At 72.1% G+C, this 112533-nt stretch carries 110 protein-coding genes and 1 riboswitch (2 of these 111 cut by a window edge); of the genes, 57 read left to right on the top strand and 53 right to left on the bottom strand.

Features of this window, described 5'->3' with window-relative positions; genetic code table 11:
• On the bottom strand, positions 1-307 hold the 5' portion of the coding sequence (gene fabV / locus MOV08_RS17075; RefSeq protein ID WP_275307937.1) for an enoyl-[acyl-carrier-protein] reductase FabV. The gene continues 911 nt to the left of window position 1, outside the view; 307 of the gene's 1218 nt are visible here — the first part of the coding sequence; the start codon lies at positions 305-307; its stop codon lies off the left edge, out of view.
• A 216-nt stretch (positions 308-523) separates the two neighbouring features.
• Here fabV and MOV08_RS17070 point away from each other — a divergent pair, with 216 nt between their 5' ends.
• Positions 524-1771, top strand: a complete 1248-nt coding sequence (locus MOV08_RS17070) for a trypsin-like serine peptidase (RefSeq protein WP_420834176.1) — start codon at positions 524-526, stop codon at positions 1769-1771.
• A gap of 93 nt (positions 1772-1864) precedes the next feature.
• Here the strand turns inward: MOV08_RS17070 and MOV08_RS17065 are convergent, their stop codons facing one another.
• Positions 1865-2131, bottom strand: coding sequence for an SCO4848 family membrane protein (locus MOV08_RS17065; protein WP_039640963.1), 267 nt, complete (start codon positions 2129-2131; stop codon positions 1865-1867).
• 100 nt (positions 2132-2231) lie between these two features.
• Here MOV08_RS17065 and MOV08_RS17060 point away from each other — a divergent pair, with 100 nt between their 5' ends.
• Positions 2232-3506, top strand: a complete 1275-nt coding sequence (locus tag MOV08_RS17060) for a D-alanyl-D-alanine carboxypeptidase family protein (protein WP_338057167.1) — start codon at positions 2232-2234, stop codon at positions 3504-3506.
• Between the two features lie 110 nt (positions 3507-3616).
• Here the strand turns inward: MOV08_RS17060 and MOV08_RS17055 are convergent, their stop codons facing one another.
• The 4 genes from MOV08_RS17055 to MOV08_RS17040 form a co-directional block, all read right to left on the bottom strand.
• On the bottom strand, positions 3617-4678 hold the full coding sequence (locus MOV08_RS17055; RefSeq protein ID WP_275307935.1) for a YihY/virulence factor BrkB family protein: 1062 nt from the start codon (positions 4676-4678) through the stop codon (positions 3617-3619).
• Between the two features lie 127 nt (positions 4679-4805).
• Positions 4806-5408 carry a 2'-5' RNA ligase family protein gene (locus MOV08_RS17050; protein ID WP_275307934.1) on the bottom strand — a complete coding sequence of 201 codons (603 nt, stop codon included), beginning with the start codon at positions 5406-5408 and terminating at the stop codon, positions 4806-4808.
• A gap of 104 nt (positions 5409-5512) precedes the next feature.
• Positions 5513-6523, bottom strand: a complete 1011-nt coding sequence (trpS, locus tag MOV08_RS17045) for a tryptophan--tRNA ligase (protein WP_078875777.1) — start codon at positions 6521-6523, stop codon at positions 5513-5515.
• A 233-nt stretch (positions 6524-6756) separates the two neighbouring features.
• Positions 6757-8034 (bottom strand): serine hydroxymethyltransferase, encoded by a 1278-nt coding sequence (locus MOV08_RS17040; RefSeq protein WP_039633482.1) that lies wholly within the window; start codon positions 8032-8034, stop codon positions 6757-6759.
• A gap of 40 nt (positions 8035-8074) precedes the next feature.
• A riboswitch (ZMP/ZTP riboswitch) is annotated at positions 8075-8167 on the bottom strand.
• Between the two features lie 274 nt (positions 8168-8441).
• Here MOV08_RS17040 and rocD point away from each other — a divergent pair.
• Both rocD and MOV08_RS17030 read left to right on the top strand, forming a co-directional pair.
• Complete coding sequence (rocD, locus tag MOV08_RS17035; RefSeq protein ID WP_275307932.1) at positions 8442-9647, top strand: ornithine--oxo-acid transaminase; 1206 nt, start codon at positions 8442-8444, stop codon at positions 9645-9647.
• A gap of 88 nt (positions 9648-9735) precedes the next feature.
• Positions 9736-10626 carry a hypothetical protein gene (locus MOV08_RS17030; protein ID WP_107080321.1) on the top strand — a complete coding sequence of 297 codons (891 nt, stop codon included), beginning with the start codon at positions 9736-9738 and terminating at the stop codon, positions 10624-10626.
• Positions 10627-10636: 10 nt separating this feature from the next.
• Here MOV08_RS17030 and pdxR read toward each other — a convergent pair whose 3' ends face one another.
• The gene (pdxR, locus tag MOV08_RS17025) at positions 10637-12082 is read right to left on the bottom strand and encodes a MocR-like pyridoxine biosynthesis transcription factor PdxR (protein WP_039633476.1); all 1446 of its coding nucleotides are present in this window, start codon (positions 12080-12082) and stop codon (positions 10637-10639) included.
• A gap of 47 nt (positions 12083-12129) precedes the next feature.
• Between pdxR and MOV08_RS17020 the strand changes: the two genes are divergently transcribed.
• The 7 genes from MOV08_RS17020 to MOV08_RS16990 all read left to right on the top strand — a co-directional run bounded on the left by MOV08_RS17020 (position 12130) and on the right by MOV08_RS16990 (position 17393).
• Complete coding sequence (locus MOV08_RS17020; RefSeq protein ID WP_275307930.1) at positions 12130-12633, top strand: carboxymuconolactone decarboxylase family protein; 504 nt, start codon at positions 12130-12132, stop codon at positions 12631-12633.
• 5 nt (positions 12634-12638) lie between these two features.
• On the top strand, positions 12639-13088 hold the full coding sequence (locus MOV08_RS17015) for a carboxymuconolactone decarboxylase family protein (protein ID WP_039633472.1): 450 nt from the start codon (positions 12639-12641) through the stop codon (positions 13086-13088).
• The gene (locus tag MOV08_RS17010) at positions 13085-13828 is read left to right on the top strand and encodes an isocitrate lyase/PEP mutase family protein (protein ID WP_275307928.1); all 744 of its coding nucleotides are present in this window, start codon (positions 13085-13087) and stop codon (positions 13826-13828) included. The genes MOV08_RS17015 and MOV08_RS17010 overlap by 4 nt, the downstream gene beginning before the upstream one ends.
• A 144-nt stretch (positions 13829-13972) precedes the next feature.
• Positions 13973-14728 carry a serine hydrolase gene (locus tag MOV08_RS17005; protein ID WP_275307927.1) on the top strand — a complete coding sequence of 252 codons (756 nt, stop codon included), beginning with the start codon at positions 13973-13975 and terminating at the stop codon, positions 14726-14728.
• Positions 14729-14910: 182 nt separating this feature from the next.
• Positions 14911-15222 (top strand): hypothetical protein, encoded by a 312-nt coding sequence (locus MOV08_RS17000; RefSeq protein ID WP_039633466.1) that lies wholly within the window; start codon positions 14911-14913, stop codon positions 15220-15222.
• Between the two features lie 85 nt (positions 15223-15307).
• Positions 15308-16813, top strand: a complete 1506-nt coding sequence (locus MOV08_RS16995; RefSeq protein ID WP_275307926.1) for a hypothetical protein — start codon at positions 15308-15310, stop codon at positions 16811-16813.
• Positions 16814-16883: 70 nt separating this feature from the next.
• Positions 16884-17393, top strand: coding sequence for an FBP domain-containing protein (locus tag MOV08_RS16990; RefSeq protein ID WP_039633462.1), 510 nt, complete (start codon positions 16884-16886; stop codon positions 17391-17393).
• Between the two features lie 59 nt (positions 17394-17452).
• Here the strand turns inward: MOV08_RS16990 and MOV08_RS16985 are convergent, their stop codons facing one another.
• A complete protein-coding gene (locus MOV08_RS16985; RefSeq protein ID WP_275307925.1) occupies positions 17453-18274 on the bottom strand; it encodes an alpha/beta fold hydrolase in 822 nt (273 codons plus the stop codon).
• A 76-nt stretch (positions 18275-18350) separates the two neighbouring features.
• Between MOV08_RS16985 and MOV08_RS16980 the strand changes: the two genes are divergently transcribed.
• Positions 18351-18788, top strand: a complete 438-nt coding sequence (locus MOV08_RS16980; RefSeq protein ID WP_063777456.1) for a MerR family transcriptional regulator — start codon at positions 18351-18353, stop codon at positions 18786-18788.
• A 104-nt stretch (positions 18789-18892) separates the two neighbouring features.
• Here MOV08_RS16980 and MOV08_RS16975 read toward each other — a convergent pair whose 3' ends face one another.
• From MOV08_RS16975 to MOV08_RS16955, 5 genes are all read right to left on the bottom strand, one after another.
• Positions 18893-19666 carry a succinate dehydrogenase iron-sulfur subunit gene (locus MOV08_RS16975; protein WP_039633460.1) on the bottom strand — a complete coding sequence of 258 codons (774 nt, stop codon included), beginning with the start codon at positions 19664-19666 and terminating at the stop codon, positions 18893-18895.
• A complete protein-coding gene (gene sdhA, locus MOV08_RS16970) occupies positions 19666-21420 on the bottom strand; it encodes a succinate dehydrogenase flavoprotein subunit (protein ID WP_039633458.1) in 1755 nt (584 codons plus the stop codon). The genes MOV08_RS16975 and sdhA overlap by 1 nt, the downstream gene beginning before the upstream one ends.
• A gap of 31 nt (positions 21421-21451) precedes the next feature.
• Positions 21452-21916 carry a succinate dehydrogenase hydrophobic membrane anchor subunit gene (locus MOV08_RS16965; protein WP_039633456.1) on the bottom strand — a complete coding sequence of 155 codons (465 nt, stop codon included), beginning with the start codon at positions 21914-21916 and terminating at the stop codon, positions 21452-21454.
• A 6-nt stretch (positions 21917-21922) separates the two neighbouring features.
• Entirely contained in the window at positions 21923-22303 is a 381-nt protein-coding gene (gene sdhC, locus MOV08_RS16960) for a succinate dehydrogenase, cytochrome b556 subunit (RefSeq protein WP_016574684.1), read from the bottom strand.
• Positions 22304-22485: 182 nt separating this feature from the next.
• Positions 22486-22905 (bottom strand): 2-oxo-4-hydroxy-4-carboxy-5-ureidoimidazoline decarboxylase, encoded by a 420-nt coding sequence (locus MOV08_RS16955; RefSeq protein WP_420834297.1) that lies wholly within the window; start codon positions 22903-22905, stop codon positions 22486-22488.
• A gap of 553 nt (positions 22906-23458) precedes the next feature.
• On the opposite strand from MOV08_RS16955, the gene MOV08_RS16950 reads away from it, so the two are divergent.
• The 5 genes from MOV08_RS16950 to MOV08_RS16930 all read left to right on the top strand — a co-directional run bounded on the left by MOV08_RS16950 (position 23459) and on the right by MOV08_RS16930 (position 29729).
• Entirely contained in the window at positions 23459-25159 is a 1701-nt protein-coding gene (locus MOV08_RS16950; protein ID WP_275307924.1) for a beta-N-acetylhexosaminidase, read from the top strand.
• Between the two features lie 520 nt (positions 25160-25679).
• Entirely contained in the window at positions 25680-26414 is a 735-nt protein-coding gene (locus MOV08_RS16945; RefSeq protein ID WP_039633450.1) for an RNA polymerase sigma factor, read from the top strand.
• Positions 26414-27457 carry a hypothetical protein gene (locus MOV08_RS16940; RefSeq protein ID WP_275307922.1) on the top strand — a complete coding sequence of 348 codons (1044 nt, stop codon included), beginning with the start codon at positions 26414-26416 and terminating at the stop codon, positions 27455-27457. The genes MOV08_RS16945 and MOV08_RS16940 overlap by 1 nt, the downstream gene beginning before the upstream one ends.
• 424 nt (positions 27458-27881) lie before the next feature.
• On the top strand, positions 27882-29462 hold the full coding sequence (locus MOV08_RS16935; protein WP_275307921.1) for an acyl-CoA mutase large subunit family protein: 1581 nt from the start codon (positions 27882-27884) through the stop codon (positions 29460-29462).
• A gap of 54 nt (positions 29463-29516) precedes the next feature.
• Complete coding sequence (locus MOV08_RS16930) at positions 29517-29729, top strand: hypothetical protein (protein ID WP_205366390.1); 213 nt, start codon at positions 29517-29519, stop codon at positions 29727-29729.
• A 40-nt stretch (positions 29730-29769) separates the two neighbouring features.
• Here MOV08_RS16930 and MOV08_RS16925 read toward each other — a convergent pair whose 3' ends face one another.
• On the bottom strand, positions 29770-30480 hold the full coding sequence (locus MOV08_RS16925; protein ID WP_039633442.1) for a FadR/GntR family transcriptional regulator: 711 nt from the start codon (positions 30478-30480) through the stop codon (positions 29770-29772).
• A 191-nt stretch (positions 30481-30671) separates the two neighbouring features.
• Here MOV08_RS16925 and MOV08_RS16920 point away from each other — a divergent pair, with 191 nt between their 5' ends.
• Together MOV08_RS16920 and MOV08_RS16915 are read left to right on the top strand one after the other, a co-directional pair.
• A complete protein-coding gene (locus tag MOV08_RS16920) occupies positions 30672-31187 on the top strand; it encodes a gluconokinase (protein WP_039633440.1) in 516 nt (171 codons plus the stop codon).
• Between the two features lie 114 nt (positions 31188-31301).
• Positions 31302-32780 carry a GntT/GntP/DsdX family permease gene (locus MOV08_RS16915; protein ID WP_275307920.1) on the top strand — a complete coding sequence of 493 codons (1479 nt, stop codon included), beginning with the start codon at positions 31302-31304 and terminating at the stop codon, positions 32778-32780.
• A gap of 175 nt (positions 32781-32955) precedes the next feature.
• Here the strand turns inward: MOV08_RS16915 and MOV08_RS16910 are convergent, their stop codons facing one another.
• Positions 32956-33678 (bottom strand): GntR family transcriptional regulator, encoded by a 723-nt coding sequence (locus MOV08_RS16910; protein ID WP_275307919.1) that lies wholly within the window; start codon positions 33676-33678, stop codon positions 32956-32958.
• A gap of 322 nt (positions 33679-34000) precedes the next feature.
• Between MOV08_RS16910 and MOV08_RS16905 the strand changes: the two genes are divergently transcribed.
• A complete protein-coding gene (locus MOV08_RS16905) occupies positions 34001-34537 on the top strand; it encodes a hypothetical protein (protein ID WP_275307918.1) in 537 nt (178 codons plus the stop codon).
• Between the two features lie 83 nt (positions 34538-34620).
• Here the strand turns inward: MOV08_RS16905 and MOV08_RS16900 are convergent, their stop codons facing one another.
• The gene (locus MOV08_RS16900; RefSeq protein WP_275307917.1) at positions 34621-36219 is read right to left on the bottom strand and encodes an FAD-dependent monooxygenase; all 1599 of its coding nucleotides are present in this window, start codon (positions 36217-36219) and stop codon (positions 34621-34623) included.
• Between the two features lie 38 nt (positions 36220-36257).
• On the opposite strand from MOV08_RS16900, the gene MOV08_RS16895 reads away from it, so the two are divergent.
• Positions 36258-36938, top strand: coding sequence for a TetR/AcrR family transcriptional regulator C-terminal domain-containing protein (locus tag MOV08_RS16895; RefSeq protein WP_275307916.1), 681 nt, complete (start codon positions 36258-36260; stop codon positions 36936-36938).
• 113 nt (positions 36939-37051) lie between these two features.
• Here MOV08_RS16895 and MOV08_RS16890 read toward each other — a convergent pair whose 3' ends face one another.
• Genes MOV08_RS16890 through MOV08_RS16880 form a run of 3 tightly spaced genes read right to left on the bottom strand, consistent with a single transcriptional unit; the run spans position 37052 to position 40595 of the window.
• Positions 37052-38236, bottom strand: a complete 1185-nt coding sequence (locus tag MOV08_RS16890; protein ID WP_275307915.1) for an acyltransferase family protein — start codon at positions 38234-38236, stop codon at positions 37052-37054.
• Positions 38236-39615, bottom strand: a complete 1380-nt coding sequence (locus MOV08_RS16885) for a polysialyltransferase family glycosyltransferase (RefSeq protein ID WP_275307914.1) — start codon at positions 39613-39615, stop codon at positions 38236-38238. The genes MOV08_RS16890 and MOV08_RS16885 overlap by 1 nt, the downstream gene beginning before the upstream one ends.
• On the bottom strand, positions 39615-40595 hold the full coding sequence (locus tag MOV08_RS16880; protein WP_275307913.1) for a glycosyltransferase family 2 protein: 981 nt from the start codon (positions 40593-40595) through the stop codon (positions 39615-39617). The genes MOV08_RS16885 and MOV08_RS16880 overlap by 1 nt, the downstream gene beginning before the upstream one ends.
• Positions 40596-40794: 199 nt before the next feature.
• Here MOV08_RS16880 and MOV08_RS16875 point away from each other — a divergent pair, with 199 nt between their 5' ends.
• From MOV08_RS16875 to MOV08_RS16820, 12 genes are all read left to right on the top strand, one after another.
• Complete coding sequence (locus MOV08_RS16875; protein WP_338057166.1) at positions 40795-42189, top strand: DUF6716 putative glycosyltransferase; 1395 nt, start codon at positions 40795-40797, stop codon at positions 42187-42189.
• 32 nt (positions 42190-42221) lie between these two features.
• Positions 42222-43472, top strand: a complete 1251-nt coding sequence (locus MOV08_RS16870) for an acylneuraminate cytidylyltransferase (protein ID WP_275307912.1) — start codon at positions 42222-42224, stop codon at positions 43470-43472.
• A 109-nt stretch (positions 43473-43581) separates the two neighbouring features.
• Complete coding sequence (locus tag MOV08_RS16865) at positions 43582-44523, top strand: N-acetylneuraminate synthase family protein (protein WP_039633426.1); 942 nt, start codon at positions 43582-43584, stop codon at positions 44521-44523.
• 29 nt (positions 44524-44552) lie between these two features.
• Positions 44553-45851, top strand: coding sequence for a hypothetical protein (locus MOV08_RS16860; protein WP_420834175.1), 1299 nt, complete (start codon positions 44553-44555; stop codon positions 45849-45851).
• A 174-nt stretch (positions 45852-46025) separates the two neighbouring features.
• A complete protein-coding gene (locus MOV08_RS16855; RefSeq protein ID WP_275311807.1) occupies positions 46026-47231 on the top strand; it encodes an amidohydrolase in 1206 nt (401 codons plus the stop codon).
• Between the two features lie 204 nt (positions 47232-47435).
• Positions 47436-48467, top strand: a complete 1032-nt coding sequence (locus MOV08_RS16850; protein ID WP_039633422.1) for a BMP family lipoprotein — start codon at positions 47436-47438, stop codon at positions 48465-48467.
• Positions 48468-48685: 218 nt separating this feature from the next.
• Complete coding sequence (locus MOV08_RS16845) at positions 48686-50200, top strand: ABC transporter ATP-binding protein (protein WP_275307911.1); 1515 nt, start codon at positions 48686-48688, stop codon at positions 50198-50200.
• Positions 50197-51396: an ABC transporter permease gene (locus tag MOV08_RS16840; RefSeq protein WP_275307910.1), complete on the top strand. Its 1200-nt coding sequence runs from the start codon at positions 50197-50199 to the stop codon at positions 51394-51396. Before MOV08_RS16845 ends, MOV08_RS16840 begins: the two co-directional genes overlap by 4 nt.
• A complete protein-coding gene (locus tag MOV08_RS16835; RefSeq protein ID WP_039633416.1) occupies positions 51393-52676 on the top strand; it encodes an ABC transporter permease in 1284 nt (427 codons plus the stop codon). The genes MOV08_RS16840 and MOV08_RS16835 overlap by 4 nt, the downstream gene beginning before the upstream one ends.
• Positions 52677-52731: 55 nt before the next feature.
• Entirely contained in the window at positions 52732-53133 is a 402-nt protein-coding gene (locus MOV08_RS16830; RefSeq protein WP_039633414.1) for a cytidine deaminase, read from the top strand.
• 110 nt (positions 53134-53243) lie between these two features.
• Positions 53244-54521: a thymidine phosphorylase gene (locus tag MOV08_RS16825; RefSeq protein ID WP_275307909.1), complete on the top strand. Its 1278-nt coding sequence runs from the start codon at positions 53244-53246 to the stop codon at positions 54519-54521.
• Positions 54522-54717: 196 nt separating this feature from the next.
• Positions 54718-55308 carry a Uma2 family endonuclease gene (locus tag MOV08_RS16820; protein WP_039633410.1) on the top strand — a complete coding sequence of 197 codons (591 nt, stop codon included), beginning with the start codon at positions 54718-54720 and terminating at the stop codon, positions 55306-55308.
• A 129-nt stretch (positions 55309-55437) separates the two neighbouring features.
• Here MOV08_RS16820 and MOV08_RS16815 read toward each other — a convergent pair whose 3' ends face one another.
• Positions 55438-55857, bottom strand: a complete 420-nt coding sequence (locus tag MOV08_RS16815; protein WP_239010059.1) for a hypothetical protein — start codon at positions 55855-55857, stop codon at positions 55438-55440.
• A gap of 518 nt (positions 55858-56375) precedes the next feature.
• Positions 56376-56555: a hypothetical protein gene (locus MOV08_RS16810; RefSeq protein ID WP_275307908.1), complete on the bottom strand. Its 180-nt coding sequence runs from the start codon at positions 56553-56555 to the stop codon at positions 56376-56378.
• Positions 56556-57029: 474 nt separating this feature from the next.
• On the opposite strand from MOV08_RS16810, the gene MOV08_RS16805 reads away from it, so the two are divergent.
• Together MOV08_RS16805 and MOV08_RS16800 are read left to right on the top strand one after the other, a co-directional pair.
• Positions 57030-58292: a helix-turn-helix transcriptional regulator gene (locus tag MOV08_RS16805; RefSeq protein WP_275307907.1), complete on the top strand. Its 1263-nt coding sequence runs from the start codon at positions 57030-57032 to the stop codon at positions 58290-58292.
• A 2-nt stretch (positions 58293-58294) separates the two neighbouring features.
• Positions 58295-58660 carry a hypothetical protein gene (locus MOV08_RS16800; RefSeq protein ID WP_039633403.1) on the top strand — a complete coding sequence of 122 codons (366 nt, stop codon included), beginning with the start codon at positions 58295-58297 and terminating at the stop codon, positions 58658-58660.
• Between the two features lie 124 nt (positions 58661-58784).
• On the opposite strand, the gene MOV08_RS16795 is transcribed toward MOV08_RS16800, so the two are convergent.
• Positions 58785-59426 (bottom strand): HAD family hydrolase, encoded by a 642-nt coding sequence (locus MOV08_RS16795; RefSeq protein WP_039633401.1) that lies wholly within the window; start codon positions 59424-59426, stop codon positions 58785-58787.
• A 259-nt stretch (positions 59427-59685) separates the two neighbouring features.
• Between MOV08_RS16795 and MOV08_RS16790 the strand changes: the two genes are divergently transcribed.
• The gene (locus MOV08_RS16790) at positions 59686-60171 is read left to right on the top strand and encodes a hypothetical protein (RefSeq protein WP_275307906.1); all 486 of its coding nucleotides are present in this window, start codon (positions 59686-59688) and stop codon (positions 60169-60171) included.
• A 94-nt stretch (positions 60172-60265) separates the two neighbouring features.
• Here the strand turns inward: MOV08_RS16790 and MOV08_RS16785 are convergent, their stop codons facing one another.
• Positions 60266-61585 (bottom strand): MFS transporter, encoded by a 1320-nt coding sequence (locus MOV08_RS16785; protein WP_275307905.1) that lies wholly within the window; start codon positions 61583-61585, stop codon positions 60266-60268.
• A gap of 96 nt (positions 61586-61681) precedes the next feature.
• Between MOV08_RS16785 and MOV08_RS16780 the strand changes: the two genes are divergently transcribed.
• A complete protein-coding gene (locus tag MOV08_RS16780) occupies positions 61682-62665 on the top strand; it encodes a LysR family transcriptional regulator (protein ID WP_420834174.1) in 984 nt (327 codons plus the stop codon).
• Positions 62666-62879: 214 nt separating this feature from the next.
• Here MOV08_RS16780 and MOV08_RS16775 read toward each other — a convergent pair whose 3' ends face one another.
• Complete coding sequence (locus MOV08_RS16775; RefSeq protein WP_275307904.1) at positions 62880-63647, bottom strand: alpha/beta hydrolase; 768 nt, start codon at positions 63645-63647, stop codon at positions 62880-62882.
• Positions 63648-63750: 103 nt separating this feature from the next.
• On the opposite strand from MOV08_RS16775, the gene MOV08_RS16770 reads away from it, so the two are divergent.
• Positions 63751-64911 carry an adenosine deaminase gene (locus MOV08_RS16770; RefSeq protein WP_039633391.1) on the top strand — a complete coding sequence of 387 codons (1161 nt, stop codon included), beginning with the start codon at positions 63751-63753 and terminating at the stop codon, positions 64909-64911.
• Positions 64912-65053: 142 nt separating this feature from the next.
• Complete coding sequence (locus MOV08_RS16765; protein WP_039633390.1) at positions 65054-65335, top strand: hypothetical protein; 282 nt, start codon at positions 65054-65056, stop codon at positions 65333-65335.
• A 101-nt stretch (positions 65336-65436) separates the two neighbouring features.
• Here MOV08_RS16765 and MOV08_RS16760 read toward each other — a convergent pair whose 3' ends face one another.
• The 5 genes from MOV08_RS16760 to afsQ1 form a co-directional block, all read right to left on the bottom strand.
• A complete protein-coding gene (locus tag MOV08_RS16760) occupies positions 65437-65646 on the bottom strand; it encodes a PspC domain-containing protein (RefSeq protein WP_039633387.1) in 210 nt (69 codons plus the stop codon).
• Positions 65647-65692: 46 nt separating this feature from the next.
• Entirely contained in the window at positions 65693-66178 is a 486-nt protein-coding gene (locus MOV08_RS16755) for a VanZ family protein (protein ID WP_275311806.1), read from the bottom strand.
• Positions 66179-66380: 202 nt separating this feature from the next.
• Positions 66381-67001 carry a lipoprotein gene (locus tag MOV08_RS16750; RefSeq protein WP_039633383.1) on the bottom strand — a complete coding sequence of 207 codons (621 nt, stop codon included), beginning with the start codon at positions 66999-67001 and terminating at the stop codon, positions 66381-66383.
• Positions 66998-68749, bottom strand: a complete 1752-nt coding sequence (locus MOV08_RS16745) for a sensor histidine kinase (protein WP_275307903.1) — start codon at positions 68747-68749, stop codon at positions 66998-67000. Before MOV08_RS16745 ends, MOV08_RS16750 begins: the two co-directional genes overlap by 4 nt.
• The gene (gene afsQ1, locus MOV08_RS16740; RefSeq protein ID WP_016571665.1) at positions 68746-69423 is read right to left on the bottom strand and encodes a two-component system response regulator AfsQ1; all 678 of its coding nucleotides are present in this window, start codon (positions 69421-69423) and stop codon (positions 68746-68748) included. The genes MOV08_RS16745 and afsQ1 overlap by 4 nt, the downstream gene beginning before the upstream one ends.
• Positions 69424-69658: 235 nt before the next feature.
• On the opposite strand from afsQ1, the gene MOV08_RS16735 reads away from it, so the two are divergent.
• Positions 69659-70480: a SigE family RNA polymerase sigma factor gene (locus tag MOV08_RS16735; RefSeq protein WP_063777455.1), complete on the top strand. Its 822-nt coding sequence runs from the start codon at positions 69659-69661 to the stop codon at positions 70478-70480.
• Positions 70481-70636: 156 nt separating this feature from the next.
• Here MOV08_RS16735 and MOV08_RS16730 read toward each other — a convergent pair whose 3' ends face one another.
• Positions 70637-71278, bottom strand: coding sequence for a uridine kinase family protein (locus tag MOV08_RS16730; RefSeq protein ID WP_275307902.1), 642 nt, complete (start codon positions 71276-71278; stop codon positions 70637-70639).
• 181 nt (positions 71279-71459) lie between these two features.
• Here MOV08_RS16730 and MOV08_RS16725 point away from each other — a divergent pair, with 181 nt between their 5' ends.
• Entirely contained in the window at positions 71460-71879 is a 420-nt protein-coding gene (locus MOV08_RS16725; protein WP_275307901.1) for a hypothetical protein, read from the top strand.
• Between the two features lie 112 nt (positions 71880-71991).
• Here the strand turns inward: MOV08_RS16725 and MOV08_RS16720 are convergent, their stop codons facing one another.
• The 4 genes from MOV08_RS16720 to MOV08_RS16705 form a co-directional block, all read right to left on the bottom strand.
• Entirely contained in the window at positions 71992-72903 is a 912-nt protein-coding gene (locus tag MOV08_RS16720) for an aldehyde dehydrogenase family protein (RefSeq protein ID WP_275307900.1), read from the bottom strand.
• Entirely contained in the window at positions 72896-74332 is a 1437-nt protein-coding gene (locus MOV08_RS16715) for an aldehyde dehydrogenase family protein (RefSeq protein ID WP_275307899.1), read from the bottom strand. Before MOV08_RS16715 ends, MOV08_RS16720 begins: the two co-directional genes overlap by 8 nt.
• A 6-nt stretch (positions 74333-74338) precedes the next feature.
• Entirely contained in the window at positions 74339-75361 is a 1023-nt protein-coding gene (gene deoC / locus MOV08_RS16710; protein ID WP_275311805.1) for a deoxyribose-phosphate aldolase, read from the bottom strand.
• Between the two features lie 158 nt (positions 75362-75519).
• Positions 75520-76977, bottom strand: coding sequence for a serine hydrolase domain-containing protein (locus MOV08_RS16705; RefSeq protein ID WP_275307898.1), 1458 nt, complete (start codon positions 76975-76977; stop codon positions 75520-75522).
• Positions 76978-77138: 161 nt separating this feature from the next.
• Between MOV08_RS16705 and MOV08_RS16700 the strand changes: the two genes are divergently transcribed.
• Together MOV08_RS16700 and MOV08_RS16695 are read left to right on the top strand one after the other, a co-directional pair.
• A complete protein-coding gene (locus MOV08_RS16700) occupies positions 77139-77864 on the top strand; it encodes a TetR/AcrR family transcriptional regulator (RefSeq protein WP_039633367.1) in 726 nt (241 codons plus the stop codon).
• 107 nt (positions 77865-77971) lie between these two features.
• A complete protein-coding gene (locus MOV08_RS16695; protein ID WP_275307897.1) occupies positions 77972-78601 on the top strand; it encodes a PH domain-containing protein in 630 nt (209 codons plus the stop codon).
• A 60-nt stretch (positions 78602-78661) separates the two neighbouring features.
• Here MOV08_RS16695 and tgmC read toward each other — a convergent pair whose 3' ends face one another.
• The 9 genes from tgmC to MOV08_RS16650 all read right to left on the bottom strand — a co-directional run bounded on the left by tgmC (position 78662) and on the right by MOV08_RS16650 (position 86755).
• Positions 78662-79819 (bottom strand): ATP-grasp peptide maturase system methyltransferase, encoded by a 1158-nt coding sequence (gene tgmC / locus MOV08_RS16690; protein WP_275307896.1) that lies wholly within the window; start codon positions 79817-79819, stop codon positions 78662-78664.
• A complete protein-coding gene (gene tgmB, locus MOV08_RS16685) occupies positions 79809-80741 on the bottom strand; it encodes an ATP-grasp ribosomal peptide maturase (protein ID WP_275307895.1) in 933 nt (310 codons plus the stop codon). Before tgmB ends, tgmC begins: the two co-directional genes overlap by 11 nt.
• A gap of 41 nt (positions 80742-80782) precedes the next feature.
• Positions 80783-81031 carry a putative ATP-grasp-modified RiPP gene (tgmA, locus tag MOV08_RS16680; RefSeq protein ID WP_275307894.1) on the bottom strand — a complete coding sequence of 83 codons (249 nt, stop codon included), beginning with the start codon at positions 81029-81031 and terminating at the stop codon, positions 80783-80785.
• A 123-nt stretch (positions 81032-81154) separates the two neighbouring features.
• Positions 81155-81541, bottom strand: coding sequence for a hypothetical protein (locus tag MOV08_RS16675; RefSeq protein ID WP_420834173.1), 387 nt, complete (start codon positions 81539-81541; stop codon positions 81155-81157).
• Positions 81538-81678 (bottom strand): hypothetical protein, encoded by a 141-nt coding sequence (locus tag MOV08_RS16670; RefSeq protein WP_275312061.1) that lies wholly within the window; start codon positions 81676-81678, stop codon positions 81538-81540. The genes MOV08_RS16675 and MOV08_RS16670 overlap by 4 nt, the downstream gene beginning before the upstream one ends.
• A gap of 322 nt (positions 81679-82000) precedes the next feature.
• Positions 82001-83206, bottom strand: coding sequence for a helix-turn-helix domain-containing protein (locus MOV08_RS16665; RefSeq protein ID WP_275307893.1), 1206 nt, complete (start codon positions 83204-83206; stop codon positions 82001-82003).
• A gap of 155 nt (positions 83207-83361) precedes the next feature.
• Positions 83362-85047, bottom strand: coding sequence for a phospho-sugar mutase (locus MOV08_RS16660; RefSeq protein ID WP_275307892.1), 1686 nt, complete (start codon positions 85045-85047; stop codon positions 83362-83364).
• A 317-nt stretch (positions 85048-85364) separates the two neighbouring features.
• Positions 85365-86180, bottom strand: a complete 816-nt coding sequence (locus tag MOV08_RS16655) for a purine-nucleoside phosphorylase (RefSeq protein ID WP_039633361.1) — start codon at positions 86178-86180, stop codon at positions 85365-85367.
• A 137-nt stretch (positions 86181-86317) separates the two neighbouring features.
• Positions 86318-86755, bottom strand: a complete 438-nt coding sequence (locus MOV08_RS16650; RefSeq protein WP_039633359.1) for a gamma-glutamylcyclotransferase family protein — start codon at positions 86753-86755, stop codon at positions 86318-86320.
• Between the two features lie 140 nt (positions 86756-86895).
• On the opposite strand from MOV08_RS16650, the gene MOV08_RS16645 reads away from it, so the two are divergent.
• Together MOV08_RS16645 and MOV08_RS16640 are read left to right on the top strand one after the other, a co-directional pair.
• Positions 86896-88341, top strand: a complete 1446-nt coding sequence (locus MOV08_RS16645; RefSeq protein ID WP_039633357.1) for an NAD(P)H-quinone dehydrogenase — start codon at positions 86896-86898, stop codon at positions 88339-88341.
• Between the two features lie 317 nt (positions 88342-88658).
• Positions 88659-89597: a DeoR/GlpR family DNA-binding transcription regulator gene (locus MOV08_RS16640; protein WP_420834172.1), complete on the top strand. Its 939-nt coding sequence runs from the start codon at positions 88659-88661 to the stop codon at positions 89595-89597.
• Positions 89598-89766: 169 nt separating this feature from the next.
• On the opposite strand, the gene MOV08_RS16635 is transcribed toward MOV08_RS16640, so the two are convergent.
• On the bottom strand, positions 89767-90441 hold the full coding sequence (locus MOV08_RS16635; RefSeq protein WP_420834171.1) for a TetR/AcrR family transcriptional regulator: 675 nt from the start codon (positions 90439-90441) through the stop codon (positions 89767-89769).
• Positions 90442-90688: 247 nt separating this feature from the next.
• On the opposite strand from MOV08_RS16635, the gene MOV08_RS16630 reads away from it, so the two are divergent.
• On the top strand, positions 90689-91873 hold the full coding sequence (locus tag MOV08_RS16630) for an alpha/beta hydrolase (RefSeq protein WP_039633351.1): 1185 nt from the start codon (positions 90689-90691) through the stop codon (positions 91871-91873).
• 106 nt (positions 91874-91979) lie between these two features.
• Here the strand turns inward: MOV08_RS16630 and MOV08_RS16625 are convergent, their stop codons facing one another.
• Positions 91980-93749: an acetyl/propionyl/methylcrotonyl-CoA carboxylase subunit alpha gene (locus MOV08_RS16625; protein ID WP_039633349.1), complete on the bottom strand. Its 1770-nt coding sequence runs from the start codon at positions 93747-93749 to the stop codon at positions 91980-91982.
• 477 nt (positions 93750-94226) lie between these two features.
• On the opposite strand from MOV08_RS16625, the gene MOV08_RS16620 reads away from it, so the two are divergent.
• The 3 genes from MOV08_RS16620 (at position 94227) to MOV08_RS16610 (ending at position 95568) form a co-directional block, all read left to right on the top strand.
• Positions 94227-94691 carry a hypothetical protein gene (locus tag MOV08_RS16620; protein ID WP_420834170.1) on the top strand — a complete coding sequence of 155 codons (465 nt, stop codon included), beginning with the start codon at positions 94227-94229 and terminating at the stop codon, positions 94689-94691.
• A 197-nt stretch (positions 94692-94888) separates the two neighbouring features.
• The gene (locus MOV08_RS16615) at positions 94889-95173 is read left to right on the top strand and encodes a hypothetical protein (protein WP_275307889.1); all 285 of its coding nucleotides are present in this window, start codon (positions 94889-94891) and stop codon (positions 95171-95173) included.
• Positions 95170-95568 (top strand): PIN domain-containing protein, encoded by a 399-nt coding sequence (locus MOV08_RS16610; protein ID WP_039633345.1) that lies wholly within the window; start codon positions 95170-95172, stop codon positions 95566-95568. Before MOV08_RS16615 ends, MOV08_RS16610 begins: the two co-directional genes overlap by 4 nt.
• 91 nt (positions 95569-95659) lie before the next feature.
• Here MOV08_RS16610 and MOV08_RS16605 read toward each other — a convergent pair whose 3' ends face one another.
• From MOV08_RS16605 to MOV08_RS16580, 6 genes are all read right to left on the bottom strand, one after another.
• Positions 95660-96271 (bottom strand): Maf family protein, encoded by a 612-nt coding sequence (locus tag MOV08_RS16605; protein ID WP_039633344.1) that lies wholly within the window; start codon positions 96269-96271, stop codon positions 95660-95662.
• Between the two features lie 70 nt (positions 96272-96341).
• Positions 96342-96620: a hypothetical protein gene (locus MOV08_RS16600; protein ID WP_275307888.1), complete on the bottom strand. Its 279-nt coding sequence runs from the start codon at positions 96618-96620 to the stop codon at positions 96342-96344.
• A 216-nt stretch (positions 96621-96836) separates the two neighbouring features.
• Entirely contained in the window at positions 96837-98321 is a 1485-nt protein-coding gene (locus MOV08_RS16595; RefSeq protein WP_275307887.1) for a peptidoglycan D,D-transpeptidase FtsI family protein, read from the bottom strand.
• A gap of 183 nt (positions 98322-98504) precedes the next feature.
• On the bottom strand, positions 98505-98633 hold the full coding sequence (gene mmpB, locus MOV08_RS16590; RefSeq protein WP_258018278.1) for a morphogenic membrane protein MmpB: 129 nt from the start codon (positions 98631-98633) through the stop codon (positions 98505-98507).
• A 107-nt stretch (positions 98634-98740) separates the two neighbouring features.
• Positions 98741-98956 (bottom strand): acyl-CoA carboxylase epsilon subunit, encoded by a 216-nt coding sequence (locus tag MOV08_RS16585; RefSeq protein WP_275311802.1) that lies wholly within the window; start codon positions 98954-98956, stop codon positions 98741-98743.
• A gap of 25 nt (positions 98957-98981) precedes the next feature.
• Entirely contained in the window at positions 98982-100571 is a 1590-nt protein-coding gene (locus tag MOV08_RS16580) for an acyl-CoA carboxylase subunit beta (RefSeq protein WP_275307886.1), read from the bottom strand.
• A 131-nt stretch (positions 100572-100702) separates the two neighbouring features.
• On the opposite strand from MOV08_RS16580, the gene MOV08_RS16575 reads away from it, so the two are divergent.
• The 5 genes from MOV08_RS16575 (at position 100703) to hutH (ending at position 107066) form a co-directional block, all read left to right on the top strand.
• Entirely contained in the window at positions 100703-101569 is an 867-nt protein-coding gene (locus MOV08_RS16575) for a biotin--[acetyl-CoA-carboxylase] ligase (RefSeq protein WP_039633339.1), read from the top strand.
• Positions 101570-102047: 478 nt separating this feature from the next.
• Positions 102048-103241, top strand: a complete 1194-nt coding sequence (locus MOV08_RS16570) for an adenylate/guanylate cyclase domain-containing protein (RefSeq protein ID WP_039633338.1) — start codon at positions 102048-102050, stop codon at positions 103239-103241.
• 108 nt (positions 103242-103349) lie between these two features.
• A complete protein-coding gene (locus MOV08_RS16565) occupies positions 103350-104144 on the top strand; it encodes an enoyl-CoA hydratase/isomerase family protein (protein WP_420834296.1) in 795 nt (264 codons plus the stop codon).
• Positions 104145-104308: 164 nt separating this feature from the next.
• Positions 104309-105412 (top strand): GGDEF domain-containing protein, encoded by a 1104-nt coding sequence (locus tag MOV08_RS16560; protein ID WP_275311801.1) that lies wholly within the window; start codon positions 104309-104311, stop codon positions 105410-105412.
• A gap of 109 nt (positions 105413-105521) precedes the next feature.
• Positions 105522-107066: a histidine ammonia-lyase gene (gene hutH, locus MOV08_RS16555; protein ID WP_078875767.1), complete on the top strand. Its 1545-nt coding sequence runs from the start codon at positions 105522-105524 to the stop codon at positions 107064-107066.
• 115 nt (positions 107067-107181) lie between these two features.
• Here hutH and MOV08_RS16550 read toward each other — a convergent pair whose 3' ends face one another.
• Complete coding sequence (locus MOV08_RS16550) at positions 107182-107604, bottom strand: hypothetical protein (RefSeq protein ID WP_039633335.1); 423 nt, start codon at positions 107602-107604, stop codon at positions 107182-107184.
• 159 nt (positions 107605-107763) lie between these two features.
• On the opposite strand from MOV08_RS16550, the gene MOV08_RS16545 reads away from it, so the two are divergent.
• The 3 genes from MOV08_RS16545 (at position 107764) to MOV08_RS16535 (ending at position 111335) form a co-directional block, all read left to right on the top strand.
• The gene (locus MOV08_RS16545) at positions 107764-108051 is read left to right on the top strand and encodes a hypothetical protein (RefSeq protein WP_039633333.1); all 288 of its coding nucleotides are present in this window, start codon (positions 107764-107766) and stop codon (positions 108049-108051) included.
• Between the two features lie 435 nt (positions 108052-108486).
• Positions 108487-109776 (top strand): L,D-transpeptidase, encoded by a 1290-nt coding sequence (locus MOV08_RS16540; RefSeq protein WP_420834169.1) that lies wholly within the window; start codon positions 108487-108489, stop codon positions 109774-109776.
• A gap of 185 nt (positions 109777-109961) precedes the next feature.
• Positions 109962-111335: a DUF2786 domain-containing protein gene (locus MOV08_RS16535; RefSeq protein WP_275307882.1), complete on the top strand. Its 1374-nt coding sequence runs from the start codon at positions 109962-109964 to the stop codon at positions 111333-111335.
• Here MOV08_RS16535 and MOV08_RS16530 read toward each other — a convergent pair.
• Positions 111321-112533 carry the 3' portion of an NsdA family TPR-like regulatory protein gene (locus MOV08_RS16530; RefSeq protein WP_275307881.1) on the bottom strand. It continues 128 nt past the right edge of the window, so only the last 1213 of its 1341 coding nucleotides appear in the window; its start codon lies off the right edge, out of view — the gene reads right to left on this strand; it ends in the stop codon at positions 111321-111323. The two genes, MOV08_RS16535 and MOV08_RS16530, sit on opposite strands and share 15 nt — an antisense overlap.

The following is a 112533-nucleotide window of genomic DNA, read 5'->3' as shown; positions in this document are numbered from 1 at the left end:
CCAGCTCGGCGGTCGCGGCGGTGCGGTACCAGCCGGCGGTGGCGGTGCGTCGGGCGGTGGCCGGCTTCTCGAAGCAGATGCCGATGCCGCGGATCCCGGCGCGCTTGAGACCGGCCAGGGTGGCGGCCAGCCCGTAACCGGCGGACGAGCCGATGACGAGGGCCACCGGGCCGTCGGCCGACGGCGGTGTGGCCGGGGCGGCCACGGCCTCCCACATGTCGGATACCAGCTGCCGGCACCCGGCGGGGTGGGAGTCGAGGAAGAGGAACCCGCGGCTGCGGGGACGGTCGATGACGCGCTCGGTCACGTGAGGGTCCTTGGGACGGTTCGGACAGGACACCACTGATTGTCCCGATCTTTTCGCGGTCGCCGCCCCCGCCCCCGCCCGGCGCGGCGGACCGGCATAGTAGGGCGCGGCCCCTTGCAGGGGCATGACAGTCACCACGGCGCACCAGCCGGTGCCGGCCGCCAGCCGTCCCGTGCCGCGCCCGCACGCTCGTACGTACCAGGGGGGAACCGCACCGTGCCGTCCACACCACCCGTCCCGTCCATCCCGTCCACACCACCGGCCTCGCAGGAGTGCCGCCGGCCGGCCGCAGGGGCGGGCCGGGCCCGTTCCCGCCGCCGGACCGGGCTGGCCGCCGCCGCGGCCGCCGTGCTGCTCGCCGTCACCGCGACCGCCTGCGGCCCCGACGGCAACGCCGCGTCCGGGGCCGGGAGTTCGGCCGCCGGGGAGCAGAAGGCCGGCGGCCCGCGGCTGCCCGACGGGGCGCCGACCAGCCTCGACGACCTCAAGAAGTGGCAGGACGGCGGCTGGAAGAACTGGGAGAAATGGGCTCATAAGGCCCAGGACTTCGCCAACCCGATCATCAAGGACCACTGGAAGGCCGACCGGATGGCGCAGGCCCAGGCCGCGCCGGACGTCGGCGTGCGGGCCTCCGAGGCGGTCGGCGGCAGCGGCGCCACCGACCCCGAACCCCGCCCGATCAACGCCGAAGAGGTGGCCCGCCCCTACCACCGCAACATGGCCCCGGTCGGGAAGATCTTCTTCGACAGCCCCAAGGGCCCGATGGTCTGCTCCGGCACCATCGTCGAGGACCCGGCGCACCCGGGGAAGTCCAACCTCGTGTGGACCGCGGGCCACTGCGTCCACTCCGGCCGGCAGGGCGGCTGGATGCGCAACATCGTCTTCGTGCCGTCGTACAACGACCACGGCGTGCCGATGAGCCAGGTCGGCACCGCCCCCACCGAGCAGGTCACCCCGTACGGCCGCTTCTGGGCCGACTGGATCACGACCTCAGGCGAGTGGATAGACATGGGCAGCTCCTCGTCCGGCAACGGCGGCTCCGCCTACGACTTCGCGGTGCTGCACGTCCGGCCGGAGAACGGCGGCGGCAAGTCCCTTCAGGAGACCGTCGGCGCCGCGGCCCAGGTGTGGTTCAACGCCCCGCACGCCGACCGCATCAGCTCCGTCAAGGCGTTCGGCTACCCGGCCGCGCCGCCCTACGACGGCGCCCGGATGATGGCCTGCCTCGACCGCCCCGGCCGCCTCACCATGCAGCAGGGCACGCCTGCCATGGACCGGATCGGCTGCACCATGACCGGCGGCACGTCCGGCGGCGGCTGGTTCGTCGGCCGCGGCGGCAAGCTCACGCTGATCTCCAACACCTCGATCAGCTCCAACGCCCACACCTGGCTGGCCGGCCCGTACCTGGGCCCGGAGGCGCAACGCGTCTTCAGCACGATCAGCGCGAAGTTCGCGGGGCGGTAGCGGCCGCCCGGCCCCGACCGCAACGCACCGCCCCCGGCCCGCAGTTGAGCGGGTACCGGGGGCTCGTCGTGCGGCGGCCCGCCCCGTTCCCCGTCAGCCCTCGGCGGCCGTCCCGGCCGCCGCCTCGCGGCGCAGGGCGCGGACGCCCCGGAACCCGATCACGCCGATAGCCGTCCCCAGAAGAAAGGACACCACGGCGAGCAGCAGGTGGACCCAGAAGTACGCGGTCGGATCGCCGGCCGAGTCGAAGGCGAGACCGCTGGCATCCTTGATCAAATTTTTGACGAAAGTGAACCAGATGCACCAGCTCCACACCCCGAAGGCGAGCAGGAACCAGGACACGGGGCGAGAGAGCTTCATGGGTTCCAGTATGGGCGGCGGCTCCATCCGGCCGTTCGGAGGGGCACTCTTCCGTGGGGCGCGTTCTAAGAGGCGGTCGCAGACGGGTACGTTCACGGACGTGCCGACGACCAAGAGTGCCTCCGCGTCCCCCTCCGCCGTTCGTACCGTCGCCGCGTTGGCGTCCTCCGCGCTGCTGGTGTCGCCCCTGCTGGCCGGCACCGCGCACGCCGCCCCCGCGGACGAGGGACAGCTGCCCAAGGCCCCCGTGCCGCCCGCGAAGATGTCACAGGTCGGCGGCGAGCGGCTGGGCCGGCCCGGCGTCCAGGTGCAGCTCCAGGCGGGCGCGCCCGCGCTCCCCAAGGAGCTCACCGCCCGCTCGTGGATCATCTCCGACGCCGAGTCCGGCCAGGTGCTGGCCGCGAAGAACCCGCACTGGCAGCTGGCGCCGGCCAGCACGCTGAAGATGCTCTTCGCCGACACCGTGCTGCCGAAGTTCCCCAAGACCCGGACGTACAAGGTCAAGCCGGCCGACCTGGCCGGTATGGGCACCGGCAGCAGCCTCGTGGGGATAAAGGAGAACCTCACGTACACCGTGCACGACCTGTGGCTGGGGGTCTTCCTGCGGTCCGGGAACGACGCGGTGCACACGCTCTCGGCGATGAACGGCGGCACCGAGGCCACCGTCAAGGAGATGCAGAAGCGGGCGGCGGAGCTGAACGCCACCGACACGCACGTGATCACGCCGGACGGCTACGACGCACCGGGGCAGGTGTCCAGCGCCTACGACCTGAGCCTGTTCGCCCGGGCCGGGCTCAAGAACCCGGACTTCCGGGAGTACTGCTCCACGGCGAGCGCGCAGTTCCCGGGCGACATGGGCAAGGACGGCAAGCGGGCGACGTTCGGCATCCAGAACACCAACCGACTGCTCAGCGGCGACTTCGACATCAAGCCGTACCCGGGCATCGCGGGCGTGAAGAACGGCTCCACGACCAACGCCGGGTCCACGTTCACCGGGGTCGCCCAGCACGGCGACCGCAAGCTGCTGGTCACCGTCATGAACCCGGAGAAGAAGCAGCACAACGAGGCGTACCGGGAGGCCGCCAAGCTCTTCGACTGGGGCTTCGCCGCGGACGGCAAGGTGGACCCGGTCGGCAGCCTCGTCGACCCCAAGGGCGCGGGCAACGGCACCGGCGGCGCCAAGGACGGCGACAAGGAGACCCAGGCCGCGCTCGACTCCGCCGGCGGCTGGGGCGGACCGTGGACGGCCGCCGGCATCGGCGGCGCGGTGGTGGTCCTGCTGGGCGCGGTGGTGTTCTTCGCCCGCCGGCGGCGGGCGCTGCCGGCCGGCGAGCAGGGGCGTCGGGGCGCCGGCGGGGGCCGGCGGAAGAAGTGACCGCGCGGGACTGAGACCGGGGGCCGGGCCCGCCGGCCACCGGTCGGGAGGCGGCGGCCGGCACCCGGCACGGCCGGCACGTCCCCGCGCCGGTCACCTCCCCGCGGGCGTCACGTCCCGGCGGCCGCCGCCGGCTCCGCCCCCGCCCCCGGCGCCACCCGCTCGGTGGCCGTCCAGGACGCGCAGAAGACCAGCAGCTTCGCGGTGAAGTTGATCCACAGCAGCAGCGCGACCGGGGTGCCGAACGCGCCGTACATGCTGCGTGCGGCGACGCCCCGCAGATAGCCGCTGAGCAGCAGCTTCAGCACCTCGAAGCCGATCGCGCCGATCAGCGAGGCGACGACCAGGGCGCGCCGCGGCGGATGGGCGCCGGCGAGCTTGGTCAGGATGTAGGCCAGCATCAGGAAGTCGGCGAGCACCGCCGTGCAGAACCCGGCGACGGTGAGCAGGATGCTGACCGCGCCGCCCTGGGGCAGGCCGATCGCCTCCACCGCCCGGTCGACCGCCGCGGAGGCGAACGCCGAGGAGCCCAGGGAGACCAGCGCCACCCCGCCGAGGCCGAGCAGCAGCACGCCGTCGCGGACCTTGCCGAACAGGAAGTTGACGTCCTCGGCGGGCGCCTCCCACACGGCCCGCAGGCAGTCGCGCAGGGACTGCACCCAGCCGATGCCGGTGAACAGCAGCACGGCACCGGCGATCAGGCCGACCGTGCCGGCGTTCTGCACCAGGGCGGCGAGGTCGAGCTGAGCGGCGATGCCGGGGATCTGCTCGGAGAGCTTGTCCTCCAGCTTGTGCAGCTGGTCCTTGCCGATGGTGGCGGCGACGATCGCGGCCCCGACGGTCAGCAGCGGGAACAGCGCGATGAAGCTGGTGAAGGTGATGGCCGCGGCCAGCCGGGTCCAGTGGACCCGCTGTATCCGTTCGTAGCTGCGCCACAGGTGGGTGGCGAGCAGCCGGCGGACGACCGGGACGAGCAGCGGGCCGACGATCGGCAGCCGGGAGACCCGGTCCGGCATCCCGCCCTCGGCGCCGGGGCGCTGCTCCGCGGGGCCCTTCTCCGTGGGGTCGTTGTCCGTGGGGTGCTCGTCCGTGGGGTGCTTGTCCGTGGGGTCGTCCTCCGCGGGCGTGCCCCCGTCGTCGCCGTTCCCCCGCGTGCCCCGTCCGCCCGTCATCCCCGTACCGCCCTCCCGCGCCGACCGCTCCGGCTGATCCGGAACACTAGCCTCCGGCTACCCCGGAGTGCGGCTGCCACCCGGAGCGCCGGGCAGGTGTGCGCGGCGGGCCCGACGCGGCGACGCCTCAGGAGGACGACGCGGCGGGCGGCCGGGACAGCTCGGCGGACTCCGCGGCCTGCCGGGGCAGCGTCACCGACCCGCCGCCGGACCCGAACGGGTACTCCCGCTCCAGCCGCCAGACCTCGTCGCCGCCCTTCTCGTAGAGCGCGAAGCCGCCGATCGTCCAGGCGGCCGAGTAGTCCGCGAGCTCCGTCTCGGCGCGGTCCATGGCGGCCTCGTCGATGGCGTGCGCGACCGTCACGTGCGGGTGGTACGGGAACTGGAGCTCACGGGCGCACGGCCCGGACGCGGCGCGGACCCGCTCCTGGAGGACGGCGCAGCCGCGGGCGCCCTCGACGACCTTGACGAAGACCACCGGCGAGAGCGGGCGGAAGGTGCCGGTGCCCTCCAGCCGCAGCGGGAAGGGGCGGCAGACGGCGGCGACCGTGGCGAGGTGCCGCTCGATGTCGGGCAGCGCGTCGGCGTCCACCGCGGTCGGTGGGAGGAGGGTGATGTGCGTGGGGATGCCGCGGGCGGCCGGGTCGCCGAAGCCCTCGCGCTTCCGTTGGAGGAAGCTGCCGTGCGGCTCCGGGACCGCGAGCGAAACGCCGAGCGTTACGGTCCCCACTGCGTTCTCCCTCCTGACGTGTGCATGCGCGCCGCGTGGGCGCGCACCCTTCCCAGTGTGCCGGGGACGGACCCGAAGGCGCGTCCCCGGCCGTCCCCGGACGGTCAGCCCTTGGCCGGCAGGAACCCGATCCGGTCGTAGGTGGCGGCCAGCGTCTCGGCCGCCACCGCGCGGGCCTTCTCGGCGCCCTTGGCCAGGATCGTGTCCAGCGTCTCCGGGTCGTCGAGGTATTCCTGCGTACGGGTCCGGAACGGTGTGACGAAGTCGACCATCGTCTCGGCCAGGTCCGTCTTCAGCGCGCCGTACATCTTGCCCTCGTAGGAGCGCTCCAGCGAGGGGATGTCCTCGCCGGTGAGGGTGGACAGGATGGTGAGGAGGTTGCTGACGCCGGGCTTGGCCTCCCGGTCGAAGCGGATCACCGTGTCGGTGTCCGTCACGGCGCTCTTGATCTTCTTCGCGGTGACCTTGGGGTCGTCGAGGAGGTCGATGATGCCCTTCGGCGAGGACGCCGACTTACTCATCTTGATCGACGGGTCCTGAAGATCGAAGATCTTCGCCGTCTCCTTGACGATGTACGGGTTCGGGACCGTGAAGGTGTCGCCGAAGCGGGTGTTGAAGCGGTCCGCGAGGTCGCGGGTCAGCTCCAGGTGCTGGCGCTGGTCCTCGCCGACCGGGACCTGGTCGGCCTGGTACAGCAGGATGTCGGCGACCATCAGGACGGGGTAGGTGAACAGGCCGACCGTCGTCCGATCCGTGCCCTGCTTCGCCGACTTGTCCTTGAACTGCGTCATCCGGGACGCCTCACCGAAGCCGGTGACGCAGTTCATCACCCAGGCGAGCTGGGCGTGCTCGGGGACGTGGCTCTGCACGAAGAGCGTGCAGCGCTCCGGGTCGAGACCGGCGGCCAGCAGCTGGGCCGCGGCGATCCGGGTGTTGCGGCGGAGCTCGGCGGGGTCCTGCGGAACGGTGATCGCGTGCAGGTCGACCACCATGTAGAAGGCGTCGTGGGACTCCTGGAGCGCCACCCACTGGCGCACCGCACCGAGGTAGTTGCCGAGGTGGAAGGAGCCGGCGGTGGGCTGGATTCCGGAGAGCACACGAGGCGGACGCGGCATGGCGGAGCCATTCCCCTTGGGGTGGTGGTGGGTGGCGGACGGGCGATCGAGAGCCATGGCAAGCATTGTCTCAGGTCCGCCGGGGGCCCGGGCGTGGAGGCCCGCAGGGGGTGGCCGAACACATCCCGTAGGGGACGCGGGCGCCCCCTGCGGGCCACAACGTGGGGGTGGTGAGGGGTATTCCCGGTGCTCCCCGTGCTCCCCGTGCTCCCGGTGCTCCCGTGCTCCGGGGGTCAGGCGCCCAGGGGCAGGCCCGGTGCCGGGTGGGCGGCCATCAGGTCCGCCACCTCCTTGCGGATCGTCGCCAGCGCCTCCTCGTCGGCGCTGCCCGCGGCCCGCACGCCGCGGTCGATCCACTCCGCGACCTTGGGCATGTCCGCCGTCCCCAGCCCGCGCGAGGTCAGCGACGGGGTGCCGATCCGGATGCCGGACGGGTCGAACGGCTTGCGCGGGTCGAACGGCACGGTGTTGTAGTTCACCACGATCCCGGCCCGGTCCAGGGCCTTGGCGGCGACCTTGCCGGGCACCTCCTTCGACGTCAGGTCGATCAGCACCAGGTGGTTGTCGGTGCCGCCGGAGACCAGGTCGAAGCCGCGCGCCAGCAGTGCCTCGGCGAGCGCCTTGGCGTTGGCGACGACGGCGTGCGCGTACTCCCGGAAGGACGGCGCGGACGCCTCGCGCAGCGCCACCGCGATGGCGGCCGTGGTGTGGTTGTGCGGCCCGCCCTGCAGGCCGGGGAAGACCGCCTTGTCGATCGCCTTGGCGTGGGTGGCGCGGGACATCAGCATCGCGCCGCGCGGGCCGCGCAGCGTCTTGTGGGTGGTGGTCGCCACGACGTCGGCGTGCGGCACGGGGGAGGGGTGCGCGCCGCCCGCCACCAGACCGGCGATGTGCGCGATGTCCGCGACGAGCACCGCGTCGACCTCCCGCGCGATCGCGCCGAAGGCGGCGAAGTCGATGGTCCGCGGGACGGCCGTGCCGCCACAGAAGATGATCTTCGGGCGCTCCTTCAGGGCCAGGTCGCGCACCTGGTCGAAGTCGATCCGCCCGGTGTCGGCCCGTACGCCGTACTGCACCCCGTTGAACCACGTCCCGGTCGCCGAGACGCCCCAGCCGTGTGTGAGGTGCCCGCCCATCGGCAGCGACATGCCCAGCACCGTGTCGCCGGGGGAGGCGAAGGCGAGGTACACGGCGAGGTTCGCGGGCGAGCCGGAGTACGGCTGGACGTTGGCGTGCTCGACGCCGAAGAGGGCCTTGGCGCGCTCGACGGCCAGCGTCTCCACGAGGTCGATGTTCTGCTGGCCCTCGTAGTAGCGGCGGCCCGGGTAGCCCTCGCTGTACTTGTTCTGCAGGACCGTTCCGGTGGCCTCCAGCACGGCCGCGGAGACGTAGTTCTCACTGGGGATCAGCCGCAGGGTGTCGGCCTGGAGCTGCTCCTCTGCGTCGACCAGCGCGGCGAGTTCGGGGTCGGCGGCGTGCAGGGCGGGATGGGTGGCGGGATGGGCCGTCATGGCGTCCTCCGGGGCGATCGATCGGTGGTCGGTCGTGGTCCCGGGGTACCCAGGCGGGCGGCACCTCGTAGGCGTGTGGCCGCGCACCGCTCCCTCGGGGTCCGTTCCCCGTACGCCAGTCGCGGCTGCGCACCGGAAGTCTAAGGGTTGCCCGCGAAGTCCCGCCTGTCGTCCGGCGCGCCCCGGCCGACGCCGGGAGGTGCCCCCGGGCACGCGCCGCCGCCGCACCGGGCGGAGGGCCGGCCGGGGGACCGGTGCATGGTCTGCGGACGCCCGCCCCCGGGCCCGACAATGGAAGGGACGGGGAGGCCGCAGGAGCAACGAGAGGCCGGAGCGCACGGCGGCGGGGGCCGGCCCTCGCCGATACGGTCGGGCCCGCCGGTCCGGCCCACCGGACGGAGGCAGCCGTGACATCCACGGAAGCGTTCATCGCCGCCGCCGAGGCCCACAGCGCGCACAACTACCAGCCGCTCCCCGTCGTCGTGGCCACCGCCGAGGGCGCCTGGATGACCGACGTCACCGGCCGCCGCTACCTGGACCTGCTCGCCGGGTACTCCGCGCTCAACTTCGGCCACCGCAACCGCCGCCTGCTGGACGCCGCGCGCGCCCAGCTGGAGCGGGTCACGCTCACCTCCCGCGCCTTCCACCACGACCGTTTCGCCGACTTCTGCACCCAGCTCGCCGACCTGTGCGGGATGGAACTCGTCCTGCCGATGAACACCGGCACGGAGGCGGTGGAGACCGCCGTCAAGACGGTCCGCAAGTGGGGCTACAAGGTCAAGGGCGTCCCCGACGGCCGGGCCCGGATCGTCGTCGCGGAGAACAACTTCCACGGCCGGTCCACCACCGTCGTCTCCTTCTCCACCGACCCCGAGGCCCGCGCCGACTTCGGCCCGTACACCCCCGGCTTCACCGTCGTCCCCTACGGCGACCTGGCCGCCCTGGACGCGGCCGTCGACGCGGACACCGTCGCCGTGCTGCTGGAGCCGATCCAGGGCGAGGCCGGCGTCGTGGTGCCGCCGCGCGGCTACCTGGCCGGCGTGTGCGAGCTGACCCGGGCCCGGAACGTGCTCTTCGTCGCCGACGAGATCCAGTCCGGGCTCGGCCGCACCGGGACCACCTTCGCCTGCGAACACGAGGGCGTGGTGCCCGACGTGTACGTACTGGGCAAGGCGCTGGGCGGCGGGGTGGTGCCGGTGTCCGCGGTGGTGTCGTCCCGCGAGGTGCTGGGGGTCTTCCGGCCCGGCGAGCACGGCTCGACGTTCGGCGGCAACCCGCTGGCCTGCGCGGTCGGCCTGGAGGTGATCGCGCTGCTGCGCACCGGCGAGTACCAGCGGCGGGCCGCCGAACTCGGCGACCACCTGCACCGCGCGCTGGCGCCGCTGGTGGGCGGCGGCGCGGTGGACGCGGTCCGTGGCCGCGGCCTGTGGGCCGGCATCGACGTCAACCCCTCCCGCGGGGACGGCCGGGCCGTGGCCGAACGGCTGCTGGCCCGCGGCGTCCTGGTCAAGGAGACCCACGACGCGACGATCCGGATCGCCCCGCCGCTGGTCATCAGCGAGGAGGACCTCGACTGGGGCCTGGCCCGACTCCGCGAGGTGCTGGGCGTCTAGGGCGTGCGGCGTGCGGGTGGAGCGTGCGCGCCGGGCCCGGCCGGGTGCCCCCTGCCCCCGTGGCCCGGTGGCGCCGTACAGTCGGGCCATGTTGCTCGGGATGATCTGTGCGCTGGCGTCCGCCGTGTGCTTCGGTACCGCGTCCGTGTTCCAGGCCGTGGCGGCCCGGGACACCCCGACCGGCACCGGGTCCGGCGTTGACGCCCGGCTGCTGCTGCGGGTGCTGACGCAGTGGCGGTATCTGCTCGGACTGGCGCTGGACGGGCTGGGGTTCCTGCTGGAGCTGGTGGCGCTGCGGACGCTGCCGATCTACACGGTCGGCGCGGCGCTGGCGGCGACCCTGGCGGTGACCGCGGTGGTCGCCGCGCCGGTCCTGGGCGTCCGCCTCCGGCGTGCGGAGTGGGGCGCGGTCGCGGTGGTCTGCGGCGGCCTGGCCCTGCTGGCGCTGTCGTCCGGCGCCGAGGGGCACCGCGCCGGCACCCCCGCGCTGCGGATCGGGGTGCTGGTCTGCGCGCTCGCCCTGCTGGCCGGCGGCGCCCTGGCCGGCCGTCTCCCGGACCGGGCCCGCGCCGCCGCGCTCGGCCTCGGCGCGGGCTTCGGCTTCGGTGTCGTCGAGGTGGCGGTGCGGCTCATCGACGGCTTCGGGCCGGCCGACCTGCTCGCCAATCCCGCCAGCTACGCGCTGCTGATCGGCGGGGCCGCCGCCTTCCTGCTGCTGACCGCCGCCCTGCAGCGCGGCGCGGTCACCACCGCCACCGCCGGCATGGTGATCGGCGAGACGCTCGGCCCGGCCGTGGTCGGCGTCGCCTGGCTCGGCGACCGCACCCGCGAGGGGCTGGCCCCGCTGGCCGTCGCAGGTTTCGCGCTGGCCGTCGCGGGGGCGCTGGCGCTGGCCCGGTTCGGCGAGGCGCCGGCCGCGCACCCCGCCGAGCCGGCGGCCGAACCCGGTCCCGCCCCGTTGGCCGCGGAACGCCCCTGAGCGGGCCCGGTCAGTCGCCCGGCGGCAGCGCCCGCAGCAGGGCGTCCAGGATGGTCGCGAAGGAGTGCTCCGGCGGGCGGCCGTAGGGGATGACCAGCGCGTCCCGGGCGACCGCGGGGCCCGCCGGGTCGGTGAACTGCGCCAGTCCCTGCACCGCCAGCCCCTGCCACAGCGCGGCCCGGGTGATGGACTGCTCGGTCCCGGCCGGGAGTTCCAGCACCGCGTGCAGCCCGGCGGCGATCCCCGAGACGTGCACGTGCGGGGCGTGCTCGGCCAGCGCGGCCACCAGCTGGTCGCGCCGCCGCCGGTAGCGCAGCCGCATCCCGCGGACATGCCGGTCGTACGCCCCCGAGGACATGAACTCGGCCAGGGTGAGCTGGTCCAGCGACCCGGACTGCCACTCGCCGGTCGCCTTGATCTCCAGCACCCGGTCGATCAGCCGGTCCGGCACCACCATCCAGGCCAGCCGCAGCGCCGGGGCCAGGCTCTTGCTGGCGGTGCCCAGATAGACGACGTGGTCGGGGTCGAGCCCCTGGAGGGCGCCGACCGGCTGCCGGTCGTAGCGGAACTCGCCGTCGTAGTCGTCCTCCAGGACGTAACCACCTCTGGAACGGGCCCAGTTGACCGCGGCGGCCCGCCGGTCCGGGTGCAGCGGGACGCCGGTGGGGAACTGGTGCGCGGGGGTGAGCAGGGCCGCCCGCAGGTGGTCCAGGTCGGCCAGCAGGCCGGTGTCCGCGCCGTGGGCGTCGACCGGGAGCGGGACGGTGCCGAGCCCGGCGCGGGTGATGACGTCGCGGTGGAAGGGCAGTCCGTAGGACTCGGTGGCGACCCGGCCGGGCGTGCCGCCGCGCGGCTTCAGCGCCCGGCACAGCAGCCCCAACCCCTGCATGAACCCCGCGCAGATCACGATCCGGTCCGGATCGGTGCGGACGCCGCGGACCCGGGCGAGGTAGTCGGCGAGCACCGCGCGCAGCTCGGGGCGGCCGGCCGCGGTGCCGTATCCGAACGCCTCGTTGGGCGCGGCGGTCAGCGCCCGGCGGGCCGCCGCCAGCCAGGCGGTTCGGGGGAAGGCCGAGACGTCCGGGGTGCCGGGGGTGAGGTCGAAGCGCGGCCCGGCGGCGGTCGGGGACGGCGGGCCCGGGGTGCGCCGGGGTGCCCCGCCGCCGGCCCGCGGCAGCACGCGCTCGGCGACCTCGGTGCCGGAGCCCTGGCGGGCGCACAGCCAGCCCTCGGCGACCAGTTCCGCGTAGGCGTCGGCGACGGTGTTGCGGGCGATGCCGAGGTCGGTGGCGAGGGAACGGGAGGACGGCAGCCGGGTGCCGGGCGTCAGCCGCCCGGACCGCACGGCCTCGCGCAGCGCGCTCATCAGGGAGGCCCGCACCCCGCCCGGCCCGTCGAGGTCCAGGTGCAGGTCCCGCCCGAGATCCCGACCGAAAGTGGCCCGCGATTTCTCCATGGAAGTGGACCATACTCCTGTGCCACTCACCCCGTAGCGTCAAGGTCATGACGAACCAGACGACACCTTCCGCAGCCCAGCAGGCCCCCGCCGGGGCGGGCCACCACCACGGCCCCCGGATGCGCTGGGCCAAGCTCGCCCCCGAGGTCTACAAGGCCATGATCGCGCTGGACGCGGCGGCCAAGAAGGGCCTCGACGGGACCCTGATCGAGCTGGTCAACATCCGCGCCTCGCAGCTCAACAGGTGCGCCTTCTGCCTCCACATGCACACCGCCGACGCCCGCAAGGCCGGCGAGACCGAGGAGCGGATCGCCCTCCTGGCCGCCTGGGAGGAGGCCGCCGGCTTCTACACCGACCGGGAGCGCGCCGCCCTGGCCCTCACCGAGGCGATCACCGTGCTGACCGACAGCTTCGTCCCGGACGCCGTCTACGAGCAGGCCGCCGCCGTCTTCGAGGAGGCCGAACTGGCCCAGCTGATCGCCCAGATCACCACCATCAACGCCTGGAACCGCTTCGGCGTGACCACCCGCCTCGTCCCGGGGCAGGTGTGAACGCGATGAGTCAGCGCATGAAGTACTGGAGCCGGGTCCCCGCCTTCTTCCAGGCCCAGCTCAAGCTCACCCAGGCCGCCAAGAAGGGGCTGGGCGACGACGTCCTGGCGGAGCTGGTCGTGCTCCGCGCCTCCCAGCTGAACAGGTGCGCGTTCTGCATCGACATGCACGTCACCAACCTCCGCGAGGCCGGTGTCGAGCAGCGACGGATCGACCTGCTGCCGGCCTGGGAGGAGGCCGGCGACCTCTACTCCGAGCGGGAGCGGGCGGCCCTGGCCTTCACCGAGGCCGTCACCGTGCTCACTGAAGGCTTCGTCCCGGACGCCGTCTACGAGCGGGCCGCCGCGCAGTTCGACGAGACCGAACTCGCCCACCTGCTCGCCGTGATCGTCGCCATCAACAACTGGAACCGCGTCAACGTCACGGTCCGCCAGCCGCCCGGGGCGGAGCTGTGACCGCCGCCGCCCGCGCGGCGACCCTGCGCGCCCTGCACCACGACCGCCGGCCGGGCGACCCGCTGATCCTCCCCAACGTCTGGGACGCCGCCAGCGCCCGGGTCTTCGCCGACGCCGGCTTCCCGGCGCTGGCCACCCCCAGCGCGGGCATCGCCGCGTCCCTGGGGTACGCGGACGGCGAGACCCCGGCCGACGAGATGTTCGCGGCGATCGCCCGGATCGTCCGGGCCGTGGACGTCCCGGTGACGGCGGACGTGGAGGCCGGGTACGGGCTGTCCGCCGGGGAGTTGGTCGGCCGGCTCGCCGAGGCCGGCGCGGTCGGCTGCAACCTGGAGGACTCCGACCACGCCACCGGCGCCCTCCGCGACCCGCGGGAGCAGGCCGACTGGCTGGCCGAGGTACGGGCCGAGGCGGGCGAGGCGCTGGTCGTCAACGCCCGGATCGACACCTTCCTGCGCGGCGGGGCGGACCTCGACGCGGCGCTGGAGCGGGCCCACCGCTACGCCGCCGCCGGCGCGGACTGCCTCTACCCGATCCTCGCCCCGCCGGAGCTGCTGCCCGAGCTGGCCGCGGCGGCGCCCCTTCCGCTCAACGCCCTGGCCAAGGCCGGCGGCCCCGCCCCGCGCGAACTGGGCGCCCTCGGCGCGACCCGGATCACCTTCGGCGGCGGCCTGCACCACGCGGCGATGGCCACCCTGGCGGTGGAGGCGGCACGGCTGCGGGACGGGGCCGACAGCTGACCGGCCGTCAGTCGCGGTGATCGACGCACCGGGCGCACGGGGCACGCGGGGCGCACGGGGTGTACGGGACGAGCGGGGCGTACGGGGGCGTCCGCGACCGGCCCGGCCGCCCCGTTTCGCGGGTGACGGATGCCAAGATGGGCCATGCTCTCCGTCGCCGTCGCCCCCTGGCAGCGCCCCCCGGTGATCCTGCGGAACGCGGACGTCCCGCACTACGCGGCCAGCACGATGAAGGTCGCCGTGCTCGCCGCCGTCCACCGCAGCGGACTCGACCCCGACCGGGAGGTCCCGGTCGTCAACCGCTTCGCCTCGGCGGCCGACGGCAGCTACACCCACTCCCGGGTGGACGACAGCGATCCGGAGCCCTGGGAGCTGCTGGGCCGCACCGCGCCGCTCGGCTGGCTCGCCGGCCGGATGGTCAGCCACTCCTCCAACCTGGCCACCAGCCTCTGTCTGACCGCGGTGGGGCATGCCGCGGTGGCCGAGGTGTGGCGGCGGGCCGGGGCGTCGGCCGCCTCCCGGAGCCCGCGCGGCGTCGAGGACGCCCCGGCCCGCGCCGCCGGCCTCGACAACCGGGTCACCGCCCACGACCTGATCCGGCTGCTGACGTCGCTCGAACCGGAGGTGCTGGCCCGGTTGGAGCACAACGCCCACCGGGTCGACCTGGCCGCGGGCCTGCCGCCCGGCACCCGTCTGGCCAGCAAGAACGGCTGGTTCCCCGGGGTGCGGCACGGCGTCGGGCTGGTCCACCCGCCCGACGCCCCGCCCTACGTCCTCGCCCTCTGCTACACCGGCCCGCTCGCCAACGGCCAGGACGTCGACGACCCCGCGGCCCGCCTGCTGGCCCGCCTCTCGTCCTGCGTCTGGGACTGCCGGCACCGCCTCGCCCCCGCTCCTTGATGCGGAATTCACTGACGCCACGTCAGATTTCTTTTCCCTTCGCCGAATTGGCTGCTCAGAGCCGTCCGATCCGCGCTACAACCCGCCCCGGCGCGGGTATCAGGAGAACGGGCGTACGGGGAGCCCGCATGGCTTGATAGCTTGGTGGCGAAAGCCCGCGGGGCAACGGGGAGAAGCGGTACATGGCCGAGCAGTTCAGGGTTGACCTGGAGGAACTGGACGTCGTCGTGCGGCAGCTGCGTCACCTGCAGCGCGATATGGACGATCCCCACCAGACGGTCAAATACGGCACGGCGATCCCGAAGTCGGCGTTCGGCGGCGATTTCATCGAGGCCGGAAAGCTCGCCGGCGCGCACGACGCCATGCAGACATACATGGCGGACGTGCTCGGCGCGCTCCAGGACCTCGTCCGCACCTTCGGCGAGAAGACCGAGGCCAGCCGTGGCGCCTACGAGGACCAGGAGCACGAGACCCGGCCCCCCGAGCACCACTGACCCACCCCCGCCCGGCACCGGGCGGGACGGCGCGGCCCGCACCGGGCGGACATGACGACGGCGAGTTCGAGGGAGGGGGACCGGTATGACGGAGACCGGGCAGGCGCGCGACGGCGCCGCGGAGATGGCGCGCCGGCGGACCGAGCACGAGCGGGCGGAGCGGCTGAAGTCGCTCCGCGGACACCGACTGACCCCGCGGTCCCCCTCCGACTTCCAGAAGTACGGCCTGCCCGCGCTCCGGGCGATGATCGAGCACGCCAGCGCCGGGGCGATCGAGACCTCCGGCCGGCACTGGCGGTCCTCCGCCGACCGGCTGGGCGGCGACGACGGACACGGCGGGATCCGCAAGGCGTTCCAGGACGCCGTGGAGCACGCCGCGGCGCACTGGGAGGGCTCGGCGGCCCAGGCGTTCCGCCGGGAGGCGGCCAAGGTACTGGCGAAGATCGACCGGAGCTACCAGCACGCCCGCAACGTCGAGTCCACCCTGATCGGCACCCGCTCCTCGGGCCCGGAGGTCGGCGTCGCGCACAACCTCCGCGAGGCCCAGAAGGCCCTGGTCAAGCTCCAGCTCGCCGGCGCCGCGGCCGACCCGATGGAGGCGGCCGGCGACGAGAGCCAGTTCAAGCGGGACATGGCCAACCCCAAGCTCGACACCCGGATGGCGCTGGAGCTCAACCGCGCCAGCCTCCCCCCGAGCAAGCAGCGCCAGATCGAGGCCGTCATCGTGATGGACGAACTAGCGGCCCACTACGAGGCACAGGGGGAGCGGCTCCGGGAGGGCACCGGGCAGGGCGTCGAGGGCGACTGGCCGGTCGCCCCGTCCGGCAGCCCGGCCCCGCCGCCGGTGAACGCCGAGGTGACCGGCGGCCCCGCCCCACACCACCCGCCGACGGCGCAGCGGCCCAACGGCGCGGGCGGCGGCGCGGTACCGGCCGGTTTCGACAGCCCCCGGGCCGCCCGCCCGTCGCCCGACCTCCACCCCCAGATGACGGCGCTGCGCGCCGGCCCTCCGCCGGTGACCACCGGGCTGGAGAGCGTCGGCGGCGGCACCCTCACCGCACCGCCGGCCGGCGGCCACGCCGTCGGCGCGGGCACGCCGCCCGGCGGCCAGAGCGGCCCCGCGCCCGCCGGCGGCGGCCTGCCGAACAACGCGGTCGTGTCGGGCGTCATCGGGGTGACGGGCGGCGGGCTGCCCACCGGTGGGACGCGCGGCGCCGGGCGCGGCTCCGGCGGGGCCCGCCGGAGCGCCGGCGGCACCGCGGGCAGCCCCGACGCGGTCGCCGCCCGCGGTGCGACACCGCCCCGCACCCCCGCCGCCCCGACCGCCCGGCCCGAGGGCCCGGCCGGCCCGGCCGGCCCGGCCGGCGGCAGCAAGCAGGGCGGCGCCGGACTCCACCGCAGCCGCGGCGGCGCCCGGGCCACCGCGGCCGCCCCGGCGTCCACCGAGGGCAAGGGCGGCCGGGGCAAGGGGGAGCCGTCCGACAAGGGCGGCGGCCGGCGCCGCTCCGGAGGACCGCGGTCCCGCCACCTCGACGAGGACGAGACCACCGGGACCCCGCCGCGGCAGATCCCGCCGCCGGTGATCGAGTGACGACCGGCGGGGACGGGGCACCGGAAAATCGGACGACGCGCCCCATACCCCGCTGTTAGCGTCCGGAATCATGGATCCGGTCGGTGAAAAACAGATACGCGCGTCCTTCGTGAACTGCTCCAAGGGCGAGGCGAGCAGGCTCAACCTCCCCGTGGGGCTGGCCGAACTCCCGTGGGCGGACCTCGACTTCCTCGGGTGGCGCGACCGGGGAGCGCCGGACCGCAGCTACCTGGTCGCCCCGCGGGCCGACGGCCTGATGGGCGTGACCCTGCGGGTGCCGCAGGGCGTACGGCGCAGCTTCACCAAGACGACGGTCTGCTCGATCTGCCTGACCGGGCACCCGGGCTCAGGCGTCAGCCTGCTCGCCGCCCGCCGCGCCGGGGCCGCGGGCCGGCAGGGCAACACCGTCGGCACCTATCTGTGCGCCGACCTCGCCTGCTCCCTCTACGTCCGCGGCCGCAAGAAGTCCCAGCTCGCCGGGCGGCACGAGGAGACCCTCCCGCTGGCGGACCGGATCGCGCGCACCGTGGGGAATCTGGACGCCTTCCTCGACAAGGTGCTGGCCGGCGAGCCGGCATGAGGGCGCGGCGGGTCCGGAGGTGGACCCGCCGCCGTCCGCCCGCGCGGCCCGCGGGCCGGTCACAGGCCCCGCGCGGCCAGGAAGTCCCCGATCAACGCCAGCCACTCCGCGTTCCGCTCGACCATCGGCAGATGCCCGGTGGCGATCTCGACGTACTCCGCGCCCGGGATGTGGTCCGCCAGATAGCGGGAGTTGGCCGGGTCCAGCAGCGCGTCCCGGGTGGTGGCGATGACCAGGGTCGGGACCGTGATGCCCGGCAGGTCGGCGGTGGTGTCCAGAACCTTGACCAGGGCCGCCTGCTCCGCCGAACCGGCCGGCGGCAGCGTCGGGTCCGGGTCCAGCACGGCGGCCAGCTCGGCCGGCGGCAGCGCGTTGAGGTGTTCCGGCGCCACCCCGCTGAGCGCCCGCGCCTGGGCGAAGCCCTGGTAGTCGCCGCGCTCCAGGAGCCGCAGCCACAGGTCCAGCCAGACGTTGGCGCGGGCGTCCGCCTTGGCCAGCCCGGCGGTCAGGACCAGCCCCCGCACCCGCTCCGGATGGCGGGCCGCGGCCCGCACGGACACCGCGGTGCCCATCGAGAAGCCGATCACGGTGAAGGTCGTAAGGCCGGCCGCGACCGCCTCGGCGACCATCGCGTCGGCCAGCGCGTCCAGCTCCAACGGGCCGGCGGCGCGCGGGGTTTCCCCCGAACCGGGGTAGTCCGGCGCCACCACCCGGTGGCCGGTGGCGGTCAGGGCCGGGATCAGCGTGCTGTAGTTGCTCTCGACACTGCCGGTCGCGCCGTGCGCCAGCAGGACGCCGGGGCCGTCGGCCGGGCCGGCGACGGTGGTGGAGAGCCGAGGAAGGGAAACGGACGGGGTCTGCGCTACGGGAATCTGCGTCATGCCCACGAGGTTGCCCTTTGACACCGGTGTCAAGGTCAAGCCGACACCGGGGAGAAACGGGGGAGAGGAGCGTCACATGGCGGACGGCACGGGGACGGATCCACGGCCGACGGGCCCGATGCGGATCGGCGAACTGGCCCGCCGCGCCGGCGTCAGCACCCGGGTCCTGCGCTACTACGAGCAGCGCGGCCTGCTCTGCGCCGGACGCGACGCGAACGGCTACCGCACCTATGACCCGGACGCCGTCGAGGCCGTCGCCCGCATCCGCGAACTGCTCGCCACCGGCCTGAACACCGACTCCATCCGTGACCTGCTGCCCTGCGCCCAGGGCGGGCCGGGCCTGATGTCGTGCAGCTTCTCGTGCGGCGTGGTGGAGCAGCAGATGGCCCAACTCGACGCCGAGATCGCCGAGTTGCAGCGGCGCCGGGCGGCCCTGGGGGCCTATGCCCAGGTCATGCGGGATCGGCGCGCCCAGGACGAGGCACTGGCCGCGATGGCCCTGCGCGCGGGCTGAGCGGCGCCGGGCGCGGCCGAGCCCGGAGACGGCGAAGGGCCCCGTCCCCGTACGAACGGGGGCGGGGCCCTTGGAAGCAGGCGGCCCGGGTCGGGCCCGGCGGATCAGAAGCGTCGGGTGATCAGGGCCCGCTTGACCTCTTGGATCGCCTTGGTGACCTCGATACCGCGCGGGCAGGCGTCCGTGCAGTTGAAGGTCGTCCGGCAGCGCCAGACGCCGTCCTTGTCGTTGAGGATCTCCAGCCGCTGCTCGCCGCCCTCGTCACGCGAGTCGAAGATGAAGCGGTGCGCGTTGACGATCGCCGCCGGGCCGAAGTACTGGCCGTCGTTCCAGAACACGGGGCACGAGCTGGTGCAGGCCGCGCACAGGATGCACTTGGTGGTGTCGTCGAAGCGCTCGCGGTCCTCGGAGGACTGCAGGCGCTCGCGGGTCGGCTCGTTGCCGGTGGTGATCAGGAACGGCATCACGTCCCGGTACGCCTGGAAGAAGGGCTCCATGTCGACGACAAGGTCCTTCAGCACCGTCAGGCCCTTGATGGCCTCGACGGTGATCGGCTTCTCGGGGTTGATGTCCTTGATCAGCGTCTTGCAGGCCAGCCGGTTGCGACCGTTGATCCGCATGGCGTCCGAACCGCAGATGCCGTGGGCGCAGGAGCGGCGGAAGGTCAGCGAACCGTCCTGGTCCCACTTGATCTTGTGGAGGGCGTCCAGGACGCGCTCCTTGGGGTCGATCTCCAGCTGGAAGTCCTGCCAGCCGGCCTCCTCGGAGACCTCCGGGTTGAACCGGCGGATCCGGAAGGTGACGCTGATCAGGTGCGCGGCGTCGTTCTCGGCCGCGTCCAGGGCCGCGGAGTGCTTGTCGATGGTCGGGGTGCTCATCAGTACTTACGCTCCATCGGCTGGTAGCGGGTCTGCACGACCGGCTTGTAGTCGAGCCGGATCGACTCGGAACCGTCGGCGCCCACCTCGCGGTACGCCATGGTGTGCCGCATGAAGTTGACGTCGTCGCGGTTGGGGTAGTCCTCGCGGTAGTGACCGCCGCGGGACTCCTTGCGGGCCAGCGCGGACACCGCCATGACCTCGGCCAGGTCGAGCAGGTTGCCCAGCTCGATGGCCTCCAGCAGGTCGGTGTTGAAGCGCTTGCCCTTGTCCTGGATCGCCACGTTCCGGTAGCGCTCGCGCAGCTCGGCGATCTTCTCGACCGCGGTCTTGATCGTCTGCTCGGTGCGGAACACCATCACGTTGGCGTCCATGCACTCCTGGAGCTCCTTGCGGAGGTCCGCGACCCGCTCGCCACCGGTGGAGTTGCGCAGCCGCTCGACCTGCTCGGCGACCAGCGACGCCGGGTCCTCGGGCAGCTCGACGAAGTCGGCGGTGGCCGAGTACTCCGCGGCCGCGATGCCGGCCCGGCGGCCGAAGACGTTGATGTCCAGCAGCGAGTTGGTGCCCAGGCGGTTGGCGCCGTGCACGGAGACACAGGCGACCTCGCCGGCGGCGAACAGGCCCGGCACGACGGTGGTGTTGTCCGCCAGGACCTCACCCTCGACGTTGGTCGGGATACCGCCCATGGCGTAGTGCGCGGTCGGCTGGATCGGGATCGGGTCCGTGTAGGGCTCGATGCCGAGGTAGGTGCGCGCGAACTCGGTGATGTCCGGCAGCTTGGCGTCCAGCTGCTCCGGCGGCAGGTGGGTCAGGTCCAGGTAGACGTGGTCGCCCTCGGGACCGCAGCCGCGGCCCTCGCGGATCTCCGTGTAGATGGAGCGCGAGACGACGTCACGCGAGGCGAGGTCCTTCATGACCGGCGCGTACTTCTCCATGAAGCGCTCGCCGTCCTTGTTGCGGAGGATGCCGCCCTCACCACGGGCGCCCTCCGTCAGCAGGATGCCCATCCGCCAGATGCCGGTCGGGTGGAACTGGAAGAACTCCATGTCCTCCAGCGGCAGCCCGCGGCGGTAGCACGCGGCCTGGCCGTCACCGGTCAGGGTGTGGGCGTTCGACGTCACCTTGAAGAACTTGCCGGTGCCGCCGGAGGCGTAGATGACCGACTTCGCCTGGAAGACGTGGATCTCGCCGGTGGCCAGCTCGTAGGCGACCACACCGGCGGACTTCTTGACGCCGTCGACCTCGGTGATCAGCTGGTCCAGGACGTAGAACTCGTTGAAGAACTCCACGCCCTCCTTGACGCAGTTCTGGTACAGCGTCTGGAGGATCATGTGGCCGGTGCGGTCCGCGGCGTAGCAGGACCGGCGGACCGGGGCCTCGCCGTGGTTGCGGGAGTGACCGCCGAACCGGCGCTGGTCGATCCGGCCCTCCGGCGTGCGGTTGAAGGGCAGGCCCATCTTCTCCAGGTCGAGGACCGAGTCGATGGCCTCCTTCGCCAGGATCTCGGCGGCGTCCTGGTCGACCAGGTAGTCACCGCCCTTGACCGTGTCGAAGGTGTGCCACTCCCAGTTGTCCTCCTCGACGTTGGCGAGGGCCGCGGCCATGCCGCCCTGGGCGGCACCGGTGTGGGAGCGGGTCGGGTAGAGCTTGGTCAGCACGGCGGTGCGGCTGCGCTTCGTCGCCTCGATGGCGGCGCGCATGCCGGCGCCGCCGGCGCCGACGATGACGGTGTCGTACTTGTGGATCTGCATGGGTGGATACCTCAGTCCCTCAGCCCGGGGCCTAGCGGATGTTCGGGTCGAAGGTGAAGATCACCAGCGTGCCCAGAAGGACGGTGAACACCGTGGCGGTGTAGAGGAGCATCTTCAGCCAGAAGCGGGTGTTGTCCCGCTGCGCGTAGTCGTTGATGACGGTGCGCAGGCCGTTGGCTCCGTGCAGCATGGCCAGCCACAGCATCAGCAGGTCCCAGACCTGCCAGAAGGGCGAGGCCCAGCGGCCGGCCACGAAGGCGAAGCCGATCTTGGAGACGCCGCCGTCGAGCACCAGCTGGATCAGCAGGTGGCCGAGGACGAGGACGACCAGGACGATGCCGGACAGCCGCATGAACAGCCAGCCGTACAGCTCGAAGTTGGTGCGGGTCGACTTCGGGGTCTTCCCGGTGCGCTTGCGCGGTGCCTCGATGACCGGAGCGGGATTGTCCGCGTCGTAGAGCGCGACGTTCTCGGCGGTGGTGGATTCAGCAGACATCACGCGTCAGCTCCCGAACAGCGTGCGCAGAGTGTGCTGCAGCACGGGGTAGAAGGCACCTGCCATCAGCACGACCCAGACGCCGACAACAGTCCACAGCATCTGCTTCTGGTACTTCGGGCCCTTGGACCAGAAGTCCACTGCGATGACCCGCAGGCCGTTGAGCGCGTGGAAGAGGATGGCGGCCACCAGGCCGTACTCCATCACGTTGACGATGGGCGTCTTGTAAGTCGCTACGACGTTGTCGTACGCGTCGGGGGAGACACGGACGAGAGCGGTGTCGAGGACGTGTACGAACAGGAAGAAGAAGATGAGGACGCCAGTGACTCGATGAGCCACCCAGGACCACATGCCTTCCCGGCCGCGGTACAGCGTTCCAGCCGGCACGGAAGAACCCTCCGGGAGCGGGGACTAGGGCCGCGCCGGCTTCTCTGTCGGTCGGGCCCGGCCGGGTACGGTCCACCGGCCGCTCGTCATCGTATCGACGAGTTGTCGGTTCCTCGCGCGGGGGTCCTTAGGTGTGATCAAACAGGCACCAACGGGCTATCACACAAGTCCGAACCCGTCCATCAGGGACATCCGGCCGCGAGTCGCGCGAGCCTGGCGCGCGCCAGCCGCCGCAATTCCTCCGCGGCGACCGACCGCTCCTCGTCCGGTTCGTGTGCCAGGCGGGTGCGGATGGCGTGCAGGGTCTGGTCCATGAGCTCGTCGGGGCGGTAGCCGTCCAGGCAGATGACGAAGGCGTGTCGGAAGCGGAGCTCGTACGCGGCGTGCGCGGCGCGCAGTGCGGTGTGGGCGGCGAGGGTGCCGGGGCCGGGGCGGGCCGGCGGGAGCGGCGCGGGCGCCTCCTGGGCCAGCGCCTCGACCTGCTCGGCCGAGGTGAGGTCGTAGCTGGCCTCGTCGCCGGCGGCCAGCAGGGACTCCGGGTCCGGGTAGGGGCGGTGGTCGGCGAGCCGTTCGGCCCAGCGGAGGCAGCCGCAGCAGGTCAGCAGGGTGACGACGGCCTGGGGGTGGGGGAGCGCGTGGAAGCCGTCGAGGCCGGTCGCCGGAGCCGGGGCGAGCCGGTTCTGCCAAGGTATGCCGCACCGCGGAGCGGGCGGTTGGGGCCGCGCCGTCGGTCGGACGGCCGGAGTGTCACCGGACAGCGTGGGCTCCTCGGGCGGATGCAGTCGAGTGTGATGGGTGTGGTGGCTGCGGCGGAGGTGAACGGTGGGTGCGGCGGTAAGGGAGGGGGCGGATGGGCGGCGGACGACTGGCGGAATCCGAGCGACGCATGGGGCGAAATGGATGAAAAGTCTGATACGTACGGAAGTGGAGGCAGGTGTGGTGATACGTCACATGAGGTGGCACCCGGCGGTTTTCCGGCGGTCCACGCGCCCCGGAACGGAGTGAGCGACGGCGAGGACACGCTAACGACGCCCGCCGGCCACTGTCCGACGGATGCGCGATTTTCACCCGGATGAGAGAGCTTTCGCGCGCTCGGTGGACGACCTGTTCCGCCCCCCTGGCAATACCTTCGCCCCGAAAAGTGAGGATTGCACGATGTCGAACCCGATGCGGCCGCCGCGTTTTCCGCGGTCCTCGGCCTCCCCTCTGGACCCGCCGCCGGCCCGCCGGGCCGCCGGCCCGGAGGCCCGCCGCGCGCTGCTGGCCGTCCCGGTGCTGGCCGGCGCGCTGGCGCTCGGCGGCTGCGCGCAAGGGGCCGATTCCCAGGCTCCCGGCGCTGCTCCCAGCTCCTCCAGCCCCGCCGCGCCCATCCCCAGCTGGGCCAAGGTGACCGGCCCGCCGCACATCGTCCCGGCCGTACGGGACTTCCGCCCGGCGAACGGAATCGGCTGGCGACCGACCAAGGGCGCCCGGATCGTGGTACCGGCCGGGGAGAAGAGCACCGTCGCCGATGAGGCGCAACTTATGGCCAAAGATCTCGGCGGGCTGGCCGTGGTCTGGGGGAACCAGGACGTCCGGCCCGGTGACGTCGAGGTGAAGCTCAGCGGCGGCGCCAAGGGGCCCGACAACCCGCCCGGCAGCACCGTCGACGAGTCCTACACCCTCGCCGCCCGCGGCGGCCGGCTCACCCTCACCGCCCCCACCGACGCCGGGGTCTTCTACGGCACACGGACCGTCAAGCAGGCCGTCCGCAACGCCGGCGGCCTCCCCGAGGGCACCATCGAGGACGGCCCGGACCGCCCCCAGCGCGGCATGCTGCTCGACAACGCCCGAAAGCCGTTCACCGCGGACTGGATCGAGGCCCGCATCCGGCAGCTCGCCGACCTCAAGCTCAACCAGCTCCAGCTGCACTTCTCCGACGACCAGGGCTTCCGCATCCAGAGCGACAGCCACCCCGACATCGTCTCCGCGGACCACCTGACCAAGGACCAGGTCCGCCACCTGGTCAAGGTCGGGCAGAGCCTGCACGTCACCCTCATCCCGGAGATCGACTCGCCCGGCCACCTCGGCGCGGTCCTCGACCACTACCCCGACCTCCGGCTGCGCAACGCCTCCGGCACACCGCTCCGCGGCGCCATCGACATCTCCAAGCCCCAGGCCGGCGCGCTCATCGACTCGCTGCTGAAGGAGTACGCGCAGCTCTTCCCCGGCCCGTACTGGCACCTGGGCGGCGACGAGTACCAGGCGCTGATGTCCAGCGATCCCGAGGCGCGCTACCCGCAGCTCGCCAAGGCCGCGCAGGACAAGTACGGCCCCGGCGCCACCATCAAGGACCTGGCGACCGGTTGGCTCAACGACCGGCAGAAGACCGTCCAGGCCGCCGGCAAGACCCGGATCGAAGCCTGGAACGACGGCTTCTTCGCCGGCGGCAAGGTGGCCGCGGACAAGAACCGCACGGTCGCCTACTGGACCGGCAAGGAGATCGGCGCCCGCGACCCCGCCGAGTTCCTCCGCGAGGGCCGCACGGTGCTCAACCTCAACGACGAGTTCCTCTACTACGTGCTCGGCGAGCCCAACAACTTCACGTACCCGACCGGCGAGCGGATCTACAAGAGCTGGACCCCGCTGGTGCTGCGCCACACCTCGCCGGTGTCCGTACCGTCGAGCCTGACCGGGGCCGACCGCATCCCCGGGGCGCGGTTCGCGATCTGGAACGACCGCGCGCAGGCGCAGACCGCGCAGCAGATCGCGGCCGGCATCAGGATGCCGCTCGCGGCGCTGGCGCAGAAGACCTGGGACCCGCGCACCCCCGCGCTGTCCTGGCCGGACTTCAAGGCGCTGGTGAACCGGCTCTGAGCGGCCGGGCGGGAGGGATACGAGAGACGGCCGGGGCCGCCACCCCCCACAGGAGAGGCCCCGGCCGTCGCTCACGTAGGAGCCCGTGACGGGCTCCTAATCGATACAGCGCCAACGGTCCCGAAAGCGTCACACGGGGTACGGGCGACGGCACGGCCAGTGGCCTGGACGCGGGCCCGGCAGGGCCCGTAACGTGCCGGAACGCGCCGACCGGCGGACCGGTCGGGGCGTTCCGGCGACCGGAAGAACGGCTGGTTACCGGGGAGTTCGGGGAACGCGCGGGCACCGCGCACCGATGTGTCGTCCGCCCCAAGGGGTGGCCCGGGTGCCGGAACCCCGCTCTGACCCGTTACGGTCAGCAGGAACGGCCGGACGGCCGGTGGACGGCGCGGGGGCGACCCGGACCGGTCGGGCGCCGACCACGGCGGCGGACGACCGACGAACCACACGAAGAAACCAGCGGCAGCGCAAAGCGGCAAGGACCGGGCGGCGGACATTCAGCGTGCGACAGGATGGACCCGTGCGAGGGGACGACATTCAGCCGGACGACGGACGGCTGACGGTTGCCGTGCAGGCGGCGCAGGAGGGTGACGAGACCGCGTTCCGGCTCGTCTACCGCGCCATACACCCCCGGCTGCTCGGGTACGTCCGGACCCTGGTGGGCGAGGCGGACGCCGAGGACGTGGCGTCCGAGGCGTGGCTCCAGATCACCCGCGACCTCGTCCGCTTCAGCGGCGACGCGGACCGCTTCCGCGGCTGGACCGCCCGGATCGCCCGCAACCGTGCGCTGGACCACATCCGGATGCGCGGCCGACGGCCGGCCATCGGGGGCGACGAGACCGAACTCACCGACACCCCCGCGGCGTCCGACACCGCGGGCGAGGCGCTGGAGGCGCTGGGCACCGGCCACACCTTCCGGCTGATAGGCCGACTGCCCCAGGACCAGGCCGAGGCGGTGACCCTGCGGGTGGTCGTCGGCCTGGACGCCAAGAGCGCGGCGCAGGTCCTGGGCAAGCGGCCGGGCGCGGTCCGCACCGCCGCCCACCGGGGCCTGAAGAAACTGGCCGAACTGCTCACGGACGGCGGCAGCGGGGACGGCGACGGGGAACCAGGGGGGCCGTCCGGAGGTTCCGGCAAGGGTGGTGAAATGGCGGGAGAGCTGCCCATACAGGACCGAAGACGCCATAACGGCGTGGCGGAATCGTACGTACCAGGTGTGACGGAAACGGCCGCACGAACGCAGAAGGACATGTGATGGCCGACGACCGGTATAGCTGGCTCGACAAGGACGCCGCGGAGCGACTGCTGCGTGGTGAGCCGGCCGGTTCCCAGGTCGGTGACGGCGCACGCGAACTCGAACAACTGCTGAAGGCCGCCGCCGCGGCCGGCTCCGGCCTGCCCGAAACCGCCGCGGCGCCCGGCGAGGAGGCCGCGCTGGCCGCCTTCCGGCAGGCCCGGCCCGGTGGTCCCGGCGCCCGCGGCGCGACGGCGCCCGGCATGCGCACCACCCGCACCCACCACGTCGTCGAACGCGCCGGGCTCGCCCGCCCCTTCAGACGCGGTCTCGCGGTCGCCCTCGCGGTCTGCGCGATCGGCGGCATCGCGGTCGCCGCCGGCACCGGGGTGCTGCCCACCCCGTTCCGCGGCGGCGAGCCCCGGCCCGGGGCCAGCGTCTCGGCGGCCGAGTCGCCCAGCATCTTCGGGAGCGAGGAGCCCGCCGCCACCACCGGTGAGACCGGCCGGAACCCGGCCACCCCGCCCGGCGGGCAGAGCACCGTACCCGGTCCCACCCCCACCCCCGACAGCAGTCACGGCACCGCCCCGGCGCCGGGCGGCCGGACCCCGGGCGCCGGCACGTCCGGCAACGACGGCAAGCCGCTGCCGGACGGCGGCGACGGCCGGAACAAGAAGCGGAAGCTGCTGCAGGCCCTCTGCAAGGACTACGAGGCCGGCAAGCGCGGCGACATGGACCGCGACACGCTGCGGCGGCTGGAGGCCACCGCCGGCGGCGCGGAGAAGGTGCACGCCTTCTGCCGCCAGTACCTCAGCGACGGCGGCCAGCAGGGCGGCGGCTCGGGTGACAACGATGGCGGAGGCGGCGGCCAGGGCGGCGGCGAAGGCGAGAACGGCGGCAACGGCGGCGGCCACAACGGCGGCGGCAGCGGCGACGAGGAGGGTGACTCTTCCCCCTCCGCCTCGCCCACCCCGAGCGCGCCGCCCGCCAGCAGCACCCCCGCACCGCCCCCCGGCACGGCCGTGCCGACGCCTACCGGAACCCTTCCCACCGGTCAGGTGTGACGTTTTTTGACGCCGTGACGCAGTAAGAAATGAGCCGACTGGTCATCGGCGGCGCACGAGCCGGGGTTCCCCCCGTACCCGTGGCTCAGCGCACATGGCGCGGGCGGGGCACGTTCCCCCGGCCCTGCCCGCGCCCTATCTTGCGCCTAAACCGGCGCCGCTTTCGCGGGTGTGGTTGCGGTGGGTGGGGGTTGCTCAATTGTCGCTTCCGCTAGAGAGCCTTTTGGCGGTCGGGGGCCGGATTTCGGCTTGCGGGTGGGGGAGTTGAGGGCCGGTCGGGGCTGTGCCGTCAGTGTCGCGGTCCTCGTCTCCCGATCCGGCGCATGATCCGCCCCCTTCTCGGCGCTGCGCCGCGGCGAACCTCCAGGCATGCTGTGCATGGGTGCAAACCGGCACTGTTCACTCGTTTGGAGGCGTAGCGGACATGGCGCGGTACAGCGAGAGCGGGCTGCCCATCGAGCCGGTGTACGGGCCGGCGGCGCTGGCCGGATGGGACCCGGACGCCGGGCTGGGCGAGCCGGGCGCCTTCCCGTACACCCGCGGGGTCTACCCGACGATGTACACCGGACGGGCCTGGACCATGCGGCAGTACGCCGGGTTCGGCACGGCGCGGGAGTCCAACGCGCGGTACCGGCGGCTGATCGAGCACGGCACCACCGGGCTGTCCGTCGCGTTCGACCTGCCGACGCAGATGGGACACGACTCCGACACCCCGATCGCGGCGGGCGAGGTGGGCAGGGTCGGGGTGGCGATCGACTCCGTCGAGGACATGGAGGTGCTGTTCGGCGGGATCCCGCTGGGGACGGTCTCGACGTCGATGACCATCAACGCGCCGGCCGCGCTGCTGCTCCTGATGTACCAACTCGTGGGCGAGGAACAGGGAGTGAAGGGCCATCAGCTCAACGGCACGGTGCAGAACGACGTGCTGAAGGAGTACATCGCGCGGGGCACGTACATCTACCCGCCGCAGCCGTCGCTGCGGCTGACCGCGGACATCTTCCGCTACTGCCGGGCCGAGATCCCCCGCTGGAACACCATTTCCATCTCCGGCTACCACATGGCGGAGGCCGGTGCCTCGCCCGCGCAGGAGATCGCCTTCACCCTGGCCAACGGCATCGCCTACGTCCGCACCGCGCTCGCCGCCGGCATGGACGTCGACGACTTCGCACCCCGGCTGTCGTTCTTCTTCGTCGCCCGTACGACGCTGCTGGAGGAGGTCGCCAAGTTCCGGGCCGCGCGGCGGATCTGGGCGCGGGTGATGCGGGACGAGTTCGGGGCCCGGAACCCCAAGTCGCAGATGCTGCGCTTCCACACCCAGACCGCGGGGGTGGCGCTGACCGCCCAGCAGCCGGAGGTGAACCTCGCCCGGGTCACCGTGCAGGCGCTGGCCGCGGTGCTCGGCGGGACCCAGTCGCTGCACACCAACTCCTTCGACGAGGCGATCGCGCTGCCGACCGAGAAGGCGGCCCGGCTCGCCCTGCGCACACAGCAGGTGCTGGCGCACGAGACGGACGTCACCGCCACCGTCGATCCGTTCGCCGGTTCGTACGCCGTGGAGTCGCTGACGGACGCCGTCGAGGACGCCGCGCGGGCGCTGATGGGGCGGGTGGAGGACCTGGGCGGCGCGGTCGCCGCCATCGAACGGGGCTTCCAGAAGGACGAGATCGAGCGCAACGCCTACCGGATCGCGCGGGAGACCGACGCCGGCGAGCGGGTGGTGGTCGGCGTCAACCGCTTCCGGACCGACGAGGAGGAGCCCTACGAGCCGCTGCGGGTGGACCCCGCCATCGAGGCGCAGCAGGCCGAGCGGCTGGCCCGGCTGCGCGCCCGCCGCAACGGCCGCGCGGTCACCGCGGCCCTCGGCGCGCTGCGCAAGGCCGCCGAGGGGCCGGACAACGTGCTCTACCCGATGCGGGAGGCGCTGCGCGCCCGGGCCACGCTGGGCGAGGTGTCCGACGCGCTGCGCGAGGTGTGGGGGACGTATGTGCCGGCGGACGCGTTCTGAGGCCGTGCCGGGTGCCGGGTGTGGCCCCCGGAACGCGTCCGCCACACTGGAGGCATGTCCGCACCCCGCCGCCGCTGCCCCGTCTGCACCCGAGAGATCGCCGTGGTCGGCGGCCGGTACGCCCGCCACGACCCTCCGGGGCGGCGGACCGGGATCGAGCTGATCTCCTGCCCGGGATCGCGGCGGACCGCGCCGATGATGGCGCCCGCTTCGATGCTCTTCGACCCCGAGGAGCCGCCGATGCCCGGCCAGCAGCCGCTGTTCTGACGCCGCGTCCCCGGCGCGCGGGGTGCCGGGACGGCATCGACTACGGCGCCAGCACGTCCAGTTCGGCCATCGCGCCGGTGGTGATCTCCCGGGTGAGGGCCTCCGCCCGGGCCGCGTCCCCGGTGCGGATCGCCTCGGCGACCTGGACGTGCAGGGTGACCGCGGCCGGATCGGGGTCGGTGAACATCACATGGTGCTGGGTGCGGCCGGTGAGGACGGCCGCGACGACCTCCGCGAGCCGGGCGAACATCTCGTTGCCGGAGGAGGTCAGCACCACCCGGTGGAACGCCATGTCGTGGACGAGGTACGCGTCGAGCTGCTGGCCGCGGGAGGTGGCCACCATGCCCATGGCGTGCTCGGTGAGCTCGGCGCACTGGGCGGGGGTGGCGTGGCGGGCGGCGAGACCGGCCGCCACCGGCTCGACGGCCGAGCGCAGCACGGTCAGCGACCGCAGCTGCCGGGGGCGGTCCCGGCCTGCCAGCCGCCAGCCGATCACCCGCGGGTCGTAGACGTTCCACTCCTCGGTCGGGCGGACGGTCACCCCGACCCGGCGCCGGGAGGTGACCAGGTGCATGGACTCCAGGACCCGGATCGCCTCGCGGATCACCGTGCGCGAGACGTCGAACCGCTCGGCCAGCTCATCGGTGCGCAGGACCGTGCCCGGAGGGTGGTCGCCCGCGGTGATCGCGGGCCCCAGGGACTCCAGCACGCGGGCGTGCAGCCCCTTCTCCCCGTTCCCGGTCGCTTCCATGGGCCAAGCCTACGATCCCGCCTCTCGACCAATTAAGTATGACGTTTGCGTCACAGGGGCTTGAATACGTCATACCTAATGAGTTTCAGTGGGGGGCGCACGAGGTCGAAGAGGACAGCGTCGTACCGATAGCCCCGATATCGGCGGCTCAGTACGGAATGTCCTGCATACGAGGTATCGAGGTAATCGGGATGGGCAGCGCCGACGTCATCGTCGTGATGGGTGTGGCCGGGACCGGCAAGACGACGATCGGTCCCCTGGTGGCCGACGCGCTGGACGTCCCCTACGCCGAGGGCGACGACTTCCACCCGCCGGCCAACATCGCCAAGATGTCCGCCGGCATCCCCCTGGACGACGCCGACCGCGGCCCCTGGCTCGACGCCATCGGCTCCTGGGCGCACGGCCGCGCCGGCCACGGCGGCGTGGTCAGCTGCTCCGCGCTCAAGCGCGCCTACCGCGACCGGCTGCGGGCCGCCGCGCCGGGCGTGGCCTTCCTCCACCTCGCCGGCGACCGCGCGCTCATCGAGGCGCGGATGGCCGAACGCAAGGGCCACTTCATGCCCACCGCGCTGCTGGACTCCCAGTTCGCCACGCTCGAACCCCTCGGAGCGGACGAGGCGGGCGTGGCCGTCGATGTCTCCGGCACCCCGGAGCAGATCGCCGACCGGGCCGTCAGCGCCCTGCGCCGCCCGGCTCCGGCCGCGTAACCCCCCCAACGCGCCGGCCGGACCCGGGCCGGCCGGGCCCCGTCTCCCCCACGGGGCCCGGCCACCCTCCCCCTCCAACCAAGGGATCTCCCCTCTCCAACCAAGGGAATCGCCGTGCCACATCTCAGCGTCGAGATGCTCGCAGCGGACGCGACCGCGCCCATCACCTCGGCCGGTCACGCACAGCTGGGCATCGCCGTCCTGGCGGGTATCGCCGTCATCGTCCTGCTGATCACCAAGTTCAAGCTGCACGCCTTCCTGTCGTTGATCATCGGCTCGCTGGTGCTCGGCGCGGTGGCCGGCGCCCCGCTCGATAAGGCCATCGCCAGCTTCTCCACCGGGCTGGGCACGACGGTCGCGGGCACCGGCGTGCTGATCGCGCTGGGCGCCGTCCTGGGCAAGCTGCTCGCCGACTCAGGCGGCGCGGACCGGATCGTGGACACGATCCTGGCGAAGGCCGGCGGGAGGGGCAGGGCCGAAGGCCCTTCCAGGGAAGGGCGGTGGCGGGCGACGGGCGGGCCGATGCCCTGGGCGATGGTGCTGATCGCCGGGATCATCGGGCTGCCGATCTTCTTCGAGGTCGGCATCGTGCTGCTGATTCCCGTGGTGCTCCTCGTCGCCAAGCGCGGCAACTTCTCCCTCATGCGCATCGGCATCCCGGCACTGGCCGGACTGTCCGTGATGCACGGGCTGATCCCCCCGCACCCCGGGCCGCTGGCCGCGATCGACGCGGTCAAGGCCAACCTCGGCGTTACGCTGGCGCTGGGCGTCGTCATCGCCATCCCCACGGCGATCATCGCCGGCCCGCTCTTCTCCCGTTACGCGGCCCGCTGGGTCGACATCGCCCCGCCGGAGAAGATGCTGCTCTCCTCCGGGGAGACCCCGGACCCCCGGGCGCAGCACGCCTCCGACGAGCCGGATGCGCGCCCCGGCTTCGGGATCACCGTCGCCACCGTGCTGCTGCCGGTGGTGATGATGCTGGCCAAGGCCCTGGTGGACGTCCTCGTGGACGACCCCAAGGACTCCCTCCAGCGGGTCTTCGACGTCGTCGGCTCGCCGCTGATCGCGCTGCTCGCCGCCGTCGTCGTCGCGATGTTCACGCTGGGCCGGGCGGCCGGCTTCACCCGCGGCCGGATCGCCTCCACCGTCGAGTCCTCGCTCGGCCCGATCGCCGGGGTGCTGCTGATCGTCGGCGCGGGCGGCGGCTTCAAGCAGACGCTGGTGGACTCCGGCATCGGCCAGATGATCCTGGAGATCTCCCGGCACTGGAACATCTCCGCGCTGCTGCTGGCCTGGCTGATCGCGGTCGCCATCCGCCTCGCCACCGGCTCCGCCACGGTCGCCACCATCTCCGCGGCCGGGCTGGTCGCCCCGCTCGCCGCGGAGATGAGCACCACCCACGCCGCCCTCCTCGTCCTCGCCGTCGGCGCCGGCTCCCTCTTCTTCAGCCACGTCAACGACGCCGGCTTCTGGATGGTCAAGGAGTACTTCGGCATGGACGTCGGCCAGACCCTGAAGACCTGGTCGGTGATGGAGACACTGATCTCGGTCGTCGGGATCGTGGGGGTGTTGTTGCTGTCGCTGGTGGTGTAGCGGCGGCCGCGACGGCGCGCTGTACGGACGGGCTCTCGCCGACTGCCTCAACTGGCGGTCGGCGGGGGCCCGTTGGCGTAGCGCGGTCTCTCGATGGTCGCTGATCCAGGTCCACGTGCCGCTGTACGGCACGTGGACGCTGTTGATGGGGCGGTGCCGTATGCCCCGACGCCCTTCAGGGCTGGTACTCGTACCCGATCGTGAACCGGGGCGGCAGGCACCATTCCCCGTACTCGATGACGCCGTCGGCGTCGGACCAGCGGTGGGCGCCCGCCAGGATCGGAGCCCCTACGGGGAGTCCCAGGGCGCTGGCCTCGCGCGCGTCCGCAGCCCGTGCGTGCAGGTCGTCCCGGGCGTGCGTGATGGTGCGCCCTGTGGCCTCCAGTACCTTTGCCGACAAGCCGTGGTTGCGTTCTGGTGCGGTGTTCAGCAGGTCGGGCACGAGAGCGGCGAACGGCGCCGGATACCACGTCACCGCGAACACCGTCCGGGTCTTGCCCCGACCTGCCAGCCATTCCCGGCGCACCACCTGATCTCCCGTATCCAGGTCGAAGATCTCGGCGACGTACAGGGGAGGGGCGGTCAGCTCGGCGGCCGTGACCCGGCTCGTCTCGCCGTCCGCGAGGAACGACTTCACGCGCTGCACCCTGGCGAGCCGGTCGCGCGCCGAAAGCGTCCATGCCGGGTCGTCGGCGACATACGTACCCCGTGGAGTGGTCCGGATGTACCCCTCTACCTGGAGCGCCTGGAGGGCGCGGGAGACCGTGGCGGCGGCCACCTGCCACTGTCCTGAGATCTCCCGGTTCGTGGGCAGCCTCGTCCCCGGCTCCAGATCGCCCGACAGGATCCGCTCCCGGAAGTGATCCGCGATCTTCGTAAATGTTTTCGGACCTGCCATCTCCCCTACTCCTCACGTGAGTTGAGCACCGAAGTCGCTCAGCACACTAGGACACCGGGAACCGTAGCGGAAGTGCTTCGGTCACTCCGATACTGAACTAGTTCACTCGGTCGGAGTGGACCGGGCTGCCTTGCAATGAGCGCGCCCGAAGACGCTCTCCGACGACGCAACCGGCCATATACGGGACCCCCGCGACCGTGCGACCGGCCCGGGGGCATGGCCATCAACTGGCAAGGAGTTGACGACATGACCAACGCTATCGCGAGGCCACTGGTCCCCCTGTGGAGACTGGCGTTCCCCGTGCGGGGGAGGTGACCGTGCGATGAATCCCATGGACACCGCACGGCTGTTGCCGTGGAGCAGCCCGGAGGGAAAGCCGTGCTACCTCCTGGGCGGGACCGGTACCGGGTACCTCTCCCGCCTCGCCGACAGGGTGGAGGCGGAGCAGATGGACGCGGCGGCCGAGCTCATCGAGGAAGCCGGCGACGTCCTTGCCGGACGGTGTTGGACGCCCGGTGAAATCCACCTGCTGGCCGTTGAGTTGAAGGCCCATCTGGTCAGGGTCCACCGGGTTTCGGAGAGTCGGGGCGGCCGGTTGCTCCAGTTGGAGAGCGATGCCGACGAGGACGAGGAAGACGGCGAGGGCGACGCGGGCGGCTGCTCCGCGGCAAGCAATGCGGGCGAGGGCGGATACAGATCCTCGCCCGCGGACGACTCCCCCGACCGGAACGGTCCCGAGGAGGGGCGGCGCGCGTCCCGGACGGGCCGGCGGGCTCGGCTCGTGGCCCCGGTCCGCCCTGCGGGAAGCGTCCCGGGCGCTGACTTGAAGGGTGCCGCGCAGGGGGCGTCCGCGCGGTGAGGGACGCCGGGGCCCGTCCTCTCCTGGTCGCAGGGGAAGGCGGGCCCCGAACCGGCGTCGCGGGCGGCGTGGTCCGGCCTGCCTCAGACCGCGACCGGGGCCGCGCCGAAGTGCGTTGCCAGGGCCTCCGTGATCGCGGCTTCCGCGGTCTGTGGTGGGGCCGCCACCGCCACATAGCCGTCGGGGCGGATGAGGAAGACGGTCGGGGTGGTGCCGTAGGCGGCGTGCAGGTGGCCGTCGGGGTCGAGGAGGTCGGGGGCGGGGCCGGCGGTGTGGACGGTGCGGACGGGGGTGGCGCCGGCGGCCCTGGTCAGGGGGGTGGGGTCGAGGTCCGGGGCGTCGAGGGCGAGCACGGTGAAGTGGGGGCCGCGGAAGACGTCGAAGAGGTGGGTGGGGGTGCCGTCGGCGGTGGTGCAGGGCGCGTCGGGGGCGCGGTCGCCGGCGGTCAGGGCGCCGTCGGGGAGGTCGGTGCGCAGCTCGCGGGAGAGCGGGCTGTCGGGATAGCCGACGTCGAGTTGGTGCAGGTTGCGGCCGCGGTGGAGGCTGCCGGAGCGGTGCAGGCGGGTGCTGGTCTCCAGGATGCGGGCGGCGATCGGGCGGCGCTCGGTCTCGTAGGTGTCCAGGAGGGTGTCGGGGGCGCCGTGCCGGAGCACCTGGCCGAGCTTCCAGCCGAGGTTGTAGCCGTCCTGGACGCTGGTGTTCATTCCCTGGCCGCCGGCCGGGGAGTGGATGTGCGCGGCGTCGCCGGCCAGGAAGACCCTGCCGTGCCGGTAGGCGTCGGCCATGCCCGCCTTGGGGCGGTAGAGCGAGGTCCACAGCACCTCGCGGACGTGGTCGCGGGTGAGGTGGGTGTGCTCGGCGATCAGGTCGCGGACCGCGTCGGCGGAGGTGTCCGGCTCGTCGGAGGCCGCGGCGGCGAGCATCTGGAAGGCGTCGGTGCCGGCCAGCGGGAGGAGGGTGAGGAAGCCGCCGCTCGACAGCTGCCAGCGGTGCCAGTGGTCCCGGTCGAGGCCGTCGAGGCGGACGTCGGCGAGTACGGCGTGGCCGGGGGCGAGTTCGGGGCCGCTCATCGGGACGGCGAGTTGCTTGCGGATGGTGCTGCCGCCGCCGTCGCAGGCGACGAGGTAGCGGGCGCGGACGGTGCGGACGCCGCCGTCGGGGCCGGCGAGGCGGGCGGTGACGCCGTCCGGGTCCTGGGTGAACCCGGTGAGTTCGGTGGACAGGTGGACGCTGCCGCCCAGTTCCCGGAGGCGGTCGTGGAGCAGCTCGACGTTGCGCCACTGGGGGAGCATCAGGGCGTCGGAGTAGGGCGTGGACGGGGTCGGGGCGACCCGCACGATCATCTGGTGGGTGTGGGCGATCCGGCCGTCCTCCCACAGCGCCATGGGCGGGTAGAGGCCGCCGGCGGCCCGCGCGGCGGGGAGCACGCCGAGGTCGTCGTAGACCTCCTGGGTGCGCGGCTGCATGCCGGTGCCGCGGGCGCCGCGGGAGAGGGTGGGCTGGCGCTCGACCACCAGGGCGGTCACGCCCCGGCGGGCGAGGTCGATGCCGAGCGCGAGGCCGGTCGGGCCGGCGCCGGAGATCAGGACCTCGACGGGGCGCGCGGTGGTGTCCGGGGCGGTGGCCTCGAAGGCGTCCGCGGCGGTGCTGGCGACGGTTTCCTTAACGCTGTTAAGTGCCATGCTTATGAGGCTGCCCTTAACGGTGTTAAGTTGTCAACATGGTTTCGCGTATCGACCGGAACGTGGTGGTGGAGACCGCCCTGCGGCTGCTGAACGAGAGCGGGCTGGACGGGCTGACCCTGCGGCGGATCGCCAAGGAGCTCGACGTCCAGGCCCCGGCGCTCTACTGGCACTTCAAGAACAAGCAGGAGCTGCTGGACGAGATGGCCACCGAGATCTTCCGGCGGCTGTTCCGGGCCACCATGCCGGAGGGCGGGCCCGGGGCGGACGGCCGGTGGCCGTCCTGGCGGGAGATGGTCTTCCAGACCTGTGTCGTGCTCCGCCGCGAACTGCTCCGCTACCGCGACGGCGGCAAGGTCGTCAGCGGCACCCGGATGACGGACGACACCTTCGCGGCCCCGCTGGAGCTCTTCCTCAGCCACTTCCTCGCGGCCGGCTACACCCTGCCCGAGGCGTCCCGCGCCTGGTGGACCGCGTACAACTACACGGTCGGGCTGGTCATCGAGGAGCAGTCGGTGCACCCCGACCCCGAGCACCCGGAAGTCCGCGATCCGTCCTACGACCAGGACGACCGCGAGCGCCGACTGGGCAGGACGTACCCGCTCGCCGCGCAGGCCGGGCGGACGCTCTTCGACGACGTCGAGGAGGCGTTCGAGGCCGGCCTGCAGATCATCGTGGCCGGCATCGAGGCCAACCACCTCAAGCGGCTGGCGAGTTGAGGGGCGGCACCCGGAGGGGAGCGCGGAGACGTGGTGCGCGGCGCGGGGTGCGTCGGTGGGCCGGTCCGGGCCGCCGCCCCGCCGCGACGCCGCGGAGATCCGTCAGAAGCGCCCTAGCGGCGCGGGTCGATCGCCCGGCGTAGGCGCGGGGTCAGCGGGCGTTCGACCCAGCGGTGGAGCACCCACGCGAGCAGCAGCATCAGCCCGACGGTCAGCAGGAGCGTGGCGTACGAGGGCAGCCCCGCGCCGCGGTGCAGCGCGCCTATCACGACCCAGCCCAGATGCTCGTGGACGAGGTAGAACGGGTAGGTCAGCGCCCCGGCGACGGTCAGCCAGCGCCAGTCGGCCCGGCGGAACGCGCCCAGGGCGACGGCGGCGACCGCGGCGAACCCGAGGGTCACGATGGCGATGATGACGGTCGTCGAGCGGTAGGAGAAGGCGTGCACGGACGGTGCGTGCCACAGTCCGGCGACCGCGTAATGCTGTCCGATCAGCCAGCTGACCAGCACGATCGTCCAGGCGACCGGGTCCCGCCGGCCGAACCGGTGCAGCAGGTACAGCCCCACGCCGCCGATGAAGAACGGGGCGTACTGGGGCATCAGCACGGTGGTGAGGAACGGCTCGTGGGCGGACTGGGCCAGCGCGGCGGCCAGCGTCCAGCCGGCGCAGAACAGGACCACCCGGCCGCGGGTGGCTCCCGGCAGCACCACGCACAGCGCGAAGAGGGCGTAGAAGCGCATCTCGGCCCAGAGCGTCCAGCACACGCCGAGGACCCGGTGCACGCCCAACGGGTACTGGAGCATGGTGAGGTTGGTCAGCACCTCGCTGGGCGCGAGTGCCTTGAAGGCGACCCAGGGGAGCGCGAAGACGGCGGTGACGAGGAGGATCGCCGCCCAGTAGGCCGGGTACAGGCGGCCGATGCGGGAGGCGACGAAGGACCGCAGGGTCCGGCCCCAGCCGCTGAGGCAGATCACGAAGCCGCTGATCACGAAGAAGATCTGGACGCCCAGGCAGCCGTACGCGAACGCGCTGGAGAGGTACGGGAACTGGTGCGTCGGGGAGCCGCCCCAGGCCCGGGAGATGTCGCCGTTCCGGCCGCCGTAGTGGTACGCGGCGACCATCAGGGCGGCGACCAGCCGCAGCCCGTCCAGGGCGCGCAGCCGGGCGGCGCCGCCGGCCCGGTCGCGGCCCGGTGTCGCGGTGTCCCGGGCGGCGGCCGGCCCGGCGCCCGGTGCGCCGCCCGCGGTGCGGTCGGACGACACCGGGGGCGCCCCGGGCGGCGGAGAGGTGGTGGTCATCAGGTGGCGGTCCACTTCTTGGGATGACGCTGCCTCAGTCGGCGCTGCACGGCCCGGGCCCGGCGCGCCACCCGGCGGACCGCGGCATTGCGCGGGATGAACGACAGCTGGGACGGCAGCGCGCCGGGCAGTGCCAGCACGGTGAGCCGACGGCGCTTGAAGTAGCGCCGGGTGTGCGGGTCCAGATGGGCGGCCAGGTAGCGTTCGGCGGCCCGGCGCAGGTGCGGGTAGATCTGGTGCTGCATCGCATAGCCGACGGCGGTGACCAGCGGGCCGACGTCCTGCGGGGTGGCGGTGGCGCGCGGCGCCGCGCCCCGGTCGGCGAGGTCCGGCACCAGCGCGTCCACCAGCGTCACCGGCACCCGGTTGCTGTTCTCGTACGGCGTCAGCCGCTCCAGCAGCAGTCCGGTGCCGGTCCGGGCGACCGGCAGGTCGTAGAAGGCGGACGCGGTCAGCAGCGCGGTGGAGAAGCAGCCGGCCACCAGCGCGGGCCGGACCCGCTGGTAGAGGACCTCGGCGAGCACCGGCCGGTCCAGCACGGTCAGCGAGATCCCCAGCTTCTCGGCCTCCCGCTCCAGCAGGTGCGACCAGCGGGCCGGCGCCGACGGATGCGGCTTGAAGACGATCTCGCGGTGGCCCCGCTCGACCGCCCCGCGCACCATCCGGACGTGCAGTTCCTCTTCCTCCTGCGGGGTGAGGATGGAGAGGGCGGAGAGGTACTGGCCGAGCAGCAGCGCCGCCCCCTCGGGGACGCCGGACAGGTCGCCCGACGCCTCGCCGTCGTCGGCGAGTTCGGCCAGCACCTTGGTGAAGGCGTCGGTCGGCACGATCACCGGCTCCACCCCGAACTCGGTGAGCAGCAGCGGCTTCAGGCCCGGCACCAGGTCCAGGTGGAGCAGCCGGCCGATCCGGGTGCCGACCAGCGGGTCGAGCTTGTTGCGGGTGGGGCCGTAGCTCATCAGCCCGTCGGCGTAGACGTCCACGGGGGCGTCGGGGAACAACTGGGCCACCGCCATGGCCGGGTTGACCTGGATCGACTCCACGATCAGCTCGACCCGGTCGTCCCCCAGCCCCCACAGGAGCCGCAGATGGCGTTCCCACAGCGGCACGTCGTTGGGGCGCGGGGACCAGCCGCCGGGGTGGAACGGGCGGATCGTCTCGTTCCAGGACAGCAGGCGGTCGAAGCGGCCGCGCAGCCGCGCGAAGCCGGGCATGGCGTCCAGGGCCGGGGTGGTCTCCGGGGTCGTCGCGTTGTTGCTGATCAGCAGCAGTCGGCGGTCGGCCGGGGGGAACAGGTCGGCGTCCAGGGCGGCGGCCAGGGTCGCCGCGCCGTAGAGCGTGGACGCCAGAAAGATCTGGGTACGGGGCCGGGCAGGCATCAGGCGGCGACCTCCGCCGTGGCGGAGGGGCGGCGGCGCAGCCGTCGCAGCCGGGACGCGCGCTGTACATCCATGGAATCCAGGGCTTCCTTCAGTACGTCCTGCGGCATGCGTTTCATGGCCGCGGCGCTCATCGCCCGCAATTTACGGGCGACCGCCGGCTCGAATCGTTCGATCGAACCGAGATGATGGGAAATGATCGCGCAATACGTGCGCACCGCCTTCGGCAGCAGCAGATGTGCCTCGGGGTCCTGTGCCGTTTCCTCGATCACCTGATCGAAAGCGCGGATGAAGTCCAATTGCCGGACATCGCCGATCTGGGTCAATGAGGACGCCACTCCGCGCCGGTAGAAAACCCCCAGCAGACCGGTCACCGCCATGGATTTCGCCTCGCGATGCAGCCGCCAGATCCACGGCCGGTCCTCCGCGGTGCGCAGCCCGTCGGGGAAGTGCAGCAGGCCGTCGTCGAGCAGCCGGCGGTGGTAGATCCCGGCCCAGGCGTAGGCGTAGTCGACCGAGGTGGAGCGGTCGGCGGGCAGGATCACGCGCCGCGGATCCATCACCACCCCCCGCCGGCCGTGCGGGACCCGGTGCACGGTGCGCGCCTTGGCGGTGCACTGGACGTGGTCCGTCCGCACGAAGTCGCATCCCAACTCCTCGATGGCGGAAAGGAGTTCGGGGAGATAGCCGGGGGCCAGCCAGTCGTCCCCGTCGAGGAAGGCGAGGTACTCGCCGCGGGCCGCGTCCAGACCGGTGTTGCGGGCGGTGGCCAGACCGCCGTTCTTCTCGTGTCGCAGCACCCGGGCGCCCGGGAGGTCCGTCGCGGCGCGCGCGAGGATCTCCGGCGTCTCGTCGCGTGAACAGTCGTCGACGAGCAGGAATTCGAAATCCTCACGGGAGTTCGCCGCGAGGCTTTTCAGAGTATCGGGCGCGTATGTCTGCACGTTGTAGAACGGCACGACGACGGAGAGCTTGACCACCCCCGTGACGTTAGGTGCGGCGCCCGGCATTCGTCTTGACGCGGCGCGTACTTGGCGGTGAACGAAGAATGGCGGGATGGTTAACCAGTTCGGTGACCGGACGGTATCCGGGTGGGTTCGGTGTTCGTCGGTCGGCTGTTAACCCGTTGTTGCTCCTCAGTTGGTCCGCCGCCCGTCGCGCCTTTCTAGCGTCTTCGACGTGCCATCACCTACCCATTCGGCGCCGCGGGTCGCGGTGCTCGCCGACTCGGACACCCGGTGGAAGTGGGGCGCCCTGACCGCGCGCCGACTCCAGCCGGACGCCCGGCTCGACGGCTACCTGCTCCGCGGTCGTGCCACCCCCACCGTCCGCCAGCTCGGCGAGGTCGGAGCCCGCGCGGACTCGCTGCGGGAGATCAGGGGAGTGGACTTCCTCGACCTGATGGAGCGCGGCCCGGAGGCGACGGACCGCACCCGCTACGACGTGCTGGTGCTGGCCTGCGTCGGCGGCGCCGTCCAGGCGATGCTGCACGGCCTCGGGCACGCCTGGCGGTCCGGCGGGCGCCGCCCCGTCGTCGTCACCGGCTACGTCGGCGTGGTCTACGAGAAGCTCGCCGACGGCCTGCTGCTGCGGCACGGCGCGGACGTGGTGCTCGCCAACTCCCGCCACGACGCGGACCGGTTCCGCGCGGTCTACCGTGGCGTGGGCGCGCCGGACGACAGCGTGGTGGAGTGCGCCCTGCCCTTCCTCGGCGGCGCCCCCTACGAGGCCCCGCACGCCCCGTACACGGTGGTGTTCGCCGCCCAGCCCTCCGTCCCGGAGAACCGCGAGGGGCGAACGTACCTTCTGCGCCGGGCAGTTGAGCACGCCCGCCGGCACCCCGACCGCGAGGTGCTGATCAAGCTCCGCAGCAGGCCCGGCGAGCACACCACGCACATCGAGGAACTTCCCTACCAGAAGCTCGCCGCCAAGGTCCCCGGCGGACTGCCCGCCAACTGCCGCCTGGTGTACGGCAACATGGGCGAGGTCCTGGACCGCACCGACCTGATGGTCACGGTCAGCTCCACCGCCGCCCTGGAGTCGCTGCACCGCGGCATCCCCACCGCGGTCCTCACCGACCTCGGCATCCGCGAGGCGCTCGGCAACCACCACTTCCTCGGCTCCGGCTGCCTGGTCTCCTGGGACGAACTCGACGCCGGCCACCGCCCGGAGCCCGACCCCGACTGGCTGGCCCGCCAGGGCGTCGCCCCGGCGGTGCCGGCAGCCCCCCGGCCACCGCAGGAGGGGGCCCCGCCCGGACGCGGTCCGGCGGAGTACGAGCACGCCTTCGACGCGGCCCGCGACCGGGTCGCCGCGCTGGTCGCCGCCGACCACCTGCCGTCGCTCACCCCGTACTACACGCCCCGCACCGCCCCCGGCTATCTGCCCGGCGTCCTCGCCCGCTACGGCCTGGACCCGCAGGGCGCACCGCTCGCCGGGTACACCGACGCGCCCCAGGAGACCGGCGGGCTACGGCAGTTCGCCCGCGACACGGTCCGCGAGGCCGCCCGGGGCGCCTACCGACACGGCGTCCAGCGCGTCGCCCCGGCCATCCGCCGCTGGGGGCAGCTGTGAGCAGCAGCCCCCACCCGACCCAGGAGAGCCCCATGCCCCCCACCGTTGTGGCCGTCATCCCCGCCCGCGGCGGATCCAAGGGCGTCCCCGCCAAGAACCTCGCCGCCGTCGGGGGCGTGCCCCTGGTGGCCCGCGCGGTCCGCGAGTGCCGCGCCGCCCGGCTCGTCACCGACGTGGTCGTCTCCACCGACGACGCCGGGATCGCCGCCGCCGCGCGCGGCGCCGGCGCGGTGGTCATACGCCGACCCGGCGAGATCGCCGGCGACACCGCCACCAGCGAGGCCGCGGTCCGGCACGCCATGGACACCTACGAGGCCGAACAGGGCCGCCGGGTCGACGCGGTGCTGCTCGTCCAGTGCACCAGCCCGTTCCTGGTCAGCGAGGACATCGACGCGGTGGCCGCGGCGGTCGTCGAGGGCGGCGCGGACAGCGCGCTGACCGTCGCCCCCTTCCACGGCTTCGTCTGGCGGGACGCCGAGGACGCCGAGGACGCCGAGGCCGCCGTCCCCGAGGAGGCGGTCGACCCCGACGGCGGCGGCCGCGGCGTCAACCACGACAAGTCCTTCCGGCCGCGCCGCCAGGACCGCCCGCAGGACCTGCTGGAGACCGGCGCCGCCTACGCCATGGACGCGGCCGGCTTCCGCACCAGCGGCCACCGCTTCTTCGGCCGCACCGAACTGGTCCGCACCGACCCGGCCCGGGTGCTGGAGATCGACGACCCGCACGACCTGGCCCGGGCCCGCGCCCTGGCCCCGCTGCTGGACGCTCCGCGCCCCACCGCCCTCGCCGGCCCTTCTCCCGCCGCCCTCCCGACAAGTGACGACATCGACGCCGTCGTCCTCGACTTCGACGGCACCCAGACCGACGACCGGGTGCTGATCGACGCCGAGGGCCGGGAGACCGTCGCCGTGCACCGCGGCGACGGCCTGGGGATCGCCGCGCTCCGCCGCTCCGGGCTGAAGCTGCTGATCCTCTCCACCGAGCAGAACCCGGTGGTCGCCGCCCGCGCGCGGAAGCTGAAGGTGCCCGTCCTGCACGGCATCGACCGCAAGGACGTCGCCCTCAAACAGTGGTGCGAGGAGTCCGGCGTCACCCCCGAGCGGGTGCTCTACGTCGGCAACGACGTCAACGACCTGCCCTGCTTCGACCTCGTCGGGTGGCCGGTGGCGGTCGCCTCCGCCCACGACGTGGTGCGCGGCGCGGCCCGCGCGGTCACCGCCACCCCCGGCGGCAGCGGCGCCATCCGCGAGATCGCCGGCTGGCTCCTCGGCCCGTCCCTGTAACGCCTTTACAGCGCCCCATCCCGCCCGCACCCCCGACACCGCCCCCGAACCACCGCCCCCCAGCCACCACCCCCGAAGCACCTCCCCGAACAGAACGAAGGAACCTCCCATGAGCAGCAACGCCCGCCTCCGCTCCCTCGGCGACCGCCTGGTCGGCCCCGGCCGCCCCGTCTACGTCACCGGCGAGATCGGCATCAACCACAACGGCGACCTGGAGAACGCCTTCGCGCTGATCGACGCCGCCGCGGACGCCGGCTGCGACGCGGTCAAGTTCCAGAAGCGGACCCCCGAGATCTGCACCCCGCGCGACCAGTGGGACATCGAGCGCGACACCCCCTGGGGCCGGATGACCTACATCGACTACCGCCACCGCGTGGAGTTCGACGAGGACGGCTACCGCGCCATCGACGAGTACTGCAAGAAGCGCGGCATCGCGTGGTTCGCCTCCCCCTGGGACGTCGAGTCCGTCGCCTTCCTGGAGAAGTTCGACGTGCCCTGCTACAAGGTGGCCTCCGCCTCGCTCACCGACGACGAACTGCTGCGCGCCATGCGCGCCACCGGCCGCGCCGTCATCCTCTCCACCGGCATGTCCACCCCCCGGCAGATCCGGCACGCCGTCGAGGTCCTGGGCAGCGACAACATCGTCCTCTGCCACGCCACCAGCACCTACCCGGCCAAGGCCGAAGAGCTCAACCTCCGCATGATCCACACCCTCCAGGCCGAGTACCCCAACGTGCCGATCGGCTACAGCGGCCACGAGACCGGCCTGCAGACCACCCTCGCCGCGGTCGCCCTCGGCGCCGCCTTCGTCGAGCGGCACATCACCCTCGACCGCGCCATGTGGGGCTCCGACCAGGCCGCCTCCGTCGAGCCGCAGGGCCTGACCCGCCTGGTCCGCGACATCCGCACCATCGAGGAGTCCCTCGGCGACGGCGTCAAGAAGGTCTACGAGAGCGAGCTCGGCCCGATGAAGAAGCTGCGCCGGATCGCCGGCGTGGTCGCCGAGGAGGAGGCCGCCGAGGCCGCCGACCGCGAGCCGGCCGCCGTCTGACCGGCCCCGCGCCGACAGGAGTTCGCCAGGTGAGCTCACCCGAAGGGACCCGCGCCGCCGGCGCCGAGGTCCCGCCCGAGGAGACGGCGGGGACTCCCACCCGCCGTCTCCTCGGCGTCCCCCGGCAGCGCAAGCGGACCGAACCCACCGGTGACGACATGACCACTGCCCTCGCGGACACCGCCCGTGCGGACACCGGCACCCTCGCCTTCGTCGAGAGCCCGGTCCAGCTGCTGAACGTCCTCGAATGGGCGCACACCCGGGCCGGCACCGACCAGCCCGCCGCGCTCACCGTCGTGGTGCTCGCCCCGCACGACCCGATGACCCGCGGTCAGCTGCGCCGGATGGTCGAACTCGCCCGCGACGAGGGCCACACCGTCCGCTGGGAGGAGGCCCGCGGCGGCACCACCGCCCCGCTGCGCACCATCGGCGGCCTCACCCCGCTGCTCCGCCGGGCCGGCCGGATCGTCCTCGGCGACCCCTTCTCCCGCTACGTCCAGCTGCTCCTCGGCCTCACCCGGGCCCGCGACCTGGTCGTGGTCGACGACGGCACCGCCACCATGGAGTTCATCGGCCAACTCGCCCGCGGTGAAAGGCTGGTGCGCTGGCACCGGCACGGCTCCGGGCGCGGCCCCCGCGACCTGGTCTTCGCACCGTTCGCCGCCGCGGCCCGCCGCCGCCTGACCCCCGGCCCCGAGGGCGCCCGGCGCCGCCGCACCGTCGCCCTCTTCAGCTCCATGCCGGTCCAGGCGCCCGAGGGCATGGCGGTCACCGCCAACGACTTCGCCTGGACCCGCGGCCGCTTCGGCCCGCCCCGCCTGACCCGCACCGCCGACATCGTCGGGACCTCGCTGGTGGAGACCGGCGTCGTCGACACCGACCGCTACCTGGCCGCGGTCGCCGACCTGGCCCGTGCGCACGGCGCCACCCGCTACTTCGCCCACCGCCGGGAACGCGCCGGCAAGCTCCACCGCCTGGCCACCGAGACCGGCCTGGAGGTGGTCCGCCCCGACCTCCCCCTGGAACTGATCGCGCGCCGCGGCCCGGTGGGCCGGCTGGTCCTCAGCTTTCCCTCCACCGTCGTCCACACCCTGCCACTGGCCCTCCAGGGCACCGGAGTCCAGGTCGCGGTCTGCGACATCGACCCCGCCTGGCTCACCGCGCACGCCTCCCCGCGCGCCCAGGGGTTCCTCGACGACGTCACCGGCACCGCCCAGGACGTACGGCGACTGCCCGGGGTGGGGGTGCTCCCCCGCGAGCGGGAGGTCCCCCCACCCGCTTGCGGGGAAGCGCCTCCCGTTTGCGAGGGAGAACCCGACCGAACCTGACAGTGAGTGATGAAGCCCTGATGAGGCCCTGATAAAGCCCTCCTTCATACCCGAACCAAAAACCGTCCATGCACCCAGCTGCCTAAAATTTCTTCCCCTGACGGGCTGAACTTTTGTTGATCGAGGGACAGTTGCCCCGTTCGGCCCCGTAACCTTCAACGGGTGAACCAACTGATGTCTCGCGCCGCCGACGTTCCGCACGCCTCCGCCCTGCCCGGCACGCTCTCCGAGGTACTACGCGCCGAACTCATCACGTTCCGCCGCGACTTGCACATGCACCCGGAGCTCGGCAACCAGGAGTTCCGGACCACCGCGGCGATCAAGGGCCGGCTGGAGAAGGCCGGGCTCCGCCCGCGGGCCCTCGCCACCGGTACCGGCCTCATCTGTGACATCGGTACGGACGACGGCACCACGGCCGGTGGGCGGCTCGCCCTCCGCGCGGACATCGACGCCCTCCCCATCCCCGACACCAAGACCGTCGAGTACGCCTCCACGGTCCCCGGTCGCGCCCACGCCTGCGGCCACGACGTGCACACCACCGTCGTGCTCGGCGCCGGCCTGGTCCTGGCCGAGCTGGACCGCGAGGGCCGACTGCCCCGCCCGGTGCGGCTGCTCTTCCAGCCGGCCGAGGAGGTCCTGCCCGGCGGTGCCGCCGAGGCCGTCGAGAGCGGTGCGCTGGACGGCGTCGGGCAGATCCTCGCCGTGCACTGCGACCCCCGGGTGGACGCCGGCCGGATCGGCCTGCGCACGGGCGCGATCACCTCCGCCTGCGACCGCCTGGAGATCACCCTCGAAGGGCCCGGCGGCCACACCGCCCGTCCGCACCTGACCACGGACATGGTCACCGCCGCCGCCCGGGTCGCCATCGACGTCCCGGCGGTGATCTCCCGCCGGGTGGACGCCCGGGCCGGCCTCGCGATCACCTGGGGCCGGATGGAGACCGGCCACGCCTGCAACGTCATCCCGCAGCGCGCCGCGCTCGCCGGCACCATCCGCTGCCTGGACCTGAACGCCTGGCGGCAGGCGCCGGACCTGGTCCACGCGGCGATCGACGAGGTCGCCACCCTGCACGGCGCCAAGTCCCAGATCGACTACGTCCGCGGCGTCCCGCCCGTCGTCAACGAGGCGGACAGCGTCCAGCTGCTGCACGACGCGATGGCCGCCCGCCGCGGTGCCGAGGCCGTCGAGGGCACCGAGCAGTCCCTCGGCGGCGAGGACTTCTCCTGGTACCTCGAACACGTCCCGGGCGCCATGGCCCGGCTGGGCGTCCGTCCGCCCGGCGAGCTGAGCAGCCTCGACCTGCACCGCGGCGACTTCGACGTCGACGAGCACGCGATCACCGTCGGGGTCGAGCTGTTCACGGCGGCGGCGCTGCTCTGAGGCCCGCGGACCGTAAAGATCCCGCCACATCCCACCACCCCGGGCGGTCGGCCTTGCGTCGACCGCCCGCCGTGTTGCCGGGGCACGCCGTGAGAGACGAATCGATAACGGCGACGCCATGGAGGGTTTTGCGCCAGGTCTACGCGCGTTAATCTCCCGACAAGCCAGCGCCACTGGGGGCGCTTACAGCGAAGGGAAGGCCCCGTGCGTCGGGTCATCAGGGTTGTCGCCGCGGCCACCGCCACCGCGTGTCTCGGGCTCACCGCCACCGCTTGCGGCCAGAGTTTCGCCGAGGCCAACCGCGCGAAACACGCGGGCGTCGGGCTGGCCTTCGACATCGGCGGGCGGGACGATCACTCGTTCAACGAGGCCGCCGCCCGCGGTACGGAGAACGCCCGCCGGCAACTGGGCGTGAACGTCAAAATGCTCACCGCGAAGAACGGCGAGACCGAGGCCGACCGCGAGCAGCGGCTGACCTCGTTCGCCGAGGCCGGGTACAACCCGGTGATCGGGGTGGGCTTCGCCTACAGCCAGTCCGTGCAGAACGTCGCCAAGGACTTCCCGGACACCACCTTCGGCGTGGTCGACGCGGTGCCGACCGGCAAGAACGTCGACGCGATGGTGTTCGCCGAGCATGAGGGGTCGTACCTGGCCGGCGTCGCGGCCGCGCTGAAGAGCAAGACCCACAAGGTCGGCTTCATCGGCGGGGTCAACAACGCGCTGATCCAGAAGTTCCAGGCCGGCTTCGAGCAGGGCGTGCGCGACACCGACCCGAAGGCCAAGGTCGTCTCGCAGTACCTGTACCCCAACAACGACAAGGGCTTCAACGACCCGGCCGCCGCCAAGGCCAAGGCCCAGGGCATGCTCGACAGCGGCATCGACGTCATCTACTCGGCCGCCGGGCAGTCCGGCGCCGGCTCGATCGAGGCGATCAGCAAGGTCAAGGGCGCCTGGGCGATCGGGGTGGACTCCGACCAGTACCGGCAGCCGGGACTGGCCCGCTACAAGGACCACATCCTGACCTCCGTGGTGAAGAACGTGGACGTGGCGGTCTTCGACCTCATCAAGAGCTGCGAGCAGCACAAGCCGCTGACCGGCATCCACACCTACGACCTGAAGCACGGCGGGGTCTCGCTCGCCACCTCGGGCGGTTTCATCAAGGACATCCAGCCGCAGATCGACGCGGTCCGGAAGAAGATCATCGAGGGTCAGGTGAAGGTCAAGGAGACGCCGTAGCCGTAGCCTCCGGGGGCCGCACCCGGCAGCCCCACGGGGCCGCCGCGGGCCCCTCTCCCCCCTCTTTTCCCCGCTTTTTCCCCACCCGTCCGCTTCTTCCGCTCCTTCGCCCCTGAGGGGAGTGCGCCATCAACGCAGCGCCCACCAGCAGCAGCCCGCCCGGCCAGGACGCCCCTGCTGTAGAACTCCGCGGGATCACCAAAAGGTTCCCCGGCGTCGTGGCCAACCACGACATCCACCTCACCGTCCGCCGCGGTACCGTCCACGCCCTGTGCGGCGAGAACGGCGCCGGCAAGTCGACCCTGATGAAGATCCTCTACGGCATGCAGAAGCCGGACGAGGGCACCATCGCGCTCGACGGCGAGCAGGTCGCCCTGCACTCCCCGGGCGACGCCATCGCCCGCGGCATCGGCATGGTGCACCAGCACTTCATGCTCGCCGACAACCTCACCGTCCTGGAGAACACCGTCCTCGGCGCGGAGAAACTGCACGGCATCGGCGCCGGCGCCCGCGCACGGATACGTGAGATCTCCGACGCGTACGGGCTGAACATCCGGCCGGACGTGCTCATCGAGGACCTGGGCGTCGCCGACCGCCAGCGGGTGGAGATCCTCAAGGTCCTCTACCGGGGCGCCCGGACGCTGATCCTCGACGAGCCGACCGCGGTCCTCGTCCCGCAGGAGGTCGACGCGCTCTTCGACAACCTCCGCGAGCTCAAGTCCGAGGGCCTGACCGTCATCTTCATCTCGCACAAGCTGGGCGAGGTGCTGTCGGTCGCCGACGACATCACCGTCATCCGGCGCGGCACGACGGTGGCGTCCGTCGAGCCGTCGAGGACCACCCCCGAGCAACTGGCCGAGCTGATGGTCGGCAGCGAGCTGCCCTCGCCGGAGACCCGCGAGTCCACCGTCACCGACGTGGAGATGCTGAAGGTCAGCGACGTGCGGCTGTCCGCCACGGACTCCGACGGAGTGGTCCGCACGGTGCTGGACGGCATCTCGTTCACCATCCGCAAGGGCGAGGTGCTGGGCGTCGCCGGCGTCGAGGGCAACGGGCAGGCCGAGCTGGTCGAGGCCGTCATGGGCACCCGCACGCCCGACGGCGGGACCATCGCCCTGGACGGCCGGGACCTGTCGCGGTCCTCCACCCGCGCCCGCCGCGAGGGCGGCATCGGCTACATCCCCGAGGACCGCCACCGGCACGGCCTGTTGCTGGACGCCCCGCTGTGGGAGAACCGCATCCTCGGCCACGTCACCGAGCGCCCCAACAGCAAGGGCAAGCTCCTCGACCTGGCCGGCGCCCGCAAGGACACCGAGCGGATCGTCGCCGAGTACGACGTCCGCACCCCCGGCATCGAGGTCACCGCGGCCTCGCTCTCCGGCGGCAACCAGCAGAAGCTGATCGTCGGCCGCGAGATGAGCCACCACCCCAAGCTGCTGATCGCCGCCCACCCCACCCGCGGGGTCGACGTCGGCGCACAGGCGCAGATCTGGGAGCAGATCCGCGCCGCGCGCCGGGAGGGGCTGGCGGTCCTGCTGATCTCTGCCGACCTGGACGAGCTGATCGGGCTGTCCGACACCCTGCGGGTGATGTACCGCGGCCGGCTGGTCGCGGACGCCGACCCCGCAGTGATCACCCCGGAGGAGTTGGGCTCCGCCATGACCGGTGCCGCCAGCGGCCACCTCAGCGCGTCGGACGACACCGCCGTCGCCCAGGGGGGTGGCGAGAAGTGAGCACGTCCACCACCACGCCGACGACCAAGAAGAACCCGGCCGTTGACGCCCTCGCGCGCAGCGCCGCCCGGGACAGGGTCCTGCTGGGCGTCGCCGCCCCGGTGCTGGCGATCGTCGCCGCGATAGTGATCAGCTCGCTGGTCTTCCTGGCGTCCGGCGAGAACCCGTTCCGGGCCTACGGGATCATGGCCGACTACGGCCACTACAGCGACAGCCAGGTCTGGATCATCAACAAGGCGGTGCCGTACTACCTTTCGGCGCTCGCGGTGGCCATCGGCTTCCGGATGAACCTGTTCAACATCGGTGTGGACGGGCAGTACCGGTTGGCCGCCTTCGCCGCGGCGGCGGTCGGCGGCGCCATCGCGCTGCCCGGCGCCCTCCAGATCATCCTGCTCATCGTCATCGCGATGCTGGTGGGCGCGATCTGGTCCGGCATCGCCGGCCTGCTGAAGACCACCCGCGGGGTCAGCGAGGTGATCACCACGATCATGCTGAACTCCATCGCGGCGTCGTTGATCGGCTACTTCCTCCAGGACGGCCGGCTCGCCGTCAAGGACGGCAACCTCCTGCACACCAAGTTCCTGCCGGAGTCCAGCCACTTCTTCTCCTTCCCGACCCACCCCAAGCCGGTCGAGGGCTTCGTGGTGGTCGCGGTGGTGGCCGGTGCCCTGTACTGGTTCCTGATCAACCGCACCCGCTTCGGTTTCGACCTGCGGGCGGTGGGCGCCTCCGAGTCGGCCGCCGAGGCCAGCGGCGTCAGCGTCAAGCGGATGATCGTCATCAGCATGCTGCTGTCCGGTGCCGCGGCCGGCCTGGTCGGGATGCCGACCCTGCTCGGCGAATCGTTCCAGTACGGCACCGACTTCCCCGCCGGTATCGGCTTCACCGGCATCGCCATCGCCCTGCTCGGCCGCAACAACCCGGCCGGCATGGCCTTCGGCGCCCTGCTCTGGGCGTTCCTCGACCGCACCGGCTCCCGGCTGGAGTTCGAGGGCTACGCCCAGGAGATCGTCGGCGTCATCCAGGGCGTGATCGTGCTCTGCGTGGTCGTCGCCTACGAGGTCGTCCGCCGCTACGGGCTGCGCCTCCAGCAGCGCAAGGTCGGCGAGGAACTGGCCGTGCTGGCCCGCACCGGCGACGACACGAACGGGACCGGCGCCGCCGGCAACAGTGACAAGCCGGAGGTGACGGCGTGAGTACGGAACTCAAGTCCGCGGCGCGACCCGCGGCCCCCGGCACGGGCGGCGGGAAGCGGAAGCTGACCTACCCCTGGATCATGCTGATCGTCGCCGGCGCGCTGATCGCGGTCGCCGCCCTGCGGGCCGTCAGCGGCGCCGCGGACCTCACGTCCGCCGGCCAGTTCGGGGCCGCGCTCAGCGCCGCCGTACCGATCGGGCTGGCCGGCCTGGGCGGTCTGTGGGCCGAGCGGGCCGGCGTGATCAACATCGGTCTCGAAGGCATGATGATGCTCGGCTCGTTCGCGGCCGGCTGGGTGGGCTGGCAGCACGGCCCCTGGGCGGCGGCCGCGGCCGGCATCCTCGGCGGCGCGCTCGGCGGCCTGGTGCACGCCGTCGCCACCGTGACCTTCGGCGTGGACCACATCGTCTCCGGTGTCGCGATCAACATCCTGGCGCTGGGCGCCACCCAGTACCTCGCCACCCTCTGGTTCGGCCAGGAGGGCAGCGCGGCGATGGTGGCCGGCGGCAACGACAAGCAGTCCCCGCCGATGTCCGACATGCCGACCTTCACCGTCCCCGGCCTCGCGGACTGGCTGAACGGGATCGAGGGCCACCACTGGTTCCTGGTCTCCGACGTCGCCGGGGTGCTCGGCGCCGCGGTCACCGGCGTCTCCTGGCTCACCGTCCTGACCATCGGCCTCTTCGTCGGGACCTTCTTCCTCCTCTGGCGCTCGTCGTTCGGCCTGCGGCTGCGGTCCTGCGGCGAGGCCCCGCTCTCCGCCGAGACCCTCGGCGTCAACGTCTACGCGTACAAGTACGCCGCGGTGCTGGTCTCCGGCGCGCTGGCCGGCCTCGGCGGCGCCTTCCTGGCGATCAGCGTGCACTTCTACCAGGACGGTCAGACCGGCGGGCGCGGCTACATCGGCCTGGCCACGATGATCTTCGGCAACTGGCGGCCGGGCGGCGTCGCCCTCGGCGCGGGCCTGTTCGGCTTCATGGACGCCATGCAGCTGCGCAGCGGCGGCCCGACCGTGCACGCCCTGCTGCTCGGCCTGGCCGCGCTGCTCGCCGGCCTGGCGCTGGTGCGGCTGCGCGCCGCCAAGCGGGCCCAGGCCGCGGTCGCCGCGGTCGCCGCCGTGGTCCTGTTGGTCTGGTACGCGCTCTCCGACAGCGTCCCGCTGGAACTGGTCGAGGCCAGCCCCTACATCGCTACGCTGCTGGTCCTGGCGCTCTTCTCGCAGCGCCTGCGGTCCCCGAAGGCGATCGGCAAGCCCTACCGCCGGGGCCAGGGCCACTGACGCGCGCGGATCCCCGCACCGCGCGCGAAGGAAGACACGAAGGAAGACAGCACGTATGACGCACGAAGTGCCGGTCGACTGGACCGCACTGCGGACGCAGGCCCGGGACGCGATGTCCCGGGCCTACGCCCCTTATTCCGGCTACCCCGTCGGCGCCGCCGCCCTGGTGGACGACGGCCGCACGGTCACCGGCTGCAACGTCGAGAACGCCTCCTACGGCCTGGCGCTGTGCGCCGAATGCGGCCTGGTCTCCGCCCTGTTCGCCGGCGGCGGCGGCCGGCTGACCGCGTTCACCTGCGTCGACGGCAAGGGCGAACTGCTCGTCCCGTGCGGTCGCTGCCGGCAGCTCCTCTACGAGCACGGCGGGCCCGAGCTGCTGGTCGACACCCGGGCCGGCATCCGCCCCCTGTCGGAACTGCTCCCGGACGCCTTCGGCCCGGGACACCTGACGGAATGACGGCGGGCGGGGCCCCGCGGGCGGCGGGTGCCGCCGCCCGCCGCCCGCCCTGGCGAGCGTGGCGTCTATGCGTGTAGAACGGGACCTACCCGTTCGAAAGGAACCCGTCCATGGACGCCATCTCCGTCATCCGTACCAAGCGCGACCGCGGTGAGCTGACCCCGGAACAGATCGACTGGGTCATCGACGCGTACACCCGCGGCGAGGTCGCCCACGAACAGATGTCGTCCCTCGCCATGGCCATCTTCCTCAACGGCATGAACCGTCAGGAGATCGCCCGCTGGACCGCCGCCATGATCGCCTCCGGCGAGCGGATGGACTTCTCCTCGCTCGCCCGCCCCACCGCCGACAAGCACTCCACCGGCGGTGTCGGCGACAAGATCACCCTGCCGCTCGCCCCGCTGGTCGCCGCCTGCGGCGCCGCCGTCCCGCAGCTCTCCGGCCGCGGCCTGGGCCACACCGGCGGCACCCTCGACAAGCTCGAATCCATCCCCGGCTGGCGCGCCCACCTCACCAACGCCGAGATGCTCGACGTCCTGCGCACCGTCGGCTCGGTCATCTGCGCCGCCGGCGACGGCCTCGCCCCCGCCGACAAGAAGCTCTACGCCCTCCGCGACGTCACCGGCACCGTCGAGTCGATCCCGCTGATCGCCTCCTCCATCATGTCCAAGAAGATCGCCGAGGGCACCGGCTCGCTGGTCCTGGACGTCAAGGTCGGCTCCGGCGCCTTCATGAAGAACCTCGACGACGCCCGCGAACTGGCCTCCACCATGGTCGGGTTGGGCACCGACCACGGCGTGCGCACGGTCGCCCTGCTCACCGACATGGCCACCCCGCTCGGCCGCACCGCCGGCAACGCCCTCGAAGTCCGCGAATCCGTCGAGGTGTTGGCCGGCGGCGGCCCTCAGGACGTCATCGACCTCACCCTCGCCCTCGCCCGCGAGATGCTCGACGCGGCCGGCCTGCCGGACGCCGACCCGGCCAAGGCCCTGGCCGACGGCTCCGCCATGGACCACTGGCGCCGCATGATCACCGCCCAGGGCGGCGACCCGGACGCCGCGCTCCCGGTGGCCCGCGAGCAGCACACCGTCACCGCCTCCGCCTCTGGTGTGCTGACTTCCCTCGACGCCTACGCCGTCGGCCTCGCCGCCTGGCGCCTGGGCGCCGGCCGGGCCCGCAAGGAGGACCCGGTGCAGGCCGGCGCCGGCATCGAACTCCACGCCAAGCCCGGCGACCAGGTCACCGCCGGCCAGCCGCTGCTCACCCTGCACACCGACACCCCCGAGAAGTTCGACTACGCCCTCGCGGCCCTCGACGGCGGGGTGGAGATCGGCCCGTCGGACGCCCCGTTCGCGGCACGGCCGGTGGTGCTGGAACGGATCGGCTGACGCTGCGGGGGTGCCGTTGCCCTGGGGGGCGCGGCACCCCCGCCACCCACCCCCGCCACCCACCCCCGCCACCCACCCCCCGCCACCCACCCCCCGCCACCGGGTGGACTCGTATGGGCGAACGGGGGGTCGCGAACCGGCGCGGCCCTCCTTCCCCGTGGTGCAATCAGCCGCGTCCCGCTGAGAGGAGCCCGCCGTGAAAGAACTCACCATCGACCACTACCCAGTGGCCGGGCGTGAGTGGGCTGCCCTCGTCCGGATCTGGGAGGACATCGACGCCCCGCCCGGCTGCACAGTGGAGATCGTGGACGGCGTTGTCACCGTCGCCCCGCCACGCGACGCCCGCCAGAATCTGATCGCCGCCGACCTCAGCAGGGCGTTGTACGCGGTTATTCCGGAAGACCGGGGTATTTACCAGAAACTCGCCGTCGCCGTCCCCGCCCGCCACGGCGTCTACGTCCCCAACCTCGCGGTGATGCCCAGCGCCACGCTCTGCGGCGCTGGGTACTTCGTTCCCGCCGCCGCGGCCGAACTAGCCGTCGAGATCACCTCGAAGACCTCCGCGCGCCATGGCCGGGTCGACAAGCGCGTCGGGTACGCCTCCGCAGGAGTTCCGCTGTACCTCCTGTTCGACCTCTGGGCACCCGCCGGGCCGGTCATCACGCTCTATGGCGAGCCGACGGACGACGCGTACCAGGTGCTTCAGACCGTGAAGTTCGGCGATGAGCTGACGCTGCCGGCGCCCTTCGGCCTCACCCTCGACACGGGAACCTTTCCGGTCGACTGACGAACGATGAAGGGGCCCGCCCCACCAGGACAGGCGGGAGGGGCCCTTCAGCTCACGGGGCGCCGGCGGTCCGGTATGAGGCGGAGCCTCCCGTGACGGTCCGGGGGCGGCAGTAAACGCATCCGTTAGTCAACGCAGCCGTTTCGGGCACGGGTGCTCCGGCCTGAAGAAGTTCGGGCAGGCGATCAGATGCACGGCATAGAAGGTGGTTCCCCCGTTGATCCACCAGCCTCCGACGACATCGCGGCCCTGGTCCACCGTCTCCCGCGCGCTGTTGACCTGGGCCTGGAGGGTCTCGGGGTCCTTCGCGTGGAATCCGTCGAAACGGTCGGCGTAGTCGGCGATCTGTTTCCCGAACCAGGCGGCCGACTCGTCGGCGTCATGGAACGTCCCCTTCGCGAACGAGGCGTTCTTGAGCAGCCAGTTGGCCGGTTCCAGCGGGACCACTGACGCGGCAGCGAACTGGGGGTTGCCGGGCCGTCGAAGCGAATCGGTGCCGTACTCCGAGCCTGATCCAGCCCAGGTGTATCCGTGGTGATGAACGTTCAAGGGATCCTCCAGATGGGGGCGGCCCCGGATCGAGCGATCGAGGGCCGCCCTGTCTCACCGGCGCCAAGCGCCTACTGCGTTACTGGCGCCCGCATCCGTCGCCTTCGCCGCAACCGCCGCTGGGATTGCCGTCCTGGCCGTCGTCCTCATCACCGCCACCGGCCTTGACCAGATCGAACCGATATCGCATGCTGCACCTCCTGGTGCGTGAGCGACGCGAGGTCCGTCCCCGCGTCGGCGTGCACTGGCAGGGCCTCCTGAGGAGGCCCGGACCCGTCCCGGCCGGATGTCCGGCCAAGGAATCGCCGGCCGGGACGGGGGCTTCATGTGCTCCCCGGACGTCAGGGCTCGCGCCGCGGCGGGTTAGGTGGGCCGCCTGGGCGGCGTCCGGTCCTGGGCGGCTCTCGCGTTCCTCACCCCGTACTGCCAAGGGGCATGCAGATAGGGGGCTTTCTTAGGTCGCACTTCGGGGAGCGCCCGGCGCTTACTCAGCCGTCGGGAGACAGCGGGTCAGCTGATCACTCGCCGAGACAATCGATGCAGTTCACGGGCCGAAGCCACTCGACTACCTCGTCATCCGGGCCGCCGTCGCCGCACTTGGGCCGCTGGTCCTCACCGGCCCAGACGAGTTCGTGGACGGTGATCACGTCGTTCCCGACGGTGCCGGCCATGCGGCCGTCGGGCGCGCTGTGCGTCACAGGCTCCTCCACCCATCGCTGCGCTTCCCCTGCTCGTGCGGGTGGCTACGGATTTCCCGGCCGACCTCGAACAGCTTCCTGTTGTTCCGTGCTTCCAGGGCTCTGTCCCGATCGTTGCTCAGTGCTGCGCAAACACGGCACCCGGGCACCGGACGAGCCTCGTACAGCCACCCGTCGATGGGCAGTTCAACCGGTTTCGCTGAGTAGCGTGTCGGTTCCGTCATCGTGGACCTGCCCGGTACACCGCTGGGGTCATGACACCCATGGAGACTCCTACTTGGTGCTCTGCTGGTTTTCCGGTCCCGTCGGGGATGCGCCGGGCGACGGGGCGCGGGAGCAGGCCCGGCGAACACTCATAGCCAACCGCCGCCAATCGCTGCGGGCCACGGCATCTGTGCGGCACTCTTGATGCACCTCCGATGCACGGATGCGCCACATGGGTAAGACCCTGGCCAAGCAGGGAAGGAGGCTGGAGTGGGCCTCGCCGAACGTCGAAAAGCCATGGGTTACAGTCAGGAGCGCCTTGCCACCGTAATCGGCGTCGACCGCACAACGGTCGGTCGCTGGGACCGCGGAGAAACAACGCCTGAGGCGGTTCACCGGCCCAAAATGGCCGAGGCGTTACAACTCAGCCTCGCCGAACTCGACGCATTGCTGACTCCACCACAAGCAGACTTCCCGGAGTGCACCGCGTCGACGCCTTGCGACCGACACGGTTCTGAGGAAATCGACGACATGATACGACGTGAATTTCTACGCCTGATGGTGGTGACAGGGTCCTTGACGGCACTGGCACCCGACGATGCCGACGCGATAGCAGAGGTCGCCGACCGAGGCTCGGCTGAAGACTTCAGCTTGATGAACGGTCATCTGTGGCAGGTCTATCAACTGGCCCGTTCCAAAAGCTCCGTGACCGCTGTTGTGAAGGACCAACTCGCTGCGCTCAATGAAGCACTCAAGGAATCGAGCCGGGCGGGAGGCTTGTACGAAGTCGCGGGCGACCTGTTCCAGCTTGCTGGAGAACTCTCATTCGACGGCAATCGCTACACCGACGCTGCAACGTCCTACACCCTCGCCGCAAAGGCCAGCAGCCACGCTCGGGCATTCGACCTATGGGCTTGCGCACTCGTTCGTCACGCCTACGTCGATGTCTACGAGAGGCGTTACTCGGAGGCTGTCGAAACGCTGGACGTCGCCCAGCGGGTTGCCAAGCGTGGCGACGGTGCATTGTCGACCCGCCATTGGGTTTCCTCGGTGCAGGCCGAGGTGTATGCCGGACTACAAGAGCTCGGCGCCTGCGAGAAGGCTCTTGATGAAGCACTGCGTGTAGCCGACCTGACTACGCCGGTTCACCCCGGCGGGTGGCTTCGATTCGACGGCTCACGACTCGCCGAGGAACGAGGGGCACGCTACGTGCAACTTGGGCCGCTGGACCTTGCCGAGGAGACGCTCAAGCGCGCCCTCGAATCGAAGCCGTTGTCTAGAGGCCAGTCGTTCCGGCGCCGCGGTGCGGTCCTCGTGGACCTTGCCGCGGTTGGCGCGAAGCGCCGTGATGCGGAGCAAGTTGTGACGTACGGCGGCGAAGCTCTTCGCCTGGCCAAGCAATCGCACTCGGGGTATGTCGCCCGTAGGCTCCAGGCTCTACAGGGCGAGCTGAGAACGTGTGGGCGGGATCGCCGAGTAGTCGAACTGAACACTGAAATCGACGTCCTGCAAAAGGCGTTGAGAAAGGGGTAAGAGTGTCGCAGCAAGATGGGGCGAGGGTGTTCCGTGAGGCATGGATCGCGGGGGTGCGTGAACACTTCCCCGGCGAGGCGAAGACGAGCTATGTGACGCCCTGGGAGGACACGCCAGAGTGGGAACGCCAGGCCGCGAGTGCCGTGTATGAGCAGGTCCGTCATTTCCTGAACGTGAGCGAGGGGCATGCGGCGCGGCTCACGCGCGAGCAGAAGGGCCGGTTCATCGCCATTAGCTGGACGGCGCAGATGTACAAGCACTTCGAAAGCCCTAAGCCCGGATATGTGGCCGACTGGTCGGACCTTCCGGAGTGGCAACGGGATACGGACTCGGACGTTTTTGAGGCGATTGAGAAGTCCCTGCTTTGAGGAGTTATCGCGTCGGCCGGGCCGCGCTGTCGAAATCGGCTCAGCTCACGCAGATTTGATGCCGAGCCCCGGTGGTTCGGAAGCGGCCCCGCCCGTACCCGGCAGGCGGGGCCGTCGAGTTGACTCACCGGGGCACGAGCACGTCCACCAACTCGGTAAGAGTGCCGATCCGCCAGTCCGCGGCTGAGGTCTGCTCGCCGTCCGCCCACAGGTGCCCCCACGGCCCCCGGCGCAAGTGGGCCGTGCGCAGGCCGGCAGCGCGCGCCGGGATCACGTCGTTCTGCGGGTGATCGCCGACGTACAGCACTTCGCCCGCCTCGACACCGGCCAGTTCCACGGTACGGGCGAAGAAGTCCGGGTCCGGCTTGGCCACTCCCCATTCCCCGGACACGGCCACGGCGTCCACCGGCAGGTCGAGGGCGCGCAGGAGATCGCCGGCCCGCCGCGTCTGGTTGCCTGCCACGACCACGCGCAACCCGGCGTCGCGGAGCGCGGCGAGCGACGACCGGACGTCGGGGTACAGGTCGGTCTCGTCCAGGAACTCTCCCTGGCCGGCCCGCTCCATCGCCTCCCGCTCCGCCTCGACGTCAATACCCGGCCGGACGAGCCGAAGCGCCTCGGCGTTGTCCTGTTCCCGTGCCACCACCGCGCCGACCAAAGCGGACAGCGTGTGCCGGCCGACGCCGAGCCAGTCGGCCCATGCGCCCCACCCGCGGTCGTCCCTGATCAGGGTTTCGCCGACATCGAACGCCACAGCACGGATCATGCGGGCAGCCTACGGTGGCCCACTACAGTCGAAAGCGGCGCCCTGAGTTCGCTCCACGACGCCTTGGAGCGGATCCGTACCGTCCTTGGCGCCATACGCGACTCACGACTGAGATGCCGCCGGGCTCACCCAGCCCTCCCGCGTCCGCAACCAGCTGTCCCGGCTCTATCCGTATACGGTCGGCAGGGATGCTCCGGGGCCACTCCGCGAAGCCCGGGACCAGATCCGTGCACTGCTGGCCGCCTGAAAGGGACCTGTCATGACCGCCATCGCCGTGACCGGGCACATGGACCTGACCCCGAGCACCGTGTCGCTCGTGCAAGGAGCCATGCAGGAGCTTCTGCGTGCATACGCCCAAGAAGGGCTGGTCGGCGTCACCTGCCTCGCCCGCGGTGCCGACACGCTGTTCGCCGAGGCCGTCGTCGAAGCCGGTGGGCGCCTCGTCGTCGTCCTCCCCTCGCGGGACTACCGCCAGGTCAAGGTCAAGCCCGACCACGCCCCGACTTTCGATCGCCTCGTCGCCAACGCCGATGTCGTGACCATGCCCTATGACACCGCCAATCGGCAGGCGTACGAGGCCGCCAACGGCGAACTGCTCAAGCGAGCCGACCGACTTGTGGCGGTGTGGGACGGCACCCCGCCCTCGGGCAAGGGAGGCGGGACCGCGGACACCGTCGAGCAGGCGCGTGGTGCGGGGCTGCCGGTCGATGTGGTGTGGCCGGTCGGTGCCGCGCGCGGCGCCTGACGTATGGGACGACGAAGGGCCCGCCCCGCCAGGACAGGTGGCGGGGCGGGCCCTTCGGTTCGCGGGGCCCCGGAGGGCCGTATCGGGTGGGTGGTTACGCGGCCTTCGCCAGGCTCAGCAGGCGGCGTTCGACGACCGCCTTGCGGGTGGCGTAGAGGGTGATGCCGACGGCGCCGGCCATCGCGGCCAGGCCGAGCAGGACGGTGCCCGACCAGCCGGCGGCGTGGAACGCGGCGGCGCCGAGCGCGCCGCCCAGGCTGCTGCCGATGTAGTACGCGCACTGGTAGAGGGCGGACGCCTGGGCCCGGGCGGTCTTGGCGGTGCGGCTGACCGAGGACGAGGCGACCGCGTGGCCCGCGAAGAAGCCCGCGGTGATCAGGACCAGGCCCGCCAGCACCGCGCCGATCGAGGAGGACAGGGTCAGCAGCAGGCCCGCGGCGGTGGTGCCGACCGCGAGGTAGAGCGCGCCGCGGCGGCCCATCCGGCCGACCAGTGTGCCGGCCGCGGCCGAGGAGACCGTGCCGACCAGGTAGATCACGAAGATCGAGCCGACGATGCCCTGGGGCAGGTTGAACGGCTCGGAGACCAGGCGGTAGCCGATCACCGTGTAGACCGCGCCGAAGACCGTCATGAACAGGGCGCCGATGGCGTAGAGGCGGCGCAGCAGCGGGTCGGCGAGGTGGCCGCCGAGCGTGCGGGCCAGCGTCCGCGGGCCCACCGCGCGCGGCACGAAGTGCCGGGCCCGGGGCACCAGCAGCCGGAACGCCACCGCGCACACCACGGCCAGCACGCCCACCGCGCCGAGCGCCACCCGCCAGCCCCACGCCTGGGCAACCCAGCCGGTGAGGATCCGCCCGGACATCCCGCCGATGCTGTTGCCGGCCACGAACAGGCCGATCGCGGCCACCAGCGCCTTGGCGCGTACCTCCTCGGCCAGGAAGGCCATCGCCGAGGCGGGCAGCCCGGCCAGCGCGACGCCCTGGACGGCGCGCAGCGCGATCAGCGTGCCGAGCGAGGGCGCGAACGGCACCAGCAGCGCGATCATCGCGGCGACGGTGAGGGAGGCCGTCATCATCGTGCGGCGGCCGAACCGCTCGGAGAGCGCACTGAGCGGGATCACCCCGAGGGCCAGCCCGAAGGTGGCCGCGGAGACGGTCCAACTGGCCTGGTCCGGGGCGACGTCGAGGTCGGCGGAGATGGCCGGCAGCAGTGCCTGCGTGGAGTACAGGAGGGCGAAGGTGGCCACTCCGGCGGCGAAGAGGGCGAAGCTCATCCGGCGGTAGCCGGGGCCGCCCGGACGCAGCTTGTCCGACTCGGGGTCGGTCGGCGCGGCGGAAGAGGAGGAGTCTGTGGACGACTGGGGAGAGGCGGCCGCACGGTCGGTGACGGACGCCCCGGTATCAGCGGGAGGCATACGTCGAAGGTAGAAGGACTCCATCTCATGCGTCCAATGCATCAAAACGCCATAATCGATGCCGTGGCACATGATCGCAGTTCACAAGGGTCTCTGTTGCAAGCTCGCAACAGAAAAGACATTCCGGAACGCCTCGGCCCGGTCCCACCGACCGCGCCCGAGGCGGTCGAGCTGGGGCCCGACTCCTGGGCGTTGGCGCTCGCCCCGCGGCTCGCCCAGTTCGCCGCCGTCGCCCGGCACGAGCACGTCACTCGCGCCGCCCACGAACTCGGCATGCCCCAGCCCACCCTCAGCCGTGCCCTGGTCCGGCTGGAGGACGACCTCGGCGTGGCCCTGTTCACCCGGCACGGCCGCACGCTCTCCCTCACGCCGGCCGGGCGCGCCTTCCGCGCCGCGGCCGAGCGGGCCCTGGGCGAGCTGGAACGGGCCACCGACGCCGTCCGCGCCGACGCCGACCCGGCCGCCGGCAAGGTCGCCTTCGGCTTCCTGCACACCCTCGGCTCGGAGACCGTCCCCGGTCTGATCCGCAGCTTCCGCGCCGACCACCCCGGCATCCGCTTCCAACTCGTCCAGAACTACGGCGAGGCGATGATCGAACGGCTCCGGGCCGGGGACCTCGACCTGTGCCTGACCTCGCCGGTCCCGGACTACCCGGACCTGGTGGCGCGCCGCCTCGACGAGCAGAAGCTCCGGCTGGTCGTCCCGGACGACCACCCGCTGGCGGCCCGCAAGCGGATCCGCCTCGCGGAGGCCGCCGGGGAACTCTTCGTCACCCTCGAACCGGGTTACGGCCTCCGCCGGATCACCGACGCGCTGTGCGCCGAGGCCGGCTTCACCCCGCGGGTGGCGTTCGAGGGCGAGGAGGCCGAGACGCTGCGCGGACTGGTCGCCGCCGGCCTCGGCGTCGCACTGCTCCCGCCGCCCGCGGTGCCCCGGCCCGGCGTCGCGGAACTGACCGTCACCGCCCCGCGGGCGGTCCGTGAGATCGGCGTGGCCTGGCTCGACGGCCGCACGGACACCCCTCCGGTGGCCGCCTTCAAGAAGTTCCTCCTGAGCCGGCGGGGGGCCCTGCTGTCGTGACCCGGTCACGGGACCGGGTTCAACCGGTCGGCCGCAGCCCCCGCAGGGCCTCGTCGTAGGCGGTCAGGGCGGCCTCGCGGTCGAAGAACTGGCGTTGCAGTGCGGACACCCGTCGGTAGCGCGGCCCAATGGGCATGCCGAATCCCCCCGTTGCTCTCGGTTGCCAGGGAGGTACCGCCGACGTCCGGGCCCCGCACCGGAGTTGACCGTTCGGTCAGTGGCGCAGCGACGCGCCGAAGCCCGATGCCAGGGGCATGCGCAGGCCCAGGGGCGGGGGAGCGGCCAGGGCGTCCTTGACGGGGCGGGCGTAGGAGCGGGCGAAGAGGGCGCCGAGGACGAAGTCGGTGGCCAGGGCGTGCACCTCGGCGCGGTGCTGGTGGAGGGAGTGGCTGTCGGAGTGCACCTCGAAGCGGCAGGTGTCGCGGTTGATCTTCTTGGCGCGCTGGGCGTAGCGGTAGGAGAGGTCGGGGTCCACGCGCTCGTCGTTGGTGCCGTGCACCAGGAGGACCTGACGGCCGATCAACTGCTTGACGGGTTCCGGCTCGGCGCCGAACCGGTGCGGGTCGGGCAGCCAGGGCGCGAGGGCCAGCACGGCGTGGACGGCCGGGTGGCCGGCGGCGTGCAGCGCGGCGCGGGCGCCCATGCCGGTGCCCACCAGCGCGACCGGGACGTCGCCGTAGCGCCGGACCACCTCCTCCAGCGCCCAGGTGGCGTCTCGCGCCGGGTGTGCGGCGGCGCCGTTCCAGCCGCGGCAGCGGTAGTGCACCACATGGGCGGTCAGTCCCTCGGCGCGGCCGGCGCGCGCCAGCCGGGCGGCCAGCGGGCGCACGGTCAGCGCGTGCACCGGCGACGGCCGGCGCAGCCCGGTCGGTCCGCACCCCGGTAGCAGGAGGGCGACGGCGTTCACCGTCCGGGCCGTGCCGCCCGCTCCCAGCGGTTTTCCCAGCCGGGCCTCGCGCACCGGCAGTGCTTGCTGAGCCATGACGAGAACGATGACAGAACGAGGCGCACTGTCCACCCTGCCGACGGGTCACTGTTACGTATCGTTCGGTGTGATCTACGCGCGTAGGGGCTACAGTGCGGAAATGACGAGCGAGATCAGCAACCTCCCCACCGCCGAACAGATCCGCCGCGCCCCCAAGGTGCTGCTCCACGACCACCTCGACGGCGGACTGCGCCCCGGCACCGTCATCGACCTGGCCCGCGAGAACGGCTACCAGGGACTCCCCGAGACCGACCCGGAGAAGCTCGGGATCTGGTTCCGGGAGGCCGCCGACTCCGGCTCGCTGGAACGCTATCTGGAGACCTTCGCGCACACCTGCGCCGTCATGCAGACCCGCGAGGCGCTCTTCCGGGTCGCCGCCGAGTGCGCCGAGGACCTGGCGGCGGACGGCGTCGTCTACGCCGAGGTCCGGTACGCGCCGGAGCAGCACCTGGAGGCCGGGCTCAGCCTCGAAGAGGTCGTCGAGGCCGTCAACGAGGGCTTCCGGGAAGGCGAGCGACGGGCCCGCGCGAACGGCCACCGGATCCGCGTCGGCGCCCTGCTCACCGCCATGCGGCACGCCGCCCGCGCCCTGGAGATCGCCGAACTCGCCAACCGCTACCGCGACCTGGGCGTGGTCGGCTTCGACATCGCGGGTGCCGAGGCCGGCTACCCGCCCACCCGCCACCTCGACGCCTTCGAGTACCTCAAGCGGGAGAACAACCACTTCACCATCCACGCCGGCGAAGCCTTCGGCCTGCCGTCCATCTGGCAGGCGCTCCAGTGGTGCGGCGCCGACCGGCTCGGCCACGGCGTCCGCATCATCGACGACATCGAGGTCGCCGACGACGGCTCGGTCACCCTCGGCCGGCTCGCCTCCTACGTCCGCGACAAGCGCATCCCGCTGGAGCTGTGCCCGACCTCCAACCTCCAGACCGGGGCCGCGGCCTCCTACGCGGAGCACCCCATCGGGCTGCTGCGCCGGCTGCAGTTCCGCTGCACGGTCAACACCGACAACCGCCTCATGAGCGGTACGAACATGTCCCGGGAATTCGAGCACCTGGTCAAGACATTCCGTTACACGCTCGATGACCTGCAGTGGTTCACGGTCAATGGTATGAAGTCTGCTTTCCTTCCTTTCGATGAACGTCTCGCCATGATCAATGACGTCATCAAGCCCGGATATGCGGAATTGCGCTCCGAATGGCTCTTCCGGCAGTCGGCGGCAAACCCCGCTCCCAGCAGGGGTTTTGGCGCTGAGTAAGCGTGCGGAACGGGGGGCTAGCGCAACGGCCGGTGGATTGTCCACCGGCCGTTTTTCGGTGTGCCGGAAGTGTTTGCGGCGGCCGTGGCCGAATCACTAGTTTTTTTAGTCGGTCAAGCTCCCATCACGAGGACGTAATGCAATGAAGCAGGGAACGGTCAAGACTCTCGGTGCCGTCGCGCTCGGTGCCGCCATCGCCGCCACCGGCGCGGGCACGGCCTCCGCCGCCCCGGTCGCCCCGGTTGCCCCGGCGGGCAACTCGATCGGTGCCAACGGCGTGGTGAGGGACGCCGCCACCACCCTCTCCGGGGTGACCAGCAACCAGGGCCCGGGCAACGACATCAGGACCCCCATGACCCACAAGGGCAACCAGCTGCTCGGCGGCCTGCCCACCAGCCAGGTCGCCAAGCTCCCGATCGGCTGACCCGGCCCGAAGTCCCCTAGGGGACACCCTTCAGGACCGCCCCGGTCCGTACGCGGTATCCCGTACGGGCCGGGGCACCCTCATGTCCGGGGCGCGACCGGTCACCAGGCCGCGGCGCTGCGCGCCTTGTCCTCCGAGGGGAGGAGGATCCACAGCGCCAGGTAGACCAGGCACTGCGGACCGGGCAGCAGACAGGAGAGCAGGAAGATCACCCGCATCGTCGCCGGGGACGTCCCGAAGCGGCGGGCGAGGCCGGCACAGACACCGGCGATCATGCGGTTGTTGGTGGGGCGGACCAGTGCGGCGGCCATGTCGGGCTACTCCTTCTCGACGATCCGGGGCGGTTGCCCCGAGGTCTCAAAAGTAGGTCCGGCCGCCGGAGAAAACGTCAGCCTGCGGGGCCAGGCCGACCCTGGAGATTCTCGGGGTCGTGCCCCTGTGCCGCTCGTCCCGCCGGCGGAGCCGCGACCGGGCCCCAGGGACGATCAGCAGATGCGCCAGTGCCACCCCGAGCGTGTTCAGCAGCACCGCGTCGACGTCCGGCACCTGCCCCGGCACCGCGGTCTGCCACAGCTCGATCGTCAGCGAGATCATCGCGCCGCCGAAGACCGTACGGGCCATCGAACCCAGGGGGGAAACATCCAGGCGCCCGCCGACCAGTGGCAGCAGCACCCCCAGCGGCGCCAGCATCAGCACCGGCGCCCCCAGGTGCCACACCGCCGACCAGCCGCCCCGCGCCAGCTCGGCACGGATCGACGCCAGCGGCTCCAGATTCGCGGCCGGCACCCAGGGCACCGTGCGAGGAACCAACATCAGCCAGCCGACGATCAGCAGATGCACCACGAGGAGGAGAATCCCCGCGGCGCGCAAACGGGGGGCGACGGTATCGCCGGGGCCATGACGCTGCACACAGGCCAGGACGCCGGTTGCGGGGGCCACGGTTCCGCCCCGTTGCGCCCGTCTTGCGCCGGAAGCGCCGGGGCCGGTCCGGTGGAACAGGGGCCGACGGGCCCTCAGGGCGCCTCTGACGGATCTCCGCGGCGCCCTAACCCTCCTGGGACTGCGGATCGCCCCAGCCCGCCTGCTGGGCGATGTTCGGATTGGCCTGCACGTCCGGCGAGCAGTCGTAGCGGTGCGCCGCCGCCCCGCCCGGGCCGCCCAGCAGCGCGCCCCCGGTACGCCCCAGCGCGGCGCTCCGCCCGTAGGTGCACACCAGCTGTGCCAGCGCCAACGACGGCAGGTCGTCCGGCTCGACGGACAGCCGCAGCGCCTCCGGGGCGTCCCCGGCGCGCGGACCGTCCACCCGCAGCGCCTCGGGCACGGCGCTGTTGAAACCGGCCCGGATCTCCTCGGCCGTCGGCGGCTTCTGCAACTCCGCCAGCAGCGCACGGGCCGCCGGCAGCCGGACCGCGGCCCCCGGCGTGCCCTGCGGACGGGGCACCGCCCGCTCCACCGGGACCAGCGTCGAACCGCACACCAGATACACCCGCACCCGCTCCGTCACCGGCGCGCCGGTCTCCGGCGCGTGACAGCTCACCCGCGACGGTGCGTCGCCCGCGTCGACCGGCACGGACGTGCCGCGGATCCCGCAGCCGGCGGCTGCCAGCGCCAGGGCGGTCACCGCCGCCGCACGCCGTGCGGCAGCGGGCCGGAAGCGCCGGATCACCGCCTGCCCTCCGTGCCCTCGCCGGCGCCCTTCGGCCGCTGTCCGCCGTCCGCCGGCCGGTCGTCGTCGGCCAGCCGGGAGGCGTCCATCGGCAGCCGCAGCGTGAACACCGCGCCGCCCTCGGGGTGGTTGGCGGCGCTGATCCGGCCGCCGTGGATGTGCGCGTTCTCCTGCGCGATCGACAGGCCCAGCCCGCTGCCCTCGGACCGCGGGCGGGACGCGCTCGCCTTGTAGAAGCGGTCGAAGACGTGCGGCAGCACCTCCTCCGGGATGCCCGGACCGTGGTCCCGCACCCGGATCACCAGCTCCCCGCCGGCGATCTCCCGCCCCTGCTCGAACCGGGCCGCCTCCTCGTCGGGGCCGGCCTCCGCCGCCGGGCCCTCGGCCGGCTCCGGGCCCTCCGCCGCCGGCACCGCCGCCGCGGGCTCCGCCGGCTCCGTGCGGACCGACACCCGCACCGGCGAACCGCCGTGCTTGAGGGCGTTGCCGATCAGGTTGGCCAGGATGACGTCCAGCCGCCGCGGGTCCAGACGGGCTACGATGCCGCGGTCGGCGTCCAGCTCCACCGCGTCCAGCCAGGCCCGGGCGTCGATGCAGGCGGTCACCTGGTCGGCGACGTCGACGTCGTCGAGCACCAGCCGGGCGGTGCCCGCGTCGAAGCGGGTGACCTCCATGAGGTTCTCCACGAGGTCGTTCAGCCGCCGGGTCTCGCTGACCACCAGCTGGACGGCCGGCGCGATCATCGGGTCGAGGGAGTCCGCCTCCTCCTCCAGCACCTCGGTCACCGCGGTGATCGCGGTCAGCGGCGTCCGCAGCTCGTGCGACATGTCGGCGACGAACCGGCGGGACGCCGCCTCCCGCCCGCTCAGCTCCTCGACCCGCTGCTGGAGCCGCTCCGCGGTGCGGTTGAAGGTCCGCGACAGATCGGCCAGTTCGTCGGTGCCGGTCACCCGCAGCCGGGTGTCCAGCCGTCCCTCGCCCAGCTGCCGCGCCGCGTGCCCGAGCCGCTGCACCGGCCGCAGCACGGTCGTCGCGGCGGCCTGCGCCAGCAGCGCCGAGCCGACCAGCGCCAGCGCGGTCGCGATCCCCAGCGACCAGCCCAGCGACGTCAGGTCCTGCCGCTCGGTGGCCAGCGACTTCATCATGTAGCCGGTCGGCCCGCCGCCGATCACCTTCGCCCCGGCGACCAGGTACGGGACGTCCCCGACCTCCTTGCGCTGCCAGTACAGGTGGTGCGTGGCGTGGTTGTTCTCGTCGACCGGACGGACCTGCTCGACGGCGTTGCGCAGCGACTGCGGGACGCTTCGCAGCGTCAGCAGGCCCTTCTCGGTGGTGGCCGCGCACTCCTTGCCCTCGCGGTCCACCCCGATCAGCAGCACCGCGTAGTTCTGCGGGCCGGCCGCCATCTGCCGTGCGGTGTCCTGGAGTTCGGAGCACTGCGGGTGCACCGGCAGCGTGTGGGCGCTGTCCTCCAGCGACTTGCGGAAGTCCTTCAGCGCGGCGTTCTGGGTGCGGTCCAGGACCGTGTTGCGGTTGAGCCAGTACGCGATGCCGGACGCCGAGACCGCCGCGGTGAGCGCCACCAGCGCGAACACCACGACCAGCCGCAGCCGCAGGCTCGTCAGGCGCAGCAGGCCAGCGGCCCGGCGCAGCAGCCGCCCGAGCCGGCCGCCGGACGACGGTGCGCCGTCCTCCGTGCCCCTGTTCCCTTCCCCGGCCCCGCCGCCGCGCGTGCTCCCTGCCGTCACTGGGGCGCGTCCAGTCGGTAGCCGACACCGCGGACCGTGCGGATCAGCGTCGGCGAGGACGGGACGTCCTCCACCTTCGCGCGCAGCCGCTGCACACAGGCGTCCACCAACCGCGAGTCACCGAGGTAGTCGTGCTCCCACACCAGCCGCAGCAGCTGCTGCCGGGACAGCGCCTGCCCCGGCCGCCGACTCAGCTCCAGCAGCAACCGCAGCTCGGTCGGCGTCAGTTGCAGATCCTGGCCGTTCTTGGTGACGGTCATCGCCGACCGGTCGATCACCAGCGAGCCGAACGTCGCCGAATCGCTGGACTCCCGCTCGCCGCGCCGCAGCACCGCCCGGATCCGGGCGTCCAGCACCCGGCCCTGCACCGGCTTGACGACATAGTCGTCCGCGCCGGACTCCAGGCCCACCACCACGTCGATGTCGTCGCTGCGCGCGGTGAGCAGGATGATCGGCAGCTGGTCCGTGCGCCGGATCCGCCGGCACACCTCGAAGCCGTCGATGCCGGGCAGCATCACGTCCAACACGATCAGGTCCGGCCGCTGCTCGCGCAGCAGCTTCAGGCCGTCCTCGCCCGTCGCCGCGGTCATCACACGGTGACCCTGGCGGGACAGCGAGAGTTCGAGGGCCGTGCGGATGGCGTCGTCGTCCTCGATCAGCAACAGGAAAGGCACGCCCGCCATTCTGGCCCATGGGACGCCGGGAGATCGACCGGTGGCCGCCCGGCATGGCCGCGGGAGCCACGCCGGACCGCGATCACCCCTGTGACACGCCTGTGACAGACGGCGGACAACGCGATGAAACTGGGTTGGCAGTCTTTTGGTCAGCCGGGAGAGATCAACACCGCAGAGCCGGGATCTCGACCGGGACACACCGAACGAACTGGCTCGATCGACGGGGGGCAGCGCGATGAAGAACACCCTGCACGGCACGGTTTCCGGCGCAGTCGTCACGCGCCTCCACGACATCGGGCGGGAGAAGTCCGGTGCTGAGGGGAGCACCTCTCTGCCCGAGCGAAGCCGAGGGTCTGGGGGAGGGCGGGGGTGCGCTCGCGGCACCGGGCGTCAGCGGCCGCCGTACATGGTGGCCATTGACGCGACGGTGGTGCCCAAGGGGCCCAACGGGGGGAACGGGGGCCAGGAGAGCACCGACGGGGGAGTGGAGTACAGGGAGACGGGGGACCGGCGCACCGCGGCGGAAGCGGCCGAGGCCGAAGCGGCCTTCACCGCCTACGTCCAGGAACGCCGCGCCTCCCTGTACGCCACGGCCTACCACCTGACCGGCGACCGCTACGAGGCCGAGGACCTGCTGCAGAGCGCACTGTTCTCGACCTACCGGGCCTGGGACCGGATCAGCGACAAGGCGGCGCTCGGCGGGTACCTGCGCCGCACCATGACGAACCTGCACATCAGCGCCTGGCGCCGCCGCAGGCTCAACGAGTACCCGACCGAGGAACTGCCCGAGACCGCCGCCGACGCGGACGCCATGCGCGGCACCGAGCTGCGCGCCGTCCTGTGGCAGGCGCTGGCCCGGCTGCCCGAGACGCAGCGCACCATGCTGGTGCTGCGCTACTACGAGGGCCGCACGGACCCGGAGATCGCGGACATCCTCAACATCAGTGTCGGCACGGTGAAGTCCAGCATCTGGCGCTCGCTGCGCCGGCTGCGCGAGGACGAGGTCCTCAGCTTCGGCCGTGACGAGGAGGAGTCCTTCGGCGCACTGGTCGCCTGAGGACGGGGGGTAACGCCCGAGGGGGATCCGGGGGGAGAGCCCGAGGGGGGCACGGGGGAGCACGGGGGAAACGAGCGGGTTCGGGCGGCCGGGGGGTCTGCCCGAACCCGCTCTTCCGTGTGCGCGCACGCCGCCGGTCGGCGCCCGCGGGCCCGCTCAGGGCCGCGCGGCCGCCTCCACCGGGTCCGCGGTCCGCGCCGTCGCTATCCGGGCCAGCGCCTCCGGCCGGGCGCACGGATGGGCGCCCAGCGCGGTGTGCCGGGCCACGATCGTCCGCTCGCTGCGCAGCAACCGCAGCCCCCGGCGCACCAGGTACACCGCCGGCTTGCGGCCCTCCCGCAGATCCCGGGCCAGCCGCCGCCGGAACGTGGTGGTCGGACGCCCGCGCAGGCACAGCGCGTCGGCCAGCAGCCCGGCCTCCCGGCACCGTTCGATGACGTCGGCGGCGAAGATGCCCTCCGCGATGAACAGCGCCGCCCCGTCGAGCGCGAGTTCGGCGGCGCCGGTCCGGGAGCTGGTCGCGATGTCGTAGACCGGTACCGCGGTCCGCCCCGTGCGGCACAGCTCCTCGATGGCGGCGACCGCGGCGCCCGCGTCCCAGGAGAGCGGCGAGTCCCAGTCCGCGCCGCCGCCGTCGGGCAGTTGGGGCAGCGACGGGTCCGCGCGCTCCTTGTAGAAGTCGTCGAGATTGAGGACGGGCAGACCGGTCAGCGCGGCCAGCGAGGTCTTTCCGGAGCCGGAGGGGCCGGTCAACAGGAGGACACGGGCGGTGGCCCGGGCGGGCGAGTGGGAATTCACGGGTACTCATTGTCGGGCATTGCGCCGGGAGGGGTACCCCTGGCGCGCGAGGTGGAACCCCCGCCACCGCTCAACTACGCTACGCAATCAACCGATTACGCAGACGGCTCGGACGGCTCGCCCCGTCGAGGGCGACACCCGTATGTCCGCTCCGCTCCCGATCCACAGGCAGGTGGCACAGATGCCCTCCCACGCACGTCCCAAGCCCAGCCGCGTCCCCCGCGGCGTGTTGCGCGCCGGGCTGGTGATCTCCGCGGCCGGCGCCGCACTCACGGGCGGCGCGGCGGCGGCGAGCGCGGCCGCCCCCATGCCCGGCGGCGGGGCCGCCCCGCACCGGCCCGCGGCCGAAGACGGCGTCGTGGGGCACGCGGTGGCCCGCTCGGTGACCGGCTCCACGGGCCGCGGCCTGGGCCCCGTCAAGGACCTCAAGCTGGACCCGATGAACAACACCGGCGTCGACCCGCTGGACAACGGCCTCGGCACCCAGGTCGCCGACTTCAAGCCGGTGAGCACCAAGCAGGTGACCGACCCGGTGACCAAGGGCGGCTCGCTGCGGAGCCTGCCGGTGACCGGCACCGCGATGGGGCTGCTGCCCGGCTGACGGTCCACCGCCGGACCACCGCCCCGTTGGACGCACGACGGCGCGGGACCCGCCCCGAGGGCGAGGTCCCGCGCCGTTCGTCCTGCCGGCCCGGACGGGGGCCGGTAGGACGTCAGACCCCCATCGGGTGCCAGACCGTCTTGGTCTCCAGGAAGGCCAGCAGCCGGTCGGTACCCGGGTCGGCGGTCCAGTCCACCGCATCGGAAGGGGCAGCGCGCAGCGCTTCGTCTGAAGGGCGGTGGCGGGCGACGGGTGGGCGCAGCACCCGCTTGAGGTTGTCGGCCGCCGCCGTCTCCAGTTCCTTCGCCGACTCGGCGTCGGCGCCGGTGAGGTCGAGGGCGTTGACATCCTGGTGGGCGGCGAGCGGAGCGGCCAGTTCCGTGGTCCGGCCGGAGAGCAGGTTGACCACTCCGCCCGGCAGGTCGGAGGTGGCCAGCACCTCGGCCAGCGACAGCGCCGGCAGCGGGGCCCGCTCCGCCGCGACGACCACCGCGGTGTTGCCCGTGACGATCACCGGGGCGAGCACCGAGACCAGGCCCAGGAACGACGACTCCTGCGGGGCCACCACGGCCACCACACCGGTCGGCTCCGGGGCGGAGAGGTTGAAGTACGGCCCCGCCACCGGGTTCGACGACCCGGCGATCTGGGCGACCTTGTCGGACCAGCCCGCGTACCAGACCCAGCGGTCGATCGCCGCGTCCACCTGCGCCGCGGCCTTGGCCTTCGATAGCCCCTCGGCATCCGCCACCTCGGCGACGAACTGCTCCCGGCGGCCCTCCAGCATCTCCGCGACGCGGTAGAGGATCTGGCCGCGGTTGTACGCCGTGGCGCCCGACCAGCCGCCGAACGCCTTGCGGGCGGCGACGACCGCGTCCCGGGCGTCCTTGCGGGAGGCCAGCGGGGCGTTGGCGAGCCAGCGGCCCTTTGCGTCGGTCACCTCGTACACCCGCCCGCTCTCGGACCGGGGGAACTTGCCCCCGACGTACAGCTTGTAGGTCTTGAGAACGCTCAAACGATCAGACATTGAGGTACGCCTCCAGACCGTGTCGGCCGCCCTCGCGACCAAAACCGGACTCCTTGTAGCCGCCGAACGGCGAGGCCGGATCGAACTTGTTGAACGTGTTGGACCAGATGACGCCCGCGCGCAGCTGGTTCGCCATCCACAGCATCCGGGAGCCCTTCTCCGTCCAGATGCCCGCCGACAGGCCGTAGGGCGTGTTGTTGGCCTTGGCCACCGCCTCCTCCGGCGTGCGGAAGGTCAGCACCGAGAGCACCGGGCCGAAGACCTCCTCGCGGGCGATCCGGTGGGCCTGGGTGACGCCGGTGAACAGCGTCGGCGCGAACCAGTAGCCGGAGCCGGGCAGTTCGCAGGACGGGGACCAGCGCTCGGCGCCCTCGGCCTCGCCCGCGGCGGCCAGCTCGGTGATCCGGGCCAGCTGCTCGGCGGAGTTGATCGCGCCGATGTCGGTGTTCTTGTCCAGCGGGTCGCCGACCCGGAGAGTGGCCATCCGGCGCTTGAGCGCGTCCAGCAGCTCGTCCTGGATCGACTCCTGGACCAGCAGCCGGGAGCCCGCGCAGCACACGTGCCCCTGGTTGAAGAAGATCCCGTTGACGATCCCCTCGACGGCCTGGTCCACGGCTGCGTCGTCGAAGACGATGTTGGCCGCCTTGCCGCCCAGTTCGAGGGTGAGCTTCTTGTCCGTACCGGCGACCGTGCGGGCGATCGCCTTGCCCACCTCGGTGGAGCCGGTGAACGCGACCTTGTCGATGCCCGGGTGCGCCACCAGCGACGCGCCGGTCGAGCCGTCACCGGTGACGATGTTGACGACGCCCTTGGGGAGCCCGGCCTGGCGGCAGATGTCCGCGAAGAACAGCGCGGAGAGCGGGGTGGTCTCGGCGGGCTTGAGGACGACGGTGTTGCCGCAGGCCAGTGCCGGGGCGACCTTCCACGCCAGCATCAGCAGCGGGAAGTTCCACGGGATGACCTGGCCGGCCACGCCCAGCGGCCTGGGGTCCGGGCCGAAGCCCGCGTGCCCCAGCTTGTCCGCCCAGCCCGCGTAGTAGAAGAAGTGCGCGGCCACCAGCGGCAGATCGGCGTCCCGCGCCTCGCGGATCGGCTTGCCGTTGTCGAGCGTCTCCAGGACGGCCAGCTCGCGCGAGCGCTCCTGGATGATCCGGGCGATCCGGAAGAGGTACTTGGCGCGCTCGGCGCCCGGCAGCGCCGACCACTTCTCGAACGCCCTGCGGGCCGCCTGCACCGCGCGGTCGACGTCCTCGGCGGTGCCCTGGGTGTACTCGGCCAGGACTTCCTCGGTGGCGGGCGAGACGGTCTTGCGCAGGCCGCCGCCCGTGCCCTCGGTGAACTCGCCGTCGATGAAGAGCCCGTAGGAGGGCGCGAGGTCCACGACGGAGCGCGACTCCGGCGCCGGTGCGTAAGCGAATGCTGAGCTCATAGCGGTTCAGTCCACCGTCACGTAGTCGGGGCCGGAGTAACGGCCGGTGCTGAGCTTCTGACGCTGCATCAACAGGTCGTTGAGGAGGCTGGACGCACCGAAGCGGAACCAGTCGGCGGTCAGCCACTCCTCGCCCAGCGTCTCGTTGACCATCACCAGGTACTTGATCGCGTCCTTGGTCGTCCGGATGCCGCCGGCCGGCTTGACGCCGACCTGGACGCCGGTGGCAGCGCGGAAGTCCCGGACCGCCTCCAGCATCAGGAGCGTGACCGGGGGAGTGGCGTTCACCGCCACCTTGCCCGTCGAGGTCTTGATGAAGTCGGCGCCGGCCAGCATCGACAGCCAGGAGGCCCGGCGGACGTTGTCGTAGGTCTGCAGCTCGCCGGTCTCGAAGATGACCTTCAGGTGCGCGGCGCTCCCTCCCCCAGTCTCCGACTGGGAGGTGCCCCCAGGCCGGGCGCACGCCTCCTTCACGGCCTTGATCTCCTCGAAGACCTCCAGGTAGCGGCCGGAGAGGAAGGCACCGCGGTCGATCACCATGTCGATCTCGTCGGCGCCGGCGGCCACCGCGTCCCGGGTGTCGGCCAGCTTGACCGGCAGCGCGGCCCGGCCCGCCGGGAAGGCGGTGGCGACCGAGGCGACGTGGATGCCGGAGTCGCCGAGCGCCTCCTTGGCGACTCCGACCATGTCCGGGTAGACACAGATCGCGGCGACCTTGGGCGCGGTGCGGTCGGTGGGGTCGGGATGGACGCCCTTGGCGCACAGCGCCCGGACCTTGCCGGGGGTGTCCGCGCCTTCGAGCGTCGTCAGGTCGATCATCGAGATGGCGAGATCGATGGCGTACGCCTTCGCCGTGGTCTTGATCGAGCGGGTGCCGAGCGTGGCGGCGCGGGCCTGGAGCCCTACCGCGTCGACGCCGGGGAGTCCGTGCAGGAAGCGGCGCAGCGCTCCGTCCGAGGCGGTCACGTCCGCCATCGACGCCAGGCGCCCCGCGGCCTCTTTGCCGTATGCGGGAACAGTGGTGGGCATGGTCACGAGGGGAGCATATCTACGCGCGTAGCTTCCTGTCACCCCCCGGATCTCGCCGCTCTTTCCTCCGGAGGAGGAGGCGCATGGACACGGCGGCGCGGGTGGCGACGGGCAGGCCGCGGGGCGTCGGCGGCCTGCCCGTCGCGGTGGCGGCCGCGCTACGCGACCTTGGGGCCGCAGCGCATGCCGATGTAGACGCAGGTCGTGCCGTCCTCCAGCGTGGAGAAGACCACCGGCATGTAGTCCTGGCTGAACGCCGCGCCCACCCCGGTACCCGCGAAGATCGTCTCCGTCACCGGGACCAGGTCTATCTCCAGGGGCTCGGAGAAGTCCTTCATGCCGTCGACGAACTCGTAGACCATGTGGCCCGCACCGTCCCGCTCGGTCACCGTGATGACCACGCCCGCGCGCCGGTACGTGCCGACGTACGGCGCGAAGTCGACCACGGGCGGCTGGGCCGGCGGGGCGAAGGGCTCCGGCATCGTCACCCCGGCCAGCTCGGCGAGGAGTTCGCGGTAGAGCGCCGCGTACAGTTCGCGCGCACCGCCGCCGTTGGTGAGCAGCGCGACCGCGACGCCCGCCGAGGGCACCACGCGCAGATAGCCGTACTGCCCGATCGAGGCGCCGTCGTGCCCGTAACCCCGGACGCCGTTCCAGTCGTACAGGGTCCAGCCGAGGCCCCAACCGTCCGCGCTGACGGTCCACTTGTCGGGGGAGTCGACCACGCGCCGCTGCATCAGCGCGACCGTCTCCTCGGAGAGCACGCGCGTGCCGTCCTGCGCCACACCGCCGTCGAGGTGCATCTGCGCGAGCCGCACGACGTCCCCTGCCGTGGCGATGACCCTGCCGTAGGGGCCCGCCGAGCGCGGCATCAGGTCCCAGGACGGTGCCGGGTCCGGGTCCTGGCCCGCCTCGCCCAGGTGCCCCATCGCCGCGCGGAACCGCAGCGCCTCCTCGGGAAGCGTCATGGTGTGCGTGAGGCCGAGCGGGGTGAGGAGCAGGTCCTTGAGGGCCTCGTCCCAGACCTTGCCCGTGACCACCTCGATGATCCGGCCGAGCACGTTGTACCCGATGCCGCTGTAGGAGAGCGCGGTGCCGGGCGGGCAGTCGAGCGCCACGTCCCTGGCGGCCTCGACGTACTTGGCGAGGCAGTCGTCGCCGCGCCCGCTGTCGTAGGTGAAGTCGCAGGTGAGACCGCTTGTGTGGCTGAGCAGTTGGCGCGTGGTGATGGACCTGGTCGCCACGGGGTCGGCGACGGAGAACTCCGGCAGCACGTCCACGACCGGCGCGTCCAGGTCCAGTTGCCCCGAATCGACGAGCCGCATGATCAGGGTGGCGGTGTAGATCTTGGCGATCGAGCCCATCTGGTAGACCGAGTCGGTCGTCGCGGTGACGCCCGTGCCGCGGTGGAGCACGCCGCTGGCCAGCTCGTGGACGGTCCCGTCCACGAGGAGCGCGAGGGACGCGGCCGGAACGTGGTGCTCGGCGCGCAGTGCGTCGAGGCGGTTCTGCCAGTGGGCGAGGTCCAGCTTCCCGCCCGCCGAGTTCCTGGTCCCCCAGTCGCCCTTGGCCGCCCAGTTGCCCTGCGCGTCCCAGCTCACGTTCTTCTCGGACATGTCGACTCCCCTTCGATGCGTACGACGTTCTCTCGATGTGAACACTGTACGCACAACGTAACGCCGTACGCAAGATGCGTACGGCGTGCGCTAACGTGAGGGGAGAACCTGAGCGGGCGACGGACGTGGGACGACGCCGGACGAACGGAGACGAGGGCCGCATGCCGAACGACGAGAAGCCGACCACCTCGGTGTGGACCCGGCCGCGCCCCCAGAAACGGGAACACCTGACCCGCGAGCAGATCGTCGCCGAGGCGATCCGCCTGCTGGACGCGGAGGGCGTCGAGGAGCTCAGCATGCGCAAGCTCGGCACCCGCCTGGGCACGGCAGCCACCTCCCTGTACCGGCACGTGGCCAACAAGGACGAGCTGATCGAGCTGGTGGTGGACGACGTCTACGGCGAACCGGACGTACCGACCGTCGTCGACCGGACCCGGTGGCGGACGGCCGTCACCCACACCGCCGGCGAACTGCGGGCCATGACCCTGCGCCACCCGTGGATCGCCCCCGAACTGGGCCAGGTCGGCCTCGTCCACATCGGCCCGAACGCCATGCGGATGTCGTCGGCGCTGCTCGCCCAGTTCGAGGCGGCGGGCTTCCCCGCGGACGAGATGGACCAGGCCATGGCCACGCTCATGGCGTACGTCATCGGGATCGCGACCGCCGAGGCCGCGTACCTCTCGGTGATCGCCCGCAGCGGCCGGACCGAGCAGGAGTGGGTGGCGGGCCTGCGACCGGCCTTCGACGAGGCCACACAGGAGCACCCCCGGCTGCGCGCGGGAAGCTCCGCCCAGCAGGACGTGCACCCGCAGCGGATCCGTGACGACAACTTCGCGTACGGGCTCGACCGGGTCCTCGACGGCCTGGCGGCCCGGCTCACGACATAGGGGCTTCCGACGGACCGGGGCCCGGTGCCGGACCGGCCGGACATCGATGCCGTAACGCAATATCCACTCCGTGTCCGGCATCCGGACGGTCGGGCAGAATCGGCGGCATGACGCGCCCGGAACCGTCCACCTCGCCCCATCCGCAGTACGCGGAACGCAGCTACCGCTCGCCGGCGGCCCTGGTCGGCGGCGCGCTGCTCATCCTGCTCGGTCTGTGGCTCGGCGTGGACGCCCTGCTGCGCGGCACCGCCGCCACCAAGCTCACCGCGCTCTTCGCGCTGCTGCTCGGGGTGCCGCTGATCGCCGCCTTCTCCCTGCGCCCGCTGGTCCGGGCGAGCGAGGACCGGCTGCTGGTGCGCAACCCGTTCCGGACGATCACGCTGCCCTGGGCGGCCGTCGAGGGCCTGCGCGCGACGTTCTCCGCCGAGGTCGTCACCGGCGCCGGCACCAAGTACCAGCTGTGGGCCATTCCGGTCTCCCTCCGCCAGCGCAAGAAGGCCACCCGGCAGGCGGCGCGCGGTGCCGGCGCCGCCCGGCCGCGCTTCGGGCTCAACATGGACGCCGGACCGGTCCCCAAGGCGATGGCCGACCAGACCCTCGCCGAACTCCGCGAGATCAAGGAGCGGGCGGCCCACCGTGAGACCGCCCGGGGCGAGCCGCGGGTGCGCTGGTCCTATACGGTCCTCGCCCCCGCCGCGGTGGGTGCGGTGGGGCTGGTGGTGATGTTGCTCCTGTAGCGCGCACGGGGGGCCGGACGGGTATGCCGGGCGACGGGGAGCTCGGCCCCTATCGGGCCGTCAGGCCGGGAGCTGCCACGACGGCCCGTCGGGACTGTTGATCCACACGGTTTGGGTGAGGTCCGGGGTGACGGTCATGCCGAAGGTCGATTGATCGGGTGCTCCGGCCTCCTGCCACCTGAGTAGGGCGTTCTCGACCTGGTCCCAGAGATTGAGCGGCCCGTGCTGGTGCGCGTCCCAGCCGTCACCGGAGGGTTCCGTCCACGCCTGTGATCCGGTGGCGGTGTCCACGAGGATCACCCCACCGCTCATGGTCATGAGTTCTGCGGAGGGGGCGGCCAACTGGGCGACGAACTGGGCCGTCCAGTCGCTGAGCAGTCCCGGATCCACTTGGCTGCGGCGCTTGACGCCCTCGCGGCGGAAGAAGGTCGGCCGTGGCGGCCGTTCGTGGGGGCGCGCGAGCATGAAGCTGATCCGGTCGTCGGTGAAGTGGCCGGTGGCGCCGCCCTCTTCGTCGAGGGTGAGGCGGATGAGGCCGGAGGCGAGCATCCAGCCGCTGAGGGTGAGGGTGAGGGTGCCGCCGTCTCGGACCTGCCGCATCCAGGAGCCGGGGATGGACCGTACGGCACAGGTGGCCACCAACGCGTCGTACGGGGCATTGGCCTTGTGGCCTTGTAGCCCGTCGCCGGTGACGAGGTGGGGACGGTAGCCGGCTCCGTGCAGGCGGTCGGCGGCCAGCCGCGCCAGCTTCGGGTCGTATTCGATCGATGTGACGTTCTCGGCGCCGACGACGTGAGAAACCAGCGCGGTCGAGTAGCCGGTGCCGGTCCCGACCCACAGCACGCGCTCCCCCTTGCTCACACCGGACAGTTCGGCCATGCGCAGGATGAGGGACGGGAGGGTGGAGGAGGAGGTGGGCCGGCCCGGCAGGGGGCCGGGGGCACCGGCGGCTTCGAGGCCGTCCACCTGGGTCACCAGGGTCTCGTCGGAGTAGGCCAGTTGCAGCCATGCGTCTTCGCTGGTCTGGTCGCGGTGGACCGGCTTCCACAACGTCCCGCTCTGCCGGAACACCGCGGTGCCGAGAAAGCGGTGGCGGGGGACGGATTCGACCGCGGCGCGCCATGCGGGATCGGTCAGTGCGCCTGTCCGGGCGAGGGTTTCGGCCAGGGCACACCGGAGGGAGGCGGGATCGTTGGGGGGCTCGGTGTCAGCGTTCACAGAGTTCTCCAGGGCGCTCAAGCCGGTCGGCGAGGGCATTGGTGATCCGGGCGGTGATGTGGCCTGGGAACCATGCCCATTGGCCGTTGGGGTTGCACTCGTACATCCACCACAGTCCCGCGCGGTCGATTCCGAAGTCGAAGGCGCCGTAGACCAGGCCGAAGGTCTCCATATAGACGCGGACGGCATTGTCCACGTCGGGGGGCGTGTCGATGAGGGTGTAGCTGTTCTGGTCGTAGGTGCGTCGCCAGTCCAGACCGGGTGAGTCGATGCGGATGGCGAAGCTCCGATTTCCGACGACCGTGAGCCGTACGTCACCGGTCTTGTCGAGGCGCTTCTGGAAGAGGTGAGCGGTGCGTGCGACGCCTGCATCGAGGGTGTCGGGGTCCACGTCGTCGACCCATACCGTCCAAGGGCGGCCGTCGGGCCCGGTGTAGTCGCTGTTCCACAGTGGTTTGTAGAGCACCGGGCGGTACTCCATGAGGAAACGGCGAGCCTCTGCAGGCTGGTTGGTGATCAGCGTTGGCAGGATCCGCAGTGCACACCGTGCGGCAGTGGCGAGTTGGACGGGCTTGTACTCGGCATCCCGGTTCCGCCAGGGATGGTTGACGTAGTGCGTGCCGGGCAGTGCCGCCAGGATCCCGCCGAGTCCGTACCGCGCCTGATCTCCGCACCACCGTTCTGCCTGCCCAGGACCGGTGGCGTAGGGGGTGGGCCGGCGCCAGTAGACCGACCGGATACCGGTCAGATCCGCAGTGCGGGTGTCAGTGAGCACGCTGCCGCTCATGCCCTGGCCACCGAGGAACGCGTTCAGGCGGAGCCGGTCGGGGAAGCCGCCGGGGTCCAACCGGACCACGGGGACGTTGCGCTGCTGAAGCTCGGTGATCACGAGGTCAGCGGTCGCGTCATCGAGCCGTGTCACGACGAGGACGGGCGCGTCCGTGGCGGCGCTCGGGCCCGCCATCAGTCGCTGTCGCCCGACTGGTCGTGGCCCTCGTCCCTGTTGCCGTCCAGGCTGGTCGAGGTGTTGGTTTCCTGTGACGTCTCACTGGCCCTGTGCTTGTCCATGGCTGGGATCTCGCTGCCGTCCTCGGTCAGCCACCGGGCCGTCTGAGTCCGGGGATCCAGCACGATGCCGGTGCAAGGCATGGCGGTGGTGGCCGGGAAAGGCTTCATGCGGCTGAGCCCCCACGGGGTAGCGGTCGTTGTCACTGCGGCTGTCTCCTTCTCCGGCTGTTCCAGTCGTGGGCGTGTGACGTCCGACCGCCCGCGGACGGCGGAAGTCGGGGAGGTCCCGCCCTCCTGGTCGTCAGGCGAGGGCGGGACCGGTCTCCTTCACCGCGCGGGCAGGACCTGCGAGGCATCCCTCAGGGGAGCGTCCGGGACGTTCCCCTCGCATACGTCGTCGTCGGCGTCCTCGTCGGGGTCGTCCTCCAGCAGGAGCAAGCGAGTACCCCGACTCTCCGAAACGCGGTGGATCTTGGCCAGGTGGTTGTTCAACTCGACGGCCAGCAGGTGGATTTCACCAGGGGTCCAGGTGCGGTCGGTGAGGATTCCGCAGGCTTCCTCGATGAGCTCGGCGGCCGAGTTCATCTGCTCCGCCTCGACCTTGTCGGCGAGGCGGGAGACGTATCCGGTGCCGTTGCCGCCGAGGAGGTAGCACGGCTTCCCGTCCAGGCCGGCCCAGGGCAACAGCCGGGCGGTGTCCATGGGGTTGGTCACGCCGCCACCTCCACACCGTGAATCCGGCGGGGCCCCACGTCGATGCCGTGTACGGCCAGCCACAGCGTCCGACGCCGCTCGCGCTGTAGGCGGCGCTCCCACCGTTCTTCGGGTGTGAGGACGTAAGGGCGCACCAAGGCCGACTCCTCTCCGCGCAGCAGTAGGGGCAGGGGGTGGGACCGCACGCGCGGCAGGCGGGCAGCCGGTGCATTCACGCCCGCCGCGCGAGGGCGGGCGGGGACGGCGCGATGGCGGCCCGGAGCGGGCCGTGACAAGCGTAAGAGCGGTTCGAAGATCGTTCGGATATGTCAGACGGTTGATGGGCCGCGCCCCCGGGTCGCACGCGACGCGGCCGCGGGGGTCTTTCGCGTAACAGCCTGCCAACATACGAAGGCCCGAGTGTTCCCGAACGAGGAACATTCGGACCGTAACCGTGGGCTACACGCCAACGACTCCGAGCTACATTCCGATCCAAGCGGCCAGCGACGCCAGCCCCTGTGGCGCCCGACGCTGCCGACGTACCAGCACGGCGATCGTCTCCCGCATCAGCGGGTGATACCGAGCCTGCTGGGGTGCGACCTCCCTTGCGCGGTGCAAGGACTTCTCGGCTGCCTCCGCCTTGCCCATCTGCGCGTACGCGCGCGCCATCTCGATGTAATAACGCCCGACCCTCATGCGGGGGTGTTCGGCGGGGAAGTGCAGCTGTCGGGCGGCCTTGATCGCGGCGCCCAGCTTCCCCAACTCCACAGCGGTTGCGACGTCGAAGTGGGCAACGTTCGTCGTGCCGAAAGAAGCCCAGTACGTGCGAGGCACGTCCCGGCCGATTTGTGCAGCGGCGTGTCGTGCCATCTCCATGTAGCCATCGACAGCGTCCTCGTTCTTGGCCTGGGCCGCGGCGATTGCACCGGCCAGATGCAGGCTCCCGGAGACAGCCAAGGCTGGTATCGACGCAATGTCGTCGTGCTGCTTGACCAGGTGGTGGCCGCGTTCGAGAACCTTCAGCGCCATCTGGTTGTTTCCCCGGCGAAGAAGCATGCTGCTGCGCTTGTTCAGCCGGACGGCGAGCAGTAGAGGATCTTGCGCTTGTTCCGCCATCCAGCCCATTCGCTCCAGAGCGATGGAAGCGAGTTGGTGATAGCCCAATCTGTAGGAGAATTCGTAGGCGACCCAAGAGGACCAGCTCAGGGCCGATGCCACGCGCTGACGGTCACTGCCGGTGGGAAGCAAGCTGAGCGCTGTGGTCAACTCGCCCAAAAGTCCGGGTAGTTTTGAACCGATCCCCTTGTATTCCGTGGCGCAGGCGCCAGCGCACAGCGCATCGACTTCGGCCTCCAATACCGCCACGGGCCTGGGGGTGATCTCGGGGTCCGGTCCGAGGTCGTACAGGTCCAGCGCCTCGGAGAGCGGGGCGATCATCCGGTCGAGACGGTCTTGCCGCATCTCTGACATGTACGGCTGGCCGTTGAGCACCGTGATGTCGACTTCGAGGACCCTCGCAACTGCGGCCACCATGGCGGGGGTAGCAGGTGTCAGCCCCGCCTCCACCTTCGCGATCGTCCCGCGGGAGACATAGGCGCGCTGGGCGAGGCCCGCTTGCGTCAACTGGCGCAGCTTGCGGTGGTCGGCGATTCGTGCGCCGATGTGGTCGTCCTCGGCGGGTGACATGCATAACTCCGTTCTGCATGGCGACAACAGAACGGTACCCCTGGTCACTTGCAGGGGGACGATGACGGGTGCGGCCGTCGCGCGTATGGACAACGGTTGAGGGCCGGACCCCCGTCGGGAGCCCGGCCCTCGTTACGCATGTGCTTGACGTCGCGTCAGATCCCGGCCGCCGCCGACAGATCCTTCTTGATCGCCGTCAGGGTGGCCGTCGCCTTGGCGCGGGCGTCGGGCAGGCCGCTCGCGTCGGCCACCGGCACCACCACCTCCAGGTAGCACTTGAGCTTGGGCTCGGTGCCGCTGGGGCGGACCACGACCCGGGCCGCCTCGATGCCGTCGGCCGGCGCGCCCGCCAGGTAGTAGCGCAGGCCGTCGGTCGGCGGGAGGGCGGCGCTGCCCGCGTTCAGGTCGTCGGCGCGGGCGACCTTCAGGCCGGCCAGTGCCACCGGCGGCTCGGCGCGCAACCGGCGCATCGCGTCGGCGATCAGCGACAGGTCCTCCACCCGCACCGAGAGCTGGTCGGTGGCGTGCAGACCGAACTCCACGGCCAGGTCGTCGAGGAGGTCGGAGAGGGTGCGGCCGGACTGCTTGAGCTCGGCGGCCAGTTCGGCGATCAGCAGGGCGGCCGTGATGCCGTCCTTGTCGCGGACGCCCTCGGGGTCGACGCAGTAGCCCAGCGCCTCCTCGTAGGCGTAGCGCAGGCCGTCCACCCGGGCCAGCCACTTGAAGCCGGTCAGCGTCTCCTCGTAGGGGAGCGCGGCACCGTCCGCGATACGGGACATCAGCTGGGAGGAGACGATCGTCGTCGCGAACGTCCCGGTGGCGCCCTTGCGCACCAGGTGCGCGGCGAGCAGCGCGCCGACCTCGTCGCCGCGCAGCATCCGCCAGCCCTCCGGCGTACCGGGGGCGGGGACGGCGACGGCGCAGCGGTCCGCGTCCGGGTCGTTGGCGATGACGATGTCGACGCTGCCCGGGGCCTTGGACCGGGCGGTGGCGAACGCGAGGTCCATCGCGCCCGGCTCCTCCGGGTTGGGGAAGGCGACCGTCGGGAAGTCCGGGTCCGGCTCGGCCTGCTCGGCGACGACCGTCGGGGCCGGGAAGCCGGCCCGTGCGAAGGCGGCGACCAGGGTGTCCCGGCCGACGCCGTGCATCGGGGTGTAGACGACGTCGATGGAGCGGGGGGAGCCGGGGGTGAGGACGGCGTCGGTGCGCTCCAGGTAGGCGGCGAGGACGCTGTCGTCCAGGGTTTCCCAGCCGGCCTCGGGGCGGGGCACGTCGGACAGCGAGCGGACCGCGGCGATCCGGTCGGCGATCTGGCCGTCCGCGGGCGGCACGATCTGCGAGCCGTCGCCCAGGTAGACCTTGTAGCCGTTGTCCCGCGGCGGGTTGTGGCTGGCGGTCACCTCGATCCCGGCCACCGCGCCCAGGTGCCGGATGGCGAAGGCCAGCACCGGGGTGGGCAGCGGACGCGGCAGCAGCGCGGCGCGGAGCCCGGCGCCGACCATGACCGCCGCGGTGTCCCGCGCGAAGTCGGCGCTCTTGTAGCGGGCGTCGTAGCCGATGACCACCAGCCCGCCACCGTCCTGCTCGCCGTCCTTGAGGTACGCGGCGAGGCCGGCCGCGGCCCGGATGACCACCGACCGGTTCATCCGCATCGGGCCGGCGCCCAGCTCGCCGCGCAGCCCGGCGGTGCCGAACTGGAGGGTGCCGGCGAACCGCGCCGCCAGCTCCTCGTGCCGGTCCGCCTCGATGAGCCCGGCCAGCTCCTCCCGGGTCTCCGGGTCGGGGTCCTCGGCCAGCCACGCCTGTGCCCGGCTGATCAGCTCCGCGGGAACGGTAGCCACGTGATGCTCCTGCCTGTGGATGCGATGTGGGGGATGCGTGCGGCCGGCCGGGCGGGCGCGACGGCGTCCGCCGGTCCCGCCCGCCGGCCCGCGCCGGCAGCGGGATCCTGCCGCCCGGACAGACCCTGGGCCTGCCCGGGTGGATCATGGCCGGGTCCGCGGCGTCTGGCACGGCACTTCGCCGCGTTGCCGAAACGTCCCGATAGCTCCGCTATCAGGACGCTCCGGCGCCTTGCGATGCACCGCACCAGACGCCGCGGCCTCTCCGACCCTGACCCACCGGACAGACCCTGGGCCTGCCCGGGTGCCGGTATCGGCTAGATCTTGCTGAGGACCTGGCCGAGCAGCGTGCCCATCGCGATCGCGGAGTCGCGGCCCGCCTGGAGCACCTCCTCGTGGTTCAGCGGCTCGCCCGTCATGCCGGCGGCGAGGTTCGTCACCAGCGAGATGCCCAGCACCTCGGCGCCGGCCTCGCGGGCGGCGATCGCCTCCAGGACGGTGGACATGCCGACCAGGTCGGCGCCCATGGTCCGCAGCATCCGGATCTCGGCCGGGGTCTCGTAGTGCGGGCCGGGGAGCTGGGCGTAGACGCCCTCCTCCAGGCTCGCGTCGACCTCCTTGCACAGCGCGCGCAGCCGCGGCGAGTACAGGTCGGTCAGGTCGACGAAGTTGGCGCCGGCGATCGGGGAGGTGGCGGTGAGGTTGAGGTGGTCGCTGATGAGGACCGGCTGGCCCGGGCGCATGCCGTCGCGCAGGCCACCGCAGCCGTTGGTGAGCACCACGGTCTTGCAGCCGGCCGCGACGGCGGTGCGGACGCCGTGCGCGACCGCGGCGACCCCGCGGCCCTCGTAGTAGTGGGTGCGGCCGAGGAAGACCAGGGCGCGCTTCTCGCCGATCTTGTACGAGCGGATCTTGCCGCCGTGGCCGGCGACGGCCGGCGGCGGGAAGCCGGGCAGCTCGGTGACCGGGAACTCGTGATCGGGGGCGCCCAGGGCCTCGGCGGCCGGGGCCCAGCCGGAGCCCATGACCAGGGCGACGTCGTGCTGCTCGGCGCCGGTGAGCTCGCGGAGGCGGGCCGCCGCGGCGTCGGCGGCGCCCTTCGGGTCGATGTCCGGGGTAACAGATGCGTTCACGCGGACGAGGGTAGCCGGTAATCCCCTACGCGCGTAGATGTCGCTGTCCACGGGCCTGTGGGCGTCGGCTTGTGGCTTTTGCCAAAGCGTTCCCGGGCGGTCGCGCGGCCTCTCGCGGCCCGGAGGGGGCGGCCACCTCAGCACGGGCGCTTGCGGATCTCCATGACGTAGTCGTGCGGGGCGCCGGCGGATTCGGCCGCGTCGGCGATCTCGCCCAGATAGCGGGCCGAGGGGAGGCCGCCCTCGTAGCCGTTGAGGACGTAGATCCAGGCGGGCTCGTCGCCGTCGAGGGTGTGCACCCGGACCCGCATCCGGCGGTAGATGTCCAGGCCGACGCCCTCCCAACGGTCCATCGACTCCTCGTCCATGGGAGCGATGTCGTAGAGCGCGACGAAGAGCTGGGAACCGGGGTCCTCGACGACCGTCGCCAGGGCGCCCTCCCAGCCCATCTGCTCCCCGCCGAACGTGAGCCGCCAGCCGTTCAGCCAGCCGGTGCCGCGCAGCGGCGAGTGCGGTGCGCGGCGGGACATCAGCCGCGCGTCGAGGTTGCCGGCGTACGCGGCGTAGAGCGACATGCTTCCGAGGGTACGGGAGGTTCCCCGTTGGGCTCGTGGTACCGGAGATTCGTACAACCGGCTGGCGAGAGCACACGCCCGGCGCCCGCCCGGTGACCTCCGCGCCCCCGGGGGAGAGGCACCGACGGGCGTGCGGGACAATGGAGTACGTGACTCGGATCGTGATCATCGGTGGCGGACCCGGCGGATACGAAGCGGCCCTGGTGGGCGCCTCGCTCGGCGCGGAGGTGACCGTCGTCGACTGCGACGGTCTGGGGGGAGCGTCGGTACTGACCGACTGCGTCCCGTCGAAGACCCTCATCGCCACGGCCGAGGTGATGACGACCTTCGACTCCTCCTACGAAGAGCTCGGCATCATCGTCGAGGACGACACCCCGTTCAAGGAGCGTCCCGCGCGGGTCGTCGGGGTCGATCTCGGCAAGGTCAACCGACGGGTCAAGCGGCTGGCGCTGGCCCAGTCCCACGACATCACCGCCTCGGTCACCCGTGCCGGCGGCCGGGTGATGCGCGGTCGCGGCCGGCTGGAGCCGGGCCAGGCACCGGACGGCTCGCGCAAGGTCACGGTCACCGCCGCCGACGGCTCGACCGAGGGCCTGATCGCCGACGCGGTGCTGATCGCCACCGGCGCCCACCCGCGCGAGATCCCGGACGCCCAGCCGGACGGCGAGCGGATCCTGAACTGGACGCAGGTCTACGACCTCACCGAGCTGCCCGAGGAACTCATCGTCGTCGGATCCGGCGTCACCGGTGCCGAGTTCGCCGGCGCGTACCAGGCGCTGGGGTCCCGGGTCACCCTGGTCTCCTCGCGCGACCGGGTGCTGCCGGGCGAGGACCCGGACGCCGCCGCCGTCCTGGAGGACGTCTTCCGCCGCCGCGGGATGAACGTCATGGCGCGGTCCCGGGCGCAGTCCGCCAAGCGGGTGGGCGACCGGGTCGAGGTCACCCTCGCCGACGGCCGGACGATCTCCGGCACGCACTGCCTGATGGCGGTGGGCTCCATCCCGAACACCGAGGGGATCGGCCTGGAGGGCGCCGGCGTCAAGCTGAAGGAGTCCGGGCACATCTGGACCGACAAGGTCTCCCGCACCACCGCCCCCGGCGTCTACGCCGCCGGCGACTGCACCGGCGTCTTCGCGCTGGCGTCGGTCGCCGCCATGCAGGGCCGGATCGCGATGTACCACTTCCTCGGCGACGCGGTCACCCCGCTCAACCTCAAGACCGTCTCCGCCAACGTCTTCACCGACCCCGAGATCGCCACCGTTGGCTACTCCCAGGCCGACATCGACAACGGCGTGATCGACGCCCGGGCGGTCAAGCTCCCGCTGCTGCGCAACCCGCGCGCCAAGATGCAGGGCATCCGCGACGGTTTCGTGAAGCTGTTCTGCCGCCCCGGCACCGGCATCGTGGTCGGCGGTGTGGTGGTCTCGCCGCGGGCCAGTGAACTGATCCACCCGATTTCGATCGCGGTCGACAACAATCTGACGGTCGAGCAGATCGCCAGTGCCTTCACCGTCTACCCGTCGCTGTCCGGCTCGATCGCCGAGGTCGCCCGGCAGCTGCACACCCGGAAGGCGGCCGGCGACTGACCGGCGTTCCGCAAGCAGGCGCATGAAACATTTGTGCCTACGGTGGGCACTTGGGGTGAAACGGTCCTGCATGGTCAGGACCGAGCGCCTCGCCCGGGGTGCGGCGGTCGGCTGCCCAAGAGCGCAACTGACCAGGCGTCGAGCGGGTTTGAGCACACACGGTGACGGGGAGTGAGGCATGTGCATGCCGCTTACCACGTGAAGCGATGCCGTGTGAACAACTTCCGTTAATTGGTGCAACCTGCTGAAAACAGACGGTCGTTGGCGTTACTGTCAGTTTCGTGTTCGCTGCAGAACGTCGCCAATTGATCCTAGAAATGGTGCGCGCAAACGGAGCGGTGTCGCTCCGTGAGCTCGCCCGTGTCGTCCAGACCTCCGAAGTAACCGTACGGCGCGACGTGCGGGCGCTGGAGGCAGAGGGACTGCTAGACCGCCGGCACGGCGGTGCGGTCCTACCGGGAGGTTTCACCCGCGAGTCCGGCTTCCCACAGAAGTCCCACCTCGCAACCGCGGAGAAGACGGCCATCGCCGATCTCGCGGCAGGCTTCGTCGAGGAGGGCGAGGCCATCGTCGTCGGTGCCGGGACCACCACCCAGGAGCTGGCCCGCCGGCTCGCCCGGGTCCCCGGCCTGACCGTCGTCACCAACTCGCTCCTGGTCGCGCAGGCGCTGGCCCATGCCAACCGTGTGGAGGTGGTGATGACCGGCGGGACCCTGCGCGGTTCCAACTACGCGCTGGTCGGCAGCGGTGCCGAGCAGTCCCTCCAGGGGCTGCGGGTCTCCCGCGCCTTCCTGTCGGGCAGCGGCCTGACCGCCGAACGCGGGCTGTCCACCTCCAACATGCTCTCCGCCAGCGTCGACCGGGCACTGGTGCAGGCGGCGGGGGAGGTGGTGGTGCTCGCCGACCACACCAAGCTCGGCTCCGACACCATGTTCCAGACCGTGCCGACGGACGTCATCACCCGGCTCGTGACGGACGAACCGCCCGCCCACGACGACCGTGCCGCCACGGAGTTGCAGGCACTGGCCGACCAGGGTGTCCAGATCGCCGTCGCCAGCGGCTCGCTCACCGGGCAGCCGCCGGCCCAGCAAGGCATGGACGCCGCCCCGCCGGAACGCCGGGGTCCACGTCGGGACGTGCCGCTGCCGGGTCAGCGGCGCAACCACCCGGGCGCCGCGCCCGGGGCGCCGCAGCTGCGCTCGGCGGGTTCGCTCGGGGACGGCCGGGTGGCCGATCTGGCGCCCCGGCGCCGCTAGGGCCTGTCGTCACATTCCCGTGGTCCGCCCGAAGGGCGGGTCGGGCGCCGCCCGGCAGGCGGGAATGTGCCGACAGGCCCTGGGCCGGGCGGGACCGCGGGCGCCGGCGGGCCGGAGAGTCCGGCCGGGCCCGGGGTTGCCGGGGCCCGCATCGCTGCACCGGCGGTGCCTACGCCCCCGCCTCCCGGCCCGCCCCGCCGGCCTTCAGCCCGCGCAGGGTCAGCGTCAACAGCCGGTCGGCCAGCTCCGGATCGTCCGGGGACTCCTCGGCGGCCAGCGCGATGCCGTTGGTGAGCTGGAGCAGATCGCCGATGACGACGTCCCGGCGCACCGCCCCGGCCTGCTGGGCCCGGGCCAGCAGCGCGGACCCGGCCTCGCCGAGCGGGACGCGGCACCGCGCCATCCCCGAGCTCTCGTCCGCGTACGCGGTCATCAGGGCCCGCGACAGGCCCCGGTAGGTGCTGGCGTGGGTGATCAGCGCGCGCAGCCAGTCCACCAGCGCGGTGCACGGCTGGGGGGCGTCGGCCAGCTCCCGGGCGTAGCAGAGCAGGGCCTCCACCTCGCCCTGGAAGACCGCGCCCATCAGGGCGGTGCGGTTGGGGAAGTGCCGGTAGAGGGTGCCGATGCCGACGCCGGCCCGGCGCGCGATGTCCTCCAGTGAGCTGTCCGTGCCGTGCTCCGTGAAGGCGGTCCGGGCCTCGGCCAGCAGCCGCTCGTAGTTCCGGCGCGCGTCGGCCCGCATGGGGCGCACCGCGGGCGCGTCCGGGGACGCCGGCGTCTCCGCCGGTGCGTGCGCCGCGGCGGCCCGCTCCGCCCGCCGCTGCCCTGCCGTCTCGGTCGCCATCCGCCGTCCCTCCTCGATCCCGCGTCCAGCATGCCATCGCCGTGCCGGGGGCGGACCGGGGCGTCCGCCCGGCGGCGCCGGTGGTCGGGTGGCGGCCGGCCGGTGACCGTTCGGCGTACCGCGCCCGTCGGGCCGGCGAACTCCTGGGAAAGGCCGCAACGTCCCCCCTCCAAGGGCCATCAAACCAGGCGCAAAGAGGGCTTCCGGGGACGTCCGGGAGCCGTCCAGGAAGTCTGGGGAACAACGTATGGGACTGACCAGCCGGCCACTGCTGTACGCCGTGATCGCCCTCGCCTTGGCCTGTGTGGGGCTCACGGTCTGGATCTGGCCGAGGCTCTCGGGGCGGGGCACGCGGGCGGTGCTGGGGCGGCTCGGCGTGATCGCCGGGACCCAGCTGGCCGTCGTGGCCGCGCTCGGTCTGGTGGTGAACACCAACTTCCAGTTCTACGCCTCCTGGCACGAGCTGCTCGGCCTGTACGACGGGGCGCCCGCCGCGGTCGGCAAGTGGGGCAACGAGGGCGCCGCCGGGCCCGCCGGCGACCCGTCCAAGGGCCTGGTGCAGGCGTCCGGCCCGGAGGGGCTGGACAAGGTGCACGGGGTGCCCAAGGGCCCGCCGGAGAAGAACGGCAGGGTCGAGACCGTACGGATCGTCGGCAAGCGGACCCGGGTGGTGGACCCGGCGTACGTCTACCTGCCGCCGCAGTACTTCCAGAAGCAGTACGCCCGGCAGAGATTCCCGGTCGTCGTCGCGCTCAGCGGCTACCCGGGCGGGATATTCCTGCTGGGCCAGCACCTCCGGCTGCCGGAGACCGCCGCGAAGCTGGTCCGCAACGGCACCCTCCAGCCGACGGTCATCGTGATGCTGCGGCCCACCATCGCGCCGCCGCGGGACACCCAGTGCGTCGACGTGCCCGGCGGCCCGCAGGCCGAGACCTTCTTCGCGCAGGACGTCCCGGACGCCCTGAAGTCGCACTACCGGGTGGGCCACGACCCGGGCGCCTGGGGCGTGCTCGGCTACTCCTCCGGCGGCAGCTGCGCCCTCCAGCTCGCCATGCGCCACCCGCGCACCTACACCGCCGCGGCGGCCCTCTCGCCCGACTACAAGGTCTCCAACGACCCCACCACCGGCAATCTCTTCGGCGACGACGCGGCACGCGGCCAGCGCCGCTCGGAGCACGACCTGATGTGGCGGCTGAAGAACCTGCCCGCCCCCGACGTCAACGTCCTGATCGGCACCAGCCGCAGCGGCGAGAAGAACTACCCGGCGGCGCAGGCGTTCCTGGCCGCGGTCCGCCCGCCCATGAAGGCGGACTCGATCGTCCTCGACCACGGCAGCCACAACTTCGCCACCTGGCGCCGCGAACTGCCCGCCGCGCTCCAGTGGATGAGCCGGACGCTGATGTTCCCCGAGGAGGTCGTGGGGAAGTCGTAGCCGCCCGCGACACCGGCGAGAGGCCGAGCGGGAAGGAAACGGAAAAGGGGCGGGCTCCCGGTACGCGGTGTACCGGGAGCCCGCCCTGTGCCGGTCGGTGGACGCTTCAGTCCTTGATCTCGCAGATCGCCGCGCCGGAGGTGAGGGCCGCGCCCACCTCGGCGCTCAGGCCCTTGACGGTGCCCGAGCGGTGCGCGTTGATCGGCTGCTCCATCTTCATCGCCTCCAGGACGACGATCAGCTCGCCCTCGGTGACCTGCTGGCCCTCCTCGACGGCGACCTTGACGATGGTGCCCTGCATCGGGGAGGCCAGGGTGTCACCGGAGACCGCGCTGCCGGTCTTCTTGGTGGCCTTGCGCTTGGGCTTGGCACCCCCGGCGACCGCGGCGCGGGCCAGCGGCATGCCGAGCGACGCCGGCAGCGAGACCTCCAGGCGCTTGCCGCCGACCTCGACCACGACCGTCTCGCGGCTGTCCGCCTCGGTCTCCTCGCCGCCGGGCGCGGCGAACGGCGGGATCTCGTTGGCGAACTCGGTCTCGATCCAGCGGGTGTGGACCGTGAACGGCTCGGTGGAGCCGGTGAGTTCGGGCGCGAACGCCGGGTCCTTGACGACCGTGCGGTGGAACGGGATGGCGGTGGCCATGCCCTCCACCTGGAACTCGTTCAGCGCCCGGGCGGCCCGCTGGAGGGCCTGCTCGCGGGTGGCGCCGGTGATGATCAGCTTGGCCAGCAGGGAGTCCCAGGCCGGGCCGATGACCGAGCCGGCCTCCACGCCCGCGTCCAGGCGGACGCCCGGACCCGACGGCGCGTCGAACGTGGTGACCGTGCCGGGCGCGGGGAGGAAGTTGCGGCCCGGGTCCTCGCCGTTGATCCGGAACTCGAAGGAGTGGCCGCGCACGGCCGGGTCGTCGTAGCCCAGCTCCTCGCCGTCGGCGATCCGGAACATCTCGCGGACCAGGTCCAGGCCGGTGACCTCCTCGGTGACCGGGTGCTCCACCTGGAGGCGGGTGTTGACCTCCAGGAAGGAGATGGTGCCGTCCTGGCCCACGAGGAACTCGCAGGTGCCGGCGCCCTCGTAGCCGGCCTCCTTGAGGATGGCCTTGGACGCGCGGTACAGCTCGGCGTTCTGCTCGTCGCTCAGGAACGGCGCGGGGGCCTCCTCGACGAGCTTCTGGTGGCGGCGCTGCAGCGAGCAGTCGCGGGTGGAGACGACCACGACGTTGCCGTGCTTGTCGGCCAGGCACTGGGTCTCGACGTGCCGGGGGCGGTCGAGGTAGCGCTCGACGAAGCACTCGCCGCGGCCGAAGGCGGCGACCGCCTCGCGCACCGCGGAGTCGTAGAGCTCGGGGACCTCGTCCAGGGTCCGGGCGACCTTCAGGCCGCGGCCGCCGCCGCCGAACGCCGCCTTGATCGCGATCGGCAGCCCGTGCTCCTTGGCGAAGGCGACGACCTCGTCGGAGCCGGAGACCGGGTCCGGGGTGCCGGCGACCAGCGGGGCACCGGCGCGCTGCGCGATGTGCCGGGCCGCGACCTTGTCGCCGAGGTCGCGGATGGCGTGCGGCGGCGGGCCGATCCAGGTCAGGCCGGCGTCGAGCACGGCCTGCGCGAACTCGGCGTTCTCGGAGAGGAAGCCGTAGCCGGGGTGGATGGCGTCCGCACCGGAATCGGCGGCCGCCTGGAGGACCTTGGCGATGTCCAGGTAGCTGGTGGCAGGGGTGTCACCGCCCAAGGCGTATGCCTCGTCCGCGGCGCGGACGTGCAGGGCGTCCCGGTCCGGGTCGGCGTAGACGGCTACGCTCCCGATCCCGGCGTCCCGACATGCACGGGCAACGCGGACAGCGATTTCGCCACGGTTGGCGATGAGCACCTTGCGCACGATGGGTCCTTCCTTGGCGCTACGCCGCAACACACTGAACGCAGCGAGTTTAGGGACTGGCGACACCGCGTGCCGACCCGTTCCCTGGGGTGACCTTGCCCACACGGAGCGTGCACGCGGCGATGGCGAGGGGCCAAAGTCCGTTGGAATCCCAGGGTAGGCCCGGATTCCCGGGCTTCGGCGCGTGGCGCGGTGTGGCCTAGGTCTCGGACTGTGGACGCCCGGCGAACCGTCAATTCTTTGTGGAGTCCCTACGAATGGGCGAGTGAAAGTTTTCGGGTGGGCGCGGCGGGCGGGGGCATGCCGACGGAGGGTCGGACGCGGTGGTGCAGACCCCTTGCCGTGACTGTTACCCGCCCCCAAGCTCTTCATGAGCAGGGGCCCCCACGTAGCGTGCGGGATGCCTTCTGTACTCCTGGTAACAGTTCGTAACGGCGGCGGACGGCGGCGCGGAGAGCGCACGACGGCGGAAGTGGGGTGGGCGCGATGATCGCGGCACGCAGACCGGTGGCCCTGGCGGCGGCGGTGGTCCTGGTCCTGGAGACGGCCGGGATCCTGCTGCTGAACTGGATCCTGAGCATCGTGGTCGACCGGCAGCAGATGTCCCTGGCCGGGCTGCGGCCGGACGCGATGTCCGTCGGTGCCTGGGGCGGCGCCGCGGTCGCCGCGCTCTTCCTCCTCTTCTGCGCCGCGGTGCTGCTGCGCGCCGCGCTGCGGGACCGGGCGCCCGGCCGCCTGACGCGCATCGCGCTGATCTGCTGCGCGGTGGCGCACGGCGTCGTCGGCGCGCTCTGCGTCGGCCTGGTCGGCTGGCCCGCGTTCGCCGGCATGGCCGTACTGCTCGCACTCCTGGTCTTCGTCTTGATCGCCTACGGGGGCCGGATCCCGGACCCGGAGGGGAGGCCGGCTGAGGGGCCGACGGGGGGCGGTGCGCCGGCCTGAGCCCGGCGCTCCTGCGCCGAACGGGCCCGAACTCCGTCCGGTGCGGGGCCTGTTGGGCGGCACTTCGTCGGCTCCCTCTCCGGTCGGGGTCATTGGGCCCCGGCGACGTGCACCTTTCATCGAGCGGCCGGAAATCACCGGGGTCGGGGTTCGAGGCATGGCTCGCGCCGACGCTGTAACTGACCTATAGTGACGCTATGGCATCTACGACGATCCAGGTTCCGCGCGAGACCCGCGACCATCTCGCCGAGCTCGCGAAGGAGCGCGGCATGAGCATCGGCCTGCTGGTCGCAGCCCTTGCCGAGGAGCAGCCGACCGCCGCGCAGCGCGCCGAGCGGTTGGCCGCCGACCGGGACGTCGTCCGCCGCGTGATCGGCGTCGACATCGGGGACGAGGAGTTCGAGCAGGCGCCCGACGTGCTCGGCAACATCTACAAGATCGCCGCCGAGAAGGTGCGTGCCGCCCGGGACGCCGCAGCGTGATCATCCTCGACACCGGTGCCGTCAAAGCCCTCGCCGGCGGCCACAAGACGTTGAACCTGCTGGCGGGCAACATGGCCAGGACACCCGGCGACCGGCTGAACATCCCTGCCCTGTGCCTGATGCAGGCCGAGGCCGACGACGAGAACCTCTCCCGTCACGTCCTCGCGTTCTCCGCCGTCGTCGTGGACAGCCTCGACACTGTGGCCGCCGCCGGGGTCGGAACGATGGTCCGTGACGGCTACGGTGGCCCGGACACGTGCCATGCGCTGTACTGCGCGCTGCCGCGCCCCGAGTTCACCGGCATGTCGATCCTGCTGACCGCCGACGAGAGCGCCTACCCGCCCGGTGTGGTCACCGTCGACATCGACTCACCCGGGATGCTCGGCTTCTGCTGACGGCGGTCCGAAGTCCCCCGGCCCCGCAGCCGGTTCGCCGGCCCGGCGATCGGGCGGACAAGCGGGGCAATCGCCCCGAGCCGCCGGCCGCTCACGTCCACAGGTCGGTGATGGTCACGTCCAGGTCGGCCAGCAGGCGGCGGAGCAGCGGCAGCGAGAGGCCGATGACGTTGCCCGGGTCGCCGTCGATGCCGTCGATGAACGGCGCCGAGCGGCCGTCGAGGGTGAACGCGCCCGCCACGTACAGCGGTTCACCGCTCGCCACGTACGCGGCGATCTCGGCGTCGCTGGGCTCGCCGAACCGGACCGTGGTGGACGCGGTGGCCGAAACCTGACGGCCCGACGCGGTGTCGATCACGCAGTGACCGGTGCGCAGGATCCCGGACCGGCCGCGCATCGACTTCCAGCGGGCCGTGGCGTCCTCGGCGTCCGCCGGCTTGCCGAGCGCCCGCCCGTCCAGCTCCAGCACCGAGTCGCAGCCGACGACCAGCGCACCGGCGGCCTCCGGCCGGGCCGCGACCGCGGCGGCCTTCGCCTCGGCCAGCACGCGGGCCAGCTCCTCCGGGGTGGCGGCGGTGAGCGCGTCCTCGTCGACCCCGCTTATCACGACCTCGGGTGCCAGCCCGGCCTGCCGGAGCAGACCGAGACGGGCCGGGGACTGGGAGGCGAGGACGAGGCGGCGGGGGCCGGGAGCTTCGGTCATGCCCGCCATCGTACGGAGCCGGCGGCGGTCAGTGGGCCGGGGTCCGACGGTCGGCGGCCCGCAGCGCCAGCTACCCCAGCAGCGCGCCGACGGCGATGCCCAGGGTGTTGTGCGCCCAGTCCGCGGGCTGGCAGTCCCGCACCGGGGCGAGCGTCCGCCCGACGACGCCCGGTGCGATCTGGTCGGGGAGGGTGATCCCGACGCACAGGCCGCAGGTGACGAGGAAGAGCAGGGTCGGGACGGGCGGCCATCCGCGCCGGCGGACGAGCGGGCGCCACGCCGGCAGCCCCGCCAGGATCGCCGCCGCGCCGAGGGCGGCCATGACGAGGGCGTGCGCCGTCGAGGACACCTGCGCGGCTCCTTCGCGAGGGCTTGTTAATGCTGGACATTAGGGCGGTAGTGGGAGGCGCCGTAAAGCCTCCATAAGAGGGTGTCGGACAGGCAAGGAAAAAGGGCCGGACGTCCGGAGGGAAAGGGGGGTAATTTCCCCTTCTCCGGTCGTCCGGCCCGCTCGCCGCGTCACGCGTTCCGCGTTCCGGCGCCGTTCCGGTCGTTCAGCGCGGCCTCACTTGTTCAGGACGGCCTGCATCACCGACTTCGCGATCGGTCCGCCCAGCTTTCCACCGGCGATCTCCGAGCGCGGGATGTCCATGTCCTTCGGGTCGACGAAGACCGCCACCGCCACCGGCGAACTCCCGTCGGGAAGCTTCGCGTAGGAGACGAACCAGGCGTAGGGCCGCTCGTCGTTCACGTCCGCGCCGTGCTGCGCGGTACCGGTCTTGCCGCCGACCGTCACCCCGTCGATCTTCGCCTTCGAGGCGGTGCCGTCCGAAACGGTGTACTCCATCATTTCCTGCACCTTCTTCGCGGTGCTCTCGGAGACCGCCTGCCCGTCCCCGGAATTCAGCGGCGCCGGATCGAACTTCTCGATCGTGGACAGGTCCGGGCCGCGCAACTCCTCGACCAGATACGGCTTCATCACCTTGCCGTTGTTGGCGATTCCGGCGGCGACCATCGCCATCTGCAGCGGGGTGCTGGTCAGGCTGCCCTGCCCCATACCGGTCAGCGCGGTCTGCGGCTGGTCGAGCTTGCTCGGATATCCGCTCACCGCGGAACGCACCGGAACGAAGTGCTCCGAGTTGAATCCGAATTTCTCCGCGGTCTCCCGCATTTTGTCCGTGCCCAGCTTGTGCGCGGCGTCCAGGAAGACGTTGTTGCAGGACCACTGCATACCGGTCTTCAGCGACGCCTTGTCGCAGGGCGCCCCCACGACGTCGTTGCCGACCTGGGTGTGGGTCTGCGGCAGCGTGTACGGGGCCGGGGCGCCGGAGGAGGCGTTGACGTCGGTGACGGTGCCGTGCTCCAGGGCCGCGGCCGCGGTGAGCACCTTGAAGGTCGAGCCGGGCGGGTAGATCTCGCGCAGCGCCCGGTTGTTCATCGGCTTGGACTTGTCCTGGTCGAGGGCGAGGTACTTCTTGCCCTCCGCGGCGGACAGCCCCGCGAACGTCGACGGGTCGTAGGACGGCGTGCTCGCCATCGCCAGGATCTTGCCGCTCCGCGGGTCCAGGGCGACCACCGCGCCGGTCGCGTGCAGATCGGTCAGCCCCTTGTACGCGGCCTTCTGCGCCTTCTCGCTGATGGTGGTCAGGACGTCGCCGCCGCGCGGCTTCTCGCCCGTCAGCATGCCCCGCGCGCGGTTGAAGAACAGCCGGTCGTCCTTGCCGCTGAGCACCTTGCGGTAGACGCCCTCCAGCATCGTCTCGCCCGCCGCCTGCCGGGCGTACCCGGTGACCGGGGCGTACATCGCGCCGTCGGTGTAGGTCCGCTTGTACTTGAAGTCGCCGCTGGTCTCCGTGGACCCGGTGATCGGCTTGCCGTCGACGATGATGTTGCCGAGCGGATACGAGTACGCCTCGATCTTGACCCGCCGGTTGTTGGCGTCGTTCGCGAGCTGATCTGCCTGCAGGAACTGCACCCAGGTCACCCGGACCAGCAGGGCGAGCACCAGCACCCCGCAGAAGACGGCTATGTGTCTGAGCGGCCTGTTCATGATCTCCCCTCCCGACCGGCACGGCGGCCGGCCGGTCACTCCATGGCCGCATGCCCGAATTGCACTGTCGAGAGAGAAAGATGCAAATTCGGCCGCTGCGGTTGCGGAGAGAGGTGAGGTCCATGGGGCGGATGGGGTGGATGGGGCGCCGGCCTCGCGGGAACCGCGGGTCCCGTGAGGGCGTCACCTGATCAGGAGCACCAGCGTCCCCACCATGATCGCCGTGGCGAGCACGAAGCCCATCCGACGGAGCTTCGCCTGCACCTCGCGCAGCTCCTCGGGCGGTTCATCGGGCGGATCGGACCACAGCATGGCCTCGATCCTCCCGTCCTCGACGGCGACGGCGCCTGAGTACGCATACTCAGGCGCCGTGCTGCCAAGGACTAGTCAGTGCACAATGCACCGATCTGTTCCGCGGGTCATCGCGGCCAGAAGCTGGTCCGCCAGGCCCGCGCCCCCGGATGGGGCATCCGGGACCGGGCCGGAACCGTCGCCGCCGGATCCGACCACTCGCTGCCGCGCCCTCCGCTGTCCGGCGCGGCGCCGGCGGCCACCGCCGCCGCCCGGGCCTTGACCACCGCCAGCGCGGCGGCCAGCTCCTCGGGCGTGGGATTGCCCCGTACGACCTTGATCATCGTCATCGACCTCCTACGGCGGGGACTACAGCGGGATGTTGCCGTGCTTCTTCGGCGGCAGCGCCTCCCGCTTGTTGCGCAGCGTGCGCAGCCCGCGGACGATGTGCCGCCGGGTGTCGGACGGCATGATCACCGCGTCGACATAGCCCCGCTCGGCCGCGACGTAGGGGTTCAGCAGGGTGTCCTCGTACTCCTGGATCAGCTCCTGGCGGCGGGTCTCCTGCGCGGCCGGGTCCTCGATCGCCGCCAGCGTCCGGCGGTGCAGGATGTTGACCGCGCCCTGGGCGCCCATCACGGCGATCTGCGCGGTCGGCCAGGCGAGGTTCAGGTCCGCGCCCAGGTGCTTGGAGCCCATGACGTCGTACGCGCCGCCGAACGCCTTCCGGGTGATCACGGTGATCAGCGGAACCGTCGCCTCCGCATAGGCGTAGATCAGCTTGGCGCCGCGCCGGATGATCCCGTCGTACTCCTGGTCCGTGCCCGGCAGGAAGCCCGGGACGTCGACGAAGGTCAGCACCGGGATGTTGAACGCGTCGCAGGTGCGCACGAACCGCGCGGCCTTCTCGCTCGCGTTGATGTCCAGACAGCCCGCGAACTGCATCGGCTGGTTGGCCACCACGCCGACCGAGTGCCCCTCGACCCGTCCGAACCCGGTGAGGATGTTCGGCGCGAACAGCGCCTGGGTCTCCAGGAATTCGCCGTCGTCCAGCACGTGCTCGATCGCGGTGTGCATGTCGTACGGCTGGTTGGCCGAGTCCGGGATCAGCGTGTCCAGCTCACGGTCGGCGTCGGTGACCGCCAGGTCCGCGTCCTCCGGGAAGGCCGGTGGGTCGGAGAGGTTGTTCGACGGCAGGTACGACAGCAGCCCCTTGACGTAGTCGATGGCGTCCTTCTCGTCGCCCGCCATGTGGTGCGCCACGCCCGAGGTGGTGTTGTGCGTACGGGCCCCGCCCAGCTCCTCGAAACCGACGTCCTCGCCCGTCACCGTCTTGATGACGTCCGGCCCGGTGATGAACATGTGCGAGGTCTGGTCGACCATCACCGTGAAATCCGTGATGGCCGGCGAATACACCGCGCCACCCGCGCACGGACCCACGATCAGGGAAATCTGCGGCACCACGCCCGACGCGTGCACATTCCGCCGGAAAATCTCCGCGAACAGCCCGAGAGCGGCCACGCCCTCCTGAATGCGGGCACCGCCGCCGTCATTGATCCCGACGACCGGACAGCCGTTCTTCAACGCGAAGTCCATCACCTTGACGATCTTCTCGCCGTAGACCTCGCCGAGCGATCCGCCGAAGATCGTGAAGTCCTGCGAATACACACAGACCGGCCGCCCGTCGACCGTTCCATAACCCGTGACCACGCCATCGCCGTACGGCCGGTTCTTCTCGATCCCGAAATTCGTCGACCGGTGACGGGCGAACTCGTCGAGCTCGACGAACGAGCCCTCGTCCAGCAGGAGATCGATGCGCTCACGCGCCGTCAACTTCCCCTTGGCGTGCTGCTTTTCCACCGCACGGGCGGAGCCGGCATGCGTGGCTTCCTCGACCCGCCGCTGCAGATCCGCCAATTTGCCCGCGGTGGTGTGGATGTTTGCTTCCGGTTCGGACATCGGGATGCGGCTCCTGCTCGTCCTGGACTGGCACTCGTACTGAGGGAGGTACGGGTGTGGCTACCGACTCGTAGCGTATCGGCGGGACTGCTCTGCGGCACTGCGTCGTTGACCACACCTAGGCTGGGGCCATGACGCCTCAACCACCGGAAAACCGGGACAAAGACGCCGGTCGCTGGAGTGATCTGAGCCGCCCGCCGCTGAACGCGAACGCGCTGCGCCGGGCCCTCGTCCGCCCCGGCTCGCTCTGGTCCTCACTGGACGTCGTCCCCGCCACCGGGTCCACCAACACCGACCTCGTCGAGCGGGCGGCGGCCGGCGGCCTGCGCGAGGGAGCCGTCCTCATCGCCGAGGAACAGTCCGCCGCCCGCGGCCGGCTCGACCGCCGCTGGTCGGCGCCGCCCCGCTCCGGGCTCTTCTTCTCCGTCTACCTCACGCCGACCGTGCCGCCGGCCCGCTGGGGCTGGCTCCCCCTCCTCACCGGGGTGGCCGCGGCCACCGCGATCGCCCGCGCCGCCGGCGTCGACACCGCGCTGAAGTGGCCCAACGACCTGCTGATCACGGTGGACGGCGCGGAACGCAAGCTCGGCGGCATCCTCGCCGAACGCGCCGCCGACGGCGTCGTCATCGGCATGGGCCTCAACGTCTCGCTCACCGCCGACGAACTCCCCGTCCCCACCGCCGGCTCGCTGGCCCTCGCGGGCGCCGCCAACACCGACCGGGACCCGCTGCTGCGGGCCGTCCTCCGCTCGCTGGAGGAGTGGTACGGCGAGTGGCAGGAGGCGGACGGCGATCCGGGCGCGTGCCGCCTCCAGGCGGCGTACGCGGCGGGCTGCGCGACGCTGGGGCGCAAGGTGCGGGCGCACCTGCCGGGTGACCGCTCCATCGACGGCGAGGCGGTCGCCCTCGACGCCGACGGCCGCCTCGTCCTCGCCACGTCGGACGGCGTCCAACAACCGGTGGACGCCGGCGACATCGTGCATCTCCGACCGGCGTAGCGGTTCCGCCGCCCACGTTGTCGGCTGCGCCGACGTGAGGGCGCTGTTTTTCCGCCTGCGGCGAAGCGGGTGTGTTGGGCGGGGTGCCTGGTGGGTGGTGGGGGCCGGGGCGGTCCTGCGGGGCGGGTTTCCGGACTGCTTCGCTTTACGTCCGGAAACCCGCCCCCTCCGGACCGCCCCCTCCCGCCGGTGTGGGCGCCCCCGCCCGGTGGGGGAGAGGGACGGGGCAGGACCGGGTTGCTGCTTGTCCCTGTCCTCCCGCCGGGGCCCCACCCCGACACACCGCTCCGCCGAAGGCGGCAAAAACATCGCCCCCGCGTCGGGGCAGCCGCCAACGTGGGAAGAAGCCGAGCGCAGCGGCTACGTGAGGCAGAGCACACCTGCCGTATCGTTGAGGCGGTCCGTCGGCAGGAAGCGGATCATGGGCGAGCAGCGAGATCGGAAGGGCCGTGCGCAGGGAACGGACAGGGAGCGGTCGGTGACGGCCGACGAGTCGGGGGCCACCCCGCGCGGCGCGGACGCCGAGGGCGAGGCGGTGGGAGAGGCTCCTGCGGGCGATCCCGCAGGCGGTCCCGAAGCGGGCGACGGCGTCGTCGAAGACAACGGCGAGACCGGCGAGACGGCTGAGAACAACATCGCCGTGAAGCTCGAACAGCTCATCCTCGGGGCCGAGCGCCGCTACACGCCGTTCCAGGCGGCCCGCAGCGCCGGCGTCTCCATGGACCTCGCGGCCCGCTTCTGGCGGGCCATGGGCTTCGCGGACATCGGCCAGGTCAAGGCCCTCACCGAGGCCGATGTGCTGGCGCTGCGCCGGCTCGCCGGTCTCGTCGAGGCGGGGCTGCTGAGCGAGGCGATGGCCGTGCAGGTCGCCCGTTCCACCGGTCAGACCACGGCGCGGCTCGCCGACTGGCAGATCGACTCGTTCCTGGAGGGGCTGACCGAGCCCCAGGACTCCGGCCTGACCCGTACGGAGATCACCTATCCGCTGGTCGAGCTGCTGCTCCCGGAGTTGGAGGAGTTCCTGGTCTATGTGTGGCGGCGGCAGCTGGCCGCGGCCACCGGGCGGGTGGTCCAGGCGCAGGACGACGCGGAGATGGTGGACCGGCGGCTGGCGGTCGGGTTCGCCGACCTGGTCGGGTTCACCCGGCTGACGCGGCGGCTGGAGGAAGAGGAACTGGGCGAGCTGGTCGAGGCGTTCGAGACCACCGCCGCCGATCTGGTCGCCGCGCACGGCGGCCGGCTCATCAAGACCCTGGGTGACGAGGTGCTCTTCGCGGCGGACGACGCGGGCATCGCCGCCGAGATCGGGCTGCGGCTGATCGAGACCATGGGCCACGACGAGACGATGCCCGAGCTGCGGGTGGGCATCGCGTTCGGCACGGTCACGACCCGTATGGGCGATGTCTTCGGGACGACCGTCAATCTGGCCAGCCGGCTGACCTCGATAGCGCCGAAGGACACCGTGCTGGTGGACCAGGCGTTCGCGGAGGAGTTGGGGCGTACGGGCGACGCACCGGTCTCCGAGGCGGATGCCGCGGCGGCGGAGAAGGCCGCCCAGGAGGGCACCGGCAGCCCGCCGCCCCCGTACCGCTTCGCGTTGCAGCCGATGTGGCAGCGGCCGGTGCGCGGTCTGGGCGTCGTCGAGCCGTGGATGTTGACCCGGCGCGGGTGAGGCGCACGGCCGCGGTGGGCCCTGCCGTAAACCGGCGCGAGCTGACATGATCCTCAGCGGTCGGGTCAACGATCGTTAACCGGGAATCGGGAGGGCGGCATGAGCGGTATGCGGCGGTTCGGTGCGGACGAGTGGGTCGCCGTGGCGCGGCACGGCTTCGTGGCGGAGCTGGTCATGGACCGGCCGAAGGCGATGAACGCGGTGTCGACGGCGATGGCCGACGCACTGGCGCAGGCGTGCGCCGAGCTGGCCGCCGACCGTTCCGTGCGGGCGGTGGTGCTCACCTCCACCCATGAGCGGGCGTTCTGCGTCGGGGCCGACCTCAAGGAGCGGAACTCCTTCACGGACGCCGATCTGATGCGCCAGCGGCCGCGCGCCCGGGCCGCGTACACCGGGGTGCTGGAGCTGCCGATGCCGACGATCGCGGCGGTGCACGGCTTCGCGCTCGGTGGCGGTTACGAGTTGGCGCTGGCCTGCGACCTGATCGTCGCGGACGGCACCGCGGTGGTGGGGCTGCCGGAGGTGTCGGTGGGCGTCATCCCCGGCGGGGGCGGGACGCAGCTGCTGCCGCGCCGGGTGGGCGCGGCGCGCGCCGCCGAGCTGGTGTTCACCGCGCGCCGGGTGCCGGCGGCGGAGGCCGGTGAGCTGGGGCTGGTGGACCGGGTGGTGGCGGACGGGCAGGACCGGGCGGAGGCGCTGGAGCTGGCCGCCTCGATCGCCCGTAACTCGCCGGTGGGGCTGCGCGCGGCCAAGCGCGCCATGCGGCTCGGCCAGGGCCTGGATCTGCGGGCCGGGCTGGATCTGGAGGACGGCGCCTGGCGCAGCGTGGCGTTCTCCGGGGACCGGGCCGAGGGCGTTGCGGCCTTCAACGAGAAGCGGGACCCGAACTGGCCGGGGGAGTGACGCTCCGCCCCATCCCGTCCGGTGGCTGACCAGCGGAAGGGGCGAATCGGGTCAATCATTCCTACGCTGTAGTACGGAGCGTGCTCACGGTGACGGAATGTGAGGATCCGGTGACGGGCGAGGCTGACGCGAGGCTGCGGGCCGTGGTGGAGCTGGCGCAGGCGATGGCCGCCGCGCCGGCGCTGCGCGACTCGGCCCGGGCTGCCGCGCAGGGTGCACGGCGGGCGCTGGCGGGCTCCTTCGCGGCCCTCTCCCAGTGGGAGCGCGAGCGGGGGCGGCTGCGGGTGCTGGTGAACGTCGGCGAACTCGCCCCGGGGGAGCGGGAGTTCCCCGACGACGAGGCGTATCCGGTGTCCGAGTTCCCGGAGGTCGTCGAGTTCCTGCACGAGCAGTGGGCCGGCGGCGGGGAGCCTGGCGCCTGGGTGGAGTGCGTCGAGGACGGGCCGCGGGAGGGCGCGCCGGCGGGGGGCTCGTACAACCATCAGCGGGTGGCCGCGCTGCGCCGGCGCGGCCGGGGCTGCTGCGTGGTCGCCCCGATCGTGCTGCACGGCCGGGCGTGGGGCGAGCTCTATGTGGCGCGGCGGGCCGGGGAGCCGGTGTTCGGGCGGGCGGACGTCGATTTCGCGACCGTGCTGGCCGCCGTCACGGCCGCCGGGATCGCCCAGACCGAGCGGCTCGCGGAGGCCCGCCGGCTGGCGTTCACCGACGCGCTGACCGGCCTGGCCAACCGCCGGGCCGTCGACATACGACTGGACGAGGCGTTGGAGCGGCACCGCGTGGACGGTGTGGCGGTCAGCCTGGTGGTGTGCGATCTGAACGGGCTGAAGCAGGTGAACGACTCGCGCGGGCACGCGGTCGGCGACCGGCTGCTGGAGCGCTTCGGGTCGGTGTTGTCGCTGTGCGGCGCGATGCTGCCGGGGACGCTCGTGGCGCGGTTGGGCGGCGACGAGTTCTGCCTGCTGGCGGTCGGTCCGGGGAGCGAGGAGGTGACCAAGGTGGCCGGTGAGCTGTGCCGGCGGGCCGGTGAGCTGGACCTCGGCGAGGGGGTCGCGGTGGGGGTCGCCTCGACCGGCGACCCGATCGGGCCGGTGCACAGCGCCCGCCGGCTCTTCCGGCTCGCGGACGCCGCCCAGTACCGGGCCAAGGCGGCGAAGTCCGGCGGGCCGGTGGTGGCCGGGCGGCACGGCGGCGCGGACGACCCGGTGGTGCGGCTGGCGGACTCGCCGGAGCCGCCGCCGGGGCCGGAGCGACGGAGCTTCCGGAGGTGACGCGGGGTGCCGGGTGACGGGGCGCGGTCGGCGCGGGCGATGATCGGTAGGGGGTGATCCCGAAATCCGGTGGTGACATCTGGCGATTCAGTCTCTAGGGTTCCTGAATATGGATATGCACACTGTGGTGCTGGGGACGTCCGGCACCACCGCACAGGACGTCATCGCGGTGGCCCGCGGCGCGGCGCGGATCGAGCTGTCCGAGGAGGCCCGCGCCGCGGTCGCCGCCTCGCGCGCCTTCATCGACGAACTCGCCGCCAAGCCCGACCCGGTCTACGGCGTCTCCACCGGCTTCGGCGCCCTCGCCGTCCGGCACATCAGCCCCGAACTGCGGGCCCAGCTCCAGCGCAACATCGTGCGCTCGCACGCGGCCGGCATGGGCCCGCGGGTCGAGCGCGAGGTGGTCCGCGCCCTGATGTTCCTGCGGCTGAAGACCCTCGCCTCAGGGCACACCGGCGTCCGCCCGGTGGTCGTCGAGACCATGGCCGCCCTCCTGAACGCCGGGATCACCCCGGTCGTCCACGAATACGGCTCGCTCGGCTGCTCCGGCGACCTCGCGCCGCTCTCGCACTGCGCGCTGACGCTGATGGGTGAGGGCGAGGCGGAGGGCCCCGACGGCGTCGTCCGCCCGTCCGGCGAACTGCTCGCCGAGCACGGCATCGCGCCCGTCGAGCTCCGCGAGAAGGAGGGGCTGGCGCTCCTCAACGGCACCGACGGCATGCTCGGCATGCTGGTGATGGCCTGCGCCGACCTGGCCCGGCTGTTCACCTCCGCGGACATCACCGCCGCGCTCTCCATGGAGGCGCTGCTGGGCACCGACAAGGTCCTCGCGCCCGAGCTGCACGCCATCCGGCCGCACCCGGGCCAGGCCGCCTCGGCCGCCAACATGCTGACGTTCCTGGCCGGTTCCGGCCTCACCGGCCACCACCAGGACGACGCCCCGCGCGTCCAGGACGCCTACTCCATCCGCTGCGCCCCCCAGGTCGCCGGGGCCGGCCGGGACACCCTCGCGCACGCCCGTCTGGTCGCCGACCGGGAGCTGGCCGCCGCCGTCGACAACCCCGTCGTGCTGCCCGACGGCCGGGTGGAGTCCAACGGCAACTTCCACGGCGCACCGGTCGCCTACGCGCTGGACTTCCTGGCCATCGCCGCGGCCGACCTCGGTTCGATCGCCGAGCGCCGCACCGACCGCCTGCTGGACAAGAACCGCTCGCACGGGCTGCCCGCCTTCCTCGCCGGCGACCCGGGCGTCGACTCGGGCCTGATGATCGCCCAGTACACGCAGGCCGCGCTGGTCAGCGAACTGAAGCGGCTGGCCGCACCGGCGTCGGTGGACTCCATCCCGTCCTCCGCCATGCAGGAGGACCACGTCTCGATGGGCTGGTCGGCGGCGCGCAAGCTGCGCACCGCGGTGGACAACCTCACCCGGGTCGTCGCCGTCGAGCTCTACGCCGCGACCCGCGCCGTCGAGCTGCGCGAGGGACTGACGCCCGCGCCGGCGACCCGCGCGGTGCTGGACGCGCTGCGCGCCGCGGGCGTCCAGGGACCGGGCGAGGACCGCTTCCTGGCGCCGGACCTGGAGGCGGCGTACGCCTTCGTGCGGGACGGGAAGCTGGTGGCGGCGGCCGAGTCGGTCACCGGCCGGCTGGCCTGACGGCACCTCAACTCGGCGGCGCGGGGCCGCGCGTCGGCCGCGGCCGGCATCCGGGGCGGGGCGGTCCTGGGACCGTCCCCTCCGGGCCGCGCGGGCCGGCGGGTGCGCGCCCGGCTCAGGCGGTCTCGTCGCGGGTGCGGCGCACGGAGTAGCCGACCAGCGCGGCGCCGAGCGCCAGGCAGGCCGCGCCGCCGACCGCATAGGGCGTGGTGTCGAGGCTGCCGGTGTCGGCGAGGTAGTGGGCCGGTCCGCCGTTCTCGGCCGGCGCGACGCCGGGCCGGGTGGTGGTCGAACCGATACCGGACTCCCGCGTATCGGAATTCTTCTTTTCGGCGGATCCGTCGCCGGTATGCCTCTCGGCGCCGGACGGGTCCGACACATTCGCCTGCCCCGGAGCGGCCTGAGCGGATTCCGCCCGCAGGCCGGAATGTGTCGCTCCGTCATCTTCCACGATCGCGTTGGCGGACGGCACGAACCACAGGGCGAACAGCACCGATCCCGCGGCAGCGGCGGTCAGTAGTGGTCGTCGTGCGGTCACGAAAGCTATCCCCCTTGTGGGTTCGGCGAATTGGCCGTTGACCGCAGATGTTAGTGACCGCCGCGGGTCGCGCGGTAGTCGGGACCCGGACGTGCATACCCTCCGTTCATGAGCAATGGCGAGACATCACGCTTTGTACGGCTTCACGTCGAACTGGTCATGGAGGTCACCGACGCCGCGCAGCTGACCGGCGCCGCCTTCGACCGCATCACCGCCGACCCCGCGCTCCCCGAAGAGGAACGCAGGCAGTCGCAGGAGACGGTCAGAGACGACCCGGCGGAGGCGCTGGCCCACCTCATCGATCCCTTCGACCTGGTCGCCGAGGTGCCGGGCACCGAACTCGCCCAGGCGTCCTGGAGCAGCGAGGAGATGACCGACTACGACCCGGACGCCGAGTGGGACGCGGCGGAGTGGGACCTTGCGGACGACGTGGACGGGGAGGGCTGACCCCGGCTCCACCGCCCTCCACCGCCCTCCACCGAGGCCCCCGCACGGCACGCCGTGCGGGGGCCGATGACGTGGGGGGCGCCCGCTCGTTATCCCGGCCGGGACGCCGAATGGGGCAGGGGGTGTGGGGCGGTGAATCGGAGGAATCGGAGGCGGGTCGTGCGCCGGGGCGCAAGCCCGCTCTCGGCCACACCGCTGCCGAGCCTTATGCAGCACCTCGCAGCTATATGCGTGATCTGCTCCATTCGGCGCGTGATGGTCGTTTTGCCCGTCATTACGTGTCCTTCCCCACAATTCCGCCAGGAATGGAGTGGACGAAAGGGATATGGCGTTCCATGGAGAGTCGGCCGGAATGCTTGCGTCCAGATATGTCTGCGCTCGGTTGGCGGCCCGCTCGGGGATTTTCCCAAATCGGCAGCAATGGAGAAGCGTGTGATGACGGACCGCAAGCGCCGCAAGGGCCTCATAGCCGGTGCCGCGCTGATCGGGGGCGTTCTCACGGTCGCCGCGTGTGGCGGCAGCGCCACCGCACACGGTGGCGGTGCGGACACCGGACGCCCGGACGGCACCCGGCACGAGAGCACCCAGCAGGTCGACGAGGCGGCCGCCCAGGACGCCTCGCAGGCGAAGATCACCATTACGCCGAGGGACGGCTCGACGGACGCCGGCCTCAGTGACATGGCGGTGACCGCCAGTGGCGGCAAGCTCACCGACGTCACCATGACCACGGTCGTCGCGCACCAGAACGAGAAGACCCAGCGGAAGACCGTCCAGGGCACCCTCGCGGCCGACGGCTCCTCCTGGAAGCCCAAGCAGGCGCTGTCCCGCGCGACGACCTACCAGGTCACCGCCCACGCGGTGGACGCCCAGGGCCGCACGGCGGTGGAGAACTCCACCTTCACCACGGTCTCCCCGACCAACAGCTTCCTCGGGAACTTCACCCCCGAGGACGGCTCGACGGTCGGCGTCGGCATGCCGGTGTCGATCAACTTCGACAAGCCGGTCAAGAACCGCCAGGCCGTCCAGTCGGCGATCACGGTCGCCTCCAGCAGCAACCAGCAGGTCGTCGGCCACTGGTTCGGCAACAAGCGGCTGGACTTCCGGCCCAAGGACTACTGGAAGCCGAACTCCCAGGTCACGATGAAGCTCGCGCTCGACGGCGTCGAGGCGTCGCCGGGCGTGAAGGGCATCCAGAACAAGACCGTCCGCTTCACCGTCGGCCACTCCCAGGTCAGCACCGTCGACGCCAAGACGCACCTGATGACGGTGGTCCGCGACGGCAAGGTCGTCAAGACCATCCCGATCTCCTCGGGCAGCGACGACCACCCGACCTACAACGGCCAGATGGTCATCTCCGAGAAGTTCAAGCAGACCCGGATGGACGGCTCCACCGTCGGCTTCACCAACAACGACGGCAAGGGCGAGTACGACATCCCCGACGTCCCGCACGCCATGCGGCTGTCGAGCTCCGGCACCTTCATCCACGGCAACTACTGGGGCAAGGGCATCTTCGGCAAGGCCAACACCAGCCACGGCTGCATCGGCCTGGAGGACGTCAAGGGCGGCAACGACCCGTCCACCAACGCCGCGTGGTTCTTCGCCCACTCGCAGCTCGGCGACGTCGTCAAGGTGATCAACTCCCCGGACAAGACCATCAAGCCGGACAACGGGCTCAACGGATGGAACATGTCCTGGTCCCAGTGGCTCGCGGGCAGCGCCGTCTGACCCGACACGGCGGGCGGTGACGCCGCCCCGCGCACCCGCCCGACGCGCGCACCACCGAGACGACCGGCGCCCGGCACCCCGCAGACCACGCGGGGCGCCGGGCGCCGGTCGCTGCATACGGGGCGCGCGGCACGGGCCCGGAGTCCGGGGCGGGCGGCGCCGGCGGCCGTCCGTACAGTGGCCGGGTGAGCGAGCACGCGAGGAACGACGGTGGGAAGCGCGATCGGCAGGGCCGCGGGCGCGACGGCGGAACGGGCGCGGGAGCCCGGCCCGGCGGCGACCCCGCCCGCCAGGCCGCCGACCTGCTCGGCACCATCCTCGGCAGCGTCCGCTACGCCGCGGACGGCCCGGCCGCCGAGGACGCCGTCGAGGCGGGGGCCTCGATGCTGGCCGCCGCGGCGCCCGGCTGGGAGGCGATGAGCGCGGCCGTGGTAACGGCCGCCGTGGACGCCGTCCGGCGGTGCTGGGCGGGCGGCTGGCAACCCGCCGACCTGGAGCGGATCGTCCGGCGGGACGCTCCGGACGCCGCGACGGCGGCGCTGGTCGTCGACGCCGTCGCCGCCGAGGAGGCCCGCCGCCCGAGCTCGTCCGGCCCGGCCCGGGACCCGCGCTGGCGCGCCCAGCTCGACCGCCTCGACGCCCGCGTCTGGTGGGCCGCCGACCCCGCCTATCTGGACGCCCTGACGGCCCGCCGCCGCGCCACCCGCTTCGAGACCGCCTGCGACGTCCTGACCGCGCTGCGCCTGCTCGCCCGGCTGCCCCGGATCACTCCGCTGCCGGCCCCGCCCGGTCCGTCCGGTCCGTCCGGCGGGAGCGGGCCCGGCGGCGCGCCCGCCTCCCGGGCGCTCGGCCGGATCCGCGGCCTGCTCGCCAAGGCGGAGGCGACCACCTTCGCCGAGGAGGCCGAGGCGCTGTCCGCCAAGGCCCAGGAACTGATGGCCCGTCACAGCATTGACGAGGCCCTCCTCGCCCACGCCCACGGCCCCGGGGGGAACCAACCCGCCGACGGCCCCTCGGCGATCCGCATCGGCATCGAGGGCCCCTACGAACAGGGCAAGGCGCTGCTCCTCGACGCCGTCGCGGCCGCCAACCGCTGCCAGGCCGTCTGGGCCGCCGAACTCGGCTTCTCCACCGCCGTCGGCTTCCCGCCCGACCTGGAGGCGACCGAACTCCTGTACACCTCGCTGCTCCTCCAGGCCACCGCCGCGATGCACCGCGCGGCCGACGAGCACCACGCCCGCGGCCGCTCCCGCCGCACCCGCGACTTCCGCCAGACCTTCCTCGTGGCGTACGCGGACCGCATCCGCACCCGCCTCTCCGCGGCCACCGCCGCCGCCACGGCCGCGGCCTCCGCCGAAGCCGCCGCCCCGGACCGGCTCCTCCCGGTCCTCGCCGCCCGCGAACTCGCCGTCGAGGAGACCACCGGCACGCTCTTCCCCGACACCGCCCCGGTCCGCCTGCGCGGCATCCGCGACGCCGCCGGCTGGGACCAGGGCACCGCCGCCGCCGACCACGCCCACCTCGACCCCACCCGACGCCCCGGACTAGGCCAAGAGTGAGGCCGGAGCCACGAGTTGGGCGCGCTCGTGCAATTCCCGTGCGGCGTGATTTCTGAGGTGGGGGCGGATGAGCTTGAGCATCGTTCGAATGCGCTCATCTGCTCGACCTGACTGCACCAGGGGGTAGTCGTCCAACGCGAGATTCCATGTCGCGCATGCCGCTTCCAGGTGGCCGACTTCCAGTTGGCGTTCGGCCAAGGTGGCGCGATGGCGTACGCGAGCACGACGGTAGACGCTGTAGCGGACCTTGTCCGATTCCTGCATGGCCTTGATGGAGCCGGAAAGTTCGCCGAGTTCGTACCGGACCTGGCTGACGTGGTAGTTCAGGGCCGCTGGATCGTACGAGCCGAACGCTTTCCCTCTGGACTCCGCCTTTTCCATGGCCACCTCGGCCTCTCGCAGGTGCATCAGTGCATTACTGCGGTCGCCGATCTGCGCGGACGCATGTGCCTGCTGTCCGGCGAGGAAGGCCCGCATGCGTGGGCCGGCTTGCGGAGATGCGGCAGAGGCGGCGTCAGCGAGCCGCTTCGCCTGCCTGCCGTGCCGTAGATCAACGGCCTGAACGCTCATGCCCCGCAGCGTTGTGCAGTACGTCAGGTGGTCCTCGGCTGCTCCGGCGAGTTCCAACGCCTTGAGGTAATACTGTTGCGCAAGGCCGTGAACACCTTCATCCACTGCCATATACCCGGTCAGGTAGCACAGATCCGCGGCAGTCGACATCATCGCCTTGCGTACCGGCTCGGGGGCCGCGGCCCGTAGATACGGGGCCACGGTGTTGACCAAGAAGGCCGCGGCCATCGGGCGTGCGTGGCGTCCGCCGAACTGGTCGTCCAGTTCCGACACCCGCTCGGTCATGGCGATGACCATGTCGACCTCGGGCATGCCGATGCGCTGAGTCCGGCCGCATTGGACTTCTTCCATCCGGCCCACCACATCGGGCCAATTGGGCACGGTCAGCGCGACGGAGAAGAGACTCATGCCGAGGACGCTGCGGCGCGAGGGGTCCACATCCCCCCGGCCGAGGTCGACCAGCCCTTCGACCGTGCCCGCAGTGGCCTCCGAAGCGCCGGCAGGGGCGGGGAACCCGGCCTCGGCGTGGGTGACCGGGCGTCCCAGTCTCCGGGCCAGGGCCTCCAGGATCAGCGGCCTTACCTCCTCCTTCGGCAGGTGCCCCTGACGCCCCTGATGGGCCGATGGC

The sequence above is a fragment of the Streptomyces yunnanensis genome (assembly GCF_029011865.1).
In the GTDB taxonomy this organism is placed as follows: Bacteria; Actinomycetota; Actinomycetes; order Streptomycetales; family Streptomycetaceae; genus Streptomyces; species Streptomyces yunnanensis.
Note: the sequence above shows the minus strand (reverse complement) of the source record. Positions and strands in the feature narration are given on the sequence as shown.

Bases quoted from the DNA above. Each gene is read 5' to 3' on its own strand.
- MOV08_RS16870 (WP_275307912.1), top strand. From the start codon at position 42,222: ATGCCCCCCACCGTTGTGGCCGTCATCCCCGCCCGCGGCGGATCCAAG.
- MOV08_RS16950 (WP_275307924.1), top strand. From the start codon at position 23,459: ATGTCGAACCCGATGCGGCCGCCGCGTTTTCCGCGGTCCTCGGCCTCC.
- MOV08_RS16830 (WP_039633414.1), top strand. From the start codon at position 52,732: ATGACGCACGAAGTGCCGGTCGACTGGACCGCACTGCGGACGCAGGCC.
- MOV08_RS16865 (WP_039633426.1), top strand. From the start codon at position 43,582: ATGAGCAGCAACGCCCGCCTCCGCTCCCTCGGCGACCGCCTGGTCGGC.
- MOV08_RS16720 (WP_275307900.1), bottom strand. From the start codon at position 72,903: ATGTCTGATCGTTTGAGCGTTCTCAAGACCTACAAGCTGTACGTCGGG.
- MOV08_RS16825 (WP_275307909.1), top strand. From the start codon at position 53,244: ATGGACGCCATCTCCGTCATCCGTACCAAGCGCGACCGCGGTGAGCTG.
- MOV08_RS16895 (WP_275307916.1), top strand. From the start codon at position 36,258: ATGGTTTCGCGTATCGACCGGAACGTGGTGGTGGAGACCGCCCTGCGG.
- MOV08_RS16695 (WP_275307897.1), top strand. From the start codon at position 77,972: ATGACGCGCCCGGAACCGTCCACCTCGCCCCATCCGCAGTACGCGGAA.
- MOV08_RS16935 (WP_275307921.1), top strand. From the start codon at position 27,882: ATGGCGCGGTACAGCGAGAGCGGGCTGCCCATCGAGCCGGTGTACGGG.
- MOV08_RS16925 (WP_039633442.1), bottom strand. From the start codon at position 30,480: ATGGAAGCGACCGGGAACGGGGAGAAGGGGCTGCACGCCCGCGTGCTG.
- MOV08_RS16700 (WP_039633367.1), top strand. From the start codon at position 77,139: ATGCCGAACGACGAGAAGCCGACCACCTCGGTGTGGACCCGGCCGCGC.
- MOV08_RS16790 (WP_275307906.1), top strand. From the start codon at position 59,686: ATGACCGCCATCGCCGTGACCGGGCACATGGACCTGACCCCGAGCACC.
- MOV08_RS17020 (WP_275307930.1), top strand. From the start codon at position 12,130: ATGACGAACCAGACGACACCTTCCGCAGCCCAGCAGGCCCCCGCCGGG.
- MOV08_RS16910 (WP_275307919.1), bottom strand. From the start codon at position 33,678: ATGGCAGGTCCGAAAACATTTACGAAGATCGCGGATCACTTCCGGGAG.
- mmpB (WP_258018278.1), bottom strand. From the start codon at position 98,633: ATGCTGTGGTCCGATCCGCCCGATGAACCGCCCGAGGAGCTGCGCGAG.
- MOV08_RS16980 (WP_063777456.1), top strand. From the start codon at position 18,351: ATGGCGGACGGCACGGGGACGGATCCACGGCCGACGGGCCCGATGCGG.
- MOV08_RS17005 (WP_275307927.1), top strand. From the start codon at position 13,973: ATGCTCTCCGTCGCCGTCGCCCCCTGGCAGCGCCCCCCGGTGATCCTG.
- MOV08_RS16635 (WP_420834171.1), bottom strand. From the start codon at position 90,441: ATGGCGACCGAGACGGCAGGGCAGCGGCGGGCGGAGCGGGCCGCCGCG.
- MOV08_RS16725 (WP_275307901.1), top strand. From the start codon at position 71,460: ATGCCCTCCCACGCACGTCCCAAGCCCAGCCGCGTCCCCCGCGGCGTG.
- MOV08_RS17030 (WP_107080321.1), top strand. From the start codon at position 9,736: ATGTTGCTCGGGATGATCTGTGCGCTGGCGTCCGCCGTGTGCTTCGGT.
- MOV08_RS16890 (WP_275307915.1), bottom strand. From the start codon at position 38,236: ATGACCACCACCTCTCCGCCGCCCGGGGCGCCCCCGGTGTCGTCCGAC.
- MOV08_RS16665 (WP_275307893.1), bottom strand. From the start codon at position 83,206: ATGTCACCCGCCGAGGACGACCACATCGGCGCACGAATCGCCGACCAC.
- MOV08_RS16765 (WP_039633390.1), top strand. From the start codon at position 65,054: ATGAAGCAGGGAACGGTCAAGACTCTCGGTGCCGTCGCGCTCGGTGCC.
- MOV08_RS16630 (WP_039633351.1), top strand. From the start codon at position 90,689: ATGGGACTGACCAGCCGGCCACTGCTGTACGCCGTGATCGCCCTCGCC.
- MOV08_RS17000 (WP_039633466.1), top strand. From the start codon at position 14,911: ATGGCCGAGCAGTTCAGGGTTGACCTGGAGGAACTGGACGTCGTCGTG.
- MOV08_RS16585 (WP_275311802.1), bottom strand. From the start codon at position 98,956: ATGATCAAGGTCGTACGGGGCAATCCCACGCCCGAGGAGCTGGCCGCC.
- MOV08_RS17055 (WP_275307935.1), bottom strand. From the start codon at position 4,678: ATGACGGGCGGACGGGGCACGCGGGGGAACGGCGACGACGGGGGCACG.
- MOV08_RS16930 (WP_205366390.1), top strand. From the start codon at position 29,517: ATGTCCGCACCCCGCCGCCGCTGCCCCGTCTGCACCCGAGAGATCGCC.
- MOV08_RS16595 (WP_275307887.1), bottom strand. From the start codon at position 98,321: ATGAACAGGCCGCTCAGACACATAGCCGTCTTCTGCGGGGTGCTGGTG.
- MOV08_RS16705 (WP_275307898.1), bottom strand. From the start codon at position 76,977: ATGTCCGAGAAGAACGTGAGCTGGGACGCGCAGGGCAACTGGGCGGCC.
- MOV08_RS16735 (WP_063777455.1), top strand. From the start codon at position 69,659: ATGAAGAACACCCTGCACGGCACGGTTTCCGGCGCAGTCGTCACGCGC.
- MOV08_RS17065 (WP_039640963.1), bottom strand. From the start codon at position 2,131: ATGAAGCTCTCTCGCCCCGTGTCCTGGTTCCTGCTCGCCTTCGGGGTG.
- MOV08_RS16715 (WP_275307899.1), bottom strand. From the start codon at position 74,332: ATGAGCTCAGCATTCGCTTACGCACCGGCGCCGGAGTCGCGCTCCGTC.
- MOV08_RS16900 (WP_275307917.1), bottom strand. From the start codon at position 36,219: ATGGCACTTAACAGCGTTAAGGAAACCGTCGCCAGCACCGCCGCGGAC.
- MOV08_RS16920 (WP_039633440.1), top strand. From the start codon at position 30,672: ATGGGCAGCGCCGACGTCATCGTCGTGATGGGTGTGGCCGGGACCGGC.
- sdhA (WP_039633458.1), bottom strand. From the start codon at position 21,420: ATGCAGATCCACAAGTACGACACCGTCATCGTCGGCGCCGGCGGCGCC.
- MOV08_RS16785 (WP_275307905.1), bottom strand. From the start codon at position 61,585: ATGCCTCCCGCTGATACCGGGGCGTCCGTCACCGACCGTGCGGCCGCC.
- MOV08_RS16855 (WP_275311807.1), top strand. From the start codon at position 46,026: ATGTCTCGCGCCGCCGACGTTCCGCACGCCTCCGCCCTGCCCGGCACG.
- MOV08_RS16985 (WP_275307925.1), bottom strand. From the start codon at position 18,274: ATGACGCAGATTCCCGTAGCGCAGACCCCGTCCGTTTCCCTTCCTCGG.
- MOV08_RS16905 (WP_275307918.1), top strand. From the start codon at position 34,001: ATGAATCCCATGGACACCGCACGGCTGTTGCCGTGGAGCAGCCCGGAG.
- MOV08_RS16640 (WP_420834172.1), top strand. From the start codon at position 88,659: ATGGTGCGCGCAAACGGAGCGGTGTCGCTCCGTGAGCTCGCCCGTGTC.
- MOV08_RS16645 (WP_039633357.1), top strand. From the start codon at position 86,896: ATGGAGTACGTGACTCGGATCGTGATCATCGGTGGCGGACCCGGCGGA.
- MOV08_RS16990 (WP_039633462.1), top strand. From the start codon at position 16,884: ATGGATCCGGTCGGTGAAAAACAGATACGCGCGTCCTTCGTGAACTGC.
- pdxR (WP_039633476.1), bottom strand. From the start codon at position 12,082: ATGGAGAAATCGCGGGCCACTTTCGGTCGGGATCTCGGGCGGGACCTG.
- MOV08_RS16565 (WP_420834296.1), top strand. From the start codon at position 103,350: ATGCGGCGGTTCGGTGCGGACGAGTGGGTCGCCGTGGCGCGGCACGGC.
- MOV08_RS16940 (WP_275307922.1), top strand. From the start codon at position 26,414: ATGGCCGACGACCGGTATAGCTGGCTCGACAAGGACGCCGCGGAGCGA.
- MOV08_RS16995 (WP_275307926.1), top strand. From the start codon at position 15,308: ATGACGGAGACCGGGCAGGCGCGCGACGGCGCCGCGGAGATGGCGCGC.
- MOV08_RS16770 (WP_039633391.1), top strand. From the start codon at position 63,751: ATGACGAGCGAGATCAGCAACCTCCCCACCGCCGAACAGATCCGCCGC.
- trpS (WP_078875777.1), bottom strand. From the start codon at position 6,523: ATGCCGCGTCCGCCTCGTGTGCTCTCCGGAATCCAGCCCACCGCCGGC.
- MOV08_RS16540 (WP_420834169.1), top strand. From the start codon at position 108,487: ATGACGGACCGCAAGCGCCGCAAGGGCCTCATAGCCGGTGCCGCGCTG.
- MOV08_RS16650 (WP_039633359.1), bottom strand. From the start codon at position 86,755: ATGTCGCTCTACGCCGCGTACGCCGGCAACCTCGACGCGCGGCTGATG.
- MOV08_RS16795 (WP_039633401.1), bottom strand. From the start codon at position 59,426: ATGATCCGTGCTGTGGCGTTCGATGTCGGCGAAACCCTGATCAGGGAC.
- MOV08_RS16560 (WP_275311801.1), top strand. From the start codon at position 104,309: ATGGCCGCCGCGCCGGCGCTGCGCGACTCGGCCCGGGCTGCCGCGCAG.
- MOV08_RS16605 (WP_039633344.1), bottom strand. From the start codon at position 96,271: ATGACCGAAGCTCCCGGCCCCCGCCGCCTCGTCCTCGCCTCCCAGTCC.
- hutH (WP_078875767.1), top strand. From the start codon at position 105,522: ATGGATATGCACACTGTGGTGCTGGGGACGTCCGGCACCACCGCACAG.
- MOV08_RS16575 (WP_039633339.1), top strand. From the start codon at position 100,703: ATGACGCCTCAACCACCGGAAAACCGGGACAAAGACGCCGGTCGCTGG.
- deoC (WP_275311805.1), bottom strand. From the start codon at position 75,361: ATGCCCACCACTGTTCCCGCATACGGCAAAGAGGCCGCGGGGCGCCTG.
- MOV08_RS17040 (WP_039633482.1), bottom strand. From the start codon at position 8,034: ATGACGGCCCATCCCGCCACCCATCCCGCCCTGCACGCCGCCGACCCC.
- MOV08_RS16885 (WP_275307914.1), bottom strand. From the start codon at position 39,615: ATGCCTGCCCGGCCCCGTACCCAGATCTTTCTGGCGTCCACGCTCTAC.
- MOV08_RS16775 (WP_275307904.1), bottom strand. From the start codon at position 63,647: ATGGCTCAGCAAGCACTGCCGGTGCGCGAGGCCCGGCTGGGAAAACCG.
- MOV08_RS16760 (WP_039633387.1), bottom strand. From the start codon at position 65,646: ATGGCCGCCGCACTGGTCCGCCCCACCAACAACCGCATGATCGCCGGT.
- MOV08_RS16975 (WP_039633460.1), bottom strand. From the start codon at position 19,666: ATGAGCACCCCGACCATCGACAAGCACTCCGCGGCCCTGGACGCGGCC.
- MOV08_RS16545 (WP_039633333.1), top strand. From the start codon at position 107,764: ATGGAGGTCACCGACGCCGCGCAGCTGACCGGCGCCGCCTTCGACCGC.
- MOV08_RS16965 (WP_039633456.1), bottom strand. From the start codon at position 21,916: ATGTCTGCTGAATCCACCACCGCCGAGAACGTCGCGCTCTACGACGCG.
- MOV08_RS16615 (WP_275307889.1), top strand. From the start codon at position 94,889: ATGGCATCTACGACGATCCAGGTTCCGCGCGAGACCCGCGACCATCTC.
- MOV08_RS17015 (WP_039633472.1), top strand. From the start codon at position 12,639: ATGAGTCAGCGCATGAAGTACTGGAGCCGGGTCCCCGCCTTCTTCCAG.
- MOV08_RS16580 (WP_275307886.1), bottom strand. From the start codon at position 100,571: ATGTCCGAACCGGAAGCAAACATCCACACCACCGCGGGCAAATTGGCG.